General features: G+C 40.6%; 113 protein-coding genes, 16 tRNA genes and 2 rRNA genes (1 of these 131 running past the window's edge). 100 read left to right on the forward strand and 31 right to left on the reverse strand.

What is annotated here, in order from left to right:
- The 18 genes from LC036_RS00005 to LC036_RS00090 form a co-directional block, all read left to right on the forward strand.
- Positions 1–114 (forward strand): 23S ribosomal RNA (locus LC036_RS00005); the annotation flags it as partial.
- A gap of 159 nt (positions 115–273) precedes the next feature.
- Positions 274–387: ribosomal RNA gene (gene rrf / locus LC036_RS00010) — 5S ribosomal RNA — on the forward strand.
- Positions 388–399: 12 nt separating this feature from the next.
- Positions 400–474, forward strand: a tRNA-Asn gene (locus LC036_RS00015).
- Between the two features lie 4 nt (positions 475–478).
- A tRNA-Ser gene (locus tag LC036_RS00020) sits at positions 479–571 on the forward strand.
- A gap of 9 nt (positions 572–580) precedes the next feature.
- Positions 581–655: transfer RNA gene (locus tag LC036_RS00025), tRNA-Glu, on the forward strand.
- Between the two features lie 7 nt (positions 656–662).
- Positions 663–738: transfer RNA gene (locus LC036_RS00030), tRNA-Val, on the forward strand.
- A 40-nt stretch (positions 739–778) separates the two neighbouring features.
- A tRNA-Met gene (locus LC036_RS00035) sits at positions 779–855 on the forward strand.
- A 3-nt stretch (positions 856–858) separates the two neighbouring features.
- Positions 859–935 (forward strand) — tRNA-Asp (locus LC036_RS00040).
- 21 nt (positions 936–956) lie between these two features.
- A tRNA-Phe gene (locus tag LC036_RS00045) sits at positions 957–1,032 on the forward strand.
- Between the two features lie 6 nt (positions 1,033–1,038).
- Positions 1,039–1,114 (forward strand) — tRNA-Thr (locus LC036_RS00050).
- A 19-nt stretch (positions 1,115–1,133) separates the two neighbouring features.
- Positions 1,134–1,219: transfer RNA gene (locus tag LC036_RS00055), tRNA-Tyr, on the forward strand.
- Between the two features lie 18 nt (positions 1,220–1,237).
- Positions 1,238–1,308, forward strand: a tRNA-Trp gene (locus LC036_RS00060).
- A 13-nt stretch (positions 1,309–1,321) separates the two neighbouring features.
- A tRNA-His gene (locus tag LC036_RS00065) sits at positions 1,322–1,397 on the forward strand.
- Between the two features lie 22 nt (positions 1,398–1,419).
- Positions 1,420–1,494: transfer RNA gene (locus tag LC036_RS00070), tRNA-Gln, on the forward strand.
- An 8-nt stretch (positions 1,495–1,502) separates the two neighbouring features.
- Positions 1,503–1,577, forward strand: a tRNA-Gly gene (locus LC036_RS00075).
- A gap of 65 nt (positions 1,578–1,642) precedes the next feature.
- Positions 1,643–1,716: transfer RNA gene (locus LC036_RS00080), tRNA-Cys, on the forward strand.
- Positions 1,717–1,725: 9 nt separating this feature from the next.
- Positions 1,726–1,807 (forward strand) — tRNA-Leu (locus LC036_RS00085).
- Positions 1,808–1,978: 171 nt separating this feature from the next.
- Positions 1,979–2,407 carry a DUF559 domain-containing protein gene (locus LC036_RS00090; RefSeq protein WP_226576486.1) on the forward strand — a complete coding sequence of 143 codons (429 nt, stop codon included), beginning with the start codon at positions 1,979–1,981 and terminating at the stop codon, positions 2,405–2,407.
- A 50-nt stretch (positions 2,408–2,457) separates the two neighbouring features.
- Here the strand turns inward: LC036_RS00090 and ade are convergent, their stop codons facing one another.
- Positions 2,458–4,200 (reverse strand): adenine deaminase, encoded by a 1,743-nt coding sequence (gene ade, locus LC036_RS00095; RefSeq protein WP_226576489.1) that lies wholly within the window; start codon positions 4,198–4,200, stop codon positions 2,458–2,460.
- Positions 4,201–4,438: 238 nt separating this feature from the next.
- On the opposite strand from ade, the gene LC036_RS00100 reads away from it, so the two are divergent.
- The 10 genes from LC036_RS00100 (at position 4,439) to LC036_RS00145 (ending at position 13,459) form a co-directional block, all read left to right on the forward strand.
- Positions 4,439–5,611 carry a TraB/GumN family protein gene (locus tag LC036_RS00100; RefSeq protein ID WP_226579901.1) on the forward strand — a complete coding sequence of 391 codons (1,173 nt, stop codon included), beginning with the start codon at positions 4,439–4,441 and terminating at the stop codon, positions 5,609–5,611.
- A 147-nt stretch (positions 5,612–5,758) separates the two neighbouring features.
- Positions 5,759–6,286 carry a hypothetical protein gene (locus LC036_RS00105; protein WP_226576491.1) on the forward strand — a complete coding sequence of 176 codons (528 nt, stop codon included), beginning with the start codon at positions 5,759–5,761 and terminating at the stop codon, positions 6,284–6,286.
- Positions 6,287–6,469: 183 nt separating this feature from the next.
- Complete coding sequence (locus tag LC036_RS00110) at positions 6,470–6,922, forward strand: hypothetical protein (RefSeq protein ID WP_226576492.1); 453 nt, start codon at positions 6,470–6,472, stop codon at positions 6,920–6,922.
- Positions 6,923–7,637: 715 nt separating this feature from the next.
- Positions 7,638–7,711, forward strand: a tRNA-Gly gene (locus LC036_RS00115).
- Positions 7,712–7,851: 140 nt separating this feature from the next.
- Positions 7,852–9,561 (forward strand): ABC-ATPase domain-containing protein, encoded by a 1,710-nt coding sequence (locus tag LC036_RS00120; RefSeq protein ID WP_226576494.1) that lies wholly within the window; start codon positions 7,852–7,854, stop codon positions 9,559–9,561.
- 16 nt (positions 9,562–9,577) lie between these two features.
- Positions 9,578–10,711, forward strand: a complete 1,134-nt coding sequence (queG, locus tag LC036_RS00125; protein ID WP_226576495.1) for a tRNA epoxyqueuosine(34) reductase QueG — start codon at positions 9,578–9,580, stop codon at positions 10,709–10,711.
- 72 nt (positions 10,712–10,783) lie between these two features.
- Positions 10,784–11,326 carry a methylated-DNA--[protein]-cysteine S-methyltransferase gene (locus tag LC036_RS00130; protein WP_226576498.1) on the forward strand — a complete coding sequence of 181 codons (543 nt, stop codon included), beginning with the start codon at positions 10,784–10,786 and terminating at the stop codon, positions 11,324–11,326.
- Between the two features lie 89 nt (positions 11,327–11,415).
- A complete protein-coding gene (locus tag LC036_RS00135) occupies positions 11,416–12,285 on the forward strand; it encodes an amidase domain-containing protein (protein ID WP_226576501.1) in 870 nt (289 codons plus the stop codon).
- Between the two features lie 50 nt (positions 12,286–12,335).
- Entirely contained in the window at positions 12,336–12,812 is a 477-nt protein-coding gene (gene trmL, locus LC036_RS00140) for a tRNA (uridine(34)/cytosine(34)/5-carboxymethylaminomethyluridine(34)-2'-O)-methyltransferase TrmL (protein WP_226576504.1), read from the forward strand.
- A gap of 401 nt (positions 12,813–13,213) precedes the next feature.
- Positions 13,214–13,459, forward strand: coding sequence for a hypothetical protein (locus tag LC036_RS00145; protein WP_226576506.1), 246 nt, complete (start codon positions 13,214–13,216; stop codon positions 13,457–13,459).
- Positions 13,460–13,501: 42 nt separating this feature from the next.
- On the opposite strand, the gene lipA is transcribed toward LC036_RS00145, so the two are convergent.
- Together lipA and LC036_RS00155 are read right to left on the reverse strand one after the other, a co-directional pair.
- Positions 13,502–14,446 (reverse strand): lipoyl synthase, encoded by a 945-nt coding sequence (lipA, locus tag LC036_RS00150; RefSeq protein ID WP_226576509.1) that lies wholly within the window; start codon positions 14,444–14,446, stop codon positions 13,502–13,504.
- A 20-nt stretch (positions 14,447–14,466) separates the two neighbouring features.
- On the reverse strand, positions 14,467–15,282 hold the full coding sequence (locus LC036_RS00155) for a biotin/lipoate A/B protein ligase family protein (protein ID WP_319004419.1): 816 nt from the start codon (positions 15,280–15,282) through the stop codon (positions 14,467–14,469).
- A gap of 195 nt (positions 15,283–15,477) precedes the next feature.
- Here LC036_RS00155 and LC036_RS00160 point away from each other — a divergent pair, with 195 nt between their 5' ends.
- The 20 genes from LC036_RS00160 (at position 15,478) to LC036_RS00255 (ending at position 42,968) form a co-directional block, all read left to right on the forward strand.
- Positions 15,478–15,657: a hypothetical protein gene (locus LC036_RS00160; RefSeq protein WP_226576512.1), complete on the forward strand. Its 180-nt coding sequence runs from the start codon at positions 15,478–15,480 to the stop codon at positions 15,655–15,657.
- 476 nt (positions 15,658–16,133) lie between these two features.
- Positions 16,134–18,029, forward strand: coding sequence for a PrkA family serine protein kinase (locus LC036_RS00165; protein WP_226576515.1), 1,896 nt, complete (start codon positions 16,134–16,136; stop codon positions 18,027–18,029).
- An 86-nt stretch (positions 18,030–18,115) separates the two neighbouring features.
- On the forward strand, positions 18,116–19,651 hold the full coding sequence (gene ppx / locus LC036_RS00170) for an exopolyphosphatase (RefSeq protein WP_226576518.1): 1,536 nt from the start codon (positions 18,116–18,118) through the stop codon (positions 19,649–19,651).
- A gap of 133 nt (positions 19,652–19,784) precedes the next feature.
- Positions 19,785–21,884 (forward strand): RNA degradosome polyphosphate kinase, encoded by a 2,100-nt coding sequence (locus LC036_RS00175; protein WP_226576519.1) that lies wholly within the window; start codon positions 19,785–19,787, stop codon positions 21,882–21,884.
- Positions 21,885–22,070: 186 nt separating this feature from the next.
- Positions 22,071–24,941, forward strand: coding sequence for a 2-oxoglutarate dehydrogenase E1 component (locus tag LC036_RS00180; RefSeq protein ID WP_226576524.1), 2,871 nt, complete (start codon positions 22,071–22,073; stop codon positions 24,939–24,941).
- Positions 24,938–26,245, forward strand: a complete 1,308-nt coding sequence (gene odhB, locus LC036_RS00185; protein ID WP_226576527.1) for a 2-oxoglutarate dehydrogenase complex dihydrolipoyllysine-residue succinyltransferase — start codon at positions 24,938–24,940, stop codon at positions 26,243–26,245. The genes LC036_RS00180 and odhB overlap by 4 nt, the downstream gene beginning before the upstream one ends.
- A 204-nt stretch (positions 26,246–26,449) precedes the next feature.
- A complete protein-coding gene (locus LC036_RS00190) occupies positions 26,450–26,740 on the forward strand; it encodes a hypothetical protein (protein ID WP_226576529.1) in 291 nt (96 codons plus the stop codon).
- Between the two features lie 29 nt (positions 26,741–26,769).
- The gene (yidC, locus tag LC036_RS00195; RefSeq protein ID WP_226576532.1) at positions 26,770–27,513 is read left to right on the forward strand and encodes a membrane protein insertase YidC; all 744 of its coding nucleotides are present in this window, start codon (positions 26,770–26,772) and stop codon (positions 27,511–27,513) included.
- A 399-nt stretch (positions 27,514–27,912) separates the two neighbouring features.
- A complete protein-coding gene (gene yhbH, locus LC036_RS00200; RefSeq protein WP_226576534.1) occupies positions 27,913–29,076 on the forward strand; it encodes a sporulation protein YhbH in 1,164 nt (387 codons plus the stop codon).
- Positions 29,077–29,215: 139 nt separating this feature from the next.
- Positions 29,216–30,718, forward strand: coding sequence for a potassium/proton antiporter (locus LC036_RS00205; RefSeq protein ID WP_226576536.1), 1,503 nt, complete (start codon positions 29,216–29,218; stop codon positions 30,716–30,718).
- 215 nt (positions 30,719–30,933) lie between these two features.
- Entirely contained in the window at positions 30,934–31,749 is an 816-nt protein-coding gene (proC, locus tag LC036_RS00210) for a pyrroline-5-carboxylate reductase (protein ID WP_226576537.1), read from the forward strand.
- Positions 31,750–31,842: 93 nt separating this feature from the next.
- Positions 31,843–32,322 carry a PH domain-containing protein gene (locus tag LC036_RS00215; RefSeq protein WP_226576539.1) on the forward strand — a complete coding sequence of 160 codons (480 nt, stop codon included), beginning with the start codon at positions 31,843–31,845 and terminating at the stop codon, positions 32,320–32,322.
- The gene (locus LC036_RS00220; protein WP_226576541.1) at positions 32,315–33,799 is read left to right on the forward strand and encodes a PH domain-containing protein; all 1,485 of its coding nucleotides are present in this window, start codon (positions 32,315–32,317) and stop codon (positions 33,797–33,799) included. The genes LC036_RS00215 and LC036_RS00220 overlap by 8 nt, the downstream gene beginning before the upstream one ends.
- A gap of 566 nt (positions 33,800–34,365) precedes the next feature.
- Positions 34,366–35,658 (forward strand): NCS2 family permease, encoded by a 1,293-nt coding sequence (locus tag LC036_RS00225; RefSeq protein ID WP_226576543.1) that lies wholly within the window; start codon positions 34,366–34,368, stop codon positions 35,656–35,658.
- A gap of 524 nt (positions 35,659–36,182) precedes the next feature.
- Entirely contained in the window at positions 36,183–36,806 is a 624-nt protein-coding gene (gene safA / locus LC036_RS00230) for a SafA/ExsA family spore coat assembly protein (protein WP_226576545.1), read from the forward strand.
- A gap of 126 nt (positions 36,807–36,932) precedes the next feature.
- Positions 36,933–37,892: a helical backbone metal receptor gene (locus LC036_RS00235; RefSeq protein WP_226576547.1), complete on the forward strand. Its 960-nt coding sequence runs from the start codon at positions 36,933–36,935 to the stop codon at positions 37,890–37,892.
- Positions 37,893–37,965: 73 nt separating this feature from the next.
- On the forward strand, positions 37,966–38,985 hold the full coding sequence (locus LC036_RS00240) for a FecCD family ABC transporter permease (RefSeq protein ID WP_413229797.1): 1,020 nt from the start codon (positions 37,966–37,968) through the stop codon (positions 38,983–38,985).
- The gene (locus tag LC036_RS00245; protein ID WP_226576549.1) at positions 38,982–39,974 is read left to right on the forward strand and encodes a FecCD family ABC transporter permease; all 993 of its coding nucleotides are present in this window, start codon (positions 38,982–38,984) and stop codon (positions 39,972–39,974) included. Before LC036_RS00240 ends, LC036_RS00245 begins: the two co-directional genes overlap by 4 nt.
- A gap of 252 nt (positions 39,975–40,226) precedes the next feature.
- Positions 40,227–41,414: a NupC/NupG family nucleoside CNT transporter gene (locus LC036_RS00250; RefSeq protein ID WP_226576551.1), complete on the forward strand. Its 1,188-nt coding sequence runs from the start codon at positions 40,227–40,229 to the stop codon at positions 41,412–41,414.
- A 129-nt stretch (positions 41,415–41,543) separates the two neighbouring features.
- Positions 41,544–42,968, forward strand: a complete 1,425-nt coding sequence (locus tag LC036_RS00255) for an aldehyde dehydrogenase family protein (protein WP_226576554.1) — start codon at positions 41,544–41,546, stop codon at positions 42,966–42,968.
- Positions 42,969–43,006: 38 nt separating this feature from the next.
- Here LC036_RS00255 and LC036_RS00260 read toward each other — a convergent pair whose 3' ends face one another.
- Positions 43,007–44,356 (reverse strand): MATE family efflux transporter, encoded by a 1,350-nt coding sequence (locus tag LC036_RS00260; protein WP_226576558.1) that lies wholly within the window; start codon positions 44,354–44,356, stop codon positions 43,007–43,009.
- A 108-nt stretch (positions 44,357–44,464) separates the two neighbouring features.
- Between LC036_RS00260 and LC036_RS00265 the strand changes: the two genes are divergently transcribed.
- The 12 genes from LC036_RS00265 to LC036_RS18535 all read left to right on the forward strand — a co-directional run bounded on the left by LC036_RS00265 (position 44,465) and on the right by LC036_RS18535 (position 56,392).
- Entirely contained in the window at positions 44,465–45,538 is a 1,074-nt protein-coding gene (locus LC036_RS00265; protein ID WP_226576560.1) for an undecaprenyldiphospho-muramoylpentapeptide beta-N-acetylglucosaminyltransferase, read from the forward strand.
- A 185-nt stretch (positions 45,539–45,723) separates the two neighbouring features.
- A complete protein-coding gene (locus tag LC036_RS00270) occupies positions 45,724–46,149 on the forward strand; it encodes an ATP-binding protein (protein WP_226576562.1) in 426 nt (141 codons plus the stop codon).
- 5 nt (positions 46,150–46,154) lie between these two features.
- Positions 46,155–46,505, forward strand: a complete 351-nt coding sequence (locus LC036_RS00275; protein ID WP_226576564.1) for a hypothetical protein — start codon at positions 46,155–46,157, stop codon at positions 46,503–46,505.
- Between the two features lie 209 nt (positions 46,506–46,714).
- On the forward strand, positions 46,715–48,976 hold the full coding sequence (gene helD, locus LC036_RS00280; protein ID WP_226576567.1) for an RNA polymerase recycling motor HelD: 2,262 nt from the start codon (positions 46,715–46,717) through the stop codon (positions 48,974–48,976).
- 53 nt (positions 48,977–49,029) lie between these two features.
- Complete coding sequence (locus tag LC036_RS00285; protein WP_226576571.1) at positions 49,030–49,860, forward strand: aldo/keto reductase; 831 nt, start codon at positions 49,030–49,032, stop codon at positions 49,858–49,860.
- Positions 49,861–50,025: 165 nt separating this feature from the next.
- Positions 50,026–51,048 (forward strand): TIGR00341 family protein, encoded by a 1,023-nt coding sequence (locus LC036_RS00290; protein ID WP_226576573.1) that lies wholly within the window; start codon positions 50,026–50,028, stop codon positions 51,046–51,048.
- 44 nt (positions 51,049–51,092) lie between these two features.
- Positions 51,093–51,296: a hypothetical protein gene (locus LC036_RS00295; protein WP_226576576.1), complete on the forward strand. Its 204-nt coding sequence runs from the start codon at positions 51,093–51,095 to the stop codon at positions 51,294–51,296.
- Between the two features lie 37 nt (positions 51,297–51,333).
- Positions 51,334–52,167: a S1C family serine protease gene (locus LC036_RS00300; RefSeq protein WP_226576577.1), complete on the forward strand. Its 834-nt coding sequence runs from the start codon at positions 51,334–51,336 to the stop codon at positions 52,165–52,167.
- A 460-nt stretch (positions 52,168–52,627) separates the two neighbouring features.
- Positions 52,628–53,365, forward strand: coding sequence for an RNA polymerase sigma factor SigI (sigI, locus tag LC036_RS00305; protein WP_226576581.1), 738 nt, complete (start codon positions 52,628–52,630; stop codon positions 53,363–53,365).
- Between the two features lie 14 nt (positions 53,366–53,379).
- On the forward strand, positions 53,380–54,504 hold the full coding sequence (locus tag LC036_RS00310; protein WP_226576583.1) for an anti-sigma factor domain-containing protein: 1,125 nt from the start codon (positions 53,380–53,382) through the stop codon (positions 54,502–54,504).
- A gap of 74 nt (positions 54,505–54,578) precedes the next feature.
- The gene (locus LC036_RS00315) at positions 54,579–54,968 is read left to right on the forward strand and encodes a DUF1499 domain-containing protein (RefSeq protein ID WP_226576586.1); all 390 of its coding nucleotides are present in this window, start codon (positions 54,579–54,581) and stop codon (positions 54,966–54,968) included.
- 2 nt (positions 54,969–54,970) lie between these two features.
- On the forward strand, positions 54,971–56,392 hold the full coding sequence (locus tag LC036_RS18535; protein ID WP_226576589.1) for a dihydrolipoyl dehydrogenase family protein: 1,422 nt from the start codon (positions 54,971–54,973) through the stop codon (positions 56,390–56,392).
- A gap of 34 nt (positions 56,393–56,426) precedes the next feature.
- On the opposite strand, the gene LC036_RS00325 is transcribed toward LC036_RS18535, so the two are convergent.
- A complete protein-coding gene (locus LC036_RS00325; protein WP_226576592.1) occupies positions 56,427–57,029 on the reverse strand; it encodes a TetR/AcrR family transcriptional regulator in 603 nt (200 codons plus the stop codon).
- A gap of 331 nt (positions 57,030–57,360) precedes the next feature.
- Complete coding sequence (locus LC036_RS00330) at positions 57,361–57,594, reverse strand: YhdB family protein (protein WP_226576595.1); 234 nt, start codon at positions 57,592–57,594, stop codon at positions 57,361–57,363.
- 184 nt (positions 57,595–57,778) lie between these two features.
- Here LC036_RS00330 and LC036_RS00335 point away from each other — a divergent pair, with 184 nt between their 5' ends.
- The 7 genes from LC036_RS00335 (at position 57,779) to LC036_RS00365 (ending at position 64,010) form a co-directional block, all read left to right on the forward strand.
- Positions 57,779–58,249 (forward strand): hypothetical protein, encoded by a 471-nt coding sequence (locus LC036_RS00335; protein ID WP_226576597.1) that lies wholly within the window; start codon positions 57,779–57,781, stop codon positions 58,247–58,249.
- Positions 58,250–58,357: 108 nt separating this feature from the next.
- Positions 58,358–58,903 carry a YhcN/YlaJ family sporulation lipoprotein gene (locus LC036_RS00340; RefSeq protein ID WP_226576600.1) on the forward strand — a complete coding sequence of 182 codons (546 nt, stop codon included), beginning with the start codon at positions 58,358–58,360 and terminating at the stop codon, positions 58,901–58,903.
- A 257-nt stretch (positions 58,904–59,160) separates the two neighbouring features.
- Positions 59,161–60,573 (forward strand): SpoVR family protein, encoded by a 1,413-nt coding sequence (locus LC036_RS00345; protein ID WP_226576602.1) that lies wholly within the window; start codon positions 59,161–59,163, stop codon positions 60,571–60,573.
- Positions 60,574–60,806: 233 nt separating this feature from the next.
- Positions 60,807–61,346: a hypothetical protein gene (locus tag LC036_RS00350; RefSeq protein ID WP_226576604.1), complete on the forward strand. Its 540-nt coding sequence runs from the start codon at positions 60,807–60,809 to the stop codon at positions 61,344–61,346.
- 187 nt (positions 61,347–61,533) lie between these two features.
- Positions 61,534–62,271 carry a UMP kinase gene (gene pyrH / locus LC036_RS00355; protein ID WP_226576606.1) on the forward strand — a complete coding sequence of 246 codons (738 nt, stop codon included), beginning with the start codon at positions 61,534–61,536 and terminating at the stop codon, positions 62,269–62,271.
- 104 nt (positions 62,272–62,375) lie between these two features.
- On the forward strand, positions 62,376–63,266 hold the full coding sequence (gene dat, locus LC036_RS00360; RefSeq protein ID WP_226576607.1) for a D-amino-acid transaminase: 891 nt from the start codon (positions 62,376–62,378) through the stop codon (positions 63,264–63,266).
- Between the two features lie 303 nt (positions 63,267–63,569).
- A complete protein-coding gene (locus tag LC036_RS00365) occupies positions 63,570–64,010 on the forward strand; it encodes a hypothetical protein (protein ID WP_226576609.1) in 441 nt (146 codons plus the stop codon).
- A 25-nt stretch (positions 64,011–64,035) separates the two neighbouring features.
- On the opposite strand, the gene LC036_RS00370 is transcribed toward LC036_RS00365, so the two are convergent.
- Positions 64,036–64,668: a YczE/YyaS/YitT family protein gene (locus tag LC036_RS00370; protein ID WP_226576611.1), complete on the reverse strand. Its 633-nt coding sequence runs from the start codon at positions 64,666–64,668 to the stop codon at positions 64,036–64,038.
- Positions 64,669–64,814: 146 nt separating this feature from the next.
- On the opposite strand from LC036_RS00370, the gene LC036_RS00375 reads away from it, so the two are divergent.
- Entirely contained in the window at positions 64,815–65,573 is a 759-nt protein-coding gene (locus tag LC036_RS00375; RefSeq protein WP_226576613.1) for a (S)-benzoin forming benzil reductase, read from the forward strand.
- Positions 65,574–65,758: 185 nt separating this feature from the next.
- Here LC036_RS00375 and LC036_RS00380 read toward each other — a convergent pair whose 3' ends face one another.
- Both LC036_RS00380 and LC036_RS00385 read right to left on the reverse strand, forming a co-directional pair.
- Complete coding sequence (locus LC036_RS00380) at positions 65,759–66,736, reverse strand: S66 peptidase family protein (RefSeq protein WP_226576614.1); 978 nt, start codon at positions 66,734–66,736, stop codon at positions 65,759–65,761.
- A 95-nt stretch (positions 66,737–66,831) separates the two neighbouring features.
- On the reverse strand, positions 66,832–67,365 hold the full coding sequence (locus tag LC036_RS00385; protein ID WP_226576617.1) for a dihydrofolate reductase family protein: 534 nt from the start codon (positions 67,363–67,365) through the stop codon (positions 66,832–66,834).
- Between the two features lie 378 nt (positions 67,366–67,743).
- Here LC036_RS00385 and abc-f point away from each other — a divergent pair, with 378 nt between their 5' ends.
- Positions 67,744–69,324 carry a ribosomal protection-like ABC-F family protein gene (abc-f, locus tag LC036_RS00390; RefSeq protein WP_226576620.1) on the forward strand — a complete coding sequence of 527 codons (1,581 nt, stop codon included), beginning with the start codon at positions 67,744–67,746 and terminating at the stop codon, positions 69,322–69,324.
- Positions 69,325–69,451: 127 nt separating this feature from the next.
- Here the strand turns inward: abc-f and LC036_RS00395 are convergent, their stop codons facing one another.
- A complete protein-coding gene (locus LC036_RS00395; RefSeq protein WP_226576622.1) occupies positions 69,452–70,324 on the reverse strand; it encodes a DMT family transporter in 873 nt (290 codons plus the stop codon).
- Between the two features lie 200 nt (positions 70,325–70,524).
- On the opposite strand from LC036_RS00395, the gene LC036_RS00400 reads away from it, so the two are divergent.
- Positions 70,525–70,761, forward strand: coding sequence for a hypothetical protein (locus tag LC036_RS00400; RefSeq protein WP_226576625.1), 237 nt, complete (start codon positions 70,525–70,527; stop codon positions 70,759–70,761).
- On the forward strand, positions 70,758–71,369 hold the full coding sequence (locus LC036_RS00405) for a GNAT family N-acetyltransferase (RefSeq protein ID WP_226576628.1): 612 nt from the start codon (positions 70,758–70,760) through the stop codon (positions 71,367–71,369). The genes LC036_RS00400 and LC036_RS00405 overlap by 4 nt, the downstream gene beginning before the upstream one ends.
- Before the next feature lie 19 nt (positions 71,370–71,388).
- Here LC036_RS00405 and LC036_RS00410 read toward each other — a convergent pair whose 3' ends face one another.
- Positions 71,389–72,861 carry a SulP family inorganic anion transporter gene (locus LC036_RS00410; RefSeq protein WP_226576629.1) on the reverse strand — a complete coding sequence of 491 codons (1,473 nt, stop codon included), beginning with the start codon at positions 72,859–72,861 and terminating at the stop codon, positions 71,389–71,391.
- A gap of 283 nt (positions 72,862–73,144) precedes the next feature.
- Here LC036_RS00410 and LC036_RS00415 point away from each other — a divergent pair, with 283 nt between their 5' ends.
- Together LC036_RS00415 and LC036_RS00420 are read left to right on the forward strand one after the other, a co-directional pair.
- On the forward strand, positions 73,145–73,564 hold the full coding sequence (locus tag LC036_RS00415; protein ID WP_226576632.1) for a universal stress protein: 420 nt from the start codon (positions 73,145–73,147) through the stop codon (positions 73,562–73,564).
- 47 nt (positions 73,565–73,611) lie between these two features.
- Entirely contained in the window at positions 73,612–73,818 is a 207-nt protein-coding gene (locus LC036_RS00420; protein WP_226576635.1) for a zinc ribbon domain-containing protein, read from the forward strand.
- A 282-nt stretch (positions 73,819–74,100) separates the two neighbouring features.
- Here the strand turns inward: LC036_RS00420 and LC036_RS00425 are convergent, their stop codons facing one another.
- The 3 genes from LC036_RS00425 to LC036_RS00435 all read right to left on the reverse strand — a co-directional run bounded on the left by LC036_RS00425 (position 74,101) and on the right by LC036_RS00435 (position 77,028).
- Complete coding sequence (locus LC036_RS00425; protein ID WP_226576637.1) at positions 74,101–75,744, reverse strand: putative ABC transporter permease subunit; 1,644 nt, start codon at positions 75,742–75,744, stop codon at positions 74,101–74,103.
- Complete coding sequence (locus LC036_RS00430; RefSeq protein WP_226576639.1) at positions 75,737–76,459, reverse strand: ABC transporter ATP-binding protein; 723 nt, start codon at positions 76,457–76,459, stop codon at positions 75,737–75,739. The genes LC036_RS00425 and LC036_RS00430 overlap by 8 nt, the downstream gene beginning before the upstream one ends.
- A gap of 68 nt (positions 76,460–76,527) precedes the next feature.
- On the reverse strand, positions 76,528–77,028 hold the full coding sequence (locus LC036_RS00435; RefSeq protein ID WP_226576641.1) for a GNAT family N-acetyltransferase: 501 nt from the start codon (positions 77,026–77,028) through the stop codon (positions 76,528–76,530).
- 83 nt (positions 77,029–77,111) lie between these two features.
- On the opposite strand from LC036_RS00435, the gene LC036_RS00440 reads away from it, so the two are divergent.
- Positions 77,112–77,669 (forward strand): sugar O-acetyltransferase, encoded by a 558-nt coding sequence (locus LC036_RS00440; RefSeq protein ID WP_226579912.1) that lies wholly within the window; start codon positions 77,112–77,114, stop codon positions 77,667–77,669.
- Positions 77,670–77,758: 89 nt separating this feature from the next.
- Positions 77,759–78,514: a type I methionyl aminopeptidase gene (gene map / locus LC036_RS00445; RefSeq protein WP_226576643.1), complete on the forward strand. Its 756-nt coding sequence runs from the start codon at positions 77,759–77,761 to the stop codon at positions 78,512–78,514.
- Between the two features lie 148 nt (positions 78,515–78,662).
- Here map and LC036_RS00450 read toward each other — a convergent pair whose 3' ends face one another.
- From LC036_RS00450 to LC036_RS00460, 3 genes are all read right to left on the reverse strand, one after another.
- Positions 78,663–78,860, reverse strand: a complete 198-nt coding sequence (locus LC036_RS00450; protein ID WP_035510016.1) for a cold-shock protein — start codon at positions 78,858–78,860, stop codon at positions 78,663–78,665.
- A gap of 184 nt (positions 78,861–79,044) precedes the next feature.
- Positions 79,045–79,896 (reverse strand): hypothetical protein, encoded by an 852-nt coding sequence (locus LC036_RS00455; RefSeq protein ID WP_226576644.1) that lies wholly within the window; start codon positions 79,894–79,896, stop codon positions 79,045–79,047.
- Between the two features lie 18 nt (positions 79,897–79,914).
- Positions 79,915–80,742, reverse strand: coding sequence for an alpha/beta fold hydrolase (locus LC036_RS00460; protein ID WP_226576645.1), 828 nt, complete (start codon positions 80,740–80,742; stop codon positions 79,915–79,917).
- A 95-nt stretch (positions 80,743–80,837) separates the two neighbouring features.
- Between LC036_RS00460 and LC036_RS00465 the strand changes: the two genes are divergently transcribed.
- A complete protein-coding gene (locus LC036_RS00465; RefSeq protein ID WP_226576646.1) occupies positions 80,838–81,605 on the forward strand; it encodes a cobalamin-binding protein in 768 nt (255 codons plus the stop codon).
- A 34-nt stretch (positions 81,606–81,639) separates the two neighbouring features.
- Here the strand turns inward: LC036_RS00465 and LC036_RS00470 are convergent, their stop codons facing one another.
- Together LC036_RS00470 and nhaC are read right to left on the reverse strand one after the other, a co-directional pair.
- Positions 81,640–82,473 carry an MBL fold metallo-hydrolase gene (locus tag LC036_RS00470; protein WP_226576647.1) on the reverse strand — a complete coding sequence of 278 codons (834 nt, stop codon included), beginning with the start codon at positions 82,471–82,473 and terminating at the stop codon, positions 81,640–81,642.
- A gap of 229 nt (positions 82,474–82,702) precedes the next feature.
- Positions 82,703–84,112 (reverse strand): Na+/H+ antiporter NhaC, encoded by a 1,410-nt coding sequence (gene nhaC, locus LC036_RS00475; protein ID WP_226576648.1) that lies wholly within the window; start codon positions 84,110–84,112, stop codon positions 82,703–82,705.
- Positions 84,113–84,500: 388 nt separating this feature from the next.
- Here nhaC and LC036_RS00480 point away from each other — a divergent pair, with 388 nt between their 5' ends.
- The 4 genes from LC036_RS00480 (at position 84,501) to LC036_RS00495 (ending at position 86,682) form a co-directional block, all read left to right on the forward strand.
- Positions 84,501–85,238: an AzlC family ABC transporter permease gene (locus LC036_RS00480; protein ID WP_226576649.1), complete on the forward strand. Its 738-nt coding sequence runs from the start codon at positions 84,501–84,503 to the stop codon at positions 85,236–85,238.
- On the forward strand, positions 85,235–85,525 hold the full coding sequence (locus tag LC036_RS00485) for an AzlD domain-containing protein (protein WP_226576650.1): 291 nt from the start codon (positions 85,235–85,237) through the stop codon (positions 85,523–85,525). The genes LC036_RS00480 and LC036_RS00485 overlap by 4 nt, the downstream gene beginning before the upstream one ends.
- Positions 85,526–85,589: 64 nt before the next feature.
- Positions 85,590–86,057, forward strand: a complete 468-nt coding sequence (locus tag LC036_RS00490; protein WP_226576651.1) for a hypothetical protein — start codon at positions 85,590–85,592, stop codon at positions 86,055–86,057.
- 91 nt (positions 86,058–86,148) lie between these two features.
- Entirely contained in the window at positions 86,149–86,682 is a 534-nt protein-coding gene (locus tag LC036_RS00495; protein ID WP_226576652.1) for a GNAT family N-acetyltransferase, read from the forward strand.
- A gap of 48 nt (positions 86,683–86,730) precedes the next feature.
- Here the strand turns inward: LC036_RS00495 and LC036_RS00500 are convergent, their stop codons facing one another.
- Complete coding sequence (locus tag LC036_RS00500; protein ID WP_226576655.1) at positions 86,731–87,600, reverse strand: cation diffusion facilitator family transporter; 870 nt, start codon at positions 87,598–87,600, stop codon at positions 86,731–86,733.
- A gap of 302 nt (positions 87,601–87,902) precedes the next feature.
- Between LC036_RS00500 and wrbA the strand changes: the two genes are divergently transcribed.
- From wrbA to LC036_RS00515, 3 genes are all read left to right on the forward strand, one after another.
- A complete protein-coding gene (wrbA, locus tag LC036_RS00505; RefSeq protein WP_226576656.1) occupies positions 87,903–88,508 on the forward strand; it encodes an NAD(P)H:quinone oxidoreductase in 606 nt (201 codons plus the stop codon).
- A 360-nt stretch (positions 88,509–88,868) separates the two neighbouring features.
- A complete protein-coding gene (locus LC036_RS00510) occupies positions 88,869–89,111 on the forward strand; it encodes an IDEAL domain-containing protein (RefSeq protein ID WP_226576657.1) in 243 nt (80 codons plus the stop codon).
- Positions 89,112–89,340: 229 nt separating this feature from the next.
- A complete protein-coding gene (locus tag LC036_RS00515; protein WP_226576660.1) occupies positions 89,341–90,141 on the forward strand; it encodes a D-alanyl-D-alanine carboxypeptidase family protein in 801 nt (266 codons plus the stop codon).
- A 109-nt stretch (positions 90,142–90,250) separates the two neighbouring features.
- Here LC036_RS00515 and LC036_RS00520 read toward each other — a convergent pair whose 3' ends face one another.
- A complete protein-coding gene (locus LC036_RS00520; protein ID WP_226576663.1) occupies positions 90,251–90,871 on the reverse strand; it encodes an NAD(P)-dependent oxidoreductase in 621 nt (206 codons plus the stop codon).
- Positions 90,872–91,407: 536 nt separating this feature from the next.
- Between LC036_RS00520 and fumC the strand changes: the two genes are divergently transcribed.
- The 3 genes from fumC (at position 91,408) to LC036_RS00535 (ending at position 93,437) form a co-directional block, all read left to right on the forward strand.
- A complete protein-coding gene (gene fumC, locus LC036_RS00525; protein ID WP_226576666.1) occupies positions 91,408–92,799 on the forward strand; it encodes a class II fumarate hydratase in 1,392 nt (463 codons plus the stop codon).
- 127 nt (positions 92,800–92,926) lie between these two features.
- Complete coding sequence (locus tag LC036_RS00530; protein WP_226576670.1) at positions 92,927–93,136, forward strand: alpha/beta-type small acid-soluble spore protein; 210 nt, start codon at positions 92,927–92,929, stop codon at positions 93,134–93,136.
- Positions 93,137–93,215: 79 nt separating this feature from the next.
- Positions 93,216–93,437 carry a hypothetical protein gene (locus LC036_RS00535; protein WP_226576672.1) on the forward strand — a complete coding sequence of 74 codons (222 nt, stop codon included), beginning with the start codon at positions 93,216–93,218 and terminating at the stop codon, positions 93,435–93,437.
- 41 nt (positions 93,438–93,478) lie between these two features.
- Here the strand turns inward: LC036_RS00535 and LC036_RS00540 are convergent, their stop codons facing one another.
- Together LC036_RS00540 and LC036_RS00545 are read right to left on the reverse strand one after the other, a co-directional pair.
- The gene (locus LC036_RS00540) at positions 93,479–94,576 is read right to left on the reverse strand and encodes an ABC transporter ATP-binding protein (protein WP_226576674.1); all 1,098 of its coding nucleotides are present in this window, start codon (positions 94,574–94,576) and stop codon (positions 93,479–93,481) included.
- Positions 94,577–94,705: 129 nt separating this feature from the next.
- Complete coding sequence (locus LC036_RS00545) at positions 94,706–95,605, reverse strand: PucR family transcriptional regulator (RefSeq protein WP_226576675.1); 900 nt, start codon at positions 95,603–95,605, stop codon at positions 94,706–94,708.
- Positions 95,606–95,723: 118 nt separating this feature from the next.
- Between LC036_RS00545 and LC036_RS00550 the strand changes: the two genes are divergently transcribed.
- Positions 95,724–96,005 carry a metal-sensitive transcriptional regulator gene (locus tag LC036_RS00550; RefSeq protein WP_226576677.1) on the forward strand — a complete coding sequence of 94 codons (282 nt, stop codon included), beginning with the start codon at positions 95,724–95,726 and terminating at the stop codon, positions 96,003–96,005.
- A gap of 56 nt (positions 96,006–96,061) precedes the next feature.
- Here LC036_RS00550 and LC036_RS00555 read toward each other — a convergent pair whose 3' ends face one another.
- The gene (locus tag LC036_RS00555; RefSeq protein WP_226576679.1) at positions 96,062–96,247 is read right to left on the reverse strand and encodes a hypothetical protein; all 186 of its coding nucleotides are present in this window, start codon (positions 96,245–96,247) and stop codon (positions 96,062–96,064) included.
- A gap of 302 nt (positions 96,248–96,549) precedes the next feature.
- On the opposite strand from LC036_RS00555, the gene LC036_RS00560 reads away from it, so the two are divergent.
- The 3 genes from LC036_RS00560 (at position 96,550) to LC036_RS00570 (ending at position 99,188) form a co-directional block, all read left to right on the forward strand.
- The gene (locus LC036_RS00560; protein WP_226576682.1) at positions 96,550–97,686 is read left to right on the forward strand and encodes a DUF445 domain-containing protein; all 1,137 of its coding nucleotides are present in this window, start codon (positions 96,550–96,552) and stop codon (positions 97,684–97,686) included.
- Between the two features lie 83 nt (positions 97,687–97,769).
- Positions 97,770–98,129, forward strand: coding sequence for a YlbF family regulator (locus LC036_RS00565; protein ID WP_226576685.1), 360 nt, complete (start codon positions 97,770–97,772; stop codon positions 98,127–98,129).
- A 288-nt stretch (positions 98,130–98,417) separates the two neighbouring features.
- On the forward strand, positions 98,418–99,188 hold the full coding sequence (locus LC036_RS00570; protein ID WP_226576688.1) for an enoyl-CoA hydratase: 771 nt from the start codon (positions 98,418–98,420) through the stop codon (positions 99,186–99,188).
- A 35-nt stretch (positions 99,189–99,223) separates the two neighbouring features.
- Here LC036_RS00570 and LC036_RS00575 read toward each other — a convergent pair whose 3' ends face one another.
- Positions 99,224–99,409, reverse strand: a complete 186-nt coding sequence (locus LC036_RS00575) for a YhzD family protein (protein ID WP_226576691.1) — start codon at positions 99,407–99,409, stop codon at positions 99,224–99,226.
- A 265-nt stretch (positions 99,410–99,674) separates the two neighbouring features.
- Here LC036_RS00575 and LC036_RS00580 point away from each other — a divergent pair, with 265 nt between their 5' ends.
- From LC036_RS00580 to LC036_RS00605, 6 genes are all read left to right on the forward strand, one after another.
- The gene (locus LC036_RS00580; RefSeq protein ID WP_226576695.1) at positions 99,675–100,574 is read left to right on the forward strand and encodes an ABC transporter ATP-binding protein; all 900 of its coding nucleotides are present in this window, start codon (positions 99,675–99,677) and stop codon (positions 100,572–100,574) included.
- A complete protein-coding gene (locus LC036_RS00585; protein ID WP_226576697.1) occupies positions 100,567–101,817 on the forward strand; it encodes an ABC transporter permease in 1,251 nt (416 codons plus the stop codon). The genes LC036_RS00580 and LC036_RS00585 overlap by 8 nt, the downstream gene beginning before the upstream one ends.
- Positions 101,818–101,939: 122 nt before the next feature.
- Positions 101,940–103,199, forward strand: a complete 1,260-nt coding sequence (locus tag LC036_RS00590; RefSeq protein ID WP_226576700.1) for a metallophosphoesterase family protein — start codon at positions 101,940–101,942, stop codon at positions 103,197–103,199.
- Positions 103,189–106,089: an ATP-binding protein gene (locus LC036_RS00595; RefSeq protein ID WP_226576703.1), complete on the forward strand. Its 2,901-nt coding sequence runs from the start codon at positions 103,189–103,191 to the stop codon at positions 106,087–106,089. Before LC036_RS00590 ends, LC036_RS00595 begins: the two co-directional genes overlap by 11 nt.
- A gap of 85 nt (positions 106,090–106,174) precedes the next feature.
- Complete coding sequence (locus LC036_RS00600) at positions 106,175–106,732, forward strand: GbsR/MarR family transcriptional regulator (protein WP_226576706.1); 558 nt, start codon at positions 106,175–106,177, stop codon at positions 106,730–106,732.
- 356 nt (positions 106,733–107,088) lie between these two features.
- Positions 107,089–107,283, forward strand: coding sequence for a sporulation YhaL family protein (locus tag LC036_RS00605; protein ID WP_226576709.1), 195 nt, complete (start codon positions 107,089–107,091; stop codon positions 107,281–107,283).
- A 38-nt stretch (positions 107,284–107,321) separates the two neighbouring features.
- On the opposite strand, the gene LC036_RS00610 is transcribed toward LC036_RS00605, so the two are convergent.
- The 3 genes from LC036_RS00610 to LC036_RS00620 form a co-directional block, all read right to left on the reverse strand.
- Positions 107,322–108,227 carry a peptidylprolyl isomerase gene (locus LC036_RS00610; RefSeq protein ID WP_226576714.1) on the reverse strand — a complete coding sequence of 302 codons (906 nt, stop codon included), beginning with the start codon at positions 108,225–108,227 and terminating at the stop codon, positions 107,322–107,324.
- A gap of 441 nt (positions 108,228–108,668) precedes the next feature.
- The gene (locus LC036_RS00615) at positions 108,669–108,851 is read right to left on the reverse strand and encodes a hypothetical protein (protein ID WP_226576716.1); all 183 of its coding nucleotides are present in this window, start codon (positions 108,849–108,851) and stop codon (positions 108,669–108,671) included.
- A gap of 124 nt (positions 108,852–108,975) precedes the next feature.
- Positions 108,976–109,527, reverse strand: a complete 552-nt coding sequence (locus LC036_RS00620) for a DUF3267 domain-containing protein (RefSeq protein WP_226576719.1) — start codon at positions 109,525–109,527, stop codon at positions 108,976–108,978.
- A 227-nt stretch (positions 109,528–109,754) separates the two neighbouring features.
- Here LC036_RS00620 and LC036_RS00625 point away from each other — a divergent pair, with 227 nt between their 5' ends.
- Complete coding sequence (locus LC036_RS00625) at positions 109,755–110,081, forward strand: DUF1878 family protein (RefSeq protein WP_226576722.1); 327 nt, start codon at positions 109,755–109,757, stop codon at positions 110,079–110,081.
- 72 nt (positions 110,082–110,153) lie between these two features.
- Here LC036_RS00625 and LC036_RS00630 read toward each other — a convergent pair whose 3' ends face one another.
- Positions 110,154–110,726 (reverse strand): HTH-type transcriptional regulator Hpr, encoded by a 573-nt coding sequence (locus tag LC036_RS00630; protein ID WP_226576726.1) that lies wholly within the window; start codon positions 110,724–110,726, stop codon positions 110,154–110,156.
- Between the two features lie 191 nt (positions 110,727–110,917).
- Positions 110,918–111,442, reverse strand: coding sequence for a GbsR/MarR family transcriptional regulator (locus LC036_RS00635; protein ID WP_226576729.1), 525 nt, complete (start codon positions 111,440–111,442; stop codon positions 110,918–110,920).
- Between the two features lie 283 nt (positions 111,443–111,725).
- Here LC036_RS00635 and LC036_RS00640 point away from each other — a divergent pair, with 283 nt between their 5' ends.
- The 3 genes from LC036_RS00640 to LC036_RS00650 all read left to right on the forward strand — a co-directional run bounded on the left by LC036_RS00640 (position 111,726) and on the right by LC036_RS00650 (position 114,757).
- Positions 111,726–112,928 (forward strand): quaternary amine ABC transporter ATP-binding protein, encoded by a 1,203-nt coding sequence (locus LC036_RS00640; RefSeq protein ID WP_226576732.1) that lies wholly within the window; start codon positions 111,726–111,728, stop codon positions 112,926–112,928.
- On the forward strand, positions 112,912–113,760 hold the full coding sequence (locus LC036_RS00645; RefSeq protein WP_226576735.1) for an ABC transporter permease: 849 nt from the start codon (positions 112,912–112,914) through the stop codon (positions 113,758–113,760). Before LC036_RS00640 ends, LC036_RS00645 begins: the two co-directional genes overlap by 17 nt.
- A 73-nt stretch (positions 113,761–113,833) precedes the next feature.
- Positions 113,834–114,757, forward strand: coding sequence for a glycine betaine ABC transporter substrate-binding protein (locus LC036_RS00650; RefSeq protein ID WP_226576738.1), 924 nt, complete (start codon positions 113,834–113,836; stop codon positions 114,755–114,757).
- A 191-nt stretch (positions 114,758–114,948) separates the two neighbouring features.
- On the opposite strand, the gene LC036_RS00655 is transcribed toward LC036_RS00650, so the two are convergent.
- Positions 114,949–115,343 carry the 3' portion of a YtxH domain-containing protein gene (locus LC036_RS00655; protein ID WP_226576741.1) on the reverse strand. It continues 13 nt past the right edge of the window, so 395 of the gene's 408 nt are visible here — the last part of the coding sequence; its start codon lies off the right edge, out of view — the gene reads right to left on this strand; the stop codon is at positions 114,949–114,951.

Consider the following 115,343-nt stretch of genomic DNA (forward strand, 5'->3'; position numbering starts at 1 on the left):
CCCTTTGCTTTAAGCAAATAAGATCCCTCAGAGACGATGAGGTTGATAGGTCTGAGGTGGAAGCGTGGTGACACGTGGAGCTGACAGATACTAATGGATCGATGACTTATCTATCTGATATATCATCAGTCGTGAAATGATTTTCTTTTTCATATAAGATGTTTCCTTATCCAGTTTTGAGGGTTTTCTAAAAAACTTGAAATTACCCCTTGATTTTTCTTCTGAAGGATAATATAATAGTTCTTGTCCTTGAAAAACAGGAGACAAAAGAGATCTGGTGATGAAGGCGAAGAGGTCACACCTGTTCCCATGCCGAACACAGAAGTTAAGCTCTTCAGCGCCGATGGTAGTCGGGTTTACCCCCGTGAGAGTAGGACGTCGCCAGGTTTCAAAAAATATTCCAACGTAGCTCAGTGGTAGAGCAATCGGCTGTTAACCGATCGGTCGTAGGTTCGAATCCTACCGTTGGAGCCATTATGGAGAGTTGTCCGAGTTGGCCGAAGGAGCACGATTGGAATTCGTGTAAACCGTTACCACGGTTTCGAGGGTTCGAATCCCTCACTCTCCGCCATAAAAGATTGGCCCGTTGGTCAAGTGGTTAAGACACCGCCCTTTCACGGCGGTAACACGGGTTCGAATCCCGTACGGGTCACCACTTACTCGGAGGATTAGCTCAGCTGGGAGAGCACTTGCCTTACAAGCAAGGGGTCGCAGGTTCGAACCCTGCATCCTCCACCATTATTCAAACATCTTCTATATAGTGAATATTTCACATTATCGCGGGGTAGAGCAGTCTGGTAGCTCGTCGGGCTCATAACCCGGAGGTCACAGGTTCAAATCCTGTCCCCGCAACCAAATGGTCCGGTAGTTCAGTTGGTTAGAATGCCTGCCTGTCACGCAGGAGGTCGCGGGTTCGAGTCCCGTCCGGACCGCCATTTAAGGTTTATACATAGTTTGGCTCGGTAGCTCAGTCGGTAGAGCAACGGACTGAAAATCCGTGTGTCGGCGGTTCGATTCCGTCCCGAGCCACCATTATTAGCCGGCCTAGCTCAACTGGCAGAGCAACTGATTTGTAATCAGTAGGTTGGGGGTTCAAGTCCTCTGGCCGGCACCATTAGAAATTTTATAAGCGTGGAGGGATAGCGAAGTTGGCCAAACGCGGCGGACTGTAAATCCGCTCCCATCGGGTTCGTAGGTTCGAGTCCTACTCCCTCCACCATATTTCAATTAATCAAATAGGGGTATAGTTTAATGGTAAAACTACGGTCTCCAAAACCGTCAATGTGGGTTCAATTCCTACTACCCCTGCTTTTCAATAATGGCGGTTGTGGCGAAGTGGTTAACGCACCGGATTGTGGTTCCGGCATTCGTGGGTTCGATTCCCATCAACCGCCCCATTTAATTAAACAGACCTTATATTGGGCCATAGCCAAGCGGTAAGGCAACGGTTTTTGGTACCGTCATGCGCTGGTTCGAATCCAGCTGGCCCAGCCACTTTAATTGCGGGAGTAGTTCAGTGGTAGAACACCACCTTGCCAAGGTGGGGGTCGCGGGTTCGAATCCCGTCTCCCGCTCCATTTAAAAAATAATTCACCTATTCATAGTTGGTTGAATAGGATATAATCGTAATTGAATATGTTAGGGCGGCATAGCCAAGCGGTAAGGCAGAGGACTGCAACTCCTTTATCACCGGTTCGATTCCGGTTGCCGCCTCCAAAGACATATGCCGGTGTGGCGGAATTGGCAGACGCGCACGACTCAAAATCGTGTTCCTCACGGAGTGCCGGTTCGACCCCGGCCACCGGTACTATACATAGAAAACCCTTTGACTTGAATTTTCAAGGCAAGGGGTTTTTTTGTTATGTTTATAGTTTTATCTCCCAAAATATTTTTAGATTCAATTAAGATTCAATGTTTAACCTGGATTGTATGAATAGATGTGATGGGTGGTTGGATAGAATAATAGTGGGTGATAAATATGAATATAACAATGCTTGTTGAGTATGGAGCTTTTATGGGGTTATTAATTCTTTCAATCTTGCTCATCCTTCGTGTGAAAAGGGAGAATAAATACGAAATGATGACTCGGCCTAAAAGGTCTAATTCATCGTTGGTAAAGAAACTGTATGAAGGAATGCGCTCCCATGGTCTCGATCCGGTGCTTGGCTATAAAGTTGACAGGTATGCGGTCGATTTAGCTTTTCCTGAGCTGAAAATAGCTATTGAAGCTGTAGAGTATCGCCGCCATCCTAAGGATATGGAGAGAGAGAGTTGGGAGAAAGAATCTTATCTTAAACACAAGGGTTGGACGATTTTGAGATTCAGCGGTGCAAGGATAGATGAGGATTTACCTAGAGTTGTAGAAAGAGTAAGCAGAGAGCTCATCAGTCAATCCCACTCCAGCTGAACAGTGTTAGTAGAAAAGAGGTCAGGATATCCCGCTGACCTCTTTTTTAGTTAGACCATAATATTAATATGTTTTGATTGTTTTACATCAAAAAGCCCTTTGTCAGTAATCTTTAAACTTGGGATGACAGGGAGGGTTAAAAATGAAAGGGTTAAAAATGGATTGAAGTCTCCGGTGAATCCTTTTGCTGAAAGTACCTCATGGATTCTGCCTAAACTTTTACTGACTTTTTCGTATCCTTGATCTGACATCAATCCGGCAATAGCGAGAGGGAGGGAAGCATGTTCGCTGCCATTTTCAAATACAGTCATCCCTCCCCCCATTTGCCCGAGATGGTCAATAGCTTTCATGATGTCTTCGTCATTTGTTCCTACAGCTACTATATTATGTGAATCGTGCGCAACAGTGGTGGCCATTGCACCTGACTGGAGCCCCATTCCTTTTACAATGCCTAAGCCTATGTTTCCAGTACAATGGTGCCTCTCCACTACAACCAATTTTAACTGGTCTTTTTCAGAAGAAGGAAAAAACAGGCCATTGATCGATGCCACTTCTTCTGTAATGTGGTCTGTGTGCAGTTGATTTTTGTTAATCTTAATAATATGTGCCTTTTTTGAACCCTTAGTTTCAATAGATAATGCTTCTTTAGTTATGTTTGGAAGGTGGACGGTGTCTATCACGCTTGATGCTAAACCAGTGGCGCTCCTCTTTGGTTCTGCTAAGTACTTACCGTGACGTGCTTTTAGTTTTCCTTGCTTAAATACATGTGTCACTTGAAAAGCTTCCATATCTTTAAGTAGTAGGAAGTCAGCTATATACCCGGGGGAGACAGCTCCCTTATTCTTCAGGCCATAACACTCTGCCGCGTTCAGAGTAGCCATTTGTACAGCAGTTATAGGATCAAGACCATGTTCGACAGATAAGCGAAGGTTATGATCGATACTGCCTTCTTCTATAAGGTCATCAATATGTTTATCATCTGTACAGAATAAACACCTTCTTGAATTTGCAGCATTTACAACAGGAAGGAGTGAGTGAAGATCTTTAGCTGCGGAGCCCTCGCGTATTAACAGATACATCCCCCTTCTCAGCCGTTCCAATGCCTGTTCCTGAGTGGTACATTCATGATCTGTTTTTATACCTGCGCTGGCGTATATGTTCGTTGCATGCTCATCTAAACCGGCTAAGTGTCCATCTATAACCCCACCATGTTCTTTTGTGGCAATTATTTTTCTTAGCAGCGACGGGTCACCACTCCTAAGCGATGGATAGTCCATTACTTCACCTAAACCTAATACATGAGTGTCAGATAAAAAGGGAACTAAATCCTCTGCTTTTAATTGCGCACCTGATGTTTCATGAGGAGTAGCAGGTACACTTGAGGGAAGCATAAAATGAAAATCTAATGGAAGGTCTCTCGCGTCATCTAACATAAACCGCAGTCCATTCTTACCAAGTACATTACCAATCTCATGTGGGTCTGCAATGACGGTGGTGACGCCATGGGGCAGCGTAACTTTAGCGAATTCTGATGGTGGCACCATGGAAGATTCTATATGTACGTGACTATCAATAAAAGAAGGAGCCATATATTGTCCATCAGCGTCAAAGCTCTCTATTCCTTCATAATCGCCTAATCCGACAAAATAACCATCTACAACAGCGACATTGGTTTGAAGAATTTCAGCGTTAAATACATCAATAACATTTGCATTTTTAATTACTAAGTCTGCCGGTATTTCTTTATTTGCTACCTTGATACGTTTGGATAACGTTTCCTGATTGACTTTCATGTATATGTTCCTCCTCTATATAAGAAACATTGGTTATATATAAACTAGGAAGGGATAAAAAAAGGGAACTGCCTCCATTGATATATATTAGCGTGGATATTTAAAGAGATTCTAACTTCCCGGGTAAGGAATGTCAATGTTCACGATAATTTAGTGGAAAGGATTCTCATTTGATTCATTCTAGTTTAGTATAATAGGGGAGAAGAAAATAATGTATGAGCACAAAAGGAAGGTATTTATGTGTGAAATGGAAGAGAATATTACAAGGATTCATATAAACGATAAAGAATATATCCTCATTGGAACAGCTCACGTATCGAAACAAAGTGCAGAGCAGGTAAAAGAAGTCATTGAGAGGGAGCAACCGGATTCGGTATGTGTGGAACTTGATCAACAGCGGTTTCAGTCTATACAGGATGGGGATCGCTGGAAGAACACAGATATTTTTGAAGTCATCAAAAATAAAAAAGCGACCCTTCTACTAATGAACTTAGCCATTTCATCGTTTCAAAAAAGAATGGCCAAACAGTTTGGTATTCAAGCAGGGCAGGAGATGATACAGGGAATTGAATCTGCTGAAGAGATAGGAGCGGACCTTGTCTTAGCAGATAGAAATATTCAAACTACATTCTCAAGAATTTGGGGCAATATTGGATTTACAGGCAAGTCCAAGCTGCTCTTATCCATCTTCTACGGGATTTTCAGTAATGATCAGATATCTGAAGAGGAACTGGAGAAGATGAAGTCTCAAGATATGCTGGATGGTATGCTTCAAGACATGACGAACAATTTCCCTGCATTGAAAAAACCTCTCATCGACGAGAGAGATCAGTATCTCGCAGAGAAAATTAAAAGAGCTCCAGGAAATAAAGTAGTCGCCGTTCTTGGTGCTGCTCATGTACCAGGCATAAAGAAAGAAATATATAATGATCATGACCTAAAACAATTACAGCAGCGGCCCCCTAAATCTAAAATACCCAAGATTATTGGCTGGTCGATTCCTATCCTTATTTTATCCATAATCCTATATACATTTTGGATGAACCCCTCAGCGGGAACGCAGCAGACCATCAGCTGGATTCTATGGAACGGGTCCTTTTCTGCCATTGGAACAGCGGTTGCACTTGCTCATCCACTAGCTGTTTTGGCTGCTTTCTTAGCTGCACCTATTACATCCCTGAACCCATTATTGGCTGCCGGATGGTTTGCAGGATTTGTTCAAGCATACTTTAAGCGTCCGAATGTATCTGATTTTGAAACTTTATCGGATGATGTAACAAGTGTAAAAGGTTTCTGGAACAATAAAGTAACGCGGATCCTGCTTGTGGTAGTTTTAGCTAATGTAGGGAGCATGCTGGGGACATTCATTGGCGGAGCGGATGTCATTCGTTTATTTATCGAAAACCTCTAATATGAAAAGAGAGAAGCTGATATGCTTCTCTTTTTTATTCGTCAGTTTACAGAATATTCTTGTAATGTTACAATTTCATTACAAGAACCATCGGGAAATTTAGTACGGTTTTATAATTTTGATACTTAAATAAGGAATGGGATTGTAATGAGCAAGTTTGTTAAGGGAACATTTATTTTGGGGATTTTAGTTATTGCTTTTGGAATATGGCAGCTCGTTCAAATAGAAGAAAAAGCTGATGTGAAAGTTAAAAACACACAAAATATAACGCATCAAAACCAAAATTATGAGCAGGTTTTTATAGCCAAGGATAATACTTCTGTAAAAATCCAGGCTGATCAGGAAGCAGGGGATGATAAAAAGCTTCATGCTATTGGACAAAATGTTAAGAATGACGATGAAATGAAAGAGTTGATTGCAGGTATTGGCACAGATGTAACGGAGAACTTGCAGGAACTTAAAGTGGAAACAGAGGAAGACTGGAAGGTTATTGAAGAGGACAGTAAGAAGAAACAACAAATGATAGATCAGCTGCAGAGACTTACCAAAGATGAAGTATTACAAGAAATGGCAGCCGAAGCTGACCAGAATCTTCAACAAATGATAATAGATAAAGATCTTGTATTTTATAAAGAAGCGATCAGCCCTTTTAAGGAGCTGTCCGAATTATTGTAATGGAATCGTACATAGATGGAATAGGAATGCAGGGTAATAGATAAAAGTTTGTCAGAATGTTAGGTATTTTCGAGGAGATCCCCCTTAATATATGGTAAATTATGTTTATTTTTCTATAATCCTGTTTTAGAAATTATGTACAGGGGATTAGAAGAATGTAGAAAATTTTAAGGAGGTATTTCCATGTCCATTTTACTAAAGGAAAGATTAAGTACTGAAAGCTTGAGTAACCTTCGAACGGCTGCTGTTTTAGAGTTTACAGAAGAGCTTTTTGAATCAGATAATTATCGTTGTCTGGAAGTCCTTGACTCAGAGCAGCAGCAATTGTTTATCGTGAATAGAAATGATCGTACATTAACCGTCCTTAGCTTATCCCCGGACATGTCCTTGAAAAAAGAAACATTGTTCACAGACAAGATTATATCCATGAAAGAATACTTTGATGATTATAGTCTGACGGATAACACGCCGCCTAGAAAAATTGAAGTCGTCTTTATGGAAGGCCGCACCTTGTTGATTGAACCAGGCAGCTCAATGGAAGAGAATTCAGAATACAAGAAGAAAGAAGTGTACGAGCAGGTCAACGAAGATTTCGAAAATCTAATTGCTGCTTTGAAGAACACTTTGATCTTATAAAGATTGAGAAGAGCCAAATCCTTGGCTCTTTTTTTTTTTAACCATTGGTTTGTAGTCTGGAGCAGTGAGGGAGATATGTATAAAAAGAAATAAACGGGAAACCTTAAGGAGTACATCTATACAATAGAGCAGCATTATACTCTCATACCCACTACAGCCTACTACTATTAGCGGCCATTCCATTTACGGAGGTGAGTGGTATGAGTTCCCCAGACTTGTTAGACCTCATTAAACTATTCATTGATTCAATTCATCTATTAGCTTTCCTCATATTTTCAATGATCTACATCTTTCAATCAAAACAGAACTAAAGAGAAAAAAGAACCGCACTTAGTGGGGTTCTTTTTATTTTTTGTAATCTTCATCAATTGGAAAAACTATGGATGTGTATAGGAAGGATGCGATTTTCAAAGAGGACGAGTCTGAGGTGGTTCATTAGCCCCCCACAGAAAGCGAGTCGTCACCCAAAGGGATTTCATCTATAATAAATCACTCTCAACGAAAACTTATGATGAGGATATTTAAGGAATCCTTTAGCGGGGGAAGATTAGTTCTAATGGATATGAAAACCAGAGTAATGTAAATAGAATATATATTTTTCGACAAAAAAACGTAAAAATCGTATTGCATCGTTGGATATCGGATGTTATGATTACATATGTAATCAACAGAAGTTGTCCGAACAACTTAATTGAGCTTAACTTTAAATTATTTTGCGGGTGTAGTTTAGTGGTAAAACCTCAGCCTTCCAAGCTGATGATGAGGGTTCGATTCCCTTCACCCGCTCCAATCACTATTGTGATGCATTTATTTATACTTATGTGAACCAACGCAGTGTTTCGTTAAATGGGTAACGAAGCATTGCGTTTTTTATTGATGAAATTTGGATAAACCCTATAATAGACATACATTCAAGGGAGGATTCCATAATGCAGAAGTTGCAGCAGCTATTAAAACAAATCGATGGAAAAAGTTATAAGGGATATAAACAAATACAAGGAACTTACAAATTCAAGAATTTCGAACTCTTCATTGATTACGTACAGGGAGATCCTTTTGCGGCCCCTTCAAAGATCAGAGTCAAAATTGGAGAGCAAAATCGCCCAATGAAAAAAGAATGGAAACAAAATGCTCGAAGGAAGTATTATGCCGAGGATTGTGTAGGAAGAGCTGTGGCGAAGGTGATTCGTAAAACACAATTCAGTGTGAAGGGATCCGGTAAAAGCGGTTTGGTTGAAATCGACCAGCCCGCCCAGGAAATTATAGAACGAACAGCTGTGAATTTAAATGACAAGGACACCACCATTTGTTTAACCGTGGGTCTGCCGGCTAATGGCCGGCGTATTAATGGTAAACAGGCTGATAAACTTTTCTTCTCAGTAATTCCAGAAATCTTAAAGCAGTCAATCTTCTCAATAACAGATAATGAGATAGAAGAAACCTGCAGACTTGCTGACCAGCATTCAGCAATACTAAAAGAAATGAGAGAGAATGGGTGGATGTCCTTTGTCGCTGATGGATCTATTCTTCCAAGAGAGAATGGCGTCAGCCAGCGTCCAATGAAAGAAGCCGTTCCTTTTCAAAGTCCTCAGGAAAACCGGGTCTCATTTTCTATCCCGCATCGTGAAGAACCCTTAACGGGTATGGCGCTAAAGCAGGGCATTGTATTGATTGTAGGTGGAGGTTATCATGGTAAAAGTACCCTCTTGAACGCAATAGAACGTGGGGTGTATCCTCATATTAGAGGTGACGGCAGAGAGTATGTCCTCACAGATCCAGACGCTGTAAAAGTCAGAGCAGAGGACGGTCGTCAAGTATCAACTGTAGATATATCTCCATTCATAAAAAATCTTCCTCATGGTACAGATACCACTACGTTTTCTACAGAAAATGCCAGTGGAAGTACTTCTCAAGCAGCCAATGTTGTGGAAGCTTTAGAAGCTGGTGCGAATACACTATTAATTGATGAAGATACAAGTGCAACAAACTTTATGATTCGAGATGAACGGATGCAGGAACTAGTGGTCCAGGAAAAAGAGCCAATCACTCCGTTTATCGATAAAATAAAACAAATGCGTGATGAACTGAAGGTTTCCACCATTCTTGTTATGGGTGGATCAGGTGATTACTTCAATGTAGCTGACGATGTCATTATGATGGATCAATATTTACCATATAACGTAACAGACAAAGCAAAAGAAATTGCAGATAAAAATCCTTCCGGACGGACAGCATCTTCTGATGAGACTTTCGGTTCTATCCCGAACCGCCGCTTTTTACCTCAGACCCTGCAGACACGAAAAGGAAAGAAAGAAAAAGTTCAGGCAAAAGGGCGGAACAAAATTGTCATGGGACGTGAAGATCTTGATTTAAGCGGTGTCGAACAATTGGTAGACATGTCACAGACGCGTATGATTGCTGACCTTCTTTTGCATTTTGACAAAAAAGGACTTCTTAAAGAAGAGTTAAGTTTAAGTGAGCTTCTTGATCGAATTGAACAACAGCTGGATGAGAAGGGATTAGCTTCCATTGCTCCGTTTAAAGACCAGCACCCTGGAGAGCTTGCGAGGCCGAGAAGGTTTGAAATCGCAGCTGCCCTTAATAGGCTGCGAACAGCTAAAGTAAAAGATTTAAGATAGAAAGGAGGTGGTCAGGGTGGATTTTCATAAACTAAAAGAAGAAGTGATTGAGTACAGCAAAGAAATAGGGATCGATAAAATCGGTTTTGCTTCAGCCGATGTATTTGGAGAGCTGAAAGCGCGATTAAAAAGACAGCAGGAGTTAGGTTACCAGTCCGGCTTTGAAAAAGGAAGCGTAGATGAGAGAACGGAGCCCGGACTGTTGATGCCTGGTGCGCAGACCATTATCTCCATCGCCCTGGCCTACCCGTCCAAGATGCCTGGGGCGCCCCGCAGTAAAAAAGGGGAAAGGCGCGGTATATTCTGCCGGGCCTCCTGGGGCAAAGATTATCACGATGTATTAAGGGAGAAATTGCACCAGCTTGGCTCTTTTCTACAGGAGAAAATTCCGGAAGTTGAGTTGAAATCCATGGTCGACACAGGAGAGCTGTCCGATCGTGCTGTTGCAGAACGGGCTGGTATTGGTTTCAGCGGCAAAAATTGCGCCGTGATCACTCCTGAGTTTGGTTCATATGTATACTTAGGGGAACTAGTAACTAATATTCCATTTGCACCAGATGAACCAGTGGATGACAGCTGTGGCGACTGCAACATCTGCGTTGATGCTTGTCCGACGGATGCGCTTGTTCAAGGCGGGCAGTTAAATGCACAACGCTGTATTGCCTTTCTAACACAAACGAAAGATTTTCTTCCGGATGAGTTTCGTAGTAAAATCGGAAATCGCCTCTACGGCTGTGATACATGCCAGACGGTTTGTCCAAAAAATCGGAAAAAGGACTTTCATCACCACGAGGAATTTGAGCCTGATCCGGAAATTGTTAAGCCAAAGCTCACTCCTTTGCTGTCTATATCCAATAGACAGTTTAAGGAAAAATTCGGTTTTATTTCTGGATCATGGCGCGGGAAAAAACCGATACAACGAAATGCTATTCTTGCTCTGGCTCATTACAAGGATGAAACAGCTATTGATGAGTTAGTGCGGCTAATGAAAGAGGATCCAAGACCGGTTATTCGTGGTACAGCAGCCTGGGGTCTGGGTAAAATAGGGAAACCTGAGTGTTTCTCAGCCATTGAGGAAGCAATGAAACGAGAGGAAGACGGCCAAGTTCTTTTTGAAATGAAAAAAGGTGTCCAATTTCAGGAACAATGAACATCTGTACCTTTTCATCTACCAAAGCCTCTTGTATAATAGAAAAAAATGTTAAAAAAGAAGGGGTTGGCTATGAACCATCATTCTTTCTTATATTACGACACATTCGAGACTCCTTTAGGTTCTATGACAGTATTAGCGAATGATGAAGGGGTTTGTCGAATCGACTTCGGCCATTATGAGGATCGACTTATAACCTATCAATCTTGGAAAAAGAAACATTTTCTTAAGGGTGAATTGGTTTATGACCCCGATCAAATGTTTATTACTCAAACGAAGAAGGAAATAAAGGAGTATTTTGATGGAAAGCGGACAGATTTCCATGTCCCTTTAAACTGCTATGGAACAGATTTTCAACGGCAGGTATGGAGAAATCTCCTTCATCACGTTCCTTTTGGGGAAACCCGTTCCTATAAAGACATTGCCACTTCCCTGCGAGCTCCAAAGGCTATACGTGCTGTAGGGGGAGCGATCAATAAAAATCCATTTTCTATTGTCGTCCCATGCCATCGTGTTATTGGCAGCAATGGAAAGTTAGTCGGCTATGCTGGTGGTCTTGAGAAAAAACAAAAATTGTTGGAGTTTGAAAAGGAACACCATATTGTCACACATTAAGAAAGAAGAAGCGGTCTCTATGAGAGACCGCTTTTTTGTTGGTCATGTCCCGTTCCTCCATTCATAAAATAAAAGAGGAGGGGAGAGACATGAGCCATACATACCGACTGCAAGTGTACTGGGAAAAAATTATGGATCAATTGAATGATCAAGACAGGGAAAAATGGTTAAAGAACAAAATTACAGGATTAGAAAATAGAGGACACAATCTGCAGCGGATTACTTTCCATATTAAACCTTATCATCGTATCGCTTATGATCATCAAACAGAACTTCATTACCTTTTTCGTTTAACTCTTCTAATAAAAAGCGGTCGTTTCAGCTTCTTGGAAGAGGGCATTTATCGTGGTGAAGCTCAGTTTAAAGGAGATGAATTACTGCGGCACACCATTTGGACGGAAGAGTTGGATAAGAACACAGAAGTGGATTCTTATCCTCTTCCTTTTGTCGAAAAAGAATATAGAGAAGACAACCGTTTTATCTATAATAGAAGAGAAGCAGTGAGATATGCCGATCGTTGGTGGGACAGCTATAACCCCGTATATAAGAAATTTGATGTAGATTGTACCAATTATATTTCCCAGTGTCTGCGTGCAGGTGGTGCTCCGATGTGGGGTGCAGCGAATCGTACGAGAGGATGGTGGTATGAAAGAGGGATTTGGAGTTATAGTTGGTCTGTCGCTCATGCTCTCCGATGGTATTTAAGTGGGGCAAGGCAGGGATTGACCGCGACAGAAGTGTCATCTGCTGAGCAGCTTTCTCCTGGAGATATCATTTGCTATGACTTTCAGGGAAACGGTCGATTTGATCATAATACCATTGTCGTGAAAAAAGATGCAGACGGGATGCCGCTGGTCAATGCTCATACTTCGAACAGTCGTCATAGGTACTGGGCTTATGAAGATTCGACCGCTTATACTGAAGATATACAATACAAATTCTTCAGAATTAATGGTTGAATAATATGGTATACTAATCTAGTTGACTAAGATTAGACGAGGTGAGATACATGCCCAACCATATTGTACTTTTTCAGCCTGAAATTCCAGCCAATACCGGGAATATTGCGCGTACATGTTTAGCTACCAACACAGAGCTTCATCTTATTCGTCCATTAGGATTCTCGACGGATGATAAGATGCTTAGAAGGGCCGGACTTGATTATTGGCACCAGGTGAAGGTTCATTATTATGATTCTTTGGAAGAAATTTATGACACCTTTCCTGAGGGTGAATTTTATTATATCGAAAATTTCGGAACAAAATCCTATGCAGATTTTGATTTCAGCGAGGTAGAAAAAGATTTGTTGTTCGTGTTTGGACGTGAGAGTGACGGCATTCCTAAGGAGTTGCTGGCAGGGTTGGAGGATCGCTGTTTACGTATTCCTATGACAGAACACGTTCGTTCATTGAACCTTTCGAATACAGCCTCCATTATATTATTTAACGCTTTGAAGCAGCAGGACTTCCCAAATCTCATTAAATAAAGAAAAAACGGTCTGTAAAGGCCGTTTTTTTTGATAATAGATAGCACCGTTTGCATAATAGAGATCTGCATACAATCAAAAAAATCACATCCCTATGGATGTGATTTCTCATGTGCTTATTTTTTTGGTGTACCAGGCTTTGTATCATATCCAGCAGTAAAAATTGCCGTCAGATATGCGACACAAACAAGAATGATCAATGTTAAGTTCATGAATGGTCCTCCTTTTGGTAGCCAGACAAGCATTTATATTATGTATTATACCCCATTTGTAAATGGATGTGAATTGTTTGTCCAGTTAAATTTATCCTTTGTTAAATGACAGATGCCTATACGTTTGAACGGATGGATACATAAAGTGAAGAGTAGGTGAATAACCAAGGTTGGATTGGAGGAGTATGAATGAACCAATACTCATATTATTACCCATATGATGTTCAAGAAGATGTAAGGAATGAGGATGAACGCTTCTTCTTCTTAGGACCTTTTGCTGGTGGATTGTTAGGCGGTTTCCTGGGCGGAGCGCTGGCCCCTGGTTTTTATGGTGGGTTTGGAGGGGGAGGATATGGCTATCCACCTCCGTATTACGGCAGGCCTCCCTATTACGGAGGGTATTATGGACGTCCCCCTTATGGAGGGTTCTGGTAAAAAAAACCCCTTATCCAAAAACGGATAAGGGGTTTTTTTTGATTAGAAGTTGGTTGTATCCAGTTCTTTTCCTTGAGATTCGTACCCTTGCATGTACTTAATACGACGCTGAGCTGAAGTGTTATTCACCTGCTCATCTGCGTGATAAGAAGAACGGACCATAGGACCTGCTTCACAATGCTTAAATCCTTTCTCAAGAGCGATCTTCTTCAGTTCTTCAAATTCATCCGGGTGGTAATAACGTTCAACATTCAAATGTTTTTTCGTTGGCTGTAAATATTGACCAATCGTCATAATATCAACGTTATGGGCGAGCAGGTCATCCATTGCCTGAATAATTTCTTCTTTGGTTTCGCCTAGACCTACCATTAAACTGGATTTAGTTGGTGTGTCAGGACGAATTTCTTTTACTCGACGTAATAGTTCAAGGGAACGGTCATACATCGCACGCGCTCGAACCTTTTTAGTCAGTCGGCGGACTGTTTCAATGTTGTGGTTGAATATGTCCGGTTCTCCATCCATCAGGGCATGCAGGCTTTCATAATCACCTTTCATATCTGAAGGTAGAATTTCGACAGTACAGCCTGGGACGCGGCGGCGGACAGCTTTAACGGTCTCGGCGAATACTGCAGCTCCTCCATCATTTAAATCGTCCCTGGCAACAGCTGTAATAACTACGTGTTTCAATCCCATGATCTCAACAGATTCAGCCACACGCTCAGGCTCGCCCCAGTCCAATTCATTGGGAAGACCTGTTTTAACAGCACAGAAACGGCAGCCGCGTGTACACGTATCACCCAAGATCATGAATGTGGCTGTTTTTCGTTCACTCCAACATTCATGAATATTAGGACAGCGGGCTTCTTCACAAACGGTATTCAATTTTTTCTCACGCATCAGTTTCTTTAATCCTGTGTAGGATTTATTTGTGTTGATTTTAATTTTCAGCCATTCTGGTTTTCTTATGTAGTCTTGATTTTTGGCCAATGTGTCCACTCCTTCTAATGTTAGCGAGCGTAATTCCACTCGTCTGTTTCGTAACGTTCTTTTGCAATCTTCTTAACTTCTGCCCATTGTTCTTCAGAAAGCTCGAAGGGTTCCAAATTTACATTGAGTCCTTTTTCAAACCCTTTTTTAAAAGCTTCTTTGGTGTCGTTAAAGGACACGGGTTTTTCGAGAATCTGATTGATAGCGACTGCTTTATCTCCGAATGCTTGGCGTGCCCGCTCTTTGATCCGTTCGTTTTTATATAAGAACATGTCAAAAAGTTTTCCGTCATCGACTTCAATCGGAATGGAGCCGTGCTGGAGAATAATTCCTTTTTTTCTGGTCTGAGCACTCCCGGCTGCTTTTTTTCCTTCGACGATTAATTCATACCATGAGGGTTCTTCGAAACAGACCGCGGATCCCGCAACATCTAATTTCCCCTCTGGAATTGCGAATTCTGCCTGGATGCCAAGGTTCGTAAAACCTTCAAGCAGCCCTTTTGAAATGACAAGATAGGCTTCTTTTACAGAAGCTGGCATGTCTTTATGATCTTCCGAGACAATAACACTATATGTGAGTTCGTCGTCATGTAGGACAGCTCGTCCTCCTGTTTGACGCCGGACGAGTTCAAATCCATAATTTTCGACGCCTTCCAAATCAATTTTCCCTTTAACTTTTTGAAAATAGCCTACAGACAACCCAGCGGGTTTCCATCCGTAAAATCTAAGTACAGGCGGAATATCGCCTTGGCGGTGCCAATTCATCAAAGCTTCATCCAATGCCATATTGATGGCCGGGGTACAGAAATCTGAATCGACAAAGTACCATGTTTCCATTTGCAGTCCTTCTTTCTATCAGTAAGTACTTTATCCAATTAAAATATTCGTAACAATTCTAACAAGGGTACCGTAATGTGTCAAAATATAGAAACGAAGAGATGTACATGGGGGATAGGACGATATTCCTATGACTGAAAGTTGGACGACATATCATCGGAACGATCATTTATAATATAAAGAGGAGGGATGAATGTGAGTCAAACGCTGCTGTCAAGCATCCTTTTTTTAGTCAGTGCTGCTATATGGGCAGTCCTAGCTGTTTTCTATGATGATTACCGGTGGTTAAACTTATTCTTATTTGTTGTTTTTCTGCTTATGGGATTAAGCAAAAGGCGGAGACATTTACAGGAAAGAGATTATGAGGAGGACTGATTTTTAATCAGTTCTCTTTTTTTACATATAAAGAGCTATGGCACATAGGTATAAAGAGAAGAGCTTGTTCCTCTTTGTCACTGTCCGTTACTTAAGTATTTGGAAGAGGGGATTTTTTATGCTCTCGCCCTCTGGGGTGTGATGTGGATTTTTAAACTGATTCCCTATGGTCCAAGGCCTGAAATCCAGATGCTTAAAATACAAGTCAGTGTCCTGCTTTAAGATGAGAGGTGGATGTTTTTGTTTTATGTGTGCTGTTCCTGACAGGGACTCCGCACATTTTTAGTTTCATTGTATAGGTTTCAGGGGTTGGATTCTCTAAGCATAAGTCAACTATCTCTGTAGTGAAAGGGACATGACTATACCGTTTGCTTATACTTATAAGCTGCCTTGACTTTTCTTATTGACACATGTTTTAGAGTAGCCAAGCATAGGATGTATTAAAATTCGTCTCTTACGACGGGGGAGGTCGCGAAGTGGACATTTTAAAAAAGATACAAGACCACCGGGAACATGAAGAGGAACTAAAATGGGAAGGAACATTCTCAGAATATTTAGAGCTTTTAAAAGAGCGTCCTTATTTAGCACAATCTGCTCATTCCCGCGTTTACAATATGGTGAAAAGTGCGGGGGTAGAAGAAGAACACGATCATAAACGCTATAAATTTTTTGATGAGGATATTTATGGGCTTGATGAAGCAATGGAGAAGCTGGTAGAAGAATATTTTCATCCAGCTGCCCGCAGACTGGATGTCAGGAAAAGAATTTTACTTTTGATGGGCCCTGTTAGTGGAGGTAAATCCACATTGGTAAATTTACTAAAACGGGGGATGGAAAAGTATACCCATACAGATGAAGGCGCTGTATTCGCTATTAAAGGTTGTCCGATGCATGAAGATCCTCTGCATTTAATTCCAAACCATTTGAGAAAAGATTTTCAAGATGAATATGGAATTCGGATTGAGGGCAGTTTATCTCCTTTAAACACAATGCGGGTTGAAACAGAGTATGGCGGCAGGATTGAAGATGTACTCGTGGAACGGATCTTTTTCTCTGAAGATAAGCGTACAGGCATTGGTACTTTTAGTCCTTCCGATCCTAAATCGCAGGACATTGCGGATTTAACGGGTTCCATCGATTTTTCGACCATTGCCCAGTATGGATCGGAATCTGATCCGCGAGCTTATCGTTTCGACGGGGAATTAAATAAAGCCAACCGAGGAATTATGGAGTTTCAGGAGATGCTTAAGTGTGATGAGAAGTTTCTCTGGCACTTGCTTAGTCTGACGCAGGAAGGGAACTTTAAGGCTGGCAGGTTCGCTCTGATTTCTGCTGATGAGTTAATTATTGCTCACACAAACGAAGCGGAGTACCGTTCGTTTATAGCAAACAAGAAAAATGAAGCTCTCCACTCCCGGATGATTGTTATGCCGGTTCCGTATAATCTGAAAGTCAGTCAGGAAGAACGGATATATGAAAAAATGATTCGTGAGAGCGATATTCGTGATGTTCATATTGCTCCGCATACCTTAAAGGTAGCGGCAATGTTCACTATTTTAACAAGGCTAAAAGAATCGAAAAAAGCTTCTGTAGACGTATTGAAAAAAATGAGGCTTTATGATGGTGAGATATTAGAAGGGTTTAGTGATGTAGATGTTGAAGAGCTCAAGAAAGAGCATGCAGATGAAGGCATGAGCGGTATTGATCCACGTTATGTAATTAACCGCATCTCATCAACGATCATTAAAAAAGAATTGACGTCTATTAACGCTCTGGATGTGCTGCGGTCGTTAAAAGATGGGCTCGGCAGTCATGCGTCCATCTCAAATGAAGATAAGGAAAGGTACTTAGATTTTATCTCTCTGGCACGTAAAGAGTACGATGAAATTGCTAAGAAAGAAGTACAGAAGGCTTTCGTATACTCCTATGAAGAGTCGGCTGTTACACTAATGGATAACTACCTGGATAATGTTGAAGCCTATTGTAATAAAGCGAAATTAAGAGACCCTCTGACTGGAGAGGAACTCAATCCTGATGAACGCCTCATGCGTTCAATAGAAGAACAGATCGGTGTTTCTGAGAATGCGAAGAAGGCTTTCCGTGAAGAAATACTTATTCGGATTTCTGCGTACGCCCGAAAAGGTAAGAAATTTGATTATCAATCCCATGAGCGTCTGCGTGAAGCAATTCAGAAGAAACTGTTTGCTGATCTGAAAGATGTTGTGAAAATTACGACCTCGACCAAAACTCCAGATGAACGCCAGCTGAAGAAAATCAACGAAGTAGTAGCTACACTTGTTGACGAGCATGGTTACAACTCAAGTTCTGCCAATGAACTGCTGAAATATGTAGGTAGTTTACTAAATCGATAATCCAGAAATGCAGACCGCCGTCTACTTTATAAAGTAGACGGCGGTTTGTTGTGGTATAATAGCAAAAAATCCAGGGTGGTGAGAGAGTGACCAAGAATTTTTATGCCATCATTGATGTGGGCTCTAATACAATGCGTTTAGTTGTTTATATGAGAGACAAAGGTGGGCGCCTGCGAGAAGTTGAAAACGTCAAAGCTGTAGCTCGGTTAAGAAATCATCTGACAAAAGAGGGGCAGTTGTCTAAGGAAGGCCTTCAAAAACTGTTGACTACTTTAAAGAGCTTTAAAGAAGTTGCTGAATCCTATACGTTGGAAGAAATGGTCTGCGTAGCCACAGCGACCATCAGACAGGCTGAAAATCAGGAAGAAATTATTGATCAGGTTTCTAAGCATACAGGGTTTGATATGAGGATCCTCTCTGACCATGAGGAAGCATACTATGGATATCTGGCTGTAGCTAACTCAACATCGGTTAAAGAAGGAATTACAGTAGATATTGGTGGAGGAAGTACAGAAGTTACATACTTTAAAGACCGGAATCTTGTGGAATCGCACAGCTTTCCATTTGGTGCTTTAACCTTAAAACAGGACTTCTTTCGAAAAGATTTACCTACGGAAGAGGAATTTTCTGCCTTAAGAAGCTACTTGTTAGAGCAGTTCAGGTCTCTACCATGGCTGAACAAAAAGAATATTCCTTTAATAGGTATTGGAGGAGGAGCGAGAAACCTTGTCCAGATCGATCAAAATTTAAAAGAATATCCTCTTGCCGGTTTACACCAATATAAAATGAAAGACAGTGACTTGTCTTTTGTTAAGAATTATCTTTTTACCCTGCCTATGAAAAAACTGCAGAAAGTCGAAGGTTTGTCTAAAGATCGTGCCGATATTATTCTCCCTGCCACCGAAGTCTTCCATTCTTTGTATGATACCATTCAAGCTACGGGGTTTATACTCAGCAGAAAAGGTCTGCGTGATGGGATCTTCTATGAGCAGTTAACGAGGGATATGGGAACGGCTCTCTTTCCTAACGTATTAGAAGAGAGCATTCAGGAACTGATCAATGATTATGACTTGAATGGGAAACAAATTCAACACGTCCAACACCTCACTCATGATTTGTTTTTCCAGCTCCATGAAAAAGGAGTGGGACCTTTGAGGAAATCTGACTGGCAGGAAGTTAAAAGAGCCAGTTATGTTTTTAACCTGGGCGAGTATATAGATGGTGAGTCAAGTGCACAACATACCTTTTATCTGCTGGCGAATCGTACGATTGATGGTTTGATGCATATGGAAAGGCTCAGACTTGCTCTTATGGCATCTTATAAGAATAAAACGGTATTCAAACAATTTTTACAGCCTTATAAAAAGTGGTTTTTAAAAGAAGAACATAAGAAAGTAAGACTTCTTGGTTCCCTGCTTAAATTTTGTTACAGTCTGGACAGTACAAGACGTCAAACCGTCCAAACGTTATCTGTGACAAGCAAAGGGGACGACCTTCTCATTACATGTTACTGTAAAGGGGATTGGATGCCTGAAGAATACCAGGCGGAAAAACAGAAGAAGCATTTAGAAAAATCATTAAAGAAGACTATTGAGCTCTCTTTTGTGGAAACTAAGAAGTAGTCCGTATTCGGGCTGCTTTTTTTATTCTTCATATTTTATTATCTTTTTACAATAAATTTAAACCAGGTTTATGACTGCGTTATATTGAGGTACTAATCTGTTAATGAAACTAATTGTGTAAAGGGTGTGCAGTATGTCAACAGAACAAAAGACAAAAGAATTGGATAATCCATTGTACTACAATAATCGAGAGCTCAGCTGGCTCGCTTTTAATGAAAGAGTTTTAGATGAAGCGCTTGATTTAGACAACCCTTTGCTTGAACGATTAAAATTTCTGGCTATTGGTTCTTCCAACCTTGATGAATTTTTCATGGTTCGAGTGGCCGGATTGAAGGACCAGGTGAAAGCTGGATTTAATAAGCCGGAAAATAAAGCTGGCTTAACTCCTAAGCAGCAGTTAGCCAAGATTGCTGAGATTAATCATAATAATGTCCAAAAACAATATGAATCTTATCAATCAATGAAACCACAGCTTGAAAAAGAAGGCATCTCTCTGCTTTCAATTGATGATTTAACTGCGGAGGAGATCAAAAGGTTTGAAATGTACTTTGACGAAGAGATTTTTCCTGTGCTGACACCAATGGCGGTTGATGCCTATCGTCCTTTTCCTATGTTATTGAACAAATCCATCAACTTAGCGGTAGTCATTCGTGATGTTATCGATAAAGAAAATCCAAAGAAAACAGCTATTGTACAGGTGCCGTCTGTACTGGAACGTTTTGTTCAGGTCGATCATGAAACCAAATACCAATATGTGCTCTTAGAAGAAATCATCAGCCACTTTATCGGCAAGCTGTTTAAAGGATACGAAGTAGAGTCTATAACTGAATTTAGAATTACCAGGAATGCAGATATGACAATCCATGAAGAAGGGGCACGTGACCTGCTCAAGGAGATTGAAAAGGAGTTGAAGAAACGTAAGTGGGGAGCTGCTGTACGTTTAGAGGTTAGAGACGGGAAGTATGATGAGAAAGTCATTCATTTCCTCCTCAAAGTGCTTGAGATCCATAAGGATGATTTATATATTACGAATGGACCGCTTGACCTGACTTTTTTATTTAAATTCCATAAGACCTTTGAAGAAGTAAAAGATCACCTCTATTATGAAACCTTAATGCCGCAGCCCCCAAGAGATCTGGAAGGGGAAGAGGATATTTTTGAAGCGGTTTCCAAAAAGGATATTTTCCTGCATCATCCTTATGAATCTTTTGAACCGGTGGTTGATTTTATAGCTGAAGCTGCTGATGACCCTTATGTATTAGCTATTAAACAGACGCTTTACCGGGTCAGTGGTGATTCTCCTATAATCGATGCCTTGAAGCGGGCAGCAGAAAAAGGAAAGCAGGTAACCGTTCTTGTCGAGCTGAAAGCTCGTTTTGATGAAGAGAACAATGTGCAATGGGCGAAAGAATTAGAAAAAGCTGGATGCCATGTGATCTATGGGATGACCTACTTAAAAACCCACAGTAAGATAACCTTGGTTGTCAGGAAGAAAGAGGGCAGAATTGAACGTTTTGTTCATCTGGGAACAGGGAACTACAATGATCAGACAGCATCGCTTTATACAGATATGGGAATTATTACGGCTGAACAGAAAGTCGGGATTGATGCTACAGACTTTTTTAACTATTTAAGTGGTTTTACTGAAAAGCCGGAATTTCATCACTTGTCTATGGCTCCCTTTGACATCCGTAATGATTTTATACGCTATATAAATAATGAAATCCGATTCCAAAAACAGCATGGGAATGGACGGATAATAGCTAAGATGAATTCTCTGACTGATAAAAATATTATTATGAAGCTTTATGAAGCTTCCCAGGCAGGTGTTCAAATTGACTTGATTGTCCGCGGTATCTGCTGTTTACGTCCCGGGATAAAGGGAGTAAGTGATAATATCCACGTCTTTAGTATTGTAGGGCGGTTTTTAGAGCACAGTAGAATTTATTATTTCCATCATAATGGTGATGATCGTGTGTTCTTGTCCTCTGCAGATATGATGACGAGGAATATGGTGAAGAGGGTGGAACTCTTATTTCCGATTCATGACCAGACAATTAAAAGTCGGCTGATGAAAATCCTCACAGTTATGCTCAGTGATAACGTAAAAGCTCGTGAGCAATTGAATAACGGTGAATATCACCATGTGAAACGGGAAAAGAATGTAGAGAGAATCAATAGTCAGATGGAGTTATATGATATGGCCTACCGGGTTTTAGAAGATGAGGAGTAACAATTTTATAATGCTTTACTGGTAAAAAGTGAAAAAGGCGTACCCACTGGTGCGTCTTTATTGTTATAATGGATTTGTTATCATTTGAAAAAAGAAAGCGAAATTTGTTGAATACGGAAGCGTTTCAATTTTATAATAGTACTTGGACTTGGAAACGTTTTCGAGGAAACATTAGCCAACAACTACATGGAGGTATTCAACGTGTCTAAACAAGGCTCCACTCAAAGATTTTGGAAAAATTTCCATGGCCCTAATATGGGGTATGTCGAAGAACAATTCGAATTATATGAAAAAGATCCAAGTGCTGTCGATCCTTCATTAAAGGATATTTTCGATGAGCACGGAGCTCCTGAATGGATGGAAAGCGGGACGGCTGCTGAACACAGCGCTGCTATGCCTTCAGAAGCGAACATTGCAAAAATCACCTCGGCATTAAAACTTGTTGAGGCTATTCGTCGTCATGGTCATCTACAAGCTAATATTTACGCTGTAGGCAGTGATGAGCGACCTAAAACAAATTTGCTTGATTTAGAAACATACGGATTACAAGAAGAAGACTTGAAAGCTATTCCAGCCGAATGGGTATGGCCGGACTCTCCTATGAAATTGGAGAATGCTCTTCAAGTAGTCAACATACTTAAAGAAAGATATGCAGGGACCATTTCTTTTGAATTTGGACATGTCAACAATGAAGATGAAAGAAAATGGCTTCAGAATCGAGTTGACACCGGGTCCTATCAGGTCACTCTTACAAATGAAGAAAAAACACAGCTGCTTCACCGTCTGGCAGAAGTGGAAGGTTTTGAAAACTTTCTTGCCAAGACCTTTGTTGCACAAAAGCGATTTTCTATTGAAGGACTGGATGTAATGGTTCCTATGCTTGATCACATCATCCAATCGGCTTCAGGAGATCGAATCAAACATATTATGATGGGGATGGCTCACAGGGGCCGATTGAATGTACTTGCCCATATTCTTGGTAAACCATATGAACGTATTTTTTCTGAATTCCATCTCTCGCCTGATAAAGAACTGGTTCCTTCAGAAGGTTCTACGGGAATTAACTATGGTTGGACTGGAGACGTAAAGTATCATTTCGGTGCAAGAAGAGAAATTGAAAATGGGGAGCAGTCGGCAACAAGAGTTACATTAAGTCACAATCCTTCCCACCTTGAGTATGTAAATCCAGTGGTAGAAGGCTTCGCTCGTGCAGCACAAGATGACCGCACGGAACCTGGCTATGCAAAAATGGACGAGGATGAAGCATTCGGACTTCTTATTCATGGAGACGCTGCCTTTATTGGAGAAGGTGTTGTAGCAGAGACTTTGAACATGAGTGACCTTCCAGGATACCGTACAGGTGGAACGGTTCATATTATTGCGAACAACCTTGTCGGTTTTACGACCAATCGCAAAGATGGACGCTCTACACGATATGCCAGTGATTTGGCAAAAGGTTTTGAGATTCCTGTTCTTCATGTAAATGCTGATGATCCATCGGCGTGCTTATCAGCAATGTCCCTCGCCTATGAGTACCGTCAGAAATTCCATAAAGACTTCTTAATTGACCTGGTTGGTTATCGACGTTTTGGACACAACGAAATGGATGAACCGAGATCCACACAGCCAAAATTGTATAAAGAAATTGATGACCACCCAACAGCGGCGGCTATTTATGAAAAGCAATTGCAGGACGAATCAGTTGTTGAAGAAGGCGCACTGCAGCAAATGAAGGAAGAGATTGAGAAGAAACTGCGTGATATTTATAACAATATGGGCGAACATGAAACGCCATCTCCGGATGTGAAGGATCGACCGAGTGGAGTAGAACAAGCCTTAGATGAAATTGAAACAGCTGTAGACCTTGAAAGACTGCGAGGGTTAAATGAAGGTCTGCTGAAGCGTCCGGAAGGATTTAATGGCTTTAAAAAGCTTGAAAAAATTCTTCAACGCCGTAGTAAAATGCTCGATGATGGCCAAAAAGTAGATTGGGCAACAGCAGAAGCGCTCGCATTTGCTTCTATTTTAGAAGATGGAATCCCAATTCGACTTACTGGACAGGACTCTGAACGAGGTACCTTTGCTCACCGTCATCTTGTTCTTCACGATGTTGAAACAGGAGAAACTTACTGTCCAATGCACGGATTGGAACAGGCGGAGGCATCGTTTGATATCCATAACAGCCCATTGTCTGAAGCGGGGGTTATTGGATTTGAATACGGCTATAGTGTCCAGGCTCCTGAGGCTCTCGTTTTATGGGAAGCGCAGTTCGGCGACTTTGCAAATGCAGGTCAAGTAATCTTTGACCAATTTGTCTCTGCCGGGCGTGCAAAATGGGGTGAAAAATCCAACATGGTCTTCTTACTGCCACATGGCTATGAAGGTCAGGGACCTGAACACTCAAGCGCGAGACTGGAGCGTTTCTTGCAGTTAGCTGCAGAAAATAACTGGACGGTTGCGAACGTTACATCTTCAGCTCAATACTTCCATCTGCTGAGAAGGCAGGCGGCAATCAGCAATCAAGAAGAAGCGCGGCCTCTTGTTTTGATGACACCGAAAAGCCTGCTGCGCAACCAACGTGTAGCGGTTTCCGGAGAACAATTCAGCAATGGAAAGTTCCAACCAGTTATGAAACAACCGGTGATCTCTGAAGGAAAAGACAAGGAAAAAGTGACGTCCCTTCTATTGGGAAGCGGAAAGATCATGGTAGACATTGAAGATAAAATCGAAAATACAGATCAAACTTTCGAAACGATTGATGCTGTTCGTATTGAGCAGATTTATCCTTTCCCTGAGAAACAGCTGGAAGGAATTTTAGAGTCTTACCCGAATCTGAAAGAACTCGTATGGGTCCAGGAAGAGCCGCAGAACATGGGAAGCTGGTACTTTGTTGAGGGCATTCTTCACCGGTTATTGAAAGATGGACAAATTCACAGATACGTGGGACGTCCACACCGTGCATCGCCTTCAGTTGGAGAACCGAACATCCATAAAACAGAGCAGAATCGAATCATTCATGAAGCACTACAGATGTCTAAAGGGGGAGAAACAAAATGAAGGAAATTAAGGTTCCTGAATTAGCTGAATCCATTACAGAAGGTACGATCGCAGAGTGGCTGGTCAAAAAAGGGGATCAAGTGGAAAAAGGCGATCCTATACTTGAACTTGAGACAGACAAAGTAAATGTAGAAGTGAATGCAGATGCAAGTGGTGTTATTGCTGAGTTGTTAAAAGAAGAAGGTGATGATGTCGAAGTAGGAGATGTCATTGCTAAAGTCGATGAAAACGGAGAAGCTGGTGGAGCATCCAGTGACTCTTCTGATGATACAGATAATAACGAAAGCAAAGAGCAGGACGAACCTCAATCGGAGCAGAAAGAGAAGAAAGAATCTCAACCTGCTCCTGAGGAGAAGAAAGAATCTTCCGGAAATGGTACAAAAGATGTGGTGGCAACCCCTGCAGCTCGGAAACGTGCCCGTGAGCTCGGAATTGACTTAAGCAAAATCTCAGCTCGTGATCCATTAGGTCGAATTCGTCCTGAAGACGTAGATGAAGCGGCTAAAGGTGGGCAGAAAGAAGATTCCAAGTCTACTTCTAAATCTACTTCTGATGAAAAGCCGAAGAAAGAGAAGAAAGAATCGGAAAAAACAGAGTTTGAGAAGCCGGTAGAGCGAATTAAGATGTCGCGTCGTCGTCAGACGATTGCGAAGCGTCTGGTGGAAGCGCAGCAGGAATCAGCTATGCTTACAACCTTCAACGAAGTTGATATGACGAATGTTATGAAACTTCGTAGTGAACGTAAAGAATCTTTCCAGAAAAAACATGACATTAAGCTTGGCTTCATGTCTTTCTTTACAAAAGCCGCAGTCGGCGCATTGAAAGAGTTCCCGCTTATTAATGCGGAAATTCAAGGCAATGAAATAATTAAGAAACAGTTTTATGATATCGGTATGGCGGTATCTACAGACGAAGGCCTTGTCGTCCCTGTTGTACGTGATGCAGATCGCCTGGATTTTGCAGGAATTGAGAAAGGCATTGCGGATCTTGCGACGAAAGCTCGTAACAAGGAGCTGCAGCTTGGTGACCTCCAGGGAGGTTCCTTTACCATTACAAACGGAGGCATCTTCGGTTCCATGCTTTCCACACCTATTCTGAATGCCCCGCAAGTAGGGATTCTAGGATTGCATAACATTGAGAAACGTGCAAAAGTGATGCCTGATGATACCATTGAAGCACGCCCGATGATGTATATTGCTCTGTCTTACGATCACAGAATCGTAGACGGAAAAGATGCCGTTCAGTTTCTGCGTAGAATTAAAGAGATGATTGAAGATCCATACGACTTATTGTTAGAAGGTTAATATTTCAGCCCGCCGGCATCCCACCGGCGGGCTTTTTATTATGAACTTATGTGGGAAGAGATAGAAGAGAGGCGTTATGCGGAGAAGTTGTTCGTATACACTTTTATGTGCATTTTTCAAAATGAAGCGTGTTGAACTTTCTTGAAACTTTTAGTATGGTTATTCGTAGATACAGTAAAGACATAACTAGAAAAGAGAGTATGTATGAGTATACTACTGGAAACGTTAGATGGATCTTATGATCTGTTGTTTCTTTCAATTTATATAAGTTTATTAGTCAGTGTCGCTCTTGAAACCATTTGGAGGCATATGGTTACAGATACATCCAAATGGATGGGGTCACATCAAATGGTTTCCAACCATAACCATTTAGAAATAACTCCACTGGGTCACTTGGTAGAATTCATCAATGAAGTCATCCATTGGCTTCAACGGACGGTGAGACGTAAAGACAGTTCAGATGACGGTGACCACCTGCTCTTTATTCGCTTCTAGCAATATACGAATAAAGAGGAGGATAAACTTTGAAACGTTTAACATTTATTATGGCAATGATCGGCATGGTATTGGCAGGATGCACTCCTGCTCAGGGGAGTGGAAATGAAGGGTTTTTTAATCAATTTTTTGTACAACCCTTCGTGTCGGCTATTAAGGTAACCGCTGAAGCTTTTGGTGACAACTATGGGATTTCCATTATCATTATTACCTTGGTTGTCCGCTTTTTACTAATGCCGCTGATGTTGAAAACGTATAAGAACAGCCAGAATATGCGTGTGAAAATGGAAGCTGTCAAACCGGAATTGACCGATATTCAGAATCGAATGAAAGCAGCAGAAAATGCTGAGGAAAAACAGAAACTGCAGTCAGAATTGATGAATGTATATAAATCAAATGATATTAATCCTATGAATATGGGATGTCTGCCAATCTTAATTCAAATGCCGATCTTTATGGGCGTTTATTATGCCATTCGAAGCTCGGAAGAAATCGCTTCACATTCTTTTCTTTGGTTCAATCTTGGAGAATCAGATGTTACGATGGCCTTAATTGCAGGCGTTCTGTATTTCGTTCAATATAAAGTCTCTCTTATTGGGATGCCTGAACAGCAGCAATCCCAAATGAAAATGATCGGTCTGTTATCTCCGGTTATGATTTTGATTATATCGTTTACCGCTCCATCGGCTTTGCCATTGTACTGGGTGGTAGGGGGACTTTTCCTGATACTTCAAACATTACTATCCAAAAAACTATATGCTCAAACCAGCTAAACCCAACCCCTGCTCATTCTTCGTAGCAGGGGTTTTTTCTTCAGCTGAATTGTGTAAGACGCGATTCCAAAATTCCGGGGTACTGCGCGGTCCTGGTACATTGTTAGGTCCTACAGAGCCGGGGGAGCTCAACATACGCTTATGGGACGGGTGATTCCCCGGCTCTCCTGGAACCAGCTGATGTAACGGAAACAGTGGATGTATTTCGAAACTGAGCCTTCAGAATAAGGGGCTTTTCTTTATGTAGGGTTGTTTAACTAGAGAGCATGATCTGATTGATCATTTGAACATTTTTCACAAAAAATATCGGCACAAATATTCTTTAGATAGGTCAATATGTTTCATCCATTTACGTGGACCTGCATACGATAGAGTAATACTCGATTAGGAGGGAATAAAATGGATGAAGAGAAGAGTTTTGTAATCGCCGAAGACGACTGGTCCCTCCATCGGAAAGGCTACGACGATCAGCGGCGACATCAGGAAAAAGTTAAGGATGCGATGAGCAAACAGTTGCCTGACCTTATTACAGAAGAAAATATTGTGATGTCGAATGGAAAACGTGTCGTTAAGATTCCTATACGTTCACTTGATGAATATAAAATCCGTTACAATCATGAAAAGAATAAACATGCAGGACAAGGTGAAGGAGATAGCGAGGTTGGTGATGTCGTTGCACAAGCGCCGCAACAGTCAAAAGCTAAGCCTGGAGATGGAGATGGAGCTGGTGATCAAGCCGGCGAAGATTATTATGAAGCAGAGATTTCACTAGCTGAATTAGAAGAAGCATTGTTTAAGGAGTTAACATTACCGAACTTAGATGAAAAAGAAAAAGATAATATTCTTCACACAGATATCGAGTTTAGTGATATCCGTAAAACAGGATTGACTGGAAACATCGATAAGAAAAGAACCATGCTTGAGGCGTATAAGAGGAATGCTCTGGGCGGTGAGGCATCGTTTGCGCCGATTTACCCGGAAGATATCCGTTTCAAAACGTGGAATGAGAAAACAAAACCAGAATCAAAAGCTGTTGTTATCGCGATGATGGATACAAGTGGTTCTATGGGACAGTGGGAAAAATACATGGCAAGAAGCTTTTTCTTCTGGATGACCCGTTTCTTAAATAGAAACTATGAGACGGTTGATATTGAATTCGTAGCCCATCACACCCAGGCCAAGGTAGTCAGTGAAGAAGACTTCTTTTCTAAAGGAGAAAGTGGCGGAACCATCTGCTCTTCCGCTTACCGAAAAGCTTTGGAGCTGATTGAAACAAAATACTCACCTGACCGGTACAACATCTACCCATTCCACTTTTCGGATGGAGATAATTTAACATCGGATAACAAAAGGTGCCTAGGTTTAATCGAGCAGTTAATCGAAGTATCCCAGATGTTTGGGTATGGAGAAGTTAACCAATACAATCGATCCTCAAGTTTAATGCAGGCCTATAAATCAATTGATCACCCTAAGTTTCGATATTATATCCTGAGAAGAAAAGCGGATGTTTTTCATGCTATGAAACAATTCTTCAGTGAACAGGTAGAGGAAATGTTTAGTTGATGAAAGACGAGAGTCAAGCAGCGTATGGCTGCTTGACTTTTTTTGTGGTTACAAAACCTTTATAAGTATATGTTCACCCTTCCAAATGAGTTCCTTGTTATAATAGTGATTGAAAAAGCATGAAAAAGGGGTTCGTTTTATGATTCAGGAGATTTTAGAATCAAATCAATTCATTATGCTGATGGCATTATTGTTAATTATCAGCATTGTGGTTACAAAATTCTCTTCGCGATTAGGTGTGCCATCTCTGGTCCTATTTATTGCAGTAGGGATGATGGTAGGCAATGAGGGACTTGGATTTATTCATTTTGATAATTCAGAAATTGCTCAGCTGGTGGGCGTCATTGCCTTAATCGTTATCTTGTTTGAGGGGGGAATGCTCACAAAATGGAAAGAAATCCGTCCAGTCATTGCGCCTTCCATTACATTAGCCACGGTAGGAGTTGTTGTGACCACTTCTATTGTTGCTGTAGCTGCAAAATTCATTTTACATATTGGCTGGCTCGAAGCCTTGCTCGTTGGAGCTATCGTGGGTTCAACGGATGCTGCAGCTGTATTTGCTGTGTTAAAAGGGAAAAATGTAAATAGCAGACTGGAAGCCACTCTGGAGGCAGAATCAGGTACGAATGATCCGATGGCTGTATTCCTGACTATTAGTTTTATTCAATTACTGACGATGGATCACGTGAATATCTATGGAATGGTCGGTTCATTTTTTTGGCAGATGGGTGCCGGTCTGGCTGTCGGCATAGCTGTTGGTTACATAGGAAGCTTTTCTTTAAATCGAATTAATCTCGATTCAAGTGGACTTTATCCTTTATTTGCCTTAGGGTTTGCATTTCTTTCTTATAGCTCAAGTTCTCTTCTGCAGGCGAGTGGTTTACTCGCTGTCTACATAACTGCCGTTTTTATAGGTAATGCAGAGTTAGCCTATCGTTATTCCATCTTACGTTTTCATGAAGGATTTGGCTGGATGGCGCAGATTCTTATGTTTATTATCCTTGGGTTATTTGTCACACCTTCAGAAGTATTTACCTGGTCCGTCATGTCTGGGGGGCTTTTTATCGCACTTGTTCTTATCTGTGTGGCAAGGCCGATAGCTACCTTTTTAAGTTTAGCTGGGTTTTCATTCAATTGGAAAGAAAAAATATTCTTATCCTGGGCTGGGCTGAGAGGAGCTGTGCCGATTGTATTAGCCATTTTTCCTATGTTGGCTGGAATTGGAAACAGCCCGACAATATTTAATGTCGTTTTCTTTGCTGTATTAACATCGGCACTGGTTCAGGGTTCCTCTATAACCTGGGTAGCTGAACGTTTTAATCTCGTTTCTGATAAGCTTGGAAATCCAATTCATTCTTTGGAGCTTATATCCATTGGGAAAGCGAATGTAGAAATGATTGAATTTGAAGTAACTGAACAAAACGTCGTTGTAGGTAAAACACTTGAAGATATGGAACTGCCCGATCGAGCGTTAATCAATGCGATCATTCGGGAAGGAGATGTGATTACTCCTTACGGTCAAACGGAGATAAAAGCTGGGGACACGCTCTATATTCTTGTATCAAGAAAAAGTAAAAAAGAAGTGAAGAAATTGTTAGAAGCCATTGATGAAGATAATGCCCACGAAAAAAGCCGAGCTTAAGTCAGCTCGGCTTTTTTCGTAGCAGCTATGATATTTTGGGCGTTTCTTTATGATATGAAGAATACATCTATTATTATATGTAAGATCGTGGTATTTGTAAACCTTTTCTAATAAAAACATGAAATATTTACTAGGCGGCCTTTAAGAACGGTCGTAATGAATTGTGTGGTCGACAATCTTCCTATACAATAAGAATCACCAAGGAGGGATGTACGGTGGATAAACGAATAGGTTTCATAGGCTGTGGTCAGATGGGACAGGCGATGATTCAGGGGATGATTGACTCTGGAATTGTCCGTGCTGATCAAATCGCTGCAACAGCTCTATCCGATGAAACGATCGATTTTGTAACGGATGAATATGGCATTCATATATCAAATGATAATAAAAAGTTAGCGAGAGAAAGTGATTTGTTATTCCTTGCAGTTAAACCTTATGTTTATCAAGGTGTAATTCAGGAAATTCGCCATGAGGTGCAGGAAGACACGGTTGTTGTTACAGTAGCGGCAGGAATAACTCTTGAGTCGATGGAAAATGCTTTTCAACGGAATGTAAAAGTTATCCGGTCGATGCCGAACACGCCATCACTTATTGGAGCAGGGATGAGTGTACTCTGTCCAAATGCTTTTGTAACGACAGAGGAACTTGCCGGAGTCATGGAGTTGTTTGAAAGCTTTGGGGAAGCTGAAGTAGTGGAGGAAAAACTAATGGATGCGGTTCCTGCTGTAAGTGGTTCGTCGCCAGCTTTTGTCTACATGCTTATTGAAGCGATGGCGGATGCGGCGGTTCAGCAAGGTTTCCCTAGAGACAAAGCCTACAAAATGGTTTCCCAGACGGTAGAAGGGGCAGCGAAGATGGTAAAAGAAACAGGCAGACATCCAGGCGAGTTGAAGGATGCGGTCTGCACACCGGGTGGGACAACGATCGCCGGAGTAACGAAACTTGAAGAAGTTGGTTTCCGCAGCTCCATTATTAAGGGAATGACGGCTTGTACTGAAAAATCCAGGGAATTGTCTCAAAGTAAAGAGTGAAACATCAGGCCGGGCATTTTTGTTCGGCTTTTTTGTTAGCCTTATGAAACATAGGCTTCACTTGTAACGTAAAGAACTATAGGAGGTGGAAGAATGGAACGACAACCAGTCCAACGAATATCAAAAAGAGCGCTGACTTTATGGCGGATTTACGGTGGGATCCAATTTAGTATTCTGCTGCTAATAAGCATAGGTCTTGTCGTAGCCACTGTGTTATGGGAGTGGCCCTGGTGGATAACAGCTGTTGCTGCTGCTTTACTTTTAATCGATGCGGTTGTTTTTATATGGATTGTCCCGGGTCTTCGATGGAAGCGGTGGAGATATGAGGTTACAGAACAGGATATTGATTTACAGTATGGAATCTTTATTATTACTCGAACTCTTGTACCTATGGTTCGTGTTCAACATGTGGACACAGAGCAGGGGCCATTGCTTAGAAAATTCAAACTATCAACAATCAGCATTTCTACGGCAGCTACGATACATAAAATACCTGCACTGGACGAACGTGAAGCTGAACGCCTCAGGCAGTCCATATCTTCATTAGCAAGGGTGGCTGAAGACGATGTATGAACCTAAGAGGCTTCATCCGATTTCCTCTGTCATTAACTTTGTCAAGACACTGAAAGACGCTGCCCTCCCATTATTGCTTGTCTTCGTACTTAACGGCAATATATTCAGTGGAGACGTTGATTGGATTCCGCTGCTTATTTGGATAGGGGTCTTATTCCTTGTGCTGATCTCCGGGGTAATCCGTTGGCTGCGTTTCTCCTATTGGATGGAAGAAGGAGAACTCCGTATAGAATATGGGTTTATTTTCAGAAAGAAGAGGTACATTCCGGTTGACCGTATACAGAGCCTGGACTTTTCAGAAGGTATTTTTCACCGCCCGCTTAACTTAGTAAAGGTGTCTGTTGAAACAGCAGGATCAACAGGCAGCCAGAATGCGGAAGCTGAGCTTACGGCAATCCGACGAGAGGAAGCAAAAGAACTTGAAACCTTGATTTTCCAGGAAAAAAGTGGATATGTATCGACGGGCGAGGAAGCGGATGATGCTGATATAGAAGCAGCACAGAGTCCGCGTGAAAAAGTATATGGCATGGACATGAAAGACATCGTCCTCATGGCCATCACATCTGGTGGGGCAGGAGTTGTATTATCCGGGGTTATTGCATTTTTTTCTCAAATTATGGACAATCTCCCTATTGGGAAGATCTATGATGAAATTCTTGATTGGATTCAGATTGGAGTTTTAGTTGTCGCGTTTACGGCATTTGTGGTCTTACTCATTGCTTATGCTATCTCCATTGTGCTGACTATATTCCGATATGCTAATTTCGCTGTTTACTTGGAAGCAGATGATTTGATTATTACAAGAGGATGGCTTGAGAAGAAACAAATGACGATTCCGATAAATAGAATTCAAGGCATCCGGATTGATGAGAATTTGATTCGTCAACCAATGGGGTATGCATCCGTCACCTTAATTAGTGCCGGAGGATCTGTCTTAAAAAATGATGAACATCAATTACGAATGTTACCCATGATTAAAAAGAATGAAATTCAGAAAGTACTGAAAATGATTCTCTCTGATTATCAGATGGTTGATGAGTTTAAACAACCACCATCAAGATCCAAATACAGGTATATGATCCGCCATTCCTGGCTGGGCTTTCTAGCAGCTGTACCTGTAAGCATCTTCTTTTTCCCGTATGGTCTGTTATCAATCTCAGCCGGTATATTTCTCGTCTTCCTTGGAGGGATGGCCTATCGGGATGCAGGCTGGAATGCATACGATACACAGTTGACTTTGCGCTCAAGAATCATTATCAAACAAACCTATTTGATGAAGAAACACAGGGTGCAGGCAGCCTCTGGAATTCAAACTCTTTTCCAAAAACGGGCTGATTTATCTAGTGTAAAATTGACACTGACGTCTGGGGGCGGGGCAGCCGTTGCTCAGTGTCATTATCTTGAAGAAAAAGATGTAAGCCATATTTTAAACTGGTATTTATCATCCAGAAGAGAAGAAAAACCGGCAGAAAGTTGATGTTTATGCCGGTTTTTTGTTTGCCTGTTTTTATTATTCATAAACATTTTTAAAACGACGGATTTTATACTTTTTCCTTCTATAGGTAGTAGATGGTTGAAAAGTGAAAAAGCAGTTATGACTAATAGGTATACTTTTGACGTTCTACTCAAAAGCTTCTAATGGCGTATAAAAATAGAAATACACATACATGTTACACTTATGTGCTTCGGTACATATGACTGACTATGGTTCTGCTTTTACTGATAGGTCAGTTAAAATGAGAAACGATTTGAGAAGGATAGACAAATAGGTTGGGCGTAGCTGGGGAAGTTTCTTACGCTTTAAAATAAAGGATCTATTATCCGGTTTTATAAAAGGTGGTTATAAAAGGATTAACCATGTCAAATTTTACTGTGACAGAAAAGAAAGAGGGTTTTTCCTATTACATAGGAGCGATCATGACTGCTGTGAAAGGGAATTGAAAATTAAAACCGAATAATATCCCTTTATCATTGATTTTTGTTCGTGAAAATATTATTATGGTAAACGGCTTGTTATTAATAGGAAAGATTGGTGTTTCATATATGAGGAAATTCTTTCGATTAGATCAAAATCATACAAACGTAAAAACAGAAATACTTGCTGGAATTACAACTTTTTTAACGATGGTTTATATCGTTGTTGTTAATCCAGCTATCTTGTCAAATGCAGGTGTACCGTTTGATCAAGTGTTTATGGCAACCATTATTGCAGCGGTAGTTGGAACACTTATTATGGCTTTCGGGGCTAACTACCCTATCGCTATTGCACCGGGAATGGGATTGAACGCCTATTTTGTCACGGAGGTTGTGCAGCAGGACGTCAGTTACTCAGTTATACTGGGAGCTGTATTTGTGTCCGGGGTACTTTTTGTTATTTTAAGTATGACAAGTTTAAGAAAAACTTTAATTATGGCTATTCCTGCTTCTTTGAAGTATGGAATTACTTCAGGAATTGGTTTATTTATCGCGTTTCTTGGACTTAGAATGTCAGGAATTATTGTTGAAAGTGATACAACTCTGGTCACTTTAGGGGATCTGATGGCGCCTGGAACTCTCCTTACTATTTTTGGTCTGTTTGTTACATTGGCTCTAATTGCGAGAAACGTAACAGGTGGTTTATTCATCGGGATGTTTATAACTGGACTGGTAGGTTTCTTCACAGGTCAATTACAGTTGGAAGGGTTTATGGATACTCCTCCGGCCCCTGTCTTCTGGGATATGGATATCGGAGCTGTTTTCAGCAATGGTTTGTACACTGTCATTTTTGCTTTTCTACTTGTTACAATTTTTGATACAACCGGAACAATGATCGGGGTAGCAGAACAGGCTGGTTTCATTAGAAAAGACGGGAGTTTACCAAAAGCACGTGCAGCTTTAATGGCAGATGCTTCTGCTACAACTGTGGGAGCTATGTTTGGTACCAGTCCTTCCTCTGCCTACATTGAGTCTTCCTCAGGTGTAGCTGCCGGGGGACGTACAGGATTGACTACGACGGTTGTTGCCTTTCTTTTTATCCTTTCTATGTTTTTCGCGCCTGTCATAGGTGCAGTGTCAGGACTTCCGGCTATTACGGCACCTGTTTTAATTATTGTTGGCTGTTTCATGATGGAAGGGTTAGCGAAGATTAACTGGGGATCTTTTGATGATGCTTTCCCAGCCTTCATCATCATCCTTTCTATGCCTTTAACTTCCAGTATTGCAACAGGAATTGCTTTTGGCTTCATTACGTATCCTGTTTTGAAACTGGTTGTAGGAAAAGGAAAGCAGGTACACTGGATGTTATATATGTTTGCGGTTATCTTTATCTTACAGATGGTCTTTTTCCCAGGACACTAAAGGTGTTTTAGAACTGCCGCTATCAACGATATAGCGGCAGTTTTTTTACAGCAAATCATTAGTATAGACCTTATGTACTGGAAAGGTTTCTCCGTTTGTAGAAAGCAGCCTTGTCAGTTAGTGACAATAAAACTACAAGTGTAAAAGAAAATTGTAGAGAATGGCATGAAAATAAAAAAAGTGTCTATTTGCTGAAACCTTTTTCCATACTTTCTCGTCTTTATATTAGAACAATTTAATTAGTTGAAAGAAGTTATCTGTAAAACATCATTGATTTACCTTCCGGCTCAGAACTATGCCGGCTTGAGTCTGATAATAATAATGAACATGGGCTGACATCTCAGCAACCGGTTGAGGTGACACTCTTGTTTCATTCATAAATGTTTATACCTCCCCTATGGTATAGCACCTGCCGATTGACCACCGGCAGGTGCATTTGTTTTTTCTAAAGTTTTCCTTTATGTACATAATTTTTATATTAAGGGTTAAACTACATCCAACAACAGAAGAAGGAGTGAACAGAAGTGAAAGTATGGATGTGGTTGGGCACACTGTTATTTGCTGCCCTATTGTTTTTACAGGTACCTCAGACAACGCATGCAGAGACGGATACGTACATTGTTAAGAGTGGAGATACCTTGTGGAAAATATCTAAGAAATACAAGATTGGCCTTTCGGAGATTATTAACGCCAACAGTCAATTTAGTAACCCTGACTTAATTTATCCAGGGGATCGAGTAACCATTCCACTGAAATCGGATATTAAGTCCGTAGAGAGTCAAGTGATTGATTTAACAAACCAGGAACGTGCAAAAAATGGCCTGCCGGCTTTGAAGGCTAACTGGCAGCTGTCACGAGTGGCGCGCTACAAATCGAGAGATATGGCGAACAAAGGCTATTTTTCTCACAACTCTCCAACCTATGGGTCACCTTTTGAAATGATGAGAAACTTTAATGTTTCCTATAATCGAGCAGCTGAAAACATTGCTGCGGGCCAGCGTACACCGCAGGAGGTAGTCAATGGATGGATGAACAGCCCCGGCCATAGGAAAAACATTTTAGACCCTAATTTGAGACAAATTGGCGTAGGATATGCTCAAGGAGGCAGTTACGGCCATTATTGGACTCAAATGTTTATATCGCAATAGATATTGAAAAAATTGCCGCATGCATGCGGCAATTTTTTTGTCTTCCTTTACAATCCATTGATTTATGATTATGATGAGTACAGAATTACTTGATAATGATTATCAATTCCAAATGGAGGGTTTACTATGAAAAAACAATGGACAGCATTTTTCATGCTTTTATTTGTTCTATTCCTGGCTGCCTGCGGAAACGCAAATGACGAGCAGACAGTAGAAGATGAAGGGGACAAGAATCAAGAATCAGAGGAAACACGTGTAATTAAACATGAGATGGGGGAAACAGAAATTTCAGGAACACCTGAAAAGGTAGTGGCTCTGGAGTTTTCTTTCGTTGATAACCTTGCTTCACTCGGAGTTTCTCCGGTAGGCATTGCAGATGATAATGATAAAGAGCGTATTATAGAACCGATTCGTGAAGAGATTGAAGATTATACATCCGTTGGAACGAGAAAACAACCATCGCTGGAAGTAATCAGTTCGCTCCAACCAGATTTGATTATTGCAGATATGCAGAGACATAAGGATATTTATGATCAACTATCAGAAATTGCTCCAACAATTATTCTTCCATCTTTGGCAGCGGACTACGAAGGAATTATTGATAGTTTCCAGACAGTATCAAAAGCAATGGGAATGGAAGACAAAGGCGAAGAAGTACTTGCTGAGCATCAACAGAAAATGGAGGAGCTTCGTGCTCAAGTCCCTGAGGATGAAGATCGCACAGTACTGCCGGCGGTTGTAGCTGATAGCGGATATTACGCACATAATATGGAGTCCTACACAGGGTCACTGCTGGAATCTATCGGGTTGAAGAATGCGATTCAGAGTGGTGACGATCGATATAACAAAATTAACTTAGAACAATTGGTTGAATTTAATCCTGATGTTCTCTTCCATATGTCAGCAGGGGACGAGACGGTTGTCACTGAATGGGAGAACAATAGCTTATATCAGGATATTTCAGCTGTGAAGAATGACGAAGTGCATGAAGTGGATCGTAATATGTGGTCTCGTTTTAGAGGTTTAATTTCTTCTGAGAAGATCTTAGAAGACGCTGTTCAATATCTTTACGAAGAACAGAAATGATGAGGGCGGAGGGATTACCTCCGCTTTTCTTTATGTTATCTTGAGAGGAGAGAACAGTTAGGGGAAATGTCACGTGAATCAATTATCTAATCAACCACCTTTTTATAAATATAAATTGTTCATAGGTCTTTTGGGGGGAGCGTTTTTACTAGTTGTAAGCATTGTAGCAAGTTTGAGTATAGGAGCGTATGCTATCCCTTTTACAGAAGTGCTTTCGTTACTTTTTAACCCGGATCACAGCAAGGAAGCCTCCATTATTCATACGATCCGGCTGCCACGAGCATTAGTCGGTGTTGTGGTTGGTGCCTGCTTAGCCATGGCGGGAGGCATCATGCAGGCGATTACGAACAATCCACTGGCTTCTCCACAGATTTTCGGAGTGAATGCTGGTGCATCATTAATGGTCGTTATCGGGGTGGTTCTGCTTCCCGGACTTGGTTCTGATATTCTTATTTATTTTGCCTTCCTGGGGGCTGCTGCAGGCGGTGGAATCGTTTATTACTTAGCTTCGACCGGCGGTGGAATGACTCCTGTTAAGTTAGCCCTTGCAGGTATAACTGTGCACCTGTTTTTATCGTCTTTAATACAAGGGATTGTTCTATTTCATGAAACATCTACAGAGGATGTCCTGTTTTGGCTGGCTGGTGGAATTGATGGAAGGAACTGGTCTGATTTTTCACTCCTGCTGCCCTGGGCACTGGCTGGGTTTCTAGGTGCACTCCTGCTCGGGAAATCTCTTACGATTCTCGGACTTGGGGATGAAGTGGCGCAAGGTCTTGGGCAGAGTATAGGCTGGATTCGTGGTTCATCTGCCCTTGTCGTTATTTTACTGGCCGGTATTTCTGTTGCTGTAGCAGGACCTATTGGCTTTATTGGTTTAATTATTCCTAATATCGTAAGAAAGATTATCGGTTCTGACTACCGGGTTATCCTTCCGGTCGCAGGCCTGTTTGGTGCGGTCCTCTTAACGATATCAGACGTCCTATCGCGATTTATAGCTTTTCCAGGTGAATCACCTGTCGGAATTGTTACAGCATTAATAGGAGCACCATTCTTTTTATATTTAGCCAGTAAAGGAGGGCGTAAAGGATGAACCTAAAAAAAATCTCTCCTTTAGCATGGATTCTTTTCCTGAGTATTCTTACACTCCTGGGCGCCTTCCTATCTATTGGGATAGGAGCCGTATTCATTGATCCTGCTGTTATCCTCCATTATTTTACGGGGGGGAATGTAGAAAACAGTGGATTTATCATTGGGAACTTTCGTCTTCCCAGAATCGTTATGTGCCTTCTGGTTGGAACAGGTCTTGGAATTTCTGGTGCAATCCTCCAGGGGGTTGTGAGGAACCCTCTGGCTTCTCCCGATGTGATTGGGATTACTAAAGGTGCTGGTCTTTCTGCAGCAGCTGTTATTATTCTTTTTCCTGAACTCCCAGTCATTGGACTTCCGATAGCGGCCTTTTTCGGTGCAGGACTGGTCACAGTCGGCCTTTATTTGTTTGCGTTTAGAAAAGGAGTTCAGCCGGCTACTCTGGCGTTGGTAGGGATTGCTTTAGGTGCAATATGCCAAGCTGGAATTCAGTTTCTTACCATAAAGTTCCCAATTGAAACAAATGCTGCACTTGTTTGGCTGACAGGCAGCGTCTGGGGAAAAGATTGGGGAGATGTCTGGCTCCTGGCACCTTGGATTCTAATTGTCACGCCGATTACATTTGCTCTAGCTCCAAAGCTTGATGTTTTAAGCTTAGGCGATGATGTTGCAGAGGGGCTGGGTGAGCCGGTGCAAAAGGCGAGATTGTTGTTATTGATAATCGCCGTACTTTTGGCTGGTTCTTCTGTAGCAATTGTTGGGACATTGGGGTTCGTCGGGCTTATTGCTCCGCATATTGCAAGGCAGCTTGTAGGAAACCGTCATGCTTACTTACTTCCAGCTTCTGCATTAGTAGGAATACTTCTCCTCCTGTTAGCGGATGATCTAGGAAGGGGCTTGTTTCCTCCAACGGAAGTTCCGGCGGGGATATTCACTGCGATCATTGGTGCTCCCTATTTTTTATTTTTATTAAGAAAACTTCAGAAATCATAAAAAAACGCTTCGGCGTTTTTTTTGTGGAATTTTTGAAGAAGCTGATTTTTTATTGTTTTTTAGACTGGGATAAGTTGTTATAACTTAAGGCATATTAGATGATGAGTCCTAAAGGTTGGTGTGTTAGTAAATTATTACAGGTAAAATTACCTTGCATGACGTCTGACAACCTGATAAAATCCTAAGTGGAATTACTCAATGTAAGCATTTTCATAATTACTTTTTTTGTAAAAAACAGGGGAGGACTTATTCATGGATATACTTTTAGGAATTCTGGCAGTGGCTGTTATTCTGGGGATCGCATTCTTAATGTCCAATGACCGTAAGAACATCAATTACAAAGGTATTGGTGTCATGTTGGTTGTTCAGCTGCTGATTACTTGGTTCATGTTTAACACAGAGATTGGAAGAAAGATTATTGATGCAATTTCCTGGGGTTTCAATCAGTTAATTGCTTATGGTACAGAAGGTGTAAACTTTGTTCTTGGTGGAGTACAGGTAGGAGACAATGGAGTATTCTTCTTTAATGTCCTATTAATTATTATTTTCTTCGCAACAATCTTATCTGTTTTGACGTACTTGAAGATTCTGCCTTTCATTATTAAATATCTCGGCTGGGGACTTTCAAAAATCACGGGTCTGCCAAAAGTTGAGTCATTTAACGCCGTTAACAGTATTTTCTTTGGGCAGTCGGAAGCCTTGATTGCGATCAAATCACAATTTCACAACTTGAACGATAACCGCCTTTATATTGTTAGTGCTTCCGCTATGGGTTCTGTTTCTGCATCCATTGTTGGGGCGTATCTGGGTATGCTTCCCAGTCAATATATCCTTGTCGCCTTGCCGCTAAACATGTTTAGTGCATTAATCGTAGCTTCTATGATCTCACCTGTTAAAGTATCTAAAGAAGAAGATGTTGTCGATATTCAAGATGTATCTAATTCGAAAAGTTTCTTCGAAGCTATGGGTAACGGAGCGTTAGATGGAGGTAAGATTGCATTAATCGTAGCGTCTATGCTGATTGCTTTTATTGCCTCATTAGAACTTGTAAATGCTTTGTTTGGTGCCATTTTCAATGGCTTTACACTTCAGCAGCTGCTCGGTTACATTATTGCGCCGATCGGTTTGTTAATGGGTATCCCAGCTGCAGAAGTTCTTGACGCAGGCGCAATTATGGGTACGAAAATTGTAACCAACGAATTTGTAGCTATGCTGGAATTCCAATCCATGCTTGATGGTGTGTCTGAGAAAACTACAGGGATTGTCACTGTATTCCTGACCAGCTTTGCGAACTTTTCCTCTATTGGAATTATCGCAGGGACAGTCCAGGGAATTGATCCTGAAAAAGGTGGACGAGTTTCCGGATTCGGTCTGAAACTGTTAATTGGTGCAACACTAGGATCAATGCTCTCAGCAACTATAGCAGGTCTATTCCTATAAAATATAATGCCTGAATGGAGGTTTTCCTCTATTCAGGCTTTCTTTATATCCGCGCGCAGAGAAGTTTATACTCCCATGTACAAGGAAATAAACAAAATACAAAACTATTTTGTAAAGGGAGAGATACTCGTGGATGATTACAAGCTTTTTATTAACGGGGAATGGGTCGATACAAACGAAAAGCAGGAGGTTCTTAACAAATATACACAGAAAACGTATGCCCAGGTAGCAAAGGCTTCTGAAAAAGAGGTGGATCAGGCTGTCGGTGCTGCGTCTTATGCTTATAAGAATCATCAAATGTCACCGTATAAACGATTTGAAATCCTAAAGCGCGTTAGTGAATTACTGAAAGAAAACAAAGAGTCCCTGGCTCAAAATATAACTCATGAAGCGGGTAAGCCATTAAAGCAGGCCAGGACAGAAATCGACCGCGCCTCGCAGACTTTTGAGCTGGCAGCGGAAGAGGCTAAAAGAATTCACGGGGAAGGGGTTCCCGTAGAAGCGGCACCCGGTTCTGAGAATCGAATGGCTTTTACCATCAAAGTTCCGGTAGGGGTCGTGGGTGCTATCAGTCCTTTTAACTTTCCGATTAATCTTGTGGCCCATAAGATTGCGCCCGCTATTGCAGCAGGGAATGCTGTTGTCTTGAAACCAGCAAGTAAAACTCCAACTTCCGCTCTAAAATTAGCCGAGTTGTTTGAGGAAGCAGGGCTGCCTGAAGGATTTCTAAATGTAGTGGTTGGATCAGGTTCTACTGTAGGTAACCAGATGATGAAAGACCCCCGGATTAATCTTTATACATTCACAGGCAGTGCTGAAGTTGGATTGAAACTGAAGCAGAATACAGGATTGAACAAACTTGTACTGGAACTTGGAAATAATTCCCCTGTTATTATTGATAAGGAAGCAGACATAGAGGCAGCCGCTGAAAATGTAGCAGCAAAAAGCTTTGCCTTTGCTGGTCAGGTCTGTATATCTGTTCAGAGGATTTACGTTCATGAAGAGGTCAGGGAAGAGTTTCAACAGAAGTTTATAAACGCCATTGAATCATTGAAAATCGGTGATCCTAATGACCCTGAGACTGATGTTGGCCCAATGATCAGTGAAGATGAGGCAGAAAGAGCAGAAGAGTGGGTGCAGGAGGCCAAGGGAAGCGGTGCTCAGATCCTGTATGGAGGTAAGAGAGAAGGCGCTTTGCTGTATCCGACGATCCTCACAGATGTTCAGCCGGATATGAAAGTCGTTTGTGAAGAAATTTTTGCCCCTGTTGTAAGCATTCTTCCATTTACAGACATCAAAGAATGTATAGAGGCTGTCAATGAATCCGACTATGGTCTTCAGGGGGGAATTTTCACTCAGAATATCGATACTGCTTTCTATGCAGCCAAAAACGTGGAAGTTGGCGGATTGATGATTAACGATTCATCACAATACCGAGTGGACCTTATGCCATATGGAGGAGTCAAAGATAGTGGGTCAGGAAAAGAAGGACCGAAGTATACAATTGAAGATATGACAGAAGAACGTTTGATTGTTATGAATCTCAACCATTAATATAAAAGCCCTCCTGTCTTCAGCAGGAGGGCTTATTTTTAGCTTCCTATCTTTTGCTTTTGTAAGTAAAGCATGCGGACCATCAGTGTCAAAGCACCTGTCGTTAAACCGATAGTCAGGCTTACCCAATATCCATAAGGACCAAGAGAAGTGAAAGTAGCGAGGTAATATCCACTCGGTAATCCAATCCCCCAGTAGGAAATGAAAGCCATTATGAGAGTGATATTAACGTCTTTGTACCCTCGCAGTATTCCTTGCAAAGGAGCACCGAAACCGTCTGATAATTGAAAGAAGATGGCATAGAAAATAAAGTGTTTTGTTAACTCAATGACTTCTTGATCTGAACTATAAAGCTCTGCCACACTGTCATCAAAGATGTACAGGATTAAACCCGCTCCCACACTGAGCATGACCGCAAGTCCGATTCCAAGATAGGAATAGGTGCGGGCTTCCGTATAACGTTCTGCACCTGCCTCAAACCCTACAGCAATAGTCAGAGTGAAGGCGATGCTCAAGGGTACCATATATAAGAATGATGCAAAATTGATGGCTGCCTGGTGAGCAGCGATTGTATTGGTATCATAAGCTGTCATGAAAAAAGTAACAGCTGCAAAGATGCTCGTTTCAAAGAAAATGGCAAAACCGATAGGAATTCCTATTTTAAGCTGTTCCATCCATTCTCTTAAAGAGGGATGGGGCCATGAACGGAAGATTTTATAATGGCGGAGAGGCTCAAGGTTGTGAACAATACCAATGATAATCATGAGGGAAATCCAATAGGTGAGAGAAGAGGCAGCACCTGCACCAATACCACCAAGTTCTGGAACTCCCCACTTTCCGAATATGAATAAATAGTTTAACAGGGTATTAATAGGTAAAGTCAATAGAATGACAATCATTGATATTTTAGTGAGACCAAGAGCATCAACAAAAGATCGAAGAATGTTAAAAACGAAAAGCGGAATGATCCCCGTTCCAAGAGCAATCAGATAATATTTGGCTACGTAACGCACTTCTTGAGTAATGTCCAGCAGTGATAGTATAGGGTCTATTAAAAAGAACCCTGTTAACCCAATCAGGAGAGCCAATCCGGCAGCCAGGTAAACTCCCTGTTTTACAGAATAGGGGATCTTTTCTTCCTGGCGGGCTCCTTTTCTTTGGGCAACAATAGGAGATATAGCCATTAATATACCATTTAGACCAGTGAAAACAGGTACCCAGATGCTTGAACCGATAGCTACCCCCGCTAATTGGTCAGGTCCTGCTTTTCCTGACATAATGGTATCAAAAAAATTCATGGCATACATTCCAAGCTGTGTTACTAATATAGGAAGCAGGATGAAAGTGAATAATTTTATTTTTTCTTTTAAAGTCCGCGTTTCATACATAGAAATCTCTCTTTTCTGTTACAATTCATTTTAGAGGAACAAGAGGATTATAGCACACACAAATAGATGCCGACCAAGATAGACCTCAGAAAGGACGTTGAACGTAATATGAGTCAAAAGCGCATTTTATTCACAGGTGGAGGGACAGCAGGTCACGTCATAGTAAACCTGGCTCTTATACCGGAATTTCAGAAAAAAGGTTATGAAATTGATTATATCGGTTCCTACGAAGGCATCGAAAAGAAATTAATTGAGCCATTACACGGGGTCACATACCATGGGGTATCCACTGGAAAGCTCCGCAGATATATGTCAAAAGAAAACTTTAAAGATCCGTTTAAAGTGTTAAAAGGGTTAACTCAAGCACTAAGAATCATTCGAAAGCGTAAACCGCAGGTGATTTTCTCCAAGGGTGGATTTGTATCCGTTCCAGTCGTAATGGCCGCACGTCTAAAAAGCGTCCCTACGATCATCCATGAATCGGATTACACGCCGGGGCTTGCGAATAAATTATCTTTTCCTTTTGCAAAAAAAATATTGGCCACATTCCCTGAAACCATGAAACATCTGCCTGAAGGGAAAGGGGAATATATTGGTGCCGTAGTCCGGGAAGAACTATTTGAAGGAGACCGTTCAAAAGGGCTCGCGTTGTGTAGTTTCCATAAACAAAAACCGGTCATCATGGTCATGGGAGGGAGTACAGGGTCAAAGAGAATCAATGACGCCATCCGTGATAATTTAGACACCCTTCTGAAGAATGTGCAAATCATTCACATTTGTGGGCAAGGTCATAAAGATACATCCATTAAACGCCAAGGTTATGCACAGTTTGAGTATGTACAGGATGAGCTGAAAGACTTATTTGCGGCGACCGATTATATCGTATCTCGTGCGGGGTCCAATGCGATTTTTGAATTCTTAGCTTTGAAAAAGCCGATGCTCCTGGTTCCACTTTCAAGAAAAGCCAGCCGGGGTGATCAGATTCTAAATGCTGACTCATTTGTGAAGCAGGGATACGCCATTAAGGTTGAGGAAGAAGAGCTGACAGATGACCGCTTTATAACTGAGCTTGATAATCTGATGAATCAAAAAACGCAGTTCCTTAAGAATATGGAAACGTACCAATCAGAACGTACCAAAGAAAAAGTAATTGAAATTATTCAGGATCATGAACGAAAGTGAAAATAAAAAGCGAAATAATGGATAGTACTTTTGTAATGTAAACAAGGATTACTTTCATTTCCATTTTATGAAAAAAATCACTTATACCCTTTTAAATGAATTCCATAAAGGGAATAGGTTGGTAGGACAAGTACAACTGCAAAAGGAGAAAGAGAATTTCATCTACTCAGCAGAGGAGAGGTTGAATGATGAAGACATCTCTTGAGGCGACTATCAAACACCCAAGAGAATTACGTGCTATTCGGAAGAAATACTATCCTTATTTAGCTAAGTATTTTGGGCATGATCAATTACTCGTAGATGCTTCCATATCAGAAGCCATTTGGAATGCCTGGGAATACGGTCATAAAAAACGCACCCATTATCCAATTTTACTAAAGATAAACTTTTTGAATACACGGGTAGTAGTGAGAGTGTATGACCAGGGGGAAGGTTTTGACTGGAGGCCTTATCAATTCACAAGTGATGTGAAGCAATGGTTTCCCGAAGTAAACGATTTGGAAAGAAGCGGTCGAGGAATCATGTTAATGCTTAGAGTCATGGATGTTTTGCGTTATAATGAGAAAGGCAACGAATGTTTGCTGATGAAAAAATATCTTCTTCAGGAGTAGATGACGTGAATACAAACATCTGTCGCTATTGTTATAAAGAAATCCAAGATCGCGATGAGCTCATTACAGCTTCCAGTTGGTTTAGAGTTCGTCCTTATCACTATCGGTGTTTTGAGCTGCTGGAACAAGACACTCGTACGATTGCTGGCGCCTGGACTCCTGTGAATGGAAGAACAGGACTGGTGACGGTAGTTCTTATGGGTATCTTGTCGGTTGTCATGTTTACAACCGACATATTGGGAGGTATCGGCGATTTAATAGGGGTTCTATCCCTCTATCCGGTCGTCCTCCGGATCCTATCCTACTTTATATATGAAATGCGGCTTCCAAAGTATGTAGAAAACAAACGCAGGTAAAAGAAAAAGCGATCTTCCTCAAACAGGCAGGATCGCTTTTTTTGATATTTATAAGCGTGTGTTCTAGTGAAACCCCCGCGACCGATATCTATCTATTCTAGTAGTTGCTCTTCCATATTTTGTGTGTTATGTTAAGCTTCGTTGCTTTATCCCCCACGTATGAATCCCCTTTTCATCGTTATTCCAAAAATATGAAGGGAGTGTGACCATTGCCGGACAATCAGTCTGATTTTGATAAGGAAAAGGATCGCTTAGCCTTTACAAAAGCATATATGGAGCGCCTGATTACTTCACAGGAAACAGGTCAGCAGTCTCTAAAAAAGCGCCAGGAAGATACGCTTGAAAATCTCAGTTTTAAGGATAGTAGTCTCCGTTATCAGGAAATGTTATCTCATGCAAATTTTATGAAACTATCTAGAGATCAACTGGAAAGCCTCAAAAAACTACGATACAAGCCTTATTTTGCCCGCATTGATTTTCACCGCAAGGAAAAACCAGAACGAGAGACATTTTACATAGGGAAAACCTCTTTATTTGACCGTGAAACACAAATGCCGATTATACTGGATTGGCGTTCCCCGCTCGCTAACGTCTATTATGAAGGCAGGTTAGGTGAAGTTAGTTATGAAGCTTTAGGTGAACGTTATGAAGGCCGTGTCTCTTTAAAACGTCAGTATCAAATTGAAGAAGGGCAGTTACTAAACTATAGAGATATTGATATGACAACAAAAGACGAACTGCTCCAAGACTCTCTTGCTCAGCATGCAGAACGCCGTTTGTCAGAGATTGTATCGACCATTCAGGAAGAGCAGAACCGTATCATACGTGCAGACTTAAGAAAGCCCATTATTGTGCAGGGGGCGGCAGGTAGTGGAAAAACGACAATAGCCCTCCACCGCATCTCCTATTTTTTATACACAATGAAAGAAATCTTTCGTCCGGAAGAAATGCTGATTCTTGCTCCTAACCGTTTGTTCATTCATTACATATCGGAAGTCCTGCCCGAACTTGGGGTTGAGCGTGCAAGGCAGACTACATACATTGATTTCGTAACAAAAGCCGCAGGAATACAGTGGCCGATCATTACTCAACATAAAGTTCTAATGCAGTCTGTAGAGGGGGACGGAAATTCGGACGTGTTGCTGGCAGCGGAATTTAAAGGATCTAAGGAATTCAAAGATGTTCTGGATGAATACGTTCAATTACTTAAGGGGGATTATCGTATTCAACAGGATTTTAATCTTTCTGGTTTTCGTATCAAGAGTGCAAAAGCGATCAACCGGCTATTCTTTGAAGAGTACAGCTACTTTCCATATGAAATTCGTGTCCAAAAAATTAAAGCTGTTCTTCAAAGTGAATTGAGGCGGAAGAAAAAGCAGATCCTGGAAAAAGTAGCAGAAAAATATGATGAGGCTCTTGATCAGGCACTTTACGGGATGAGGAATCCAGAAAAACGTAAAGTACGTGTCAGTTTTTTAATTACAAGGAAAGAAGAGCGCCTGGAGGAAATAAAGAAGGAGGCAAAAACAGCAGTCTCTAAGTTCATGAAACTTTATCCAAAAATGAATGCACTAGATTCCTACAAGGAACTCTTTGAAGAAGAAACGTTTCTTTCTATTTATCAAGCGGACTCTGATTCATTGAAAAATATGAGAGAACTCACAAGAAAGGCTTTTACAAATAAACAGCTTTATTCTGAGGACTTAGCGGGGATATTTTACTTAAAAACTTTTCTGACAGGTATCCACCCTGATGATCAGGCAAAAAAAGTGGTCATCGATGAAGCACAGGATTACAGTTACTTAGAAATTTACAGCTTACGTAGAGCATTCCAAACCGATTTATTTACAATTGTTGGCGATTTAGCTCAGGGTATTTACCAGTACCGGGGGTTGAGTCGATGGGAGACACTAAAGGAGGACATCTTTCCAAAGGCAAATTACCTTACTCTACAAAAGACTTATCGGACAACAATTGAAATTATGATGCTGGCAAATGACCTGCTTGAGCTGATGCCGGCCAAACTTCCAACCGCTGAGCCTGTGGTCCGCCACGGAGACGTACCCGCTTTTTTACAGACAGAAAAGGGATGGCAGAAAACCTTCCTGCAGCTATTCAATGAGTTGGAGAATGCAGGGATGAAAAGTTTTGCTATTGTCACTAAATCAAAAGCAGAAGCAGAAGATGCCAAGGCGCATTTGGATCGGTTTAATTTGTATTTTGAGGTTCTGGGGGAGGATCAGGATGAGTTAGGGGAACGCATGATTCTGCCCGCTTATTTATCAAAGGGTCTGGAATTTGACGTAGTGTTTCTCTATAGTTGTTTCCACCCGTTCCAAATGAATGAATCAGATATGAAAATGCTCTATGTCGCTATGACAAGGCCTCTTCATCGTTTGTATATGATAGGAAGTCATCCAGAGGATTTTTTACTGCAGCACGTACATCCGGATCGTTTTTGTAAGGTTTGACAAGAACTTTAGAACGGGTATTTACTTTCTGTATAGAAAAGGAGTGGATATAAATGAGTTTAAGTCATACGGTTACATTGAAAAATGGGGTGGAGATGCCTCGTGTAGGTTTAGGTGTGTATAAAATGGACGATGGTGAAGAAGTGACTAAAGCTATACAATCAGCCGTTGATGCTGGTTACCGTCATATCGATACGGCCTCTTTTTACGAAAATGAAGAAGGGGTAGGAGAAGGAATTAAGAAATGTGGAAGGTCAAGAGAAGAACTATTTGTGACTACGAAAGTCTGGAACGATGAACAAGGGTATGAGCAGACGTTGGAGGCCTTCGACCGGAGTATGAATAAACTGGGGCTGGAATACTTAGATCTCTATTTAATTCATTGGCCTGTACCTGGGAAGTTTAAAGAGACATGGAGAGCTCTTGAAAAGTTGTATCATGATGGACGCGTGAAAGCTATAGGAGTCTGTAACTTTATGGAGCATCACTTAGATGATCTAATGGAAGATGCCGAAGTGTCACCAATGGTTAACCAGGTAGAGTTCCATCCAGCTCTTTATCAAAAAGAATTGGCGGATTATTGTTATAAGAAGGACATTCAGTTAGAAGCATGGGCACCGCTGGCAAGAGGAAGGTATTTTGATGCGGCAATCCTAAAACAGCTGGCTGAGAACTATAACAAAACCCCTGCTCAAATCATACTAAGGTGGCACCTGCAGCATGATGTAGTCGTTATTCCTAAATCATCAAACCCAGAGCGACAAAAAGAAAACCTCGATCTATTTGATTTCGACCTTAAAAGTGATGAGATCACACGCATTAACGAGCTGCATAATGGGGACCGAATTGGAAAGCACCCCGATGAGTTCGATTATAACGTTTAAGAAAAACACCAGCCACCAGGCTGGTGTTTTTTATTGGAATGCAATTAGAACTGTTCCAGAACGATATAGGTATGTTCTCTTTTCAAAAGAAGAGAGAATCAGGATCCGGTAAAAAGGGGACATTATGAAAAAACGCAGCTTATAAGTGAGAAAGAGAGATGGATCATGAATCTACAACTTATAGAAGTCTACATACCAGATCAGCATTTTGACACAATCAATGAAAAACTGCAGGATCATGAACATCGCTCTTACTGGGTTTCAAGTGAATCAGAGGAGCGAATGCTCGTTCGAATATTAGTGGATACAAAGAATGTAGAAGAAATATTGAATGATCTGGAAGAAGTGTCAAACGTAGTCGAAGGTTTCGAAACGATGCTGATCCCGGTTCAAACCTATCTTTCCAAGGATACAATTAACGAGGCAGCAAAAGAAGAAGAGGAAAAGGAAAAAGAAGATAGTGATAAAAAAGCACAATTATTGAGAGCGAGTCGTCACGAATTAATGAATGCTGCAGAGAAAAACGGTCATATAACTGTGAATTATTCTCTCCTTATTTTGTTATCGGCTATTGTTGCCACGGTAGGAATCATTAAGAATAGTGAAGCCGTTGTCATAGGTGCCATGGTGATTGCTCCGATGATTGGTCCGGTCATTGCCATTGCGTTTTCAGCTATCCTCGGAGATTATAAATTGCTGGGAAAATCGGTCCTTTCCTCCTTGTATGGTGTATTAATTGTGCTGGTTATCTCCATTGCTTTTGGCTTTCTAACCGATGCTGGAATGGAAAATAGTCAGTATTTGGACCGGACGAAAGTCACATTAATTGATATTCCACTAGGAGTTGCTTCCGGGGCAGCTGGTGCGTTAGCTTTTCTAAACAGGCTCTCTGGTAACCTGGTCGGTGTTATGGTAGCAGTCGCCCTTCTGCCTCCTTCTGTAGCCATGGGCATGTCTATTGGAGATGGTTCCTTCGATGCTGCTTATGGTGCTTTCTTATTAGTGACCGTTAACATTATGTCTATTTTACTTGCTGCTGTAACTATATTTTCAATTAGCGGCATACGTCCTGTTCGCTGGAAAGAAGTCCAAAGAGCAAATGTATCTCGGCCCCTTTCCATTGTTTTTGTGGTTGTTATTATTCTTATTCTTGCTTTTGTTATTTTGGAAGGCCAGAAAATTATTTAATTCTCCAAGTAAAGAGAACTATTGAAATCATCCTCCCATCTTCCATGTCCATAAAGAAAAGTCGTTATATAATCAATACCATTGCTGAGGATGTCGTTTATAATACCATCCTTCTAGAAAATCACTTAGTAGTTGCTTCATCTCTCGAGAAACTGTTTGGATTAAGTCATGGTACAATAGTAGAGTATAATATAAAAGAGAGGCCAATGGGATCGTATAAGGTAAGATTCGGCCCGAAAGCGAGTTGAATCACTCCTAAACTGCTGATAATTGGAGGCAGATCCTATGAATGAAAGAGAAAAAGACCAAACGGACATCATAGATGAAGATTTATATGAAGAAATAGAGGAAGAAGAACTATACGAACTCGTTCAGGAAGAAAGACGGAAAGCTATTGAACGAGCAAGAATAGAAAGAGAAGAAAGAAGGCAGAAACGCCCCTTTCCTAAATGGATATTCTGGCTGATTGCGATCATGATGGTGACAAATATTGTAGCTGTACTTCCTAACACATTCTCTATTCCTGCTGTTGATTTTCTAATGACATCAGCTAAACTTTCATCAGATGATAAGGTATCAAAATATAAACAAGCAGTGGTAGTAGTAGAAGCTGGAGAAAGCAGGGGGACAGGCTTTTCAATAAGTACGGATGGGACAATTATAACGAATCATCATGTCATAGAAGGTGAAAAGCGGATCTCTGTGGCCTTTCCTAATCAAGGGCTTTTCGAGGCAAAAGTAGTTGAGTCATATCCTGAGGTTGATTTAGCTGTTCTTAAAGTAGATGGTAAAGATTTCCCGCATTTACAGTTGGCCGGTCAAACAACATTTCAGAAGGGTGATCACGTCTATTTTATTGGGAACCCTCTTCGTTTTACAGGTATTGCCAACCAAGGGTCTATAGTAGGTTATACAAATTTATCAAATTGGGAACAAGAGGTCTTAATGCTGGATGCACCAATATATCGAGGAAATTCAGGAAGTCCCGTCATTAATAATCATGGTGAAGTCATAGGTGTTGTGTTCGCCACTAAGCATGATGAGATAGAGGGGCGCGTTGGATTAGCCGTCCCTATTGATTATTATTACCAGAAAATACAAAACGGAACTTCCCAATAGAAGTTCCGCTTTGTAAGTTTTCTATGCCCTAGGCTCTGCTTACAGTGTGAAGGCGTATCTATAAACCTCTGGATATAGGAACGAAAACAATGTTGGTTTCAGTGGGAAAGAGGAGTGGAGATTTCACGGATGTGCAGCCTGAAAAAAGGTACGGTCTATGCCTGATAGAAATAACACTTTTAGGTTTCAGTGGTTTATTTTGTATGAAAACACAGACTAAGGTTCTATTTTTTGAAATGTTTTCTTAATAAAATGTAAACCGGATGTGGTAGACCCTTCGACAATTATTCAGTAAAATGGTCATGCTTACATGCAATATCTTTTACCCAACCTAAATAAATGCATACTTTAGGAATTTTGGTTGATACAGTTTTGTAACACAATTGAAATAAAGTTAAAAAAGACACCCAGAAACGAAAAGCTCTATACGAAATCATTAATAGGCTGGAGGTGATAAAGGTTGATCAAACGTCTTTTTCAAAAGAGCGACACATCCCTGGACGCTCAAGTGGCCTCAGCTAAAAAGGGAGATGAAGAAGCAAGAAATGAAATGCTTAAACAGTATCAACCTTTTATCGCCAAAAGTGTTTCTGAAGTATGCAAAAGATATATAGATCCAACAAAAGATGATGAATTCAGTATTGGTCTTATGGCTTTCAATGAAGCCATACAATCTTACTCATCAGAAAAAGGCAGCTCTTTTCTTTCCTTCGCCAGGCTTGTCATTAAACGTAAAGTCATTGATTATATACGAAATGAACAGAAGCAGCCGATGGTAACTTCTCTCGATGAAGATTACTATGAAGAAGAGCAGATGGAAAATCCGCTTGAAATATCTGCCGCGAAAGAAAGACATCAATTGGAAACAGAAGCTTGGCAGCGGAAAGAAGAAATAATGGAATTTCAGGCCGAGTTAATAAAGTACAAATTGTCCTTTGAAGAGCTGATTGATTCCTCTCCTAAGCATCGGGATGCTCGTGAATCAGCCGTTCAAGTAGCTAGAATTGTCTTTGAAGATGTAGATCTTTGTCATCAAGTGCTTGAAAAAGGCCGCCTGCCGATCAAAGATTTGGTTGATCGTGTAGACGTAAGTAAGAAGACCTTAGAGAGAAACCGAAAATTCATCATTGCTCTTGTTCTCATCCTTAAAGGGGATTATGTATATCTTAAAGATTATCTGAGAGGGGTGGGTATGTGAGAAAAGGTATTGTCATGGAGCAGAAAAAAGATTACACGATCGTGATGACTAATGATGGTCGTTTTCATCGTGCTTTGAAAGTCAATGATGCCGACATTGGAACTGAAGTACATTTCCAAGTTATGCGTGATCAAAAAGTCCTGCATCGATGGACACAATTGATACGTAATCATCATATAAAAGTAGCGATCATTGCCATGATATTTCTAATCACATTATTTCCAGCATATTCTTGGTATGGAAATAATAAAGCATATGCGTATATGAATATTGACATAAACCCAAGTGTAGAACTTAAATTGAATGAAAAGATGCAGGTATTGGATATCGTTCCTCAAAATGCTGAAGCAGAAGAAATTCTATCTCAGTTAAGTGACTGGAAGAAGAAAGACGCCTCGGAGGTTACTTTCGATTTAATAGACGTAAGCCAGGATGAAGGTTACGTGAACCAGGAGAATCAAGTATTAATTGGAATCAGTTATCTGAAGGCTGATTATGATCAGGACTATCTAAACGAAGTGGAAGACTTCCTAATGGACCAGTCACTTGAAATGTCCGTTGCTACTTTCTTAGTTCCCGATGAATTAAGAAAGGAAGCCTTAGAACAAAAAGTACCTGTCAACGAGATGCTGGCTGAGCAATTGGATGAGCAGGCTGTCATAAAAGAAAAATCATCCGTACCTGTAACTGTTGAAGATGATGATAAGGAAATTATTCAATCTTTTTATAATAAAGACCATGCATCCGAAATAGAACAGAGCACTGATATAACTGATGACAAGTCAGAAGACTCACACGACAATGTTCAGGAAAGAGAGAATGAAACACTCCCGGCACATGTGGACCAGGACAATAAAGGAAAAAATGCAGCGCCTGGTCAGCAGAAAAAGGAAGAAATAAAAAAAAATGATGTGAAGAAACAGCAGATGAAAAATAAGAACGTTAAAGACAAGCCAAAAGAAAAAAACGACCACTATTCAGGTTCAAAGAAATCAATGGATTCAAAAGAGAAGCCTGAAAAGAAAATCTCTGAAAAAGAAGATCCTCCGGGGCAGCAGGGGAAACATAAAGAAAAGAAAAACGAAAAAGAGAAGAAAAACGAAAAAGAGAAGAAACATAAGAAAGAGAAACACTCCTGAAACTTGTTCCGGAGTGTTTTTTTATTGTCTTTTGAGTGAATATAGAGATAGAGTTAAGAAAAGGAGGAGAAATAATGAGCAAAACATACTTAGGAGTAAAAGATGGACAATTATCCGAATGCCCGGACTCACCTAACTGTGTATCCACACAATCTGAACAAGAAGATAAAAAAATGACTCCTTTAAAATTCTCAAAAGATCTAGAAACGACCAAGAGTCTGATTAAAGAAATCGTAGGCCAAAGAGAACGTACAACATTGGAGTCAGAAAATGAAGATTACATCCATTGTGTCGTTGAGTCCAAATGGTTGAAGTTTAAAGACGACGTTGAATTTTACTTTGATACACAAAACAGGGTTGTTCATTTTCGTTCTGCTTCTCGAGTTGGTTATTCAGACTTCAAGGTTAATCAAAAGCGTATGAAAGCAATTTCGGACCAATATGAGAGTATGAGGAGTGAATAACTGTGAGTTTTGATTATCAGATTGCTGTTATCGGCGGTGGTTCAGGCGGGTTAACTGTAGCCGCTGGCGCAGCGAGCTTTGGAGCTAAAGTCGCTCTGATTGAACGTAAACCACACCTTGGCGGGGACTGTCTACATTATGGTTGTATGCCTTCGAAGGCATTAATTCAAGCCGCTAAAGAGGTATTTGAAACGTCGAAATATCAGCAATTGACAGATGTTGATTATGATCGTCTTTTTGAGGGGGCTATGAATCGCGTTGAAGAAGCCGTAAAAGACGTACAAGATCATGATTCTAAAGACCGCTTTGTTGAGCTCGGCATTGATTTGTTTGAGGCAGAAGCTTTTTTTGAAGATGAGCATACATTAAGAGTCGGGGATCGTCGAATCACGGCTAAGCGTTTTGTAGTTTCTACAGGATCTTCCCCATTCATCCCTCCTATTAACGGAGTAGATACAGTGGATTATTTAACAAATGAAACGATATTTTCCTTAAGGAAACGTCCCCGGTCTATGGTTGTCATTGGTGGAGGAATTATAGGAGTTGAATTGTCTCATGCCATGAGTCGTCTAGGTGTTGAAGTCACCGTGCTTGAAGGTGGAGACAAAATCCTTTCCAATGAAGACGGGGAAATAACGGATATTGCACAGCGGTCAATAACAAAAGAACTGCATGTCCTGACTAACGCCACAGCTGACCGTATTGATCCTTTTGAAGAAGGAGTAAAGGTCAGTTACACGAAAGATGGCGTGCAGAATGTCATTCAGGCGGACCGCTTGTTGATTGCTACAGGCAGAAAGGCAAATATCGAAAGCCTGAACCTTGAGCAGGCAGGTGTAGAGGTAAGCAACGGGTCCATTAATGTGGATTCCTCGCTTAAGACAAGTCAGAAACATATTTTTGCCGTAGGTGACTGTAATGGATCCATGCCTTTTACACATGTGGCAGGAATGGAAGGGAAGATTGCCGTATCGAATGCTGTTTTAGGCCTTTCTAGAAAAGCTTCGTACGAGAAGATTCCGTGGGTTGTGTATACTTCACCTGAAATTTATCATTTAGGACTTACAGAGCAGGAAGCACGTGAAAAATATGGAGATGATCTTCTTACATTTAAGACGAAGCTTTCAAACAATGATCGATTTATGGCAGAGAGAAATACAGAGGGATTAGTGAAAGTGTTGACGACTAACAGAGGGAAAATTGTAGGAGCTCATGCAATTGGTGCAGGTGCTGGGGAGTGGATGCAGGAAGTTGGAACGGTCCAAGCGTTAAATAAAAAGTTTCAGGCCATTTCAAATATCATTCATCCATATCCGGCGCGAAATAATGTTATCTCACAGACAGCGGATTTATATTGGAGAGAGAAGCTGTTTGGAAGTCGTTTAAATGATATTATTCGCTGGTATGTAAAAAAATTAAGATAATAAAAAGCTGTCCAATTATTATTGGACAGCTTTTTTAACTACTGGAGTGGTCCTTATGATTACCGGCAAGGCCATAAAAAAACATATGAGTGACTTCTTCACTAAAGTCAGATAAAGAATGTTCAGCTTCTGAAGACTGCAGGGCCTGTTGATACATTTCGATATAGAAAAGAATCGCACGGAATGAGAGGTCTGGATGTACATACCCGGCATCTTTTCCTTGCTTTATGAGTTCCATAAGAAGAGGAATAGAGTGATTCTTCGTAAAAGACTCGGTAAGCTTTTGAATGTTTGGGTGATCAGTCATAATGGCTTGAAGAAATCCCGGATCAACATGAAGGATACTCTCTTTCTTACCATGAATAATGTGTTCGATTTTATCTTTGAAATTTATGGAGGGATCATGAACGATATGGCGGAATTGTTCTAACCGTTCGTACATAAACTTCTTGATCGTTTCGTATAAAAGCTGATCTTTCCCACCAAAGTAATTATATATGGTTACTTGTGATACAGCGGCCTTCCTGGCAATTTCCTGAACACTTACCTTTGCTACTCCGTATTCAGAGAATAAGGAAAGGGAAGCGTTAAGGATGTTTTCTTTCTTTCGTTCTTTTCTTTTTTCGAATCCATTCATTCTCTACACCTCTTCCAATCATCATACACGAGGATATGAACCGGTTCAATTCATATATTTCATATTTGGTATTTGCCAGGTCCATCTAAAAAAGTAACAGCTACTCATATGTACCAAACCTTTTTGTTTATTTAGGGTAACACCTATAAAGAAAGCCTGTAAGGCAGGAGGATCAAAGCAGGAATATTTCCTTTATCCTGGTAACAAATCTTAAGCTATACTACCGCACGGCTATGTAAAGTCAACGCCGACGGAGTCTTTTAAAAAAAGGAATGTCCATTTAATTTAGGACATTCCTTTTTTTTATAGAAGCATCAGCCAATCACAGTGATTATGTGAAGCTGGGCTGGATCATTGTGGTTTGTGCATGATCAATATAGTTTAACAAAGCTTCATGAGACTGCAGCATTTCACTTTGTTGACTGGGGTAATAGCAGGAATGGAGAAATGTCTCTATCTTCTTAGATAAAAATTCATCCTTCGTGCGGACCATAAGGACCAGCAGGTCATCCCACTGCCCCCAGATCATATAGTGAAGAGCTTTGTCGTAATCGTAGGCATTCATCAGCAACACTTCCCTTATGAAAGGAGTGTTTTTATTATCTCCTACCGCCCTTCTACTCACTCAGAGAGTTCGTCACAGTTCTGGGATTAACGACACAATGTTGCGTATTTCTTCCACAAAGAAATGGAAATTTTGTTATGATGGTATCGATAGTTTTTCTTGGACAGGAAGGGGAAAATAGCTGATGACGGAAAAAAGACTGCTTTACGTGAATTTGGGAAGTGTCATTACATTTGTGTTGTTTTTGTTTCTGAGCTTTGTGACAGCTGAAACAGAAAGCACACATCGAGTAATGATTATAATTTGTGAAATCACCGGGGGTATAACATTTATTTTTGCTATCATTTCTCTTTTCTACATAAGAAGTGATCACCGCTATATGTCGGTGGCCATTTTGGCTTTTTTGTCCCCGTGGCTTATTTATGCTCTGGGATATGAAATGAAGCTTAGTTCAGATACTTCGTACATATGGACTTGGTTTATAAGCCTTTATTTACTGATTACCGCGGGAATTGTTTTATTAAGGTACTGCTACAGAAAAGTGGAAAATGGATTGAAATTGGCACCGGTTTTTCTTTTGTTTTTTCATGCTATTTTTATCGTTTATCTTATTTTTATTCACATATGGTGGAGCCTGCCTTTTATCGGCAGCTAAAAAGCTTTGGCCTTGCGCCTCAGCTTTTTTTTTTGCCTGTTTTTACAACCGCATATTTGAAAGATGGTCACACATACTAAAGGTAATCGTGAAAGGAGGTAATTGAATATGAAGATGAAGCTATGGGCTATCGGTTTATTGGCTGCTGGTTCACTCGTTGCTTGTCAAGCTGAACAAGAAGCAGGCAATGATAAAGGAAACTATAATGGTGTCGAGAACACAAGCTTCGAACGCTCTGCTGACAACATGTATGAAGAAGGACAAAATGCTAACAAATATGATAATGACCGTGGCATGGTACACAATACGAACTACCATGTTGCTAAAGATGCGGCTAACCGTATCATCCGAAATGTTGACGGGGTGGATCGAGCGTATGTTCTTAAAACACGTGATAATGCATACGTAGCGGCTGAATTGGATAACCCTTCAGGTGATAAGAATGAAATATCGGATAAAATGGAGAAGCAAATTAAAAAGGCTGTAAAATCTTCCGACCAGGATATCAACAATGTTTATATTTCAACGAATCCAGATTTCGTGGATTTAACGAATAATTATGTTGAAGATGTAGATAATGGGGAACCGGTTCGTGGTTTCTTTCGTGAGTTTGGTGAAATGGTAGACAGGATTTTCCCAGATCAACGTTCGTAACAAAGAAACCAGCTCCTGCCAGGGGCTGGTTTTTTCAGGTGTTTTCGGTTCTCATTTCTTAAATGGAACTACAGATGCTCATAGGCTGCAGGGTGATAAGCATAAGTAAAGTGTTCACAGGAGTAAGCACGCAGCAGGCGGATAATAATTATACGGCAAAAATTCTACTCCACGCACACATTAGATGCTCGTATTCTTCATGTTCCCTCTCTTTGCTTCATATAGTAAATTAAGTGAAATCGAAGGAGGGGGCATCTTTGAAGCCAGATGACCAAAAGAAGCTCGAATATGCGATCAGGGAAATCACTGAAATCGCAAAAGGTTTCGGGCTTGATTTCTACCCGATGCGTTATGAAGTCTGTCCTGATGATATTATTTATACATTTGGAGCATACGGCATGCCGACACGCTTTTCCCATTGGAGTTTCGGAAAGCAATACTACAAGATGAAGCTGCAGTATGATCTTGGACTTAGTAAAATTTATGAACTTGTCATTAATTCTAATCCATGTTACGCATTCTTACTTAATTCAAACAGCTTGATTCAAAATAAGCTGATTGTTGCCCATGTGCTGGCGCATTGTGACTTCTTTAAAAATAATGCGCGTTTTCAAAATACGAAGAGAGATATGGTTGAGAGCATGGCTGCAACAGCGGAGCGGGTGGCCACTTATGATAAATTGTATGGGAAACAGGAAGTTGAATCCTTCCTGGATGCTGTTTTAGCCATACAGGAACATATCGATCCATCTCTGGTGCGTCCGAAACTGGCCTGGACAATGAATGATGATGAGAGCAGTGGTGAAAAGATACGGCCGACAGAATATGATGATCTCTGGAAAATGGATGAATCGTCTAGTGAAGAAAAGCCTTTGTTTAAAAAGAAAAGGAAATTTCCTCCTCGGCCAGAAAAGGACTTGCTTTTATTTATTGAACAGTACAGTCGTGAATTAGAAGATTGGCAGCGTGATATCTTAACCATGATGCGTGAGGAAATGCTGTATTTCTGGCCTCAGCTTGAAACAAAGATTATGAATGAAGGATGGGCATCTTTCTGGCATGCGAGAATCTTAAGGGAAATGGATTTAACAAGCGATGAAGCTGTTGAATTCGCAAAACTGAATGCAAGTGTTGTTCAACCTTCTAAAACACAGCTGAATCCTTACTATTTAGGGTTGAAGATCTTTGAAGATATTGAAGACCGTTATGATCATCCAACAGAAGAAATGCTTAAACATGGCATAGAACCTGGCAGTGGACGTGAGAAAATGTTTGAAGTTCGTGAGATCGAATCTGATCAAAGTTTTATCAGAAATTATTTAACAAAAGAATTGGTGCGAAAAGAAGACCTGTATCTTTTTCAAAAACAGGGGCAGAAATATAGAATTACCGACAAGGATCATGAATCTGTACGTGATCAGCTTGTCACGATGCGTGTGAACGGGGGATTCCCTTATATCACCGTTCAGGATGGAGATTATGTGAAAAGCGGGGAATTGTATTTAAAGCATCATTATGAAGATGTTGAGCTTGATGTAAGTTATCTGGAGAAGACTTTACCTTATGTCTATCAGCTGTGGGGGCGTCCTGTTCATATGGAAACAAAAGTAGAAGGACGAGACGTAGTATTTAGTTACAGTGGGAAAAAGGTTCAGAAAAAATATTTATAATAAAAAAAGCTCTTCTCAAAGAAGAGCTTTTTTATTTGGACTTGCTTTAAGGTGAAACCCTTATCTGCTGTTTATCATATTTCCTCGGTCCGAACGCTTTAAAAATCTATGATTTCCACCCACCATTACATTGTTGGGAAATAAATAGCAAGACCACCCATTTTTTTCATAGATTTGCTTTTGGATCTGGTATAATGACAGTAAGATTTTCCTTTACTAGAGGGGGGAGCCGATTGAAGAAAGTCCGCCTGTCTATTGTCGGATTAATCGCTGTTCTACTCGTGGCGATCTTCTTCTATTTAGATAATCGGGAGTTGAATGCCTTAATCAATGATCGCAGCTATCCGATGGTTGAAGATCCTACACAGCATCCCCAGCCGCTTACAGACAAGCCGCGTCAAATCCATGATATGGATGTCCATTTAACTAAGTTGTACAGCCGAAATGATGCAAAAGGGCTTTACTTTGGTATGTGGTACAACAAACGGAATCCTATCATGAATAATGAAGAAAAAGACTGGCGTCGGGAGATGGGTGAAGTAGAATTTCTAGTCAAAGCTGTCGATTCGAATGGAACCACCTACAATGGGAAAACGAATGGATCGGTACAAGGAACGTTTACGACATTCCGCTATATTCAATTTGATGATTTCAAGTATGATGATCTGGATTTGGAAGAACTCCATTTATCTTTTTATCCCATCTTCAATGAAGGGAAAAAGGCTCTGCCAAATGAACAGCCTTGGATGGAGGATACCATCCAGGTGGAATAAGAAATGTTTCTCTTCCTTCTGCATAAGATAAATTAAGAAAAGCGGAATAAATCAAAAATAGGAGGGGAGTCCATGGAATCTGATCGATTGATTCATTGTTCTTTTTCCCTCCTTTTTTACTTGAAGAGCATAGACTTTTGTCTATGCTCTTTTTATGGGACAGACAGAAGCATGAGGAGGGGCTGAAATGAGATATTCCAGAGTTTTATTGAAAATCAGCGGGGGAGCATTAAAGGGTTCCAGTCCTGATAATTTCGACCATGAGTGCCTGGAGCACATAGCGACAGAAATTCTCGATTTGGTAAATGGGGGGATTGAGGTAGCTATTGTAATCGGGGGAGGTAATATCTTTCGAGGGAGGACTGCAGAAAAGTGGGGAATTGACCGTGTAGAAGCGGATAACATTGGGACGATTGGTACGGTTATTAACAGTTTGATGCTCCGGGGAGTTTTAAAGAGTAAAACAAGTAAGGAAGTTCGAGTCATGAGTTCTGTTCCTGTAACGAGTGTTGCAGAGCCATATATCCGTTTGAAAGCCATGCATCATCTCAATCAAGGGTATCTATTAATATTGGCGGGGGGAAATGGGCAGCCGTTCGTTACGACCGATTACCCGGCTGTACAGCGGGCCATTGAGCTGGACTGTGACGCCATCCTTGTGGCTAAGCAGGGAGTAAATGGGGTGTATACAGCAGACCCATTTACCAATCAGGATGCTAAGTTATACGGGACCCTGAATTATAATGATATCCTCCTTCACAATATTCAGGTCATGGATCAATCCGCACTCCTTCTTGCTAGAGATCACCGGATTCCGGTTCACATTTTTAATTTTGATCAGGCTGGCGTTATGAAAAGAGTTTGCGAAGGAACCGATGCGGGTACGCTTATATCTCATGGACCATCCAAATTTCAAGATGAATAATAAGTTTAGACAGAAAAGAGACAATTTTCAAAAGATCGACCATTTTGGGGTCTTTTTCTGATAAACTAGTCGTTAACCTGAAAAGTAAGTTGAGGAGGTAGGAGATGGCTATTTACAACCACATTTTGACAGAAAATCAATTTGTTGAACAGAATGATCTGCGCTACCCTTTTGAAGAAAGAGGTCTCCAATTTGGAGATGGGATCTACGAAGTGATTCGAGTGTATGAAGGAAGGTATTACTTAATAGATGAGCATATCGAACGTTTATACCGTTCAGCTGCCGCAATTAAAATTCATATGCCGTTCAATAAAGAAGAGATGTATAAGCGCTTGGATGAACTCCTCGAAAAAAATGAAGTAAAATCAGATGCCAAAGTGTATATGCAGATTACAAGAGGGTCTGCCCCGAGGGATCACGCATTCCCTGATGGTACGGAGGCAAACCTCTATGCGTATGTTAAGGACCTGGAGAGGCCGGTCGACCATTTGAAACAAGGTGTAACAGCCATTACCCATGAAGATGTGAGATGGGATTGGTGTTATATTAAGAGTTTAAATTTACTTCCTAACGTTCTTGCAAAACAAACGGCTAAAGAGAAGGACAGTTATGAAGCCATTCTCCATAAGAATGGTGAGGTGACAGAGTGCAGTTCTTCCAATGTTTACCTTGTACGTAATGGAAAAGTTTACACACATCCTGCCAAAAAGAACATTTTACACGGGTGTGTACGTATGAGAGTGGAAGCTTTTTGTCAGCAGGAGAACATCGAATTTATTGAGGAGCCTTTCCAACTGGAGGATCTCATGTATGCAGATGAGCTGTTCTTATCAAGCAGTACTTCAGAAGTAATGCCGATTTTAAAAGTGGATAGTCAAGTGATTGGAAACGGTGTGCCGGGTCCTGTTACACGGTTACTACAAAAATGCTACGAAACAGATGCGCGTATTCCCGCACACGCTTCGGCTTTCCAAAATCTTCGCATAGCAGAATAGGAACGGGAACCGGCAGATTTAGATCTGCCGGTTATTTTTTTGGCTCTGTTAAAGTCTGTTTGTGATTAAGCCCCTTATATGGGAAACAAGAAGCCGAAGTATTCAGATACTCCTAATATGGGAAAGCTGGACTTGAAACCGACTCGCTTTTCCGGTGGGAGCTTGGTGGGAAAGTCTTGAACAAACCTAATATAAAATAACAACACCGGGCTTTAACAGAGCTGCTTTTTTAAATCTTTGAATGAATGTGTTTTAATGGGATGTGCTATAATGCTAGTGAAATCATTGAAAGGAGTGAGATAATTGGCAAATGTTAAGTTAGAAATGACAAAAGAGCAATATGAGACACTGGTAGAAGCAGTCTTTTTAGGTACGTGGATGGTGAACTCTACAAAGATGGAGCTCGATGAAGCGTTTGAAGATGTCCGTGAGCTTGTATTGTCTAAATATAAAGAAGCAAATCTTGAGGATCGTATCAGCTATCAAGAACAGATCGGAGTCCATGATCTTGATGTTGATTATGAATCCAAGCTTTTAGATACTTATGTAGAAGAATATGACGAATTCAGCTTTTGGGATAAGCTGGTTGAAAAGTTAGCTCAAAAAGAAATGACAGAACTTTATGGAACGCTTGACGGTGAAATGACGGAAGAGCAAATGGAAAAACGTCTGGAAATTGAAGAAAGAATCGGTCGTAAGTTAGAGGAGACAGGTGTAACACGACTTTCTTTTGATAATGAATAGACAACAAAAAGCGTGATCATAAGGATCACGCTTTTTGATGAACTTTTCCAGGTTCTGTCCATATCTTTGCGATTGGACGAGCCCATTGAAAGGACCATTGAATAAGGGGTCCGAGAAGGAGGGCAACAATTAGGGTGCCGAATCCTACAGGAGCTCCTAATAAAAAGCCGATAAGAGCCATGCCTGACTCTGAGAAAATTCGAATGGAGCTCTTCGATTGATTCGTTTTTTCATTCATGATCATCATAAAGTGATCAAGCGGAATACGTGGAAATGGAGTACGTAAATAAACAGAAATACCAATCGCTGTGGCGAGTAAGCCAAGTGTAAAAATTCCCCATTGTGCCCACCAGGATTCATAACTCATATTTTCCAAAAAACCATAAAGAAAAATATCAAGTGTTCGTCCGCGTACAATGATCGGGATGAGTGACTCGTATTGGGGGCGTTTATTCTCCAGTTTTGCGTTTACCAATAGGAGGATAACAAAAGCAACGATCATGACACTGCCGACGGTAACAGGTAAATGCATAGATAAACCGACAGCTATACTATCCCCAGGCCCTACACCGAGTCCGGATTTAATGATTAAAGCAAGACCAAGACTGGATAGGACAAGGCCAGCTAAATAAATGATGAAGAGGAAAAAATACTTCATAAGAGTCTCCTTTACACTGACACATTTGCTCCGTTTATCATATCGCTTGGGAGAAGTCATGTAAAGCAATGGGGGCGGGTCCCTACGTTTTTGTTATAGATCTTAGGGAAGAACAAATAATAAGTACAATTGAGAGGGGTATGTTTATGCAATATGCAGTTATAACAGGGATTTCCCGGGGGTTAGGGGAAGCTGTTGCAAAACAATTCATTGAAAAAGGTGTAAATATTATCGGGGTTTCTCGTTCTGAAAATGATCAGCTGAATGCTTCAGCTGAAGATGCGGGTGTTCGTTATTCTCATGTATCATGTGATTTGAGTGATCCTGAACAATTAGAAGAAGGATTAAAGGCAATTTCCAGCTATGTGTTTGAGGAGACAACAGAATACGTATACCTCATTAATAACGCTGGTGTAGTAGAACCTATAGATACTGTAGGAAGATTAAATCCGGAAACTGTAACTAAGCATATGCAGGTGAATGTAACAGCCCCTATTTTATTAGTGAATCATTTGTTGCCTATTGCAAATAAGCATCATATCCCAATGGGAATTATCAATATAACATCTGGTGCCGCAGAAAAAACAATCCATGGCTGGAGTACATATAGCAGCTCCAAAGCCGCTATCAATCGATTTACAGAAACCCTTGCTCTTGAGCAAAAAGAACAGGAACATCTGATATTAGCTTACAGTCCAGGTGTTATGGACACAGAGATGCAGGAAGATATTCGTTCCTCATCCGAAGAAGCTTTCGCAGACGTTGAAAAGTTTCGCAAACTAAAAGAAGAAGGTTCTCTTCGTTCCCCGGAAAAAGTGGCAGAGGTGCTCATGGATTTAATTAGTAAGCCTGAACAAATTGAAAATGGAAAAGTCTACAAGCTTTATGATTTAGTAAAGGATTAGGATCTGTTACGTGTAGAGCTGATTCTTTGTAAAATGAGCCTGTAAGCTGCAGAGATTTAGGAAAAGAAATGGATACCTTTGTTTGATTGAACAATAAAAAGACAGGGATCAGCTGAGCCCTGTCTTTTCTATTTCAGTATTCCGTTTTGTTTGAAGCGGCAGTATTCCAGACATTAATCACTGCTTTAATGTTCAACGATCTTAATTGATGCATTGCCATCCCGCGCTTTAATCTCAACCCTGCCTCCGATAGGAAATGTGAATCTTGGAGTGGTGTGACCAAAATCAACATCAGCGATGACAGGAATTCGGTCCAATTCCTTTTTAGAATGAATAATAGCTTTTAATGTATTTGTGTCCATTTGTGAAGCTTTCTGGAATCTTCCAATTACTATGCCATTCACCTTTTCAAAACCTTTTTGATGAATTAAGGACTGTAGATCACGGTCGAATGTCGGTGGGTTGGACAGCATGTCGTCTTCAAGGAATAAGATGGACTCTTCCAGTGGTGGCATAAACCCCGTTCCCTGCAGAAGGTTAAAGGTACATAGATTCCCTCCTATGGAAGTACCGCTTGCTGATCCTTCATGAATGATTTCATACCCTTGATTTGAGTGGAATCTTCGGTCTTCTTGATTGATATACCAAAGATCATCACTCCACTCTTCAGCAGGTTCAATTGATATAGGTTCAGACTTTGTTACAATGTTTTTGAAATATTCGTAAGTGTAGTCGATGCCCTTTTCCATACCAAAGGAAGAAAAGTGTGGACCACTGTAAGTTACTAGTCCTGCCTTTTTGTAGATACTGTTGGTCAATATAGTTATATCTGAAAAACCACAGAAAATTTTAGGGTTCTGTCTGATTGTTTCAAAATCAATAGAACTCAGTAATTGATTGCTGTCGTATCCACCCAGGGTGGTCAGGATAGCTTTAACGTTCTCATCTAGAAAAGCTTCATGTAAATCATTCACTCTGTGTTCAATTGAATTGGATATATGGGCAGAGTCTTCATGAGCATATGTACTGAACGTCACACGAAATCCTAAACGATTTAATCGTTCAACAGCCAGCTTCTGCTGGTCCAAGGCTACGATAGCGAGACTCTTAGCTGGTGAAATAACGCGGATCTCATCACCTTTACGTAACTTATCTGGAAACATAGAAGTTCCTCCTTTTTCAGATTCAGGCCCTATACAAAAACTACTGTGCGTGGGGATTATAAAAAGCAGGGTTTAATTAAAGATCTTTGCTGCAGTTATGACACTATCTCTCTTCGGGTGTATGTAAGCAGAAGCATTCCATCGGGATAAGGTTGAACATGAGTTAAAGAAAGATCCTCTTCCTGGCTGCTATGTTGAAAGAGAGGTATCCCTTTACCGATGAGAGTGGGTTGAATAACCAGTTGATATTCATCAATCAATTTGAGCTCGATAAACTCATGAATTAATTGAGCACCGCCAACTACCCATATATTTTGATTCTGTTCTCCTTTTAGAATGTTTACCAGAGGCTTGACTTGTTCCGGCTGTATGTAGGTTCCATGTTGGTCATTGCCTTCCTTCGCATTGCTGACTATATAGATATCTTTCTTCTTATAAGGAAACTCATCGGCTGATTCAAGGATCCGCTCATAAGTTTTTCGTCCCAAAAAAACCGTACCTACAGATTCATAAAGACGTTCATAGCCGTAGTCTTCGTCTGTATCGTCCCAAAGCCAGTCAATTTCTCCATTCTCCCTTGCTATGTACCCATCCAGACTCTGGGCGATATATAAAATCACTTTTCCCATTTCTAACCTCCATGACTATGTATTCAGAATTATCTTGATTTTACGGATAAAACCATCATATAATAAACCTAACTAAAAAAGAAGGGACTGAAGATTAAAGCAATGAAGTACTAATCCTGCTGTACACGAGTATATGAATACGATATTTACTCGTTCCAGATACAGGATTGGTCTGTCCTTTTTTATTCATTCTTTGTTTATCCATGTACAGGGCTAAGGGGAAAGGCTTCTTTCGCTCAGCCTCATTTACAGGAGTAACAACAAAGTTTTTTAAGAAGGAATCTATTGCTTTTTTTCTTATCCCTGACGTATGTCTGGATTTTTAAAAGTGATGGAAATAGACAAAATCTCTCTGGAACGCTTAGGGAGGTTTTTTTTATGCTTATGCTGAAGGCTGCAAATATTAAATATGAGATTGGTGAACGTTCCTTATTAAATATAAAGGAAATCAAGATTCATGAGGGTGAAAAGATTGGACTGGCAGGGAAGAACGGGGTGGGAAAGAGTCTGCTGATTCGTTATCTGCTGGGGGACATTGATGGTAGCCGGAATGTAGAGCGGTATACTTCCTGCGGATGGATGAAGCAGTTGAATGAAGGTTCAGATGCTACTCTAAGCGGGGGAGAAAAAACATTGGCTGAATTAGAGGATTTGTTTGCAGAAAAGCAGGAGCTGTTATTTCTTGATGAGCCAACAAATAACTTAGATTGGATTCGTATAGAAGAACTTGAAGACCAGCTTCTTCGTCATAGTGGAGCTTATGTCATTGTGTCTCATGACCGAAAGTTTCTGGATCGCACATGTAATAAAATATGGGAATTGGATCAAGGGAAAATCTCCATTTATAATGGGAACTACACTTTTTACGAACAGCAGAAAGCTCGTGAACTTAAGCAGCAGTATGAGAAACACGGGAATTACATTCAGGAGAAAAAAAGGCTGGAGAAACGAATTCTTCAAAAACGCGCGCAGTCTAAAGGGATGAGAAAACCTCCAAAAAGGATGGGCAGTTCTGAATGGCAGCTCGGAAAAAATAAGGCCGCTGCCCATCAGAAAAAAGTTGAACGAGTATCGAAGACATTGGAGAACCGTCTGAATCATATAGAAAAAGTTGAAAAGCCAATGGAGTGGGATCACGTGAAAATGGAGTATCCCGCAATGCATGACAAACCATTTAAGGGGAGGATTGTTCAGCTGGGTGAAGAAGCCATTACTGCAGGTGAGCGGTTTTTGTTCAGGACTTCTAATCAGACGTTAAAAGCAGGGTCGAAAACCGCTTTAATAGGTGAAAATGGCTCTGGTAAGTCTACGTTAATTGGCGAATTATTACGTCGTGATGACTGGTTAAGGAAGCAGAATGATGTTGGATATTTCCATCAGGCACTGGAAGACCTGCCACTGACTAGTAAATTATATGATTATGTTAGTAAAGGAAGCCCATTATCAGAGTCAACCATCAGGATTATCTTAGCTCGATTGAAGTTTTTCGAGGAAGATATGAACAAAATAATTGCGCAGTTAAGTGGAGGAGAAAGGGTGAAAGCTTCCTTAGCGCGTTTGCTTGTCAGTAATACCTCCATTTTGATCTTAGATGAACCGACCAACCATTTGGATATAGAAGCCATTCAAGCATTAGAGCAACTGATCAACGATTATCCAGGAACGGTTCTTTTTGTGACTCATGATCGAATGTTTATAGAAAGAACAGCGGATCATCTCTGGATCATTGAGAAAGAAGAATTCAAAGAATTTCAAGGTACGTGGATAGAATGGCAGGAATATGTGAACAACCCACCAAAAGCTGCTGTTGATGAGGCTTATAATCGAATGACACTCGAGACGAAGCTCACAGAGTTGATCAGCCGCATAAGTGCACCAGGTCCAAAGCAAAACTTAGAAGAGTTGAATAAGGAATACGAAGAAACTTTATCTAAATTAAAAAACATGAGACGGGGGTAATTTAAAAGCTGACGAAGCTCATTCGTCAGCTTTTTATTATTCAATATCTAGCATAGTAGTGATGTTTCACCATTATAGAAGTAAGGGTAGATTCCTAAGACTTCATCTTTTAAATAAAGAGTCTTACTTACGAAGCTCCGGCATTCTTCTTTGCTTCTTTGTTATTTTTTAAAAACATATAAAGCGATGCCCCGAAGATGGTGAAGTAACCAATTATGCTTAAAAGATCAGGAACTTGATTAAATAGGATGATACTGATTAAAGCCGAATAAACAACAGTGGAGTAAAAGAATATGGATATCTCCCTGGCCGGTGCAAATTTGTAAGCGATGGTCAGGCCGAACTGACCTAAAGTTGCAAACGCTCCCGCAGACAGAAGATAGACCCATTGCTTTAAGCTCATTGGTTCATAAAAAGCAATGGTGAATGGCAGCAGGGTCACTGTGGTAAAGAATGAGAAATAAAACACGATGGTATAGAATTTTTCTTTATCCCCCAGGACACGTAATAACGTATACGCGCCTGCTGCAAAGACTGCGGAAAATATTCCTGATAAGTAAGGGATAAACTCTAAGGAAAACGCTGGTTTAATGATAAATAACGTCCCTATAAAAGCAATGATAATAGCAATGATCTGGTACAACCTTGCTTTTTCTTTTAGGAATATGGCTGAAAAAATGATAAGTAAGAACGGGCTCAGCTTGTTTAGCATATCGGCATCGGAAAGAACGAGATTATCGATTGCGTAAAAGAACAAAACCATTCCTATCGTTCCTAAAGCAGAGCGTGAGAGTAGTAATTTCTGGTTTTCCTTTTTTCCAAAGAGACGCTCTTTGTTATAACGTACAAATGCAAAAGCAATGATTGCAGAAACCACGTTCCTGAATAGTGTTTTTTGAACAGTCGGTACGTCTCCTGACAGCTTTACAAGCGCAGCCATCATAGAGAAGCCAAATGCTGATATAAGTAGTAAAATAATTCCTTTATTACGATTGCTCATGATAGTTCCTCCAGTTAGTCTTAGGTTGTGCAAAAAAAACACCTTTACCATCCTAATATAAAAACAATGGGAAGGAAAGTCGGAACGCTTCCAGGGAGTGAAACACATAGAAAGACTAAGTGCGATATAATGAAAATGACAAATAAGAGAAAGGACGATTCTGTTTGATCTGTTCTCATCCAATTATTATAAAGACGCGGGTGATTGAAAATAATCAGCAGCAATACCTGGAAAATGAAGAAAACTTATATTTGTATGAGCGGAAAGTTGTTGCACCAGAGGAAACGCTGCTCTTAAAAGACATCCATGATCTATCGTATAAAGAACTATCAGGCAGCTACGGTTTTCTTTATATACACACGATTAAAGGAGTGCGTGCGTACATGGTTCGGGAGCACCCTGGCGCCTGGATGAAAGCGGTCCTGGCCTGCATATGACACATAAAAAGATATCTATTAGATTGGACGCTGAACGAGAAGAACCTATATGTGTTATTGCGGAAAGCGAACGCCTCTATTTAAGAGAGGTATTACAAGTAGATTGGTCAGCTTTTCACCCCTATGCTTCTAATGAAGAAGCTGTGAAATACCAGCCCTGGGGGCCGAATACAGTAGAGGATAGTAAGTTTTTTGTATGGCAGGTAAGAAGTGACCGTCTGCAGAAGCACCGATCAAGGTTTGTATTTACAATATACGAAAAAAAGTTAAAGAAAATTGTCGGGAATATAGAGATGAATATCAGGGACTGGGACGGGGTTGGGGAAATTGGGTTTATCATTCATCATGACCACTGGGGAAAGGGCCTTGCTACAGAAGCAGCCACGCTTATGCTGAGTTTTTGCTTTGAAGTATGCGGTCTCCAGCGGGTGGCGGCCATATCAAACCCGGAAAACAAAGCTTCCATCCATGTTCTTGAGAAAATCGGTATGGTGAAAGAAGGAACGCTGCGAAGAGATTTGTTGGTGAAAGGGGAATGGAAGGACTCCTGCGTATACAGTATGTTGAGGAATGAATGGGATGAAAAAAAGAGCAGGAACCTAACTTAGGTTCCTGCTCTTTTTTCTATTAATGATTGGAAAGAGAAGCATCAGCTTTATTGTGAACAGCTAATTTCTTGACCAGCTGTGAACTATCTTTATTTAATCCTACTATTTCCACATCTGTGTTATTTTCGCGATATTTCATAACCAGCTTATCTATCGCCGCAACAGCGGAATCATCCCACACATGGGCGTCAGTAAAATCAATTTCAACGCTTTCCGCGTCTACACTATAATCAAAGTGTTTGATTAAACTGTCTGTAGAGGCGAAGAAAATTTGTCCTGTAACGTGATAAACCATTTTCTTTGTGCTCTCTTGATATACTTCTTCCACGTGTACTTTAGATATTTTGGCAACGAAGAAAATCGCGCTCAAGATGACACCAGCCAGTACCCCTTTGGAAAGGTCATGTGTCTTCACTACAGTTCCAACAGTAATAATCATTACGACAGTATCGGTCAATGGTGTCTTGTGAAGTCTTGTTAAAGAGCTCCAGTCAAAGGTACCGATTGAAACCATAATCATGATCCCTACTAAAACAGCCATAGGAATTTGTACGAGTATATCATTGAAAGCAATGATGAGTGTCATCATAAAAACACCTGCGACTAAGGTAGACAAGCGGCCACGTCCACCTGAAGAAACATTAATAACAGATTGCCCAATCATCGCGCAGCCTGCCATACCTCCGAATAAACCGGAAACGACGTTGGCAGCTCCCTGACCACGGGCTTCCTTGTTTTTATCACTGACCGTATCTGTCATATCATCTACGATTTGAGCGGTCAGTAAGGATTCAAGTAGTCCTACAAAAGCTAATGCCAGAGAGATAGGAAAGATAATTTGTAATGTTTCAAAAGTCAAAGGAATATCAGGAACAAGGAAAAGTGGCAGTGTGCTGGAAAGCTCACCCATATCTCCCACGGTTTTCAGTCCAGCACCTGTTGTAACCGCAACGATGGTCATGACTATAATTGCGATAAGTGGTGCAGGTACTGCTTTTGTGAACCTCGGTAGAATATAAATAATAGCCAAGGACCCAGCAACCATTGCATACATGGCTAATCCTGCTCCTTCAAAATGCACAAGTTGAGAGGAGAAGATCAGGATAGCCAGTGCGTTAACGAATCCAATCATAACGGATCTTGGAATAAATTTCATAAAGTGCCCTATTTTCAGAGCGCCTAATATAAACTGTAAGATTCCTGTTAAAATTGTGGCTGCTAACAAATACTCCAGTCCGTAATCTTTTACAAGCGTAACCATAAGAACCGCCATAGCTCCGGTTGCAGCAGAGATCATTCCAGGGCGGCCACCCATAAAAGCAATGACGACAGCGATACAGAAGGAAGCGTACAATCCTACCATGGGGTCGACTCCAGCGATGATAGAGAAAGCGATCGCTTCAGGGATGAGCGCCATTGCGACAACCATGCCTGAAAGCACATCGTTTTTTACGTTTCCAAACCATTGTTGTTTAATTGTTTCTGTGTTCAATTGCGCACCTCTTTCTACTAATTTTTTTATTGTACTGTCCAAGACAATACTGAATTCCGGCAAGAACGATCAGATTATATCACCTATAAGGGGATTTACATAACCCCATGTAAGCGCATAAATCACTTTTTTTCTCATTTTTTCTTCTGAAAACGCTACTTTACACCATAATATCCTCAATCTGCTTTTTTTAATAGAGTTAAGTCCTGGATTTATTTACACTAGTTTTATAGAACGTGATAAAATGGAAAAAATAGTTGATAGAGTGAAAGGTGAGGATAACATGTATAAAAAAATATTGCTAGCAGCCGACGGTTCTGAACACTCTATTCGAACAGCAGAACGAGCAGCTGAACTGGCAAATCTTCAGGGGGACGGAGAGGTGACGGTGATTTATGTCATAGATGTAGATCAATCGAAGTCTGATGTACTTAGTGAAGGAAATCAAGCTCTGGTTGATCAAAAACGAAAGCAGCGACTCCATCCCATTGAAGAGATCCTCAAAGAGCAAAACGTCTCCTATCATATAGAAATTCGTCATGGCAATCCCGGCCCTGCCATCGTACAACATGCCAATGAGGGGATTTTTGATATCGTAATAATTGGAAGTAGAGGTTTAAATACGCTGCAGGAAATGGTTTTAGGGAGTGTGAGCCATAAAGTAGCAAAAAGGGCCAGATGTCCAGTAATGATTGTTAAGTGATTCATTAGGGAATAAGCTCCGTATATAAAAAAGAGGAGGTTTTTCATATGAGTAGTCAAGGTTGTATCAAGTGTGGGAGTACAGATGCAGGTGAGAAGGACGTTGCAATGACCGGCTCTGGCCTTTCAAAAATGCTCGATGTCCAAAGCAATAAATTTACTGTAGTTTTTTGCAAGAACTGCGGGTACTCAGAATTCTATAATAAAGAAGCTTCAAAGGCAGGCAACATTCTGGATTTTTTCTTTGGAGGCTGAAAAAAAGAGCACGGTTATCCAACCGTGCTCTTTTTTATTATTCTGGCTGTGTTGAACTTTGTTATGGGATTCTCCAAAGAACATCATTCAAGGATATGGCAGGAACCTGGATATTTATTTTTAAGATGTTTTTTTATATGAGTCGTTTTTCATCACATGACGTACAGGATGAATTGAACCTCCTGTTCATCAATCGACTCCCCTGAGATTTTGTCCCGGCAGGAAGGGGGAGATGCATGCAGACAAAGCGCTCTGCTACCATCCCGAATCTGGTCTGCCGAATTAATTAATTTTATAATATTTTGCCTTTGTTAAGCGTTTTAGACCTATATGCGCAGATGCAATAAACAGGATAAGCAGCGCAATAAGTATGATAGAAACGTTAACAGCTCCCTGTACGGCCTCCATATTCCAGAGAAACAAAAGAACAACCCCGAACAAAACAGCTTCAACTGCCAACGGGACGAGGCCGACAAATCTGCCTTTAAAAACTTCCCTCTCATCCGTCCAATTCAACTTTGGATTGTAGAGATCAATCATCAGTCCTGCTATACTGGCGAACCAGCTCATCACAAGAGAGAGGATAAACCATAAAACCCACATCATAAAAGGGATGTCCAGTATAAATAAAGCGGCTATACTTAAGAGAACTAAAGATAAGACGTTCATAAAAAAGGAAACCAAAAGCTTACTTAATAGAACCTTGGAAGCAGGGATAGGTAAATAAAGATGATTGAACCAGCTTTTTCCGTCTCTTGAGATGGAAGAGAAAGAAGCAGGGTTGATACCTAAGGCTACAACGGTTAACCCAAACATACTAAGAATTACCTTTTTATCCTCCATTCCTTCCATTTGTCCTCCAAGTCCAGTCAGGGGACTACTTGGGTCAATGATTAATAGGATAATCAGAAAAACAGGCAGAAACAGACTCTGTACAACGATTTGTGTAAAAAAAGTAGGTGTCCTGAAAATAATCCTTAACTCTTTTTTCCACAAGCTGTAGAGAATAGGCTGCTCCTGGATATGTTTTTGGACATTTTTCTCTTTGAATGTGCCCCGTTTTCCACCTGATAATCCAAGTACACCTTTAAAATATACCTGCTGTCCAACAGTTAAGAACATAATAACAGCACCTACAGACAGCAGAATCATAAGAAGGAAATACAAGATCCCAGTAAATGCAGCAGGCTCCGTCAAAGCAATACTGCTTATAAAGGCGGGTGGGAAAAATTTAGTTACTAGCTGCAGCATAGCATTCTGCTCGGTGACCAACTGAGCAAGTTCTCCACCTTCTCCTCCAGAATCAAGGCGGATTAAGACATTAAATCCAATAGCAAACACAAAGCCAAGTAACCCGACAAGCACTTTGGTCCGGTCCTTATTTTTGGATACATTTGCAAAACGCATAATAAACATAAGAACGATGGATGTGAATACAAAAGGTATGACGGGTATCAGCACCCAAATTACAAAAGCATATATGTAGTATAAAGCTCCAGCATTACTGGCAAGTCCATAGAAAATAAGAGATGGCAGTAAAAGGACAGAATTCAATCCATATAATGATAAAAACGGGACAGCCGATTTACCAAATAAAATTTGATATGGTTGAAAAGGAAGAGCTATGAATGATTCCACATCCTCAGCAAAATAAAAAGAACTTAGAACGGTTCCAATACTAACAAAGCAGAAAAAGAAGGTCATCATGACAAATAATAGACCTAAAATAACACTTTCATTACCTGAAGGGGCTAGTGCCTGATACATATTACTTATAAGTCCCTGGATAAAGAATAAAATCAGGGCTCCAAATGGAATCATCGCAAGTCCAAACAGGAGGTAGCTTGCTTTTTCCATGCTGCTTTTTCCTGCAAGCGACAATTGCATTTTAAGCATTACTCTCATCAATTTCCATGCTTTAATCATTTTGCGTAAGCTCCAGAAACAGTCGTTCTAAGTTGTCATCTTCTTTGAACTGCTGTTTCATTTCCGACATGTTTCCTTTGAACTGAACATGTCCATCATTAATAATGGCGACTTCATCGCATAATTGTTCTACGACCTCCAGAACGTGAGTGGAGAAGAACACAATTTTTCCTTTTGCTGCATGCTCCCTCATCATCTCTTTAAGAGTATAAGAGGACTTCGGGTCAAGTCCCGTGAGTGGTTCGTCCAGAATCCATATATCAGGGTCGTGAAGAAGCACTCCGCTTACAACTATTTTTTGTCTCATCCCGTGAGAGTAGGTCTGGATATGGTCGTTTAATGCTTCATAGATGCCGAAACTTTTCGTTAAGTATTCAATTTTTTCTTTTCGAGCACTTTTAGGTACTTCAAAAACATCTGCGATAAAATTTAAATATTCAATTCCTTTTAAACGGAGGAAGATGTCAGAACGATCAGGTACGTATCCAAAATGATGCTTCGCTTTCATTGGCTCCTTTGATATATCAATACCATTCATTGTAATGGAGCCATTGTCAATCGGTAAAATCCCGGTCATCATTTTTATAGTCGTTGATTTTCCTGCTCCGTTTGGGCCGAGGAAACCAAAAATCTTCCCGTCTGGTACGGATAATTGCAGATCTTTAACCGCCTGCTTTCCGGCGAAGCTCTTTGAAATATTATTGATTTCGATCATTATGTCCACCCTTTACCACTTTTATGATTTTTCCTATTTACGTAAAGGGGCTTCTATTTGTTTCACGTTTATAGGAAAAGTTCCATATGTTCTTCGTCTAAATAACGACTGGGGAGTTTGATCGCTTTCCGTTCAACTCCGTATGTATCAAACCCAATTTTTTTGTATAGGTTTTTGGCGGGATGGTTATCCGTGACAACACTGAGGTGCAGTACTTCTAATTCTATGGCTTTGGCAAATTGAATGGTTTCCTTAAATAACAGCTCAGCGCCTCCCCTGCGTCGATGGTCTGGTGTTATGTACATAGCCACAATAGAAGCTTTGTGCCTGAATTTTGGATGAGTTTCCTGAACCAGTGTAAGAACACCTGCAAGCTTTTTATCTACAAATAATCCAAATGTGCGGGAATCTTCCCCGTCCAGCCGTTCGGCTGTTGTTTTTATCGGGTCGACCCTCTGTTTTTCCTGTTCATATGTAGTGATAAATGCATCAGGATTGTTTAATAAAGCTTCTAAACGTAACTCAAAATAATAAGAAGCATCTGCTCCATTTAGTTCACGTGCCTGCATTAAGAAAACCTCCTTTAGTTGTTCCTAGACTAGCGAAAAACTATGGTAAAGTAAAGGAAGAACCTATCCGAATTAGAGGTGGTATTATGACGGAAAAAGAAAAGATGCTCGCAGGAGAACTCTATAAGTGCTGGGATGAAGAATTAAAACTCTCACGCTCCCGTGCAAGGCAGCTTACGAACTCACTCAATCATACAAAAGATACTGAGGAACATTACCGAAGGCAGCTCATTGAAGAGTTATTTGGCACGATTGAGGGTGAGATGGTACTTGAACCCCCTTTTTATTGTGATTATGGATACAATATTCATGTGGGAGAAGGTTTTTTTGCTAACTTCAATTGTGTTTTTTTGGATGCGTGCCCCATTCATATTGGAAAGAGGGTGTTGATTGGCCCGAATGTCCAACTCTACACAGCCACACATCCGCTGGACAGAAAAACGCGGGCGGAAGGCCTTGAATATGGACGGCCGATCACGATCGGAGATGATGTATGGATTGGTGGAAGTGCTGTCATTAATCCAGGTGTTACAATCGGCAGCAATGTCATTATCGGATCAGGGGCCGTCGTAACGAAAGACGTGCCATCGAATGTCCTTGTTGGCGGGAACCCTGCTAAAGTAATTCGAGAAGTCGAATAAGGGTTTTGGGTAGTCGTTCCTTCATTTTTTCGTTATCATACTAGAGGATACCTGCATACGTAATATGAAAAAAGAGAGGATTTTTATAGATGATTAAAAGGAAAAGTCAAAGAGAAATTGAAAAAATGCATGAAGCAGGAAAATTGCTCGCCAGTGTTCATAAACAGCTGCGTACTTTTATTAAACCAGGTGTAACTACTATGGAGATTGAACAATTCGTTGAGAAGTACTTATCTGAACGAGGGGCTACCGGTGAACAAAAAGGGTACCAGGGGTATGAATTTACGACTTGTGCTTCAATCAACGATGAAATTTGTCACGGTTTCCCACGTAAAGAAAAACTGGAAGAAGGGGACATCGTTACCATTGATATGGTCGTCAATTTAAATGGATTTCTAGCTGATTCAGCATGGACCCACGCGGTAGGAGAGATTAGTGAAGAAGCCCAAAAACTGATGGATGTCACTAAAACGTCTTTATATAAAGGGATAGAGCAGGCAGTACCAGGAAACCGGGTCGGCGATATCGGCCATGCGATTCAGTCTTATGCAGAGGGAGAAGGATATTCTGTTGTTCGTGATTTCACAGGTCATGGCATTGGAGACTCTATCCATGAAGACCCTTATATTCCTCATTTCGGCGCTGCTGGAAAAGGGGCACGTCTGAAAGAAGGAATGGTTATTACAATTGAACCAATGATTAATATCGGCGAATGGGCAAGCCAGATGGACGAAAACAACTGGACGGCGAGAACGGTGGATGGAACATTGTCCGCCCAATACGAGCATACCGTTGCGATCACGAAAGATGGACCAGTGATCCTAACGGAACAAGATGACGAATAATTAACAGAAAAGGAGCGGATCTTACCGCTCTTTTTTTATGAGGATCATAAAAGACCATTCGTAAAGTTTTTATTAAAGGAAATGTTGTAAGGAAAATGAAAAGAATACAAAAAAAACTCCCCTTTAAAAGGGGAGTTTTTTTACGTTCTTATTTTTGAACGTTAGCTGCTTGTGGTCCACGCTGACCTTCTTCAATTTCGAAAGTTACAACTTGACCTTCTTCAAGGGATTTGAAACCTTCTTCTTGAATAGCAGAGAAGTGTACGAAGACGTCGTCTTGACCTTCTACTTCAATAAATCCGAAACCTTTTTCTGCGTTAAACCATTTTACTGTACCTTCAACCATGTACAATTACCTCCTGCGTGGAAAATCCACATTGTATTACTATTCTTGCTCTTTTCAATTCCATCAAGACGACATCTTTCCTAACATCTTCTCTTGCATGAATCTGATCGAACAACGAATAATTAACCATAGTATAACAGATGCCCAAAAAGAATGAAAGCCCTATTATGAAAAAGTTCCTGCTTCACTCTTGAGGCTGGGTTAAGTAAGCCTGATTCATCAAAGAGAGCAGTGCCCTCTCAACAATTGTATCGACCTCATCCTTTTGGATTTGAGCTAATTCGTAAAGCGGTCGGCCTTGTTCAAGCAAATGCTCAATTACAAGCCACCCTGTGAAATTTGCTTCTTTCTCATACCCGGAGGCTCCCGTTCCTTTTGTAAAGGAATAAAGCGCCTCATAATCTGTCCTGTGCAAATGGGGGAGGACATTCATCATAACTCTGTTCGGCTCCCGGCTGCATCTTTCTTCTTCCCAGTTCAAGGAGGCAGCAGATAGACCGCTTTCTTCTAATACTTCAATTGTCGTATGGATAGATAAACCTTCCTGGAAAATCAATTGTCCTAACGTGCGGGTGTGACTGGGGGCAAGTCCTGATTGACGGCAGTGAACAACTCGGGCTAATTCCTGAATGAGTCTTGTATGACTGGAGGCTATTTCGACGGGGAAGCATAGCGTGTAATGATGGTTCTCCTGAATAATGAAAGGGTCTGTTTCAAAGGTTCCTACAAAGAATAAAACTGTTAAATCAACAAAAGTTGTGCAGTGAAGAATCTGCTTAATGCTGTCCACCTGTTCGTTTAGTTCCAAAGGACTCGTATTAAAATATTGGATTTTGTCATAAACGTGCGAATATTTGTTCCATGCATAATCCACCATCTCTTTGGCTAGTTGACCTTGCTGATATCCAGGGGGAGTGTGCGGGAAATTATAATATTCAGTCCAAATCTCATAGCGTTTGTGATGGGGGGCTTTAGCTGCCTGGTCATAAAACGTCAAAAAACGGTCCAGCATTTGATTGCTTCTCACATCATCCATCTTGATCCCTCCGAGTGATTAGGATTGACTTAAAAAATCTAAGCGTTTTTTCCATAAATTCTGAGCGTCTCTTCCAATCCAAATCAAGTGACTATCCGCCTGGGCTTCATAAATTTCACAATCGGGAACAGTAGATTTCAACAATAATGCATGTGTATAAGGAACGCTGCGATCTTTTTGGGAGTACATCCCAAGGACAGGAATATCAAGCTTCCTGAGACCAGTCACCTCGTGTTCAAGGTCTGTGACAAAACCTTTGCCGGATTGGGACGTCGACAACAGATCAAGGATAAATCTTCGGTCATTAGGAGAAAGGTTATCTAAGTAATCATCTACATCTTCGGTTGTTAAATCTCTAAGAAGCTGCTTCATAACATAATCGGGAAAAAATATAAGCATAATTTTCAGGCTTCCCCAAACCAATCGCTCTGCCGGGCCGAAGAACAACCCCGCCCTTTTTTTTGTTCTGCTGTCCCAGGGGCCGGTTAAAGCTGCCTCCATGATTAATCTGCTGACTCGATCGGGGTGCTTGTTTGCCAGAGCAATACCCGTAGGTCCAGCAGCCGATATGGCGATCAGCCGGACTTTATCGATGTTTAAGTGATCAAGAACCTCAACAATCGTATCAGCAAATTCCTCCGGGGTTTGGCCGGTTGAGAGAGAAGTATAATCATAACCCGGTCTGGATATTGTGAGTAACGAAAACCCTTCATAGATTAAACTACTATGAGAAAAGTCCGTATTTCTGGTTGAATGTCCACCTTTTAATAATAATACAACCGGACCTTCACCTTTATATGTAAACTCTACAATACCCTTTGATGTATCCAGGAGTGTTGCTGCCATGAATGCATCCCTCCCTTTCTTTTTCCATACTTTAAATATAAGCTATAATGGAAGAAAATGAAACATCAGATAATTCTGATAAAGGGGGCCGTATTGTGAGAATTGTGTCGATTTGTCCAAGCAATACCGAGATTGTCGCCTATCTTGAGCAGGCACACCTGTTGGTTGGTGTCGACAATTATTCTGACTATCCAAAAGAAGTGGCAGACTTGCCAAAGCTGGGTCCGGACTTATCCATAGATATGGAACAAGTAGAGCAGTTAAAACCGGATCTTGTGCTGGCGTCTTTATCTGTTCCTGGTATGGAGAAAAACATAGAAGCATTAGAGAGGAAAAATCTCCCTTACATCATATTGAATCCTAACAGCTTATATGAAATTTATGAAGATATACACCGGGTAGGAAGAGAATTGGGAGTTACAGAGACGGCACAGAAGAAAGCGAAGGATTTCATCGATGAGATAGAATCGTATAAACAACGAGGGAAGAAAGATGGGCGCATCCCCACTTTGTATTGGGAATGGTGGCCAAAGCCAGTCTTCACACCAGGGGGGCTTAATTGGTTGAATGAAATCAGCGAGCTCGCCGGTGCCGTAAATGTTTTTTCGAATGAAGATACTGCGAGCTTTCAAACGGATTGGGAGGAAGTAAAGCGGCGGAATCCTGATCATATCTGTATGGTATGGGTGGGGGTGAAAGAGGAAAAAATGAACCCTGAACTAATTAAGAAAAGACCGGGGTGGAGTGAAATGAATGCTGTGAAACATGGGCAGATCCATGTGTTGGAAGAATCATTGTTCTGCAGGCCCAGCCCCAGGTTATTAGAAGGTTTAAGGAAAATCGATGACATTATTAACAACTAAAAAGGCGACCTAAATAATGGATCGCCTTGAATGATCAGTGGTTTTTTCTTTTATGTTTAGGGATCGCCAGCTCTTTAAAATGAGAAGCCAGCTCATTGAGTTGTTTAGCTAACAGCTCGCCTTCCATAGGGAGACCGTGTCCGGTAATGGCAACACTCGGATTCAAGGAGGCCAGTTTCTGGACTGATTTTTCAGCCTCCTTCCAATTGTGGGTAAAGTAAGCAGGTGGACCATGAATGTGCTGATGCTGAATGATTACAGCCATACTGGATTCTTGTTTAACCGTAATAATGGCATCTCCAGCAATTAACGCATGGTCTTTATCACGAAACAGCGAGATATGCCCAGGCGTATGTCCAGGTGTATGAATAATACGCCAGTCTTCTAAAAAGGGAAGAGAACCGTCCTGTGGAATAGGATAGATGTACTTGCTTAAATCTGCTTGGTGTGTAGGAAAAAAGGGGGACAAAAGAGAAAACAGTCCACCTCCCACCGTAGCATCTCCTACAGGGTAGTCGCGCTTTCCAGTCACATAATCCATTTCCATGGGGTGTACATAGATTGGTACATCCCATTGTTCAGCCAATTTCTTTGCTGATCCCACGTGATCAAAATGTCCATGAGTGAGTATTATTGCTTTAGGGGGCTGACTGCCATATCTCTTCTCTGCTGCTTCCATAATTCTCTTACAATAGTGTCCGATACCACAATCGACAAGAACCCAGTTCTCAGACCCTTCTTTACCAAGGAATATGACATTTACAATAAGTGTTCTGTAAAAGGCTATATCCTCTAATACTTGTTCTGCTTCTGCATGGTCCATGTGCCACTCTTCATTCGTGTCACTATGATGTTCAAATTGATCCATGCCGTTCACCTCAATTTCCGTGATCCATTTTTTTTAGTTTGGATGGTTGAAGGTTGGATTATTCAATAGCAGAAGAAAATGAGAAGGCAGGCACTTTATTTTTATCAGGTCCATGTCCATTTGAATAACGACAAAATTCTGCAAGTAATTCAGATAAGATGAAAAAAGGACTTTTTATGCAGGAAGTGATATTAAAAAAAGAGCACCTTTTAAAAAGGTGCTCTTCGTATTAGTTGGCTTTTTCAAATGTGTTAATGTGTTCCGATGATTTCGGAGTTAATGTTTTGCCTGTCATTCCATATAGAATGGTTAGTAAGGGGGATAGAAGACAGAAAAACGCAAAGGGCAGATAGTCCAAAACAGGAACACCTAAAACCCCTGATAAGAAAACTCCACATACACTCCAAGGGACAAGAGGGTTTATGACTGTCCCTGCATCTTCAAGTGTGCGGGAAAGGTTTTTTCTTGCCAGCCCTGCTTTTTCATAAACCTCCTGAAAGGCTTCCCCTGTAAGCAGGATGGAGAGGTATTGTTCACCGATCGCAATATTAATACCAATCGCAGTAAAAGCGGTGGATAGGGTTGCCGATTTTCCAGACTTCAATAATTGCTGCACACGGGACAGGATTGCTGGAATAACCCCAGTCACGAAAAATAATCCGCCGAGAGCTAAAGCTAAAATGACTAAGGAAACTGTAAACAGCATCCCGTTGATACCGCCTCTTGTCAGTAAATCATTAACGATTTCGTTTTCTGAATTTCCTTGATATCCGTTAAACCAGCTTCCCCACAGCGCACTCCATGTTACCGCGCCGCGAATTCCTGCAATGAATGTAGCTGCCAGGCTGCTTACAGCAAGAGAAATAAATGCTGGGCGTTTCGTTACGGTCATACCTACCAATAGGACCAGTGGAATCCAGGAACTCCAATGGATCAGCCCTGTATCTGCCAATCCTGCTTGGAAATTGTTTAACTGATCGGCATCCGGGCTTGCATCCGGTGATAGAAATATGAAAAGAACAAAGGTCACGACAAATGCTGGGATAGTTGTCCAAGCCATGTTCTTGATATGATCGAAAAGATCGACGTTAACAACGGTGGAGGCTAAGTTTGTTGTATCTGAGAGCGGGGACATTTTGTCGCCAAAAAATGCTCCCGAGACAATCGCTCCTGCAGTCATTGCGATAGAAACATCCATTGATTGGGCAACTCCCATAAAGGCGACACCTACTGTAGCTGCTGTCGTAAATGAGCTCCCTAGTGCTACACCGATGATAGCTGTCACAGAAAAGACGATCGCTAAAAACCAAGGCCCTCCAGAAATGAGAAAGCCGGTATTCATAAGAACTGGAATGGTGCCGCTTGCCATCCAGCTGGCAATCAGGATACCAATAACAAAGAATAAAAGAACGGCTCCCATCCCTGTCTGGGATCCTTGAATCATTCCATATTGTAGGTCTTTAAACGACCTTTTCTTAAGAAATCCGTACCCAATCATTACGAGAATCCCAAGTAAAATTGGAATATGAGGGACCGTTTGAAGATCAATAATAAAATAACTAATGATGCCGATTACAGCAATTAATATAACAATGGACTCCATTAGACTTGGCAGTTTTTTTGGTTGAAGATGCAGCATGAAAATTCCTCCCTCTTTTTCCAATACAAAAAAGCTCCGTCCCTAAAGAAAGGGACGAAGCTGCTGCTCCGCGGTACCACCCTTATTGGTAAAAAAATTTACCCGCTCCATTCATGTATCACCTTGATAAACTCTGTAATTCGAAAATTGATAAGGCCCAGGTTCACACCATACACCTGGTCTCTGTCTACTGCCTGCCAATCACTACTTCGGAGTTCATGATACAAATTATTCTTTTTTACTTAGACGCTTTTAAGTAATGAAGTATTAGTTGATTCTTATCATAAAAGAATTAGAATCTGCTGTCAATGAGTTTCAAACCGAATCTTCCAAAAGAAGATGATATTGTGTATAATAATGGGAATTTCAGTATCAAGGAGGCGGGGGAATGGAAATACAACAGGATACCCATATATCCTCCAGCCGTTTACATATGATTCAAAAAGGGTTTGTTGCAGGACTGCCAATTATGCTGGGGTATCTGCCGATTGCATTGACTTACGGGGTGCTCGCAGGTCAATCCGGCATGACCAATTATGAGCTTACGTTAATGAGTATCCTTGTCTTCGCGGGAGCTGCACAATTTCTTGCTGTAGGTATGGTGACTGCTGGAACAGGTATAGTGGAAATTATTATAGCCACGTTTGTTTTAAACTTTCGGCATTTTGTCATGAGTCTTTCCTTTGTCAATCGCTTGAAACATACAGCTGTCAGGGTGAAATGGCCTTTCACTCTGGGGTTAACAGATGAAACATTTACGATGACGGCCTTACATTCAAGAGAAGCGGATGAAAAATATGGATCTTACTTTTACGCATCTTTAATCTTGACTGCTTACCTTTCCTGGGTAGGAGGATCTTATCTGGGGGGTGTATTAGGAGATGTAATTCCATCCCGGTTAAGTGCCAGCATGGGAGTCGCCCTTTATGCCATGTTTATTGGCCTGCTTATTCCTTCTGTAAAGAAAAATCTAAAAATTGCGGGAGTGGCTATTGTTGCGCTATTGACTAATTATCTTTGTCAAACAGCAGGTTTAAATCAGGGCTGGGCGATTGTTATTGGAACATTGCTTGGTGGACTTAGTGGGGTTTGGATTCTTGGAGATGAAAAGGAGGATGAGCTATGATCATATGGATGATTATTGGTATGGCTGTCGTTACAGCTATACCCCGGATTGCCCCGACTTTATTTATTCACTTGCTTACTTTCCCTAAATGGTTGGACCGCTCTCTCCAAGCCATCCCCTATGCAGCACTTGGAGCTTTAATTTTTCCTGGCATTATGACTGTTCAACCGGATGCACCACAAATAGGAATTATTGCTGGTTTAACAGCTGTTCTTTTATCATGGTCGGGAATTCATATTATCTATGTAGTTGTTGGTGCCATTCTCTCTGTTTTTCTCATGACATAATCCTCACACTTGCCTAGACGGTGCATAACTTATAGGGATACTTCCGAGAAAGGAATTGATCGTTATGCATCGACAGTTTGGTTTTCCTTTTAGTCAGATATTTGGAGGACCTGGGCAGATAGATGGGGGAGGATTCGGTCCAAACCAGCCACCTGGATCTCCATTTGGTGGAGGATTCGGTCAGACGCCGGGTGGACCGGGCGGACCTTTTGGACCAGGCGGACCTGGTGGACCAGGCGGACCGGGCGGACCAGGGGGGCCGGGAGGACTCGGAGGACAGCTGCCGCCACCACCTTCTTCTCCGCCGGCTTCGTCACAAAGCCCGAGCTTATATGCGGTTGATCCAGGGTCTCTTTATGGATGTTTATATCGTTACACATGGATTCGTTTAGATAGTGGTCGGGCATTCTGGTTTTATCCAACTTTCATCGGCCGTACATCTGTCGCAGGTTACCGCTGGAGACGTAATCGCCGCCAATGGGTTTATACTGGATTTGATACACGGCGAATTTCCAGTTTTTCATGTAGTTAACGATAGTAACAAAAAGATGATGCCATACTGGTGTCATCTTTTTGTTACAATAAAGTAAATGAGTAAATAAAAGGTGAAAGGGGCAAAGCACATGCCTAGAGTCAGGGGAGCGCGATTTGAAGATGCAGAAACAATCGCAGAAATTCATATAAAGAGTTGGAAATCCACCTATAAAGACCTGATTGACGAGAAGGACTTAAGTAATACGACACTTGAACACAGAATTACTTTGTGGGAAACAGTATTAAGGACACCAGTCAATGGTCAAATCGCCTATGTTATTGAAAATGAAAACGGTGAAGTCGTAGGCTTTGTATCAGGAGGTAAAGAACGTACAAAGCATTATAATTTTGATGGGGAAATTTACGCGATCTATTTATTAGATGAATACCAGGGACAGGGATATGGAAAACGGATGTTAAAAGTATTTGCTGATGGAATGATTGAAGCAGGTTATAGCTCCTTGCTGGTTTGGGTTCTTACGCACAATCCATCCAGACAATTTTACATAAAGTATGGGGCAGACCCGATCGAAGCTGAAAAAGTTACGATAGGGCAGGGAACATATGAAGAAACGGCTTATGGATGGAAAGACCTTAATCAATTAGCACAAACCCTTTCCTGAAATATGGAAGATGGAAACCCGAAAAAACCTGTCAAAAGACAGGTTTTTTTATTCTTCGTAAGGTTCGATATGAATGTGTGCATACCCGATATTGTTTTCTTTAGATAAAGCTATTTCGACTTCATCTGTAATATCATGGCCTTGTTGAATAGTTATATGAGGGTTCACATGAATGGTGGCTTCAACCAGCGTTTTATTACCCTGAAGTCTTGCTTTTACATCTTTGACTGCCCATACATCAGGATGATCTGCAATTGTCGAACGAATGTGTTCAATTTCTTCTTCGTCAAATCCATCGGTCAAACTGTGAGTAGAATCTTTAAAAATATCCCACGCTGTTTTACATATAATGAGTCCTACGATGAGGCCGGCTAGTGGATCAAGCCAATAAACCCCAAGCTGAGATCCGAAGATCCCTACACTTGCTCCAATACTGACAAGGGCATCTGAACGATTATCCTGTGCGGCGGCATAAAGGGCATTGCTGTTAATTTTTTTGGATAAATTTAAATTGTATCTATATACTCCGAACATAACCAAAGCAGCGGCTAAAGCTGTCCAAGCGGTTAGTAAGGCAGGTTCACTCGCTTTATTGTTAATCATATCTTGAACAGTTCCTATGATGACTTCAATTCCCACCGTCATCATGATAAAGGCGGCAATGAGAGAGGCAATCGTCTCTGCTCGGAAGTGCCCATAATGATGATCTTCATCAGGGGGCTTCCTGGAAATCTTTAAACCAACGAGAACAGCTACTGATGCAATAACGTCTGTGGTGTTATTGAGCCCATCTGCGCGGAGTGCTTCTGAACCACCGATTGATGCAATCAAAAGCTTGGTGGATGCAAGAATTAAATAAGCAATAATGCTGACCCATGCACCGCGCTCTCCCTTCTTTATATCCGCATATTCATTCATTCCTTTTACCTCCAAAGACTTCTATATAAAGCATCATATAGCTTACCAAACAGTATCTCAATGAGTCTAGAGAAAAAAAGCTTTCCTTGTTCATCTAGCTTGGTTCGGGTAATCATAGTTGCCTTGGGTCAAAAAAAGTAGGGACAGAGTGGAACCACCCAATTATCTCGAAGTTAAGAATCTTTAGTTTGGGGTTATGACTGAGGGGGTATAACACAATTGTGAATCCGAATCGAAATCATAGGTAACAATAAGCGGACCGTTATGGATTCTAATTATGATGAAGTAAGGAGAGATATTAAATGGGAAATGTAAAATTAGCCATTATTTATTACAGCTCAACTGGTACCAACTACAAGATGTCTCAATGGGCAGAGGAAGAGGCGAAAAAAGCTGGGGCCGATGTAAAATTGGTGCGCGTTCCTGAACTGGCTCCTATGGAAGTCATTGAGCAGAATCCTGCTTGGAAAGAACATTTCTTAGCTACTAAAGATGTTGTGCCTGAAGCTAAAGTAGACGATCTTGATTGGGCCGATGCGATCCTTTTTAGTATACCCACAAGGTTTGGTAACGTACCTGGTCAAGTGAAGCAGTTAATGGACCAGGCCGGTGGACTTTGGTTTCAAGGTAAACTCGTGAATAAGGTGGTAAGTGCAATGACTTCTGCCCAGAATCCTCACGGTGGTCAAGAGTCAACGCTGCTGAACTTTTATACGACGATGTTCCACTGGGGAGCTATTGTTGCAGCTCCTGGGTATACCGATGACGCCATTTTCGCTTCCGGTGGGAATCCATACGGCACGAGCGTAAGTGTAGACGGAGAAGGAAACATGAAAGAAGACGTAGAGGCTGCTGTTCGTCACCAGGTGAATCGTACCCTGGATGTCGCTGGTAAATTTGTAGAGTAGTAAAAGAAGCTGTTCCTGATCATTCAGGAGCGGCTTCTTTTGCTTTTAGGAGAATGTGGATCAACTCCGGACTATAATGAACCTATTTCTTTGTTCGTTTCTCTATAAAGGATTCTTACTATTCTCAAAAAATATTCTAAAAATAGAGTCTAGTAAGAATAATAATGGAAATCATTCATAACTTAACTAAAAGAAGTGAAAATTATGAAAATATTGTGACTTATCAAACCCTTATCGTTGTGCGCTTTAGAGGTTTATATTTTACTATTTTGGGAATAATATATTTAAATATTCAGAAAACTTGTTGCGAAAAACTATGAAATCCTGCATAATGAAAAAAAGCATGAAGGGGGTATTCTCATGAGAAAGCAAAAGATCGATTATGTCATTCGTCGTCACCCCGAATATAAAGGGAGAGAGATTACGGCAAAGAGAGAATTGTCCTTTGGAATTCAGTTAGCCTCGCGCCTGCTTTTAGATCATTTAAGTTATCAGTTTAACAAAGAACGTCTTGACGAAGAAATCAATCTGGCTATAGCAAATAACGATCGTAAAGAATTTGAGCGATTGAGCTTACAATATCAACCCTTTACTTGGGAATAAGATAGGCCACTGCATCTGCAGTGGCTTTTTTTAGTCATTTTTTTCTGTGATATCACAGAATCACCTCCGTCCATTATTCCCTTTATATTGGAAAGATGGCAGAAGAGTTTAAACCATAATTTAGGTATGGATGTGGATATACAACTCCTCTGTGCCAATGTTATAGTGGAAATGAAATCTTTGATATAGGAAGGAAATAGAATTGAAAAAAGTCATAATTTACGTTCTTATGAGTTTCAGTTTAGTCGGATGCTCACTGGATCCTTCAAATGCAGAAAAAGAACAGCCAGAAGAAACCCCCGTATCCTCTCAAGTAAGTGGAGATGAGGTAGAGAAAGAAGAGCCTGCATCGTCTGTTCCTCAAAATGATTCTGAAGATGAGTCATCAGAACAATCTGAACAAACAAATGACGATGTGGTTGCAAGAGATGGAACTGTAACCGTTAATAATCCTGAAAGTTTGAATGTAGTCGTTAATAAAGAGAGGAAACTTCCTTCAAACTACATACCAGAGGATTTGACTGTACCTGATGTCCCCTTTTCCTTTTCTGAATTTGCTCCAAAGAAGCAGATGAGAAAAGAAGCGGCACAGGCTCTTGAAGAGTTATTTACTGCTGCTCAACAAGATGGTTTAGATTTGGTAGCAGCCTCTGGGTACCGGTCTTATGATCGTCAAAAACAGATTTATGATCGAAATGTAGATGTTTATGGAAAAGAAGAAACAGATAAATTTTCTGCACGCCCCGGCACTAGTGAACATCAGACAGGCTTAGCTATGGATGTGACATCTGCCCAAATGGCATTTAAATTAAACCAGTCTTTTGGAAAAACAGATGAAGGGGAATGGTTAGCCGAGCATGCACATGAGTATGGTTTTGTAATTAGGTACATTAAGGGATCAGAAGACATTACAGGCTACACTTATGAACCCTGGCACTTAAGGTATGTCGGTAAACAATATTCTACTGATGTATATGAACAAGAGTTGACATTAGAAGAATTCTTCGGTTTTCATCCTGTAAGTGAATAAAAAAAAGCCAACCGCTTAATTAAGAGGTTGGCTTTTTTTGGAATATTTCTAAGGATGGATGAGAAGTTGTGCTGAAACATAAACATGCTCCATTGATTCAACAGTCTTTTTAGTAACAAATACCTACACGGTGGTAGAGGAATTTGTTTTCCATTAATGCGTGAAAAGCAAATTGGGCAGTATCATCAACCGTAATTTTTTTTCCGCCTTCCGGTAAAAGGTCCATTTCATAACGGACATCTCCTTGTTTATGTCCATCAGGAAGATAGGTTGGACAAATAATCGTCCAGTCTAAGCTGCTGTCCCTAAACATTTCATACACTTTTGCATGCTCTTCAGCAGCGAAAGTTTTGGATCGTTTGGATTCCGAGGTTTCAAAACGGTACTTCCCTTTTTCATATCGGCTATTTAAGATGCCTGCTGTACCTATGGTAACAATCCTCTTTAATCCTTGTTTATTCATCTCTTTAATAACTAATGGAGTTGATTGAGATAATGTATCGGTTTTATCTGTGCTTAAACTACTGAAGACATAATCACAGTCGTGAAGTACAGTTTGAATATCTTCTTCTTTTCTTACATCCCCAACCACATGTTCAGCTTTTGGAATTAGAGCATCTGCCTTATCCTTATCCCTTACTAGAGCTTTGACTTTTATTTGCTGATCTATTGCCTGCTGGATAACTTTCGAACCTACTCTTCCTGTTCCGCCTAATACTGCGATTTTCATAAAAACACCTCAACTATTTATTGTTTTTGTCTAACCTATAGAGGTTGGTTTTCTTTTAATTCTCGTTTGACCTGTAATGTATACTGTTCACTTGATTCACCATCTATTATGATTTGGCCCTGAAAGGAGGACAAGAAAAATATATCGATAATCTGTTTGAGGTTTTCCCGAATAGTGGTAGTTTTAAGCCTGGTGATTTTCTTTTAACAGACGATAAATTCTTTGTTTTGAATAAAGCAGGTGCGGTCATTGCATCGGGGAAATACAGTTGAAAAATTTTCGTGACTGGAATTACATAAAAAAAAAGAGCCCGTTCCAAGGCTCTTTTCACCACTTTATACCCACTTGAGAGATCAAGCAAATGTAAATATATGTACCTTTGCTTGATACATCTATTATATATATTTATCAGAAAAATGTAAATAATCTGAACTAAAATTTAGGGAAAATTGTCAAAAAACGACGTTGGCAGATGATTGTTCAAAAGATTCTTGATACAATAATGATGCAAACAATGTGGTAAAGGGAGGATTTACATGGATTATCGTGTGGAAAGAGATACAATTGGGGAAATCAAAGTACCAAGTGAAAAATTTTGGGGAGCTCAAACACAAAGAAGTAAACAAAACTTCCCGATCGGCGATGAAAAAATGCCGAAAGAAGTGGTGGAAGGATTTGCCATCCTTAAGAAAAGCGCAGCCAAAGCTAATGCAGCTCTTGGACTATTAGAAGAAGAAAAAGCGCAGGCAATTGGATATGCAGCGGATCAAATTTTAGCAGGCGAACTAGATGAGCACTTTCCTCTTGTTGTCTGGCAGACAGGAAGCGGAACACAGTCCAATATGAATGTAAACGAAGTAATTGCTTATGTTGGAAATCAGTGGTTAACCGAACAAGAAAGTGAAACCCGCCTTCACCCAAATGATGATGTGAATAAGTCGCAAAGTTCTAATGATACCTACCCGACAGCGATGCATATTGCCTCCGTTCGAAAAATCGAGGATGTAGTCCTGCCTGCTTTAACACAATTCAAACATACGCTGCAAGAAAAAATGGAAGCGTTTAATCATATTGTTAAAATTGGGCGGACCCACCTGCAGGATGCTACACCTCTGACTCTCGGCCAGGAAATCAGCGGATGGCATCGAATGCTTGAGAAAACAGAAAAAATGCTTATTGAAAGCACGGAGTATGTGAAAGAGTTAGCGATTGGTGGAACAGCTGTAGGTACGGGGTTAAATGCTCATGAGGATTTTGCTGATCAAGTAGTGGCTGAAATTAACGCTGCGACTGGAAAAGGATTCGTTTCTGCTCCGAACAAATTTCATGCTTTAACATCTCATGATGAGCTTGTACATACACACGGCGCATTGAAAGCTTTAGCCGCTGATGTTATGAAAATTGCGAATGATGTCAGATGGCTCGCAAGCGGTCCCCGCTGTGGAATTGGTGAGATAACAATTCCTGCCAATGAGCCTGGTAGTTCAATCATGCCTGGAAAAGTAAACCCGACGCAAAGTGAAGCGGTTACTATGGTTGCTGCTCAGGTTATGGGAAATGATGCAACGATTGGTTTTGCTGCTAGTCAAGGTAATTTTGAATTGAATGTTTTCAAACCGGTCATTGCCTATAATTTCCTGCAGTCTGCTCAATTACTTGCCGACAGCATTGTTTCATTTGACGAGCGTTGTGTAAGTGGACTTGAACCAAATTATGAACAAATTGATAAGTATCTGCGTGACTCTTTGATGCTTGTTACAGCTTTGAATCCTCATATTGGATATGAAAATGCTGCAAAAATTGCTAAGGCGGCTTTTGAAAGAGACCAGACGTTAAAAGAAACAGCTGTTGAATTAGGTATACTTACAGAAGAACAATTCAATGAATATGTTGATCCAAAAGCAATGACGAAGCCGAACGCCAAGTAAAAAATAACCTCCTGTCGGCCATGTAATCTCCTTCAATTCTATGTCCATTAATTTCCACTAAATTTTTTGACATAAAAGTGAACGGACCGACCCATACTACGATTACACAGGACAGGAGGTGAGAAACATGGCTAACAACAACAGTTCAAACGAGTTGGTTGTACCTGGTGTACAACAAGCTCTAGACCAAATGAAATATGAAATCGCACAAGAGTTTGGCGTACAGCTTGGTCCAGATTCCACATCACGTTCTAACGGTTCTGTAGGTGGGGAAATCACTAAGCGTCTTGTACAAATGGCTGAACAGCAGTTCGGCGGGCAATACGGACAAAAATAAATAATGGTGACGAAGGAGGAAGGGTGCGCCCTTTCTCCTTATTTTTGTGAAAGAAGTGTGAGTTATGCAGGAGTGCGGTGTGTGTAATGGGTGGGCGGAGTCGGAACGTCCCTGCCCGAAGTGCGAGGGGAGAATGAAAGATCAAGGGAGAGTGACAGATTTTTTAGATGATTACAGTCCTTACCTTGATCAAAAGTACACAAATCTTGTGGATGGAGATGTCGATTCAACTTTAACCGAGGAATGTGTCCATCTGTTTGTTTGTGAAGATTGTGGCTTGAATGACATTCAGGCCACTTAAAAAACGCAGCCTGAAGAGGCTGCGTTTTCATTTCATATTTATTATCGGATGCGGAGCTCTGAATCTTTATCAAAGAAGTGTACTTTGTTCATGTCGAGCGCTAACGTAATTTGATCGCCGCCGTTAATATCGGAGCGGGAATCTACACGAGCTGTGAACTCCTGGTCATTTAATCTAGAATACAAGTATGACTCAGATCCCATAAGCTCAGCTACTTCGATGTCTGCTGTGATTTTTTTGTCTTGGTTGGCATCGATAAAGACAGGTTCGTCATGCATATCCTCAGGTCTAATTCCAAGGATAACGTCTTTTCCGACATAATCCTGCTCACGAAGTGGTTTCATTTTCCCTTCAGGAACAGCAATTTTAATATCTCCAAGCATAAGATGACCATCACCTAGTGTACCGTGTAGGAAGTTCATAGCAGGAGAGCCGATGAATCCGCCGACAAACATGTTTTCAGGCTTGTCATATACTTCTTTTGGAGCTCCAACCTGCTGGATAACTCCATCCTTCATAACGACAAGACGTGTTGCCATTGTCATGGCTTCTGTTTGGTCGTGAGTTACATAAATCGTTGTTGTCTGCAGACGCTGGTGTAGTTTTTGAATTTCTGCGCGCATTTGTACACGAAGCTTGGCATCGAGGTTGGATAACGGCTCATCCATTAGGAATACTTTTGCATCACGTACAATGGCACGTCCTAAAGCTACACGCTGTCTTTGACCCCCGGATAGTGCTTTTGGTTTACGGTCAAGTAAAGCTTCTAAACCAAGAATTTGTGCTGCATTATTTACACGTTTTTCAATTTCACCTTTGTCCATTTTACGTAATTTAAGTCCGAAGGCCATATTGTCATATACGTTCATATGTGGATACAATGCGTAGTTTTGGAATACCATCGCAATATCACGATCTTTAGGTGCCACATCGTTCATGCGCTCATCATCAATCATAAAGTCGCCGCCGCTGATTTCCTCAAGACCTGCAATCATACGCAGCGTTGTGGATTTACCACACCCGGATGGACCAACGAATACAATGAATTCTTTATCATCTATGTCCAGGTTAAAATCATCTACCGCTTTCACGTTTTTATCATAAATTTTATCGATGTTTTTTAATTTAAGTTCTGCCATTTTAAATGCCCCCAGTAATTATTGAAATCGCTTTCTTGAATAACTAAAGTGTATCGAAGTTTCTGAAAACGGTAAATGGACAAAGTGCACAAATGTAAGGGTCGAGCCTTTGTGCACTTTGTCGAAACCCTAGTAATCCAGTTGCAGAAGGGCAAGGTAAGTGATAAGAGCACCATTAAACTGTTTAATATCCAGACCGGTTTTTTCGATGAATTTGTCAACACGATACTGAAGGCTGTTTCTGTGCATATAAAGCTTTTTGGCTGCTAAGGTTGTATTAGAACCAGCTTCTAAGAATACCCGCACAGTTTGAAGTAATTCCTTATCATCTAATACTTCTGCAAAGACAGACCGCTTGATATGCTTCCACTGATCATCAGGCAGGGCTTCAAGGTACAAGTAAGGGATAATGTCTTTGTATGTCACAACAGCATGAAGCTTATGATCCCGGGCAATTTCTGCCCCGCGTTTTGCCCACTCCAGAATTTGTGGAGCATCATTCAAATTATCGGAGAATTCGCTTAAAAAGAATTGAATATTGGTATAAAAGTCACTCATTAATACATCAGGAATGCCCTCAAAAGACAGCACTTCCTGCTGATCGGAAAAAATTTCTTCAATAATAAACCCTTCCCATTCGGATATCCACAGAAGAGGCATTTTCTGTGGGAAAAGGGACTGAAAAGCTTCTTTTATAATTTCCTTGTCTGTTGAAGGATCTTCTATTCTAAATAACATAAACCGGTAATTGTGAGGCCAGTTCATAACTTCCGGACGATATTCACGGCTTTCCAGATAAGTCGTCCAATGCCTCTCTCTTTCTGTCATAGATGCTTGCTCAAAATGCACAGGTGTTAGAAAAATGGAAAGTAAATGAGAGTCATGTGCATGGATTTCGTCTTTTTTTATGCCGATTATTTCTTCTGAGTCTGTTTTAAACCATAAATAATGTGGAGGTTTTTCATCTTGATCCCTTATATCTGTCATGATTGACGGGTAGATTTGTTCAAGTTGTTTGATAACTGACATCAATCTCTTCCTTTTTTTTTGGATATTTACTATTATAGTAATACAATGTAGATATTCCGCAAAGCGCTGGATAATAGAAGTGTATCGTCGGTATCGGTATAGGAAGGGGGATTAACCATTGGATCATGTAGAAGATAAAAGCATATATGGACCGGAAACGAAGAATCGTTTAAAAAGAATAGAAGGCCAGGTGCGTGGTGTTCTTAAAATGATGGATGAGGATAAAGATTGTAAGGATGTTATCACACAGCTGTCCGCAGCACGCTCTGCGATGGATCGTGCGATTGGGTATATTGTAGCCAAGAACTTAGAAGGCTGTATACGTGAAGCTCACGAAGAAGGTGGATCGGCTGAAGAATTGATTAATGAAGCTGTCCAAATGATAGTAAAAAGCAGGTAACATTCAAACTGTGGATAGGAAGGTTTCATGAAACCTTCCTATCCACAGTTTTTTCTTTAGACTTCCCGATGATTTTCATGCTTTGTTTCCTTTTGTCTAGGGATGCTGTGATACTCTCCAATTTGTTCTCGACCGTAAACATTCTGGGTCGTACCGCCTGCCATTCCTTCATTAATCATTCGGTCAACATCAAGTTCGTATTTGTCTTTTCCTTCATCTACCTCATGTTTTCTCTTATCCATTTCTACACCTCCTTTTTTATATCATTTCCACTCCTTGCTTATTCAATGAGAAGGGTAAGCCATAAAGCTGCCTGCCCACCTTATATTTAATATAAATAATACATGCTGAACTCTTATGCCTGTTCACGACCAGCACCTATAACCTTTTTTCACCAGGGTGGAAAAGCAAAGGGGGTTATCTTTTGGGGGAAGGTATGTGAGGGGGAACATGGGATGATTCAGTTGTTGGAAGGGGCTCTTGTTGGCACAACCATGTTATATCCAGTATACTTGGAGCACTAAGATTAGAAAGAGGTTGTACTATGCATCCAGTTATACTTATCCTCATTATGATCGGCATAGGAGCATTTATTGGTGGACTCACCAATTCATTAGCTATCAAAATGCTGTTTCGTCCATATAAAGCTTTGTACATAGGGAAATTCCGCCTGCCATTCACCCCTGGTTTAATCCCTAAGCGCCAAAAAGAACTGGCACAGCAATTAGGAAAAATGGTTGTGAACCATCTTCTCACCCCAGAGGGGATCCGGCGCAAATTAACCCATTCAAAATTCCAGGAACAGATGACAGGATGGGCAAAAGCAGAAGTGACGAAGATGCTTCAACAGGAAAAGACCGTATCAGACCTGCTTACTGTTTTTCATGTCGAAGTTACTTCTGATATGTTAAAGCAGAACATAGCGGAATGGGTGGAAGAGCGCTACCATGATGTGATGACTAATTACAGAGAAGTACGTCTGGAAGATCTCCTGACTACGCAATGGAAGAATAGAATAGATGACGGGGTAGACCAGTCCGCAGATTATATTCAACAAAGTATAGTCGCTTACTTCCATAGTACAGAAGGCAGGGAAAAGGTATCTGCTTTAATTGAAAATTATTTAGATAATCAAGGGTTTTTAGGAAATATGATTTCTTCTTTTATGGGGCCGGAAGGTTTGACGGAGCGTGTTTACCCGATTCTTCTAAAGTATGTATCTGATCGTGAGATGAATGAATGGTTAAAATCGCTGCTCCATTCAGAAAAAAATAAGTGGATGGATCAGCCGCTGTCTTATATAGAAGATATGATCGGATCACAGACAATAGGTAAAACTCTAGGGCAGGCTGTTTCTAACTACCTTCCTGTAGAGCAGTGGACGAAGAAGACAATAGCTGAATGGAGCGAACCTTTTCAGGAGAAAATTTCTGAGCATGTGGTGCCGGCTTTAGTTGAAAAGTCCATTGTTCTTTTATCCTCTAAAATAGAACACATGATGGATACCTTCCGATTAGCTGAAGTTGTACAAGAAGAGGTTGAATCATTCCAAGTGGAAAGACTAGAGGAAATGGTGTTGGGCATTTCCAGAAGAGAATTCAAGATGATTACCTATTTAGGTGCTCTCCTTGGAGGAATTATTGGTTTGCTGCAAGCGATGATTGTGCTATTTTTCGGATAATAACCTATTCCTATACAGACCTTAGTGAGTTTGTTATAGTGGGGTAGGAGTGCAAGAACGAATATTAGGAGGTACTTATTTTTATGGCAAATTTATATGATTACGCGTATGATCTAGAGAAAGCAATCCGCAATAGTGAAGAGTTTAACGGCTTGAAAGAAGCTTATGAAGCTGTTATGAACGACGAAGCGGCGAAGAAAATGTTCGACGATTTCCGTCAAACTCAAATTACGCTTCAGCAAAAGCAGATGCAGGGCGAAGAAATTTCTGAGGAAGAAGTTGAGGAAGCACGCAAAGTTGTTGAACTTGTTCAACAGCACCCTCAAATTTCTAAACTTATGGAAGAAGAACAGCGCTTGAACACAGTGATTAATGATGTCAGCCGGATCATTACAAAACCACTTGAAGAGCTTTACGGTAACCCTGAAGAACCACAACAGTAATAGATTGTTCGATATAGGAATGACCTCTCATTCCATAGAAAAAGGCCTCCGGTTTCGGAGGCCTTTTTTTTAGGCTCTTTCAATTGAAATCACATGTAAGAATTCGTTAATTCGTGGTCCAATACTTCAATGATGAGCCTAAGTGAAATCAACATCTACAAATATTAGAGATAATGAAAAGAAACATATTTTCTATCTTGCAATTCCTTGTCGATAATTGCAGGAAAAGTTCCTTCGCTTGCCGAAACAAGGTTGATGAAGGATTTTTCCAACTACAGGAGGGTGAACATGAAAAATTTTATTATCGAAGAAAAGGATAATGTTGTTCATTTAAAGATAGCACGTGGTGAAAAATACAATGCATTGAATCCAGAAATGCTTGAGGAGTTCACTTCCGCACTGGAAGACATAAAAAAATCTTCTGCTCAAATCGTCTTGCTTTCCGGTCAGGGAGATGGTTTTTGTGCGGGCGGAGATTTAAGTATGATGAAAGAAGTGGCTGATCGCGGGAAGTATGAAGCTGTTATGGAGAATATTGAATATATTGTAAAGTCTTTTTACACCATGCCTAAAATTGTGATTTCTGCTCTCCATGGTCCGGTGGTCGGATTAGGACTAAGTATCGCACTTTCCTCTGACTATGTGATGGCAGAGCAGGGGTGTAAACTGTCTATGAACTTTATCGGCATTGCTCTGGCTCCTGATGGAGGAGGTCATTTCTGGCTGCAGGAGCGGTTAGGGACTCATCAGGCTAAGCATTTTGCGTGGAAAGGGGAGGAAATGTCCGCACAGCAAGCTTTTGATAACAAGTTGATTGACAAGGTTGTGGATGATTCTGTTCACCTGGAAGCGGAGCGGTTAGCAGTCAAATGGAGTCATAGTCCTTTAAAATCCATGATTGCAACCAAAGAAATTTATCATAAATATGGTTTGGAAAAACTAGAGACCTACTTAGCCAAAGAGCGTGAAGTGCAGTGGAACCTGCGCCAGACAGCTGATCATTTAGAAGGGGTCCAAGCTTTTTTTGAGAAGAGAAAACCTCAGTTTCAGGGAAAGTAAAAACGTCGCGCTGATTCAGCGCGACGTTTTATTTTTCAGCGGTGAAATAAAACCAAATGACCATCGGGAGCTACACAGCGATGTGTGTGTGAGCTGAATCCCTGCTCAGCCAGTCTTTTCGTTCCTATTTCCTTTGCTTGATTGTCATTTTCTGCTTCAAATGTTTCATCAAGTACATTGGTTCCATCTTTTTCGAATACAGTTAGAAAGTATTGTTTCATAGGTGTGCCTCCTCGAATGAATAGTTGTTCATTTATTTAATTTCTCATGAAAAGTTAAAAATCCTGCTTAAGTGAAAGAATTTGTCTACTTTTGTTAAATGTATTCAATTTAACCGTTAAGGTAACAAAGAGAATCGAACTCATTCGAGTCGGGCAGGCGGATGAAAAGAAGTGAAAAAATGAAAAATTAAACCTGGATGAAGAAGGTAAATGAAACCATTTATACAATTTGTTCGTAGTAAAAGGAGATAAAGGGGGAAGGAACATGACTTTACGTTTACAGGACGTTACTAAGAAATTTGGTTCGTTTACAGCCGTCAATCAATTGTCTTTGGAGATTCCTGAAAGACAAATATTTGGATTTCTAGGAGCCAATGGAGCTGGCAAGACAACAACTTTTCGAATGATATTGGGATTGATCGATCAAACGCGTGGAGATATCTCATGGAATAATGGAAATATTGGATATGGGGAAAGCCATTTAATTGGCTATCTGCCGGAAGAAAGAGGACTCTATCCAAAAATGAAAGTCAAAGATCAGCTTGTTTATCTGGCGAAACTAAGAGGAATGAAAAAAGCTGAGGCACTCAAGGAACTTGAACAATGGCTGGAACGATTTAAAGTGCCGGAATATAAAAATAAAAAGGTAGAAGAGTTGTCGAAGGGAAATCAACAGAAGATACAGTTTATCTCGGCTGTTTTACATAAACCAAAGTTGTTGATTCTTGATGAACCGTTTTCGGGACTTGACCCCGTTAATGTAGAAATGCTGAAAGAGGCAGTTGTTGATTTAAAAGAAGCAGGTACTTCCATTGTGTTTTCTTCTCATAGAATGGAGCATGTTGAAGAATTATGTGAAAGTCTTTGTATTCTGCATCACGGATCCCCCGTTGTTCACGGGAAGCTGAAGGAAATAAAGAAATCATTCGGGAAGAAAAACATACGAATTCATGCGGATTTCGATTTATCTTTTCTAAAGGATGCTTCTGGTGTAATGAAATATAAGCCGCTCAGTAATGGGTGTGAGCTGCAAATAGAGAGAGAAGAAATAGCTCAAAGTATCTTCGAAAAGCTTCAAGGTAAGGGTTTTGTGCGAACTTTTGACCTTGAAGAGCCGACACTGAATGATATTTTTATTGAAAAGGTAGGGGCTGCATATGAATAAGTTCTTTATTATGATGGGGCATACTTATCTCAATCGGGTAAAATCAAAATCATTTGTCATCACAACCATCATTATGATTTTGTTAATTACTGGATTGTCTAATCTGCAGTCAATCATGGAAACATTCGGGAGCGAAGATAAAGAAAAGAAAGTTGCTGTTATCACTGAAAATGCCTCGTGGTATCAATCCTTAGAGCAGTCACTATCAACCAATGAAGGAATAACGTTGGAAATATATAAGGGAGATCTGGAAGAAGCTAAAAGTGAGGTGGAGGAAGGCAGTTATCATTCAGTTGTTCAAATTGAAAGTGGTGAAAATAATCTTCCAGAAGCTACTTACTATGCCAATCAAATAGCTAATACAGGTAGTAGTGAGCCTGTCCGGCAGGCTTTGCAGCAAGTGAAAACCCAGCAGGTGACCCAGGAGGCGGATATTGAGTCTGATACTTTGCAGCTGATTTCTTCACCCGTTTCCTTTGAACTCGTCGCACTTGAAAAGAGCGCAAAAACAGCGGAAGAGTTAAACCAAACGCGGGGTCTGGTCTATATTATGTTGTTCTTTATGTATTTTGCGGTCATCATGTATGGCCAGATGATCTCTACAGAAGTGGCAACGGAAAAGTCTAGTAGAGTTATGGAAATATTAATATCGAGCGTTTCTCCTGTTTCACAGATGTTTGCCAAGATTTTAGGGATTGCCTTGGTTGGTCTTACCCAGTTTTCTATTTTTATTATTGCGGGGTATTTAGGGATCAGAAGCAGTTTGAATAATGGGAACGAATCTCTGCTGAATGGCTTGGGTCTTACAGATATACAGGGTTCTACTGTCGTTTATGCGGTTATCTTCTTTTTACTGGGATACTTATTGTTTGCAACCCTTGCAGCCACACTGGGCTCTCTTGTAAGTCGATTAGAAGATGCCCAACAGATGATTGCTCCTATGATTATGCTTGTGGTAGCTGCCTTTTTGATTGCTATGTTTGGACTGGGAATGCCTGACTCCACTTTTATAACCATCAGCTCTTATTTTCCTTTCTTTACTCCGCTAATTATGTTCCTGCGGGTAGGGATGCTGGATATTCCTTTATGGGAAGTCGGATTATCGATTGGTTTACTAATCGTTTCTATTGCCCTGCTTGGTTGGATAGGGTCAAGAATTTATCGGGGTGGTGTCTTATTATATGGGAAATCTTCTTCTTTAAAAGATTTAAAGACAGCCCTTCAGTTATCAAAAAAAGAATAAGCTGGGAAAGAGCTCTGTATGGATGCAGAGTTCTTTTTTATTTCTCTCTTATTTTTACGAACGTGCATTCGGTGTCGGGCTTTGATAAAATAGAGTAAAACAGGTAAAAGGAGGCGGATGGAATGGTAAAACCAATTCGATTTATCCATAGCGCCGATTTACATATAGATAGTCTTTTTAAAACGAAAGGGAATCTGCCTGAAATGCTTCTGGAAAAACTTAGGGCCAGTACGTTTGAAGCGTTTGAGAGGCTTATAGATTTATGTATAGATCAAAAGGTGGATTTTCTTTTAATTTCAGGAGATTTATATAATGAAGAAATACGCAGTTTGAAAGCCCAGGTACATCTCCGCCGCGGGTTTGAGCGATTGAACGAACAGGATATTCAAGTGTATTTAAGTTACGGGAATCATGATTATATAAAGGGATCAAAGTATCCTATCGAATTCCCGGAAAACGTCCATGTGTTCCTCACGCATGATGTTGCTTATTTTCCTTATGTCAGAGAAGGAGAAACACGGGCTCATGTATACGGGTTCAGTTATGAAAAGCGAGAGGTTCGAGAGAGGAAAGCCACAGAATATAGAAAAACAGAAGGAGCGGATCTTCATATTGCCATGCTTCATGGCAGTATAGAAACGAATACAGATCATGACGTCTATGCGCCTTTTTCGCTTGGGGAATTGAAAAGCCTTGGAATGGATTATTGGGCCCTTGGTCATATTCACAAAAGGCAGGTGCTGTCTGAAGACCCTCCCGTCGTTTATCCAGGGAATATTCAGGGACGATCGAGAAAAGAGCTGGGCGGCAAAGGAGTCTATTTAGTTGAAGAGCACAAGGAAGGCCTGCTGCGGACTTTTCACCCGCTGCACAGCTTCACTTATGAACATGAACTCATCCATAGTGACCAACTGAAAGATGTATCTGAGATAGAACAGGTGTTAGAAGAGGCTAAGCGGAGAGCGTCACTGTTGAATACGCCTGTCATGCTTACAGTCACTCTTTCTTCTTCAGAAGGTTTTTTAAGAGAGTGGTGGGGATCCGGTATCATACAAGAGTGGACGGATGTTTTAAATGAAGCTGAGGATTTAGGGAGTAATGAATGGATATGGATTGAAGAGGTGAAAATTGAAGATCGTCCTTCGTGGAGTGAGGGGGAATTGGTCAAGAGCCATCATTTCTCAGGAGAGTTTTTAAAACACTTGAATGAAACAAAGGAGTCAGTGATGAATGAGTGGCTGGCGCCGTTGTATGCTCATCGAAAACTATCAAAATATGTAGATGTTCTATCAGAAGCAGAGAGGAAAGAAGTGATAGAGGAAGCGAAATCTTTGACTGTCGAAAGTTTGTTAGGGGAGGAGGGAGAAAGCAATGAGAATTGAAGAGATAAAAATCTTTGGCTTTGGAAAATGGAGGGATTATCATACCCCTTTACATACTCTTCACCCAAATCTTGTGACAGGTAAAAACGAAGCAGGGAAATCAACGCTGTACCAATTTCTTTTATACATATTATTTGATCTGCCACCAAAACAAAGAGAGATCTATTTTCCCAAAAAAGGAGGAACCCTCGGGGGGCAGCTCCTTTTGCAGACACAGGAACATGGTTCAGTTTGGGTTGAACGGATATACGACCGAAACCAGGGAAAGGCTGTCTGCCGGACTTCTTCAGGAAAAGTGTATGGGGAGAAATGGCTGGAGAACATTTTGGGAGGGACGAAGAGAAATGAGTATGCGTCCATTTTCAGTTTTAATTCAGAAGACCTGACAAAGCTGAACAATCTCTCTGGAGATAAGCTGGGCGAAACACTTTTAAATGTTGGTTTAACTGGGTCGGATCATATTTATCGAACAGAAAAGTGGTTGGAGAAACAGGTGGAGGACAGGTTTAAACCCAGAGGGAAAAAACCAGAGATTAATGAACAGCTTCAAATAGTAGAGCGGCTGCACCAGAAAATTCGCTCGGTTGAGAATGAGGAAGATCATTACCAAAAACTCCAAAAAGAAAAACAGGAGATTCATCATCAAATTAATCGATTAGAGGAAGAGTGGAAGCAGAGAACCAACGATCTCTACCGAGCGCAGCAGATCCTAAAGGCTCGCCCCCTTCTTATTCAATATCATCAAACTGTACGCGAACTTGCAGACGAGGATATCATTCATTTTCCAGATTCAGGCGTGGAAAGGTATCAGCATTTAAAAGAGCATATTTTACCTCTGGAATCTGAAAAGCAGCTGCTCACATCTGATCTTGAAGAGCTTCATCAGTCAATAGATGAGCTTGGTCCCATTGGCAGCCCTCAACTGCTTGAAGAAGCTCAATCACTTTTAAATGTACGTCCAGAGTATGAACAGACTGTGTATGAGTACGAAAGCTCCTTACGGCAGTCTGAGCGTTTAAGGGAACAGGTTCAGAAAGATTTGAGTTATATGGATGTGTCTCTGGACGAAGGGGAACTGGATGAGTATCCTCTTCCATTCTATATAGAAGAGACATGGCGTGACATAAAAAAAGAAACAGAAAAAATCGAGCAAGAACAACAATTCCTGAAAGAACAGGAAGAAGATATGGATCGAGAATTTAAGCGGATAAAAAATAATAAATCATCCATAGAAAAAGCACAGATCAGTAATGAAAAAATAAAGACTTATAAAAACAAACTGCAGGGGGTTTACGAAACAGCCGGATCTTCATCAGACGATCAAACATCCCAGGTTAGGATGAAAAAACAGCGGTTAGGTGCTTCTACAGCCGCCTTTTGCAGCGTGGTAATTGGAGGGTTCTTGCAATGGTTAGGGAGCGGAATGGAACTACTGTTCATTATGCTTCTGACAGGTACTGGATTTGCTTACTATGCATATCAAATCCATAGGAAGATACAAAAACGCCATAATGACTCGTATGGAGATGATTACACAGATCATGAAGTGGAAGAAGCCAGAAGGCAGATACAGCAGTATGAAGCCCATCAAACAGAGTTAAAACATTTACATGAGCAATGGAAGCAATTGAATCAAGAGGACATAAGGCTTAATGAAAAAAGAAATAATCTTCAACAAAGAGAAAAAAGATTATCTGCACTAAAGGATGAACAGGTGAGTCATTACCCTTTTTTGGCAGCCTTAGATGTACAACATTGGGAAAAGCTGTTTCATCTCTTAAGCCAAACTCGTGAAAAGAGACGGGGATACCTTAATCAAGTAGAAGATATAAAAAAATACACGGCTAAAGAAAAGGAAATTAAAGAAAAGCTTCAAGCGTTTTATCATCGGTTGGACTGGGAATTTAATGAGGAACACATGAATCGTCAGTGGCAGCTTTTAGAAGAGTGGAAAAACCAACAGCTCGCTAAACAAGAACAACTTCGACAGAAAAAGACAACAGTGGAGAGTGTTAGAAAACGGTTGAAAGAAACAGAATTTAAACTGCAAACGTTTGAGAAACAGAGAGATCAGCTTTATAACGAAGCGTCCGTTTTAACGGAGCAGAAGTTTTTTGAGAGATCAGCTCTAAAGCAAAAGCAGGAACAAAGAATTCATCAGAAAGCAGAACTTGAAAGACAATTTGAGGGAATGCTGTCAGGTGACGAGCAGGATGACCTTATGGTTCAGGATAAAGTGCCTGAAGAGAGTGAACTGCAGTCATGGATAGAACGTTGTAAGCAGGATAAACAGCAGTTGGAAGAGCAGAAATCAGAAGCACAGCAAAAACTAGCTGATATTCATAGTGCTGTGAAACAAATGGAGAATTCTGATGAACGGTCTCGAATCACCCATCTTTTTCATTTGGAAAAAGATAAATTACGCTCTCAGGCTAAGGAATGGGCCGCCTATCAAGTAGCTTTGCAATCCTTAAAAGAGACAAAACAAACATACAAGGAAAAGTACCTGCCAAAAGTGCTGGAAACGGCCGAAGAGTATTTTACAAAATTGACAGAGGGGCAGTACATTCATATCCATTTTCCAGAAGGATTGGAACACCTCAAAATCAAGCACAAGAACGGTTTAGTTTATACACTTGATGAACTCTCAAGAGGGACAAGGGACCAGTTATACATTTCCATTCGACTCGCCTTAGGTGTAACGATGGCTGAGACACTTCGTCTACCATTTTTAGTGGATGATGCTTTTGTACATTTTGATTCTGTACGTTTACAAGCGATGGTACAGATTCTAGAAGAATTGTCAGTGGAGCATCAAATGATTATTTTTACATGGAGAAGCGATTTACAGAAGTCCTTTCAATCTCCAAATGTTCTGCGTCTTCAATAAAATGCAGGTTTAGTTCGCAATATGTGAACTTTAATGATAAAATGTTTTAAGATTACTTGAGTATTAAGCAAATGGAGGGTTTCCATTGCCAGAAACAAACAATAAAGACTGGGCTAAATATGAAGATACAATTGAACAATTCATTCAGGTGATTGCTAAGAACATGAATTTGTATGGCGTTACTCCTTCCATCGGTCGATTGTACGGAGTACTTTACTTCTCTCAAGACCCGATGACTCTTGATGATATGAGAGAGGCATTGGAGATGAGTAAGACAAGTATGTCTACGGGTGTACGTGCTTTATCTGACATGAAAATGGTGGAACCTTCCTTTAAAAAAGGTGTCCGCAAAGATCTATATAAATCAGAAGAAGACTGGTATAAATCTTTCACTTCTTTATTCGGAAGCCGTTGGAGACACCACACGGAAACGAATATTGAGGAAGCGGACGAAGCCATTCAAGAGCTGCAGGGAATAAAAGATAGTACATCAGATGAACAGTTGAAGGAAAAAATCACGATGGATATTGACCGTTTGGAATACGCTCAAAATTATTATCGCTGGTTAATGAAATTTATACATGTTGTAGAGTCTGGTGAAATCTTTCAATATGTCCCAAAAATAGATCAAAATAAAAAGTAAAAACTGTTCCCTGCTTTCCGGCATGTTTAACTTTGTACGTTAAACGTCTGGAAAGAGGGGCAGTTTTTTTGTTTCATAATGGTGGACGTCTATATAAATACAAGAAACAGCATATGTCCTTATTATGATACTTAAGAATGTCAAAGGAAAAAAAGGGATAGTTATGGGCATGAAGCGGAGATCTTTGCTGAGAAAAGTGGATTGTTTTTAAGCATTACTTGAAGGTGTTAGAAAAGAGGGAGTTTATTAATGTGATGCACATTAATACATGCGCAATTCTGATGTTTAGACAGCTTGTTCATATTTTGATGATCCCCCTCATAAACTAGTTTTAAAAGAGCGGGGAGGATTCGATCATGTTATTTGGACTTCCAATATGGGTGTTTTTATGTATTGTATTTATATTTGTCAGCGGCTATATGGCTTTTCGTGCGATGAAAGCTGAACATACGCTTGAGCAGGAGTATATTGAGCGTGAGGGGCAAGTGTATTTAAAAAGAATGGAACAGGAAAAGGAACGGCGTGAAAAAACAACCATGATGTCAGAGTAAAAGCCAGGTGATTTCTCACCTGGCTTTTGTATGCTGAATTATTCTTCTTTTTTATCCTCTTCAGCGGGAGCTTCTTCTTCTGCTGATTGAGTTTCAAAGAGATCTTTATACTCATCAATTTTCACATCAACCTCAGCATCTTTCAGCATTTGATCCATTTTTTTCTGTAATTCTGTTTGATCAACCTGCTGATTTACTAATGTCCGTTTAATTTCATCCTTCTTATCTTCATAAGAACCAATATCTTCTTTGTCGCGTTTCTCAGTTACTTTAATGATGTGGTAACCAAATTCTGTTTGAACAGGCTCGCTTACTTTACCTGGTTCAAGGTCATAGGCTACTTCTTCAAATTCCGCTACCATGTCTCCAGGACCGAACCAACCAAGATCGCCGCCTTTTTCAGCTGATCCATCTGTTGAGTATTCCTTGGCAAGTTCAGCGAAATCAGCACCATCTTCAAGCTTTTGTTTAACTTCTTCAGCCGTTTTTTCATCTTTTACAAGAATATGACTGGCTTTTACTTCTGTTTTCATACGCTCATAGTATTGTTTCATTTCTTCTTCGGAAATTTCTATACCTTCAGAAGCTGCTTTTTCTTGTAGAAGGCTTAAGCGAATCGTCTCTTTAAATTCATCTTCGTCAGAGAAACCACTCTGTTGAAGCACCATTTCAAATTGGTCACCATATTGCTCTTTTAAAGTCTCTAGTTCTTTATTAACTGCTTCGTCAGATACTTCATATTTGTTAGAAAGAACCTCTTTCATCACAAGGCTCTGAAGAACCTGTTCACCGTTTTGACTTTTCAATTCTTGATAAAATTCTTCTTTGGTAATCTCTCCACCGCTTGTTTCTACAACAACTTCAGAATCATCCGCGTTTGATGAACAAGCAGATAAGGTGAATACGCTCGCTGCTAGAGCAGCAGTGATGGCTACTTTTTTCATAATCTGACACTCCTAAAACTTATTGTGATTTTTTCGTGACGTAGAGTTTGTTGAACAGCCTATGAGTAAATATAACACATTTTACCTCTTATATTCTATACCGTTCTTTTAAAATTAAAGATCTCCCATGAAGATACCGTTTTTATGGGGCCTTGATTTAGAAATATCTCATTAAGATGAAGGTCCTTCGAGATAAGGTGCGCTCTCCAAGGGCCTGTGCTCAGCCTTTTCCTCGGTGGTTTCACCGATCACTTTCCTCCCGCACAGCGGTCTTCCCGACCTACCTTCTGAAGCACTTGAAATCATACAATTCCTATGGCAGGGGGCAGGCCCTTAAAAGCCTCTTAGACAAGGGCTTGCAGATAAAAGAGGTAAAGGTTTGGGGAAAACCTGAAATATAAAAACAGGCCGTTATGAACTACGTTCACCGGCCTGTTGATCTTAAAGTGTATTAAGGACTTCCACATAGGATGATATTAGTAAAATCGTAATAAGAACATTTATTGTTCGGAAGACGCGAGTTTGTTTTTCGGTCGACATTTTCGTTTTCAAGCATAAGGAATGTGTGAGTGAATTAAACACAAATAAAATGACGAGCGCATACAAGCTGAATCCAATTGCCATAGTGAAGAACCTCCTTTATTCCCTATGAAACTACTCTATCAAAGTTTAACAAAATTGAACAGAAAAAACATACGACTTATAAGAAAAACAGCGGTCATCTATTTAGATGACCGCTGTACAATAGCTACGCTTTCGGTTGATGAATTAGAATATCATAGCCTTCTTTAGCATTTTCAATCAGGCATTTCTTCGGTGCTTTTGCAAAGTAGTTTAAATATAAGAAATCAGAAAATGAAAGGCCGATGTTCACAGATGCAAAGAGAACAAGATAGGCAAAATAGTGAGGGAAGACATAACTCATGATTAATGTTGGAAATGTAATCAATACCGTCGGCGCTAATGCCATCATGATTGATGTCTTCTTAGATAATCTTGTTTTACATTGATAAGTGAACGTAGGAACGAACCTTTTTCTGAACTTGAAATTCACACGAAGTCGTTTATAGCACAACATCAAGGGAAGCATATGCATAAGACGGTGCATAGATGGCAGAAAGAATAAAATAACCAATAATGGTATGAATCCGTGATCATTCATGTGATGTGTCCCGTGAATCATAGAGATCGGCAGATACAAGATTAAAAAAGATAACAATCCTGTAAGAAAAGACATGATATAAACACGATTCAGACCGAATTCTTTATTGATGTTCACTGATTTCCAGCAGTTCATCATAAGAATCCCCCCTTACTACAAAAAATACTGTGATTTTATAATAATTATCGATATGATAAGAGTATGATTGATGATTCGTATGTGTAGCACAAGACGAATAATAGTATGTTTAGAGATAAAAAGCAATAGGTTTTCTGTAAAAAAAATACTTGTTTTTTGATCTTCATTTTGAAGGAGTTGAAAACCTTGCTGTGGCAAGGGTGAAATCGGGGTTTGGAGGGAATGTTGTGAAGAGAGAAAATCCTTGTGAAACCTTTTCATTTCAACTGAATTTGTTGCTGAATGTAAAGGATATGCAGAAGTACCCATTTACGAAAATGGTTATTGATTATAATTTGACTGAAAAGGAATATGAGGAGACCCTGGAGCTGTTGGATTTACTGTCCTGTAAATATTATGAAGATGTGAATGACGGACTAATGGATCATTCCTCTTTATTGATACACTATGCAGGGATGTTATGCTTTAAAATGCCTGTAAACGAATCCTTGAAGGCAATGTATGAGGAAGGACTATACGTCGATCTTGTGAAGATATTAATGAAATACATATAAAAACCCTTTCCCGAAATTATTCGAGGAAAGGGTTTTTTTAAGTCTAAGGATAGTTCTATTATTGTGGAGCCACTAGGAAGACCTGGACTTTTTCTTATAATCTTCAATGTCTGTTGGCTGATTAACCATAGGCTCTTCTTCAATGTTTTCCAGGGAACGCTCTAGAATTTCCATATATTCTTCACCGTAAATCTCTTTAATAAGAGCAGATAAGTCCAAAAACTCGGGTAATTTCCCATACATTTCTGTCATCGGCATCACACCCCTGAGGACAGAATTATCTTCAGGCTGATATTCGTTTAGTGTCGCTTCTAACAAGTGAATTCCTTCAGGAGTCAATTCTACATAAGTGTTCCTTTTGTCATTCTCACGTTTAGAAAACTGAAGAAGACCCCGTTCCTCCATTTTCTTAGAGAAGTTGAAGGCAGTTGAGACGTGCATGACCCCATATTTTGAGATTTCCGAAATACTGGCACCTTTTAAATGATAAGCGATCCATAAAATATGGTGTTCATTGATGTTCAACTGAAAAGGTTTGATCCAATCCTGCCAATCCTTCTCGATGGCTTTCCAAAGCGCCTTAGACAACTGAGCCATTTTGTGACTATAAAAAATAGCTTCCCGCTTTGTGATCTTATCCTTCATTCAATTTCACCTTCTTTAGGTATTTTCTTACTATTTATTATGACAAATCTGCCTTAAATAGGAAAGAACTAATGTGTTAGTCCATATGAGTATATTTCCTCTCTATTATAATATAAAACCTTCATGAAAATTCAAGATATAATGTGCTGATTAGAATAGAAGAATACCGAGCATTCTAAATGCCCGGTATTTTATTCATCAGAAAAAGAGCGATTCGTTTTTAAAGTGTGAAAAGTTTCCTCAATCCATTCATGAAATTTAATCATATCCTGCATTCTTCCGTATAAGTCATCGACTCTATTTAAGTATTCTTCGTTTAAACCGTCCTTGGAACTAGATGACAACTCATTCTCCATTTTCATCAATGAGCTTTTTTGCTCGCCTGCTGCTAATCTGCATTTATGAATATATGAGGACATCAAGTTTTTATATAAGTTCTCATTTGCCTGGTAGAGATCCTTTCGAACCCCTTTTTTCCAAACACGTTCAACGAGACCTTGCTCTAATAAACTACGAATCCCGGTGCTCATAGACGTTTTGCTCTTTCCAAGAGCGTTACTCATTTCGTCTAATGTCATCGGTGACTTGTGGAGATAGAGGGTAACAAACAGGTGCGAATCTGCAGTGGAAAGGCCAAATATATTCAAGGTTTTAGAAAATTCGTGAATGACTTTTGTTTGGATGTCTTCTATTGAATGGTGGTCTATTAATACCATGAGATCCTCCTTCGAAAGTTTCTATAGTTAGATTACTACATTTTCCAAACGATTGAAAATTTTAAAAAAGGGAGAAATTCAAAGCATATTAGAGTAAATGTAATCAATTAAACTGATTAATATCGTACAGTTTATTCTGTACGTATTTTTTGTTCTTATTTACAAGAATTTATCGTTTGAACTTTATGTTTCAAATAGGTTACATTATGTAAGGTGATTGTTGCGTACGAAATTAAGAAGCTATCAACATTCCATAAAAATAGTAAAAGACGAGGTGAGTTACGTGCCGATCATACAGGTGGAGAACTTGTCTAAAATATTTGGAAAGAATGCAAAGAAAGCTACCAAATACTTAGATGATGGATTATTGAAAGAAGATATTTTGAAAAAGACAGGTAATACTGTCGGGGTTAACCGCGCATCCTTTGACGTAGAAGAAGGAGAAATCTTTGTCATCATGGGGTTGTCAGGAAGTGGGAAATCAACTTTGGTTCGTTTGATTAACCGCTTGATCGAACCTACAGAAGGAAGTGTCTATATCGATGGGCAGGACCTGGCGAAAATGGACAAAAAAGATCTTCGCGACGTCAGACGTGAAAAATTGAGCATGGTATTCCAACGTTTTGGTCTTTTTCCACACCGTACAGTTTTGGAAAATGCAGAATTCGGACTTGAAGTACAAGGGATCGATAAAAGTGAAAGACAGAAGAAAGCACAAAACTCATTAGAACTTGTTGGTCTGGGTGGATATATCCATCAGTATCCTGGTCAGCTATCCGGAGGGATGCAGCAGCGTGTTGGCTTAGCACGTGCGCTTGCTAATGACCCGGAAGTTCTCCTTATGGATGAAGCCTTTTCGGCTCTTGATCCATTGATTCGGAAAGAAATGCAGGATGAACTTCTTGAACTGCAGGAAACAATGAAGAAAACCATTTTATTCATCACCCACGATTTAGATGAGGCGCTGCGTATAGGCGATCGAATCGCATTGATGAAAGATGGACGAATTGTACAGGTGGGTACACCTGAGGAGATTTTAGTGAACCCTGCTAACGAATATGTAGAGAAATTCGTTGAGGACGTAGATCGATCTAAAGTCTTGACAGCTGAACACATTATGAAACGTCCAGAAACCGTTGATATTGATAAGCACGGTCCAAGAAGCGCATTAGAACGTATGCGTAAAGAGGGACTTTCCACCATTTATGTGACAGATGTAAAAAGAAATCTCCAAGGTTATGTAACGGCAGATGATGTTTCTGAAGCTGCTAAACAAGACAAGAAAGACTTGCACGGGATTCTTAGGACGGATGTTCCTAAAGTCAACCCTGAGACACCAATGCAGGAGATTTTTGAAATCATTCACGATGCACCAGTCCCTGTTGCGGTCATAAATGACGGGAAATTAGCGGGCATTATTGTTAGAGGAGCCGTCATTGCGGCATTAGCTGGAAGTGAGGTGAATTTAAATGGGTTTGATTCCTAAAGTACCTGTAGCCCAATGGATTTCTGACGCTACAGACTTGATTACGGATACATTTGGATTCTTATTTGATTTTATTAAAAATGACTTTGGTGACTTTATTGAAATGGTTGCTGAAGGATGGCTGATGGGAATACCTACCTGGGTGTTCATTATTTTAATCGGTGTGCTTGCCTTTTTCGTTTCAGGAAAAAGACTTGGTTTGACAGCATTCTCTGTTATCGGGCTATGGTTTATAGCAAACCAGGAACTGTGGGAAGAGCTGATGAACACGTTCACTTTGGTTATTTTCGCTAGTCTGATTTCAGTCATTATTGGAGTTCCTTTTGGTATATGGATGGCGAAAAGTAAAACAGTTGAAAAAATCATTACCCCGATTCTGGACTTTATGCAAACGATGCCGGCATTTGTATACTTAATTCCGGCTGTCGCCTTTTTCGGTATCGGAATGGTACCAGGTGTATTCGCTTCTGTTATTTTTGCAGCACCTCCAACAGTCCGGTTTACAAACCTTGGTATTCGTCAAGTATCACACGAATTAATTGAAGCATCAGATTCCTTCGGTACAACGGGTACACAAAAATTGTTTAAGGTGCAGCTGCCTATGGCGAAGAAAACCATTATGGCCGGGATTAACCAAACGGTAATGCTTGCTCTTTCCATGGTCGTCATTGCTTCCATGATCGGTGCAAAAGGTTTAGGGCAGGAGGTTATTACTGCCTTGCAGCGTGCTGAGGTAGGTGCCGGTTTTGTTGCAGGACTTGGTATCGTTATCTTAGCTATCATCATTGACCGCTTCACACAAAATCTGAATACGCAGCGCGGTGAGCAATAAATAGTAGATTTTCAAAAAAAAGATCTATATATGGTCTTTTATTATAAAAAATAAAAATAGGGGAGAGATTTACATGTTTAATTGGAATTGGAAACGTATAGGTATGACCGCAGGACTTTCATTAACTCTTATAGCTGCAGGTTGTGGGTCTTCAGACGAAGGAAATGAAGCATCTGGAGATTCTCAGGATGAAGTCAGTTACGGAGAACAAATGGACTATGAAATTACAGGAGTAGAAGCTGGTGCTGGTGTAGTAAAAACAGCACAAAAAGCGACAGAAGAATATGAGAACCTTGACGGCTGGGAAGTGGCTCCATCATCTTCCGGTGCAATGGCAACAGCTCTTGGAGAGGCTATCGAAGATGAAGAACCTATTATCGTTACGGGATGGACTCCACACTGGAAGTTTTCTAAATATGATCTGAAGTACTTGGAAGACCCTAAAGATTTGTTTGGCGGCGAAGAGCAAATTAAGACAATGGCCCGTCAAGGTCTGGAAGAAGATAAACCAAATGCTTATAAAATTCTTGATCAGTTTAACTGGACAACAGAAGATATGGAGACAGTTATGCTGGAAATCACTGATGGAGTAAGTGAAGAAGAGGCAGCGAATAACTGGATTGAAAACAACCAGGATAAAGTTGATGAGTGGACAAAAGGAACAGAAGAAGTGGACGGTACAGAACTTGATCTTGTGTTTGTAAACTGGGACTCTGAGATTGCTTCTACAAACGTTGTTGCTGAAGTGATGAAGCAGCAAGGATTTGATGTAACCATTACACCAATTGATAATGGTACGATGTGGGAAGCTGTTGCCTCTGGAGAAGCAGATGGCATGGTTGCAGCATGGCTGCCCCGCACTCACGGTGACCTATACGAACAACATAAAGAAGATCTTGTAGATCTTGGTGCAAACCTTGAAGGTGCGAAGGTTGGACTAGTTGTACCGAAATATATGGATGTTGATTCAATTGAAGATTTAGAACCAGCAGAATAATTCAAAGGGCACGGGCAGATATAATATCTGCCTGTGCTTTTTTGTTGGAGTATTTTTTGTGATGAGAGTGATCTTGTGTGTTTGGAGAGGTCAACGCAGTCCATATATTATCAAACAGGTCCTAATATATACTTGTTTAGGAGAGGGCAGGCCATAAAAAAACCGCTCAATTAGGAGCGGAATTTAAAGGGTTATTGATGCTTAATCACTTCATGACTTGGCTGTGTGGTGTGATCAGGCTGTTCAGATTTAGCTTTTTCCTCAAGTTCTTTCAAACTTTCTTCAATTTGTTCAAGGTATTTCTGGATGTTTTTCTGGTGGGGCTCAACCGTTTTCTTCCAGCTTTCGATGGAAGTTTTGACATCTTCAGAAAGGTCTTTAATTAATTCAGCACCTTCCTTAGATGTTTGTGCAATTTGATCTTTCAACTGAATGCCTTCTTCTTTCAAACTGAGGACCGTATTTTTTAAATTCTCACTTTTAAATTTGGCATTTTCCCTGAAATCTCGTCCAGAGGAAGGGGTGTTCATCAATGTGTAAGCAGCACCGATAACTCCCCCCACTAAAAAACCTAAGGCTAATGATT

It is taken from the genome of Halobacillus litoralis, assembly GCF_020524025.1.
GTDB lineage: Bacteria > Bacillota > Bacilli > Bacillales > Halobacillaceae > Halobacillus > Halobacillus litoralis_D.

Coding starts and splice junctions, on each gene's coding strand:
- LC036_RS00090 (WP_226576486.1), top strand. CDS start 1,979: ATGAATATAACAATGCTTGTTGAGTATGGAGCTTTTATGGGGTTATTA.
- ade (WP_226576489.1), bottom strand. CDS start 4,200: ATGAAAGTCAATCAGGAAACGTTATCCAAACGTATCAAGGTAGCAAAT.
- LC036_RS00100 (WP_226579901.1), top strand. CDS start 4,439: ATGTGTGAAATGGAAGAGAATATTACAAGGATTCATATAAACGATAAA.
- LC036_RS00105 (WP_226576491.1), top strand. CDS start 5,759: ATGAGCAAGTTTGTTAAGGGAACATTTATTTTGGGGATTTTAGTTATT.
- LC036_RS00110 (WP_226576492.1), top strand. CDS start 6,470: ATGTCCATTTTACTAAAGGAAAGATTAAGTACTGAAAGCTTGAGTAAC.
- LC036_RS00120 (WP_226576494.1), top strand. CDS start 7,852: ATGCAGAAGTTGCAGCAGCTATTAAAACAAATCGATGGAAAAAGTTAT.
- LC036_RS00130 (WP_226576498.1), top strand. CDS start 10,784: ATGAACCATCATTCTTTCTTATATTACGACACATTCGAGACTCCTTTA.
- LC036_RS00135 (WP_226576501.1), top strand. CDS start 11,416: ATGAGCCATACATACCGACTGCAAGTGTACTGGGAAAAAATTATGGAT.
- trmL (WP_226576504.1), top strand. CDS start 12,336: ATGCCCAACCATATTGTACTTTTTCAGCCTGAAATTCCAGCCAATACC.
- LC036_RS00145 (WP_226576506.1), top strand. CDS start 13,214: ATGAACCAATACTCATATTATTACCCATATGATGTTCAAGAAGATGTA.
- LC036_RS00155 (WP_319004419.1), bottom strand. CDS start 15,282: ATGGAAACATGGTACTTTGTCGATTCAGATTTCTGTACCCCGGCCATC.
- LC036_RS00175 (WP_226576519.1), top strand. CDS start 19,785: ATGTCAACAGAACAAAAGACAAAAGAATTGGATAATCCATTGTACTAC.
- LC036_RS00180 (WP_226576524.1), top strand. CDS start 22,071: ATGGAGGTATTCAACGTGTCTAAACAAGGCTCCACTCAAAGATTTTGG.
- odhB (WP_226576527.1), top strand. CDS start 24,938: ATGAAGGAAATTAAGGTTCCTGAATTAGCTGAATCCATTACAGAAGGT.
- LC036_RS00190 (WP_226576529.1), top strand. CDS start 26,450: ATGAGTATACTACTGGAAACGTTAGATGGATCTTATGATCTGTTGTTT.
- yhbH (WP_226576534.1), top strand. CDS start 27,913: ATGGATGAAGAGAAGAGTTTTGTAATCGCCGAAGACGACTGGTCCCTC.
- LC036_RS00205 (WP_226576536.1), top strand. CDS start 29,216: ATGATTCAGGAGATTTTAGAATCAAATCAATTCATTATGCTGATGGCA.
- LC036_RS00215 (WP_226576539.1), top strand. CDS start 31,843: ATGGAACGACAACCAGTCCAACGAATATCAAAAAGAGCGCTGACTTTA.
- LC036_RS00220 (WP_226576541.1), top strand. CDS start 32,315: ATGTATGAACCTAAGAGGCTTCATCCGATTTCCTCTGTCATTAACTTT.
- LC036_RS00225 (WP_226576543.1), top strand. CDS start 34,366: ATGAGGAAATTCTTTCGATTAGATCAAAATCATACAAACGTAAAAACA.
- LC036_RS00235 (WP_226576547.1), top strand. CDS start 36,933: ATGAAAAAACAATGGACAGCATTTTTCATGCTTTTATTTGTTCTATTC.
- LC036_RS00245 (WP_226576549.1), top strand. CDS start 38,982: ATGAACCTAAAAAAAATCTCTCCTTTAGCATGGATTCTTTTCCTGAGT.
- LC036_RS00250 (WP_226576551.1), top strand. CDS start 40,227: ATGGATATACTTTTAGGAATTCTGGCAGTGGCTGTTATTCTGGGGATC.
- LC036_RS00260 (WP_226576558.1), bottom strand. CDS start 44,356: ATGTATGAAACGCGGACTTTAAAAGAAAAAATAAAATTATTCACTTTC.
- LC036_RS00265 (WP_226576560.1), top strand. CDS start 44,465: ATGAGTCAAAAGCGCATTTTATTCACAGGTGGAGGGACAGCAGGTCAC.
- LC036_RS00270 (WP_226576562.1), top strand. CDS start 45,724: ATGATGAAGACATCTCTTGAGGCGACTATCAAACACCCAAGAGAATTA.
- LC036_RS00285 (WP_226576571.1), top strand. CDS start 49,030: ATGAGTTTAAGTCATACGGTTACATTGAAAAATGGGGTGGAGATGCCT.
- LC036_RS00290 (WP_226576573.1), top strand. CDS start 50,026: ATGAATCTACAACTTATAGAAGTCTACATACCAGATCAGCATTTTGAC.
- LC036_RS00295 (WP_226576576.1), top strand. CDS start 51,093: ATGTCCATAAAGAAAAGTCGTTATATAATCAATACCATTGCTGAGGAT.
- LC036_RS00300 (WP_226576577.1), top strand. CDS start 51,334: ATGAATGAAAGAGAAAAAGACCAAACGGACATCATAGATGAAGATTTA.
- LC036_RS00310 (WP_226576583.1), top strand. CDS start 53,380: ATGGAGCAGAAAAAAGATTACACGATCGTGATGACTAATGATGGTCGT.
- LC036_RS00315 (WP_226576586.1), top strand. CDS start 54,579: ATGAGCAAAACATACTTAGGAGTAAAAGATGGACAATTATCCGAATGC.
- LC036_RS00325 (WP_226576592.1), bottom strand. CDS start 57,029: ATGAATGGATTCGAAAAAAGAAAAGAACGAAAGAAAGAAAACATCCTT.
- LC036_RS00330 (WP_226576595.1), bottom strand. CDS start 57,594: ATGAATGCCTACGATTACGACAAAGCTCTTCACTATATGATCTGGGGG.
- LC036_RS00335 (WP_226576597.1), top strand. CDS start 57,779: ATGACGGAAAAAAGACTGCTTTACGTGAATTTGGGAAGTGTCATTACA.
- LC036_RS00340 (WP_226576600.1), top strand. CDS start 58,358: ATGAAGATGAAGCTATGGGCTATCGGTTTATTGGCTGCTGGTTCACTC.
- pyrH (WP_226576606.1), top strand. CDS start 61,534: ATGAGATATTCCAGAGTTTTATTGAAAATCAGCGGGGGAGCATTAAAG.
- dat (WP_226576607.1), top strand. CDS start 62,376: ATGGCTATTTACAACCACATTTTGACAGAAAATCAATTTGTTGAACAG.
- LC036_RS00370 (WP_226576611.1), bottom strand. CDS start 64,668: ATGAAGTATTTTTTCCTCTTCATCATTTATTTAGCTGGCCTTGTCCTA.
- LC036_RS00375 (WP_226576613.1), top strand. CDS start 64,815: ATGCAATATGCAGTTATAACAGGGATTTCCCGGGGGTTAGGGGAAGCT.
- LC036_RS00380 (WP_226576614.1), bottom strand. CDS start 66,736: ATGTTTCCAGATAAGTTACGTAAAGGTGATGAGATCCGCGTTATTTCA.
- LC036_RS00385 (WP_226576617.1), bottom strand. CDS start 67,365: ATGGGAAAAGTGATTTTATATATCGCCCAGAGTCTGGATGGGTACATA.
- abc-f (WP_226576620.1), top strand. CDS start 67,744: ATGCTTATGCTGAAGGCTGCAAATATTAAATATGAGATTGGTGAACGT.
- LC036_RS00395 (WP_226576622.1), bottom strand. CDS start 70,324: ATGAGCAATCGTAATAAAGGAATTATTTTACTACTTATATCAGCATTT.
- LC036_RS00405 (WP_226576628.1), top strand. CDS start 70,758: ATGACACATAAAAAGATATCTATTAGATTGGACGCTGAACGAGAAGAA.
- LC036_RS00415 (WP_226576632.1), top strand. CDS start 73,145: ATGTATAAAAAAATATTGCTAGCAGCCGACGGTTCTGAACACTCTATT.
- LC036_RS00420 (WP_226576635.1), top strand. CDS start 73,612: ATGAGTAGTCAAGGTTGTATCAAGTGTGGGAGTACAGATGCAGGTGAG.
- LC036_RS00425 (WP_226576637.1), bottom strand. CDS start 75,744: ATGATTAAAGCATGGAAATTGATGAGAGTAATGCTTAAAATGCAATTG.
- LC036_RS00430 (WP_226576639.1), bottom strand. CDS start 76,459: ATGATCGAAATCAATAATATTTCAAAGAGCTTCGCCGGAAAGCAGGCG.
- LC036_RS00435 (WP_226576641.1), bottom strand. CDS start 77,028: ATGCAGGCACGTGAACTAAATGGAGCAGATGCTTCTTATTATTTTGAG.
- map (WP_226576643.1), top strand. CDS start 77,759: ATGATTAAAAGGAAAAGTCAAAGAGAAATTGAAAAAATGCATGAAGCA.
- LC036_RS00450 (WP_035510016.1), bottom strand. CDS start 78,860: ATGGTTGAAGGTACAGTAAAATGGTTTAACGCAGAAAAAGGTTTCGGA.
- LC036_RS00455 (WP_226576644.1), bottom strand. CDS start 79,896: ATGGATGATGTGAGAAGCAATCAAATGCTGGACCGTTTTTTGACGTTT.
- LC036_RS00460 (WP_226576645.1), bottom strand. CDS start 80,742: ATGGCAGCAACACTCCTGGATACATCAAAGGGTATTGTAGAGTTTACA.
- LC036_RS00470 (WP_226576647.1), bottom strand. CDS start 82,473: ATGGATCAATTTGAACATCATAGTGACACGAATGAAGAGTGGCACATG.
- nhaC (WP_226576648.1), bottom strand. CDS start 84,112: ATGCTGCATCTTCAACCAAAAAAACTGCCAAGTCTAATGGAGTCCATT.
- LC036_RS00480 (WP_226576649.1), top strand. CDS start 84,501: ATGGAAATACAACAGGATACCCATATATCCTCCAGCCGTTTACATATG.
- LC036_RS00485 (WP_226576650.1), top strand. CDS start 85,235: ATGATCATATGGATGATTATTGGTATGGCTGTCGTTACAGCTATACCC.
- LC036_RS00490 (WP_226576651.1), top strand. CDS start 85,590: ATGCATCGACAGTTTGGTTTTCCTTTTAGTCAGATATTTGGAGGACCT.
- LC036_RS00495 (WP_226576652.1), top strand. CDS start 86,149: ATGCCTAGAGTCAGGGGAGCGCGATTTGAAGATGCAGAAACAATCGCA.
- LC036_RS00500 (WP_226576655.1), bottom strand. CDS start 87,600: ATGAATGAATATGCGGATATAAAGAAGGGAGAGCGCGGTGCATGGGTC.
- wrbA (WP_226576656.1), top strand. CDS start 87,903: ATGGGAAATGTAAAATTAGCCATTATTTATTACAGCTCAACTGGTACC.
- LC036_RS00510 (WP_226576657.1), top strand. CDS start 88,869: ATGAGAAAGCAAAAGATCGATTATGTCATTCGTCGTCACCCCGAATAT.
- LC036_RS00515 (WP_226576660.1), top strand. CDS start 89,341: ATGAGTTTCAGTTTAGTCGGATGCTCACTGGATCCTTCAAATGCAGAA.
- LC036_RS00520 (WP_226576663.1), bottom strand. CDS start 90,871: ATGAAAATCGCAGTATTAGGCGGAACAGGAAGAGTAGGTTCGAAAGTT.
- fumC (WP_226576666.1), top strand. CDS start 91,408: ATGGATTATCGTGTGGAAAGAGATACAATTGGGGAAATCAAAGTACCA.
- LC036_RS00530 (WP_226576670.1), top strand. CDS start 92,927: ATGGCTAACAACAACAGTTCAAACGAGTTGGTTGTACCTGGTGTACAA.
- LC036_RS00540 (WP_226576674.1), bottom strand. CDS start 94,576: ATGGCAGAACTTAAATTAAAAAACATCGATAAAATTTATGATAAAAAC.
- LC036_RS00545 (WP_226576675.1), bottom strand. CDS start 95,605: ATGTCAGTTATCAAACAACTTGAACAAATCTACCCGTCAATCATGACA.
- LC036_RS00555 (WP_226576679.1), bottom strand. CDS start 96,247: ATGGATAAGAGAAAACATGAGGTAGATGAAGGAAAAGACAAATACGAA.
- LC036_RS00560 (WP_226576682.1), top strand. CDS start 96,550: ATGCATCCAGTTATACTTATCCTCATTATGATCGGCATAGGAGCATTT.
- LC036_RS00565 (WP_226576685.1), top strand. CDS start 97,770: ATGGCAAATTTATATGATTACGCGTATGATCTAGAGAAAGCAATCCGC.
- LC036_RS00570 (WP_226576688.1), top strand. CDS start 98,418: ATGAAAAATTTTATTATCGAAGAAAAGGATAATGTTGTTCATTTAAAG.
- LC036_RS00575 (WP_226576691.1), bottom strand. CDS start 99,409: ATGAAACAATACTTTCTAACTGTATTCGAAAAAGATGGAACCAATGTA.
- LC036_RS00580 (WP_226576695.1), top strand. CDS start 99,675: ATGACTTTACGTTTACAGGACGTTACTAAGAAATTTGGTTCGTTTACA.
- LC036_RS00585 (WP_226576697.1), top strand. CDS start 100,567: ATGAATAAGTTCTTTATTATGATGGGGCATACTTATCTCAATCGGGTA.
- LC036_RS00590 (WP_226576700.1), top strand. CDS start 101,940: ATGGTAAAACCAATTCGATTTATCCATAGCGCCGATTTACATATAGAT.
- LC036_RS00595 (WP_226576703.1), top strand. CDS start 103,189: ATGAGAATTGAAGAGATAAAAATCTTTGGCTTTGGAAAATGGAGGGAT.
- LC036_RS00605 (WP_226576709.1), top strand. CDS start 107,089: ATGTTATTTGGACTTCCAATATGGGTGTTTTTATGTATTGTATTTATA.
- LC036_RS00610 (WP_226576714.1), bottom strand. CDS start 108,227: ATGAAAAAAGTAGCCATCACTGCTGCTCTAGCAGCGAGCGTATTCACC.
- LC036_RS00615 (WP_226576716.1), bottom strand. CDS start 108,851: ATGGCAATTGGATTCAGCTTGTATGCGCTCGTCATTTTATTTGTGTTT.
- LC036_RS00620 (WP_226576719.1), bottom strand. CDS start 109,527: ATGATGAACTGCTGGAAATCAGTGAACATCAATAAAGAATTCGGTCTG.
- LC036_RS00630 (WP_226576726.1), bottom strand. CDS start 110,726: ATGAAGGATAAGATCACAAAGCGGGAAGCTATTTTTTATAGTCACAAA.
- LC036_RS00635 (WP_226576729.1), bottom strand. CDS start 111,442: ATGGTATTAATAGACCACCATTCAATAGAAGACATCCAAACAAAAGTC.
- LC036_RS00645 (WP_226576735.1), top strand. CDS start 112,912: ATGGGTTTGATTCCTAAAGTACCTGTAGCCCAATGGATTTCTGACGCT.
- LC036_RS00650 (WP_226576738.1), top strand. CDS start 113,834: ATGTTTAATTGGAATTGGAAACGTATAGGTATGACCGCAGGACTTTCA.